The organism is Saccharopolyspora hattusasensis, from assembly GCF_050972075.1.
In the GTDB taxonomy this organism is placed as follows: Bacteria; Actinomycetota; Actinomycetes; order Mycobacteriales; family Pseudonocardiaceae; genus Saccharopolyspora; species Saccharopolyspora hattusasensis.
Window position 1 is genome coordinate 3,337,000 of the sequence record NZ_JBPCDC010000001.1, and the last position, 112,195, is coordinate 3,449,194.

The window sequence follows — 112,195 nt, forward strand, 5'->3', positions numbered from 1 at the left end:
TCCCCATCGAGCTCGGGCTCCCGCAGGGCGACGTCGTCACACTGTGGGCACCGCGTTGGCGCGAGGACGGCGAGGAATGGGAGGCATTCCTCGGACACGAGGACGACCTCTACGCGTTCCCCGATGCCGCGCGCCTGGCGGCGTTCGTGCGTACCGCCGAGGAGCACGACCTCGACGACCACCCGGCCTGGCACGTGGTGCCTGCCCTGTCCGCGGTCGAACTGAGCCCGGACGAGGACCACCAATACGACCTGGTCGGCGTGCCCGAGCTGGTCGCCGAGCCGATGGACACCTGGACCATCAGCGAGCTGGCCGACATCGTTGAGATCGCCCGCTCGCTGGCCGACGTCTGCGAGCTGGACGCGGTGCACGACGTGCTCGACGCGGCCGACGGTTTCGCCATGCTCGACCAGGGCACCTTCGCGTTCTCCGGCAAGGACGGGCAGCGTCGCTGGACCGACCTGTGCCAGGTCGTCGTCGAGCGCTGGGACGAGCTGCTGGATGCCATCGACGCCGTAGTCACCACTCCGGACGTGCCGGCCGACGCGGTCGCCACGGCGGAAACCGAGCTCGCGGAGGCGTTGGAGGCCGACGCCGAGGAAGAGGCCGGCGCCGCCGAAGCGCCCGAGGTCGACGACATCGAAGAGGTCGAGGTCGGCTTCTGGGGCGAGGTCGGCATCGACCCGATCCGGATCATCACTGGCACCGGCGAGCACTACTCGCTGCGCTGCTACCTCGACGACGACCCGATCTTCCTCGGCACGGGCGGCAAGATCGACGTGTTTCCCTCGCCACGCGCGCTGGCCCGGTTCCTGGCCGACGACGCCGCCGTCGAGGACACCGACCTGGCCCGGGTCGCGACCTGGTCGCAGGTCCAGGAGCGGGCCACCGCGGGCGAGCTGCAGATCGACGTCGACCCCGAGAACACCTACGTGCTGACCGGTCTGGACGCCGACCTCGGCGCCGGACCGTCGGAAGTGGACCCGACCCAGCTGGACCTTGCCGAGGAACTACTGATGGACGCGGCGACGTGGGCTGGCGACGACAGCATCGAGCAGGCGTTGCAGCCTTCGGAGCGGCTCGGCTGGCTGGTCTCCTTCGTGCTGCGTCCGAGCCCGAACCGGCTGCCGCCGAGCGCCCCGTTCGACGCCGAGGTCGCGACGTGGCGCAAGCTGGTGGAGGCCTTGGAAGAGCGGTTCCGCACGCACTGAGCCGCACCGGATTCATTGTGCTGGGCGGCGATTTCGCGCGAAATCGCCGCCCGCTCCCGGTCCGGCGGGTCTCAAACCGCCTCGGCGAGCAGTACTCCCGGTGCCGCTAGTCGGCGGCGGGTGGGTTCGCCCGCGCACACCTGGGAATAGGACTCCCGCAAGCCTTTCCGCGCTCGGTAGGCGAGCGCGGCGGCGCTGTTGCGGCTGATGCCGAGCTTTCTGCTGGCGTCCGCCGTCGTCAGGCGCGCGGCCCTCCATGCGCCACAGGACGCGCCGCCAGCGGTGCGGCAGCCGGGCGAATCGCCGCCGCGCTCGCGCGGATCGTGAATCGCATTCAGACTTGGCAGTATCCACGGCCTCCGCTGCACGCGATCCACGGCCTCCGCCGCGTGCGCACCCGGCTCGGCGGCGGTCGCACGTCATTCCAGCAACGCTGCGTAGCCCGGCTTGATCAGATCATCGATGATCTCCAGCCGCTCATCGAAGCCGATGAACGCCGACTTCATCGCGTTCACCGCGAACCACTGCATGTCCGCCCACCCGTAGCCGAACGCCTCGTGCAGGGCGGCGAACTCGCTGGACATCGAGCAGTGGCTCATCAGCCGGTTGTCCGTGTTCACCGTGACCCGGAAGCGCAGCTTCGCCAGCAGACCGATCGGATGCTCGGCGATCGACTTGGTGGCCCCGGTCTGCAGGTTCGACGACGGGCACATCTCCAGCGGGATCCGCCGGTCCCGGATGTAGGACGCCAGCCGACCAAGGTGCACCGAGCCGTCCTCGTCGACCTTGATGTCGTCGACGATGCGCACGCCGTGCCCGAGGCGCTCCGCGCCGCAGTGCTGGATCGCCTCCCAGATCGACGGCAGACCGAACGCCTCACCAGCGTGAATGGTGAAATGCGCGTTCTGCTGTCGGAGATATTCGAAGGCGTCCAGGTTCCGGGTGGGCGGAAATCCCGCTTCCGGACCCGCGATGTCGAAGCCGACCACCTCGGAGTCGCGATACCGGACCGCGAGGTTCGCGATTTCCGCCGACCGCGCATTCTGCCGCATCGCGCACAACAAGGTACCGATTCGGATACGTTTTCCCGCGGCGGCGGCGCGGCGTTCGCCATCCCGGAATCCGCCCTGAACCGCCTCCACGATCCGGTCGAGCGTCAGTCCCTGTTCCTGGAACAGTTCCGGGGCGTAGCGGATCTCCGCGTACACCACCCCGTCCGCGGCCAGATCCTCGACGCACTCGGCGGCGACCCGGGCCAGCGCCTCCTCCGTCTGCATCACGGCGACGGTGTGCGAGAAAGTCTCCAGATAGCGTTCCAGCGACCCCGAATCAGCCGCCGCGGCGAACCATCTTCCCAACTCATCGGCGTCCTCGTGGGGCAGGCCGGAGTATCCCGCCGCCCGCGCGAGATCGATGACGGTCCGCGGCCGCAGGCCGCCGTCGAGGTGGTCGTGCAGCAGCACCTTCGGCACCAGCCGGATCGTGTCCAGGTTCACCGGAGTCGACATGCAGCCACGTTACAGCGCGCCGACTAAGAGCTCACGAAAAGCTACCAACCGGCAGCCGGGAGTAACCCCGGATACGTCCGGCTTTCCGGCCACGTTCAACCGGACGGCCGTCCCTAAAAACTCACCCAGATGGACGCAATCAAGACTCTTACATCATTCAGCGGCACCTCCATTGGACTTTTTGGCCTAATAAAACGAGACCGATCGGAGCCAAGAACGTCTTGATGATCACGCTATGTATCGGGGGGTGCCTGGGAACGCGGGAACCGACTAGCTAGGCTCCTGGAGTCCTCACCCCCCTCGACGAAGGACGCCCCTAGCCGTGACCGAGAACATGTCGTTCGACCGCATGCGCAACATGCTCACGCGTGCGGCTGAGATCCGCGAGAGCGAGCAGCAGCAGATTTTCGACGCCCTGGACGAAATCCACGCCCGGCTGTCGCCGCTGGAGTCCCTGGGCTCCGTGCGGAAACGCCTGTCCGAGCTGCCCGACCGCACCGAGGTCAGCGTGCTCGCCGAACGACTCGACGAGGCACTGGCCAAGCTGGAAGGGCACGACGGCGCGCTCGTCGACCTGAAGAGCGCCGTCGACGGCTTGGTGGACAAGCTCGCCAAGCCGTTCGCGCAGCTGGACGGGCGACTGGACGGCGTGGCGGGCCGGATGGACGGCGTCTCCGGCCGCATGGACGGCCTGGAGGACAAGCTCGGCCACATCCACAAGCGCCTCGACGAGCTCGGCCTGCACCTCGACAAGCAGGACGGCCGGCTGGAGGCACTGCCGTCGGCGGTGCACGGCCCGGTGCGCGAGCGCATCGACTCGCTGGAGACCAGCCTGCGCGGCCGCTTCGCCGAGATCGACGAAGGCGTGCACGAGCACCTCGACGGCACCCGCGAGGCGCTGCAGCGCGCGGTCACCGACTCCACCGCCAACGCCCAGAACACGCTCGCCGAAGCGGTCTCCGGCACCCGCGATCAGCTGGACGCCAAGCTCGACCAGCTCGCCGCGCGTCCTGCCGTGGACCCGACCGACCGGCTGGACAAGCTGGCCGAGCGTCTGGAGCAGCTCACCAACCGGCTGGACCAGGTCTCCGGTCACCTCACCCAGGTCGAGGACAACGTCAACACCCGGATCGACAACGTCGAACAGGGCTTCACCAGCCGCCTGGACAACGTCGAAGAGGGCGTCAAGAACGGCCTCGGCGAGCTCGGCGGCACGCTGTCGAAGAACCTGTCGCAGCTGTCCGGCACGCTGTCCTCGCGTCCCGACGGCGACGCGCTGGGCGCCCTGGTCCGCGAGGCCAACGAGGAGAGCGAGCGGCGGCACGCCGGTCAGCTCGACGAGGCGATGGCGACGTTCGCGGAGCTGATCCTCGGCGGCAGCGCGCCGTCCGCCCCGCCGCCGCCCACCACCCTGCCCCGGCAGCAGCGCCGAGGCCGGTCCAAGAGCGCGAAGCGCGACACCGACAAGGCCCTCACCGCAGACGGCGAAGACGACTTCACCGCCGAAAGCGCCTGAGAAGCCCGCGCGACCGGGCCGCCCGATCAGGGTGGCTCGGTCGATACGTGGCCCGCAGCCACCCGATCCAGGATCAGCGGCGTCGACACCTCGTCGGCGCCGCTGATCTCGTATGCGCCCACCAACGCATTCTGGGACCGGGCAATGGTTTCCGGCCGGTCGGTGTGCAGTTCCAGGAGCGGCTGGCCCGCCGTCACGCGCTCACCCGGCTTCGCCAGGCACAGCACGCCTGCGGCGTGCTGGACGTCGTCCTCCTTGCGGGCCCGCCCCGCCCCGAGGCGCCAGGCCGCAACCCCGACCGCGTACGCGTCGAGCTTCGCCAGCGTCCCGGTCTCGGGCGCGGTCACGACTTCGACATGCTCGGCGCGCGGCAACGCTGCCTCGGGGTCGCCGTCCTGGGCCTTGATCATCCGGCACCACGAGTCGTACGCCCGGCCGTCGGCCAACGCCTCGGCCGGGTCCACATCGGACAAGCCCGCGTGGTCGAGCATTTCGCGGGCCAGGTCCAGCGTCAGCTCCACCACGTCCGGCGGCCCGCCGCCGCGCAACACCTCCACGGCCTCGGCCACTTCCAGCGCATTGCCGACCGCGCGGCCCAGCGGAACCGACATGTCGGTGATCAGCGCGCTCGTGCGCAGACCGTTGGCGGTACCGATGTCCACCAGCGCGGCGGCCAGCTCCCGCGCCTGGTCCAGGTCCTTCATGAACGCGCCCGAACCGCACTTGACGTCCAGCACCAGCGACTGCACGCCCTCGGCGATCTTCTTGCTCATGATCGAGCTGGCGATCAGCGGAACCGATTCGACCGTGCCCGTCACATCGCGCAGCGCGTAGAGCTTGCGGTCGGCCGGGGCCAGCCCCTCCGTCGCCGCGCACACCACCGCGCCCACCTCGTCGAGCCGGGCCCGGATCTCGTCGGCCGACAACCGGGCCCGCCAACCCGGTATCGACTCCAGCTTGTCCAGAGTGCCGCCGGTATGGCCGAGCCCGCGCCCGGAAAGCTGCGGCACCGCCGCGCCGCAGGCGGCGACCAGCGGAGTCAGCGGCAGCGTGATCTTGTCGCCGACACCGCCGGTGGAGTGCTTGTCCACAGTGGGCCTTCGAACCCCGTCCAGCACCAAGGTCTCGCCGGAGGCGACCATCGCCGCCGTCCAGCGAGCCGTCTCCGCCGGGGTCATGCCGCGCAGCAGCACCGCCATCGCCAACGCCGCCATCTGCTCGTCGGCGACCTCGCCCCGGGTGTACGCGTCGATCACCCAGTCGATCTGCTCGTCGCTGAGCCGCTGCCCGTCGCGCTTCGCGCGGATCACGTCAATCGCGGAATGCACCTTCGCCACCTCCACAGCCCGTAGGAATCCTCCGCCTATATAGAGAAACGAACCCCATCAACAGATACACCCCAAACGGGTGATCTTCACGAAAATTGGTGCGCACGACCAAGATTTCGCAACTTACCCGTACGCGATGTGGATTTCGACGTCCAGTCGGAGCACATTCCCGCCGCCCAGAGCGGGGCCTCGCGACTGCGGTCCGGTCCAGCAAGGAAGATCGGAGGGCTGCCGTGAGCTCCTGGACGCCCGTCTCTACCAGATCGACTTGGCGATCGATTGCTAACTGCCTCCGGACATGCGTAAGGTCAGGGTCCCGGTCTGCCCCGGGAAGCACCTGACCTTGCGACTCGCCCGACACCCACGATGCCGAGCTCTCATGGACATCATACACGGCTTGACCAACGGCCGCCTAAAGCTCGAAGGCGTCGGGGAGGACTTCCCGCATCGGGAGGATTCCGCTGGGGGTGTCGACCAGGCAGTCCGGGCCGCCCAGTTCGAAGAGGAGTTGGCGGCAGCGGCCGCACGGCATCAGCAGGTCACCCGTTCCGCTTCGGCAGGCCACCGCCACGAACCGGCCTCCGCCGGTCAGACGCAGTTGGCCCGCCATGGTGCACTCCGCGCACAACGTGAGGCCGAAGGAGCCGTTCTCCACGTTGCAGCCGGTCACCACTCGACCGTCGTCGCACAGCGCCGCCGCTCCGACCTGCAACTTCGAATACGGGCAGTACGCCAGCGCCGCGGCTTCCACCGCCGCGGCGCGCAGCGCCTCCCAGTCCACAGTGGACGACATCTAGTCCTCGCCTCTGCGGTACTGCAGACCGTTCGCCTCTGGTGGTCTTAGTCGTTGCGATGCCGCCGCGAGCACCACCAGCGTCACCAGGTGCGGGGTGTAGGCGGTGAGTTCCTCGGGCAGCGAGTCGGTGTACCAGTACACCGCGTACATCACCGCGGCTGCGACCAGCGCGAGGCCGGCTGCGAACCAGCTGCGCCGCCACACCTGCATGGCCGTGACCACCACCAGCAGCAGCGTCGCACCGTAGAACAGCGCGTGCACGCTGGTCTCGCCGCTGCGCAGCTGCAGGCCGTCGGAGTAGCCGAACAGCGCCGCGCCGCCGAGCAGCCCGCCCGGCCGCCAGTTGCCGAAGATCATCGCCGCCAGGCCGATAAAGCCCCGGTTGTTGGTCTGGCCCTCGAGGTAGCCCGCCTGACCCGGGTTGAGGATCAGCGCCGCGCCGCCAAGCCCTGCCAGCGCACCGGAGATGATCACCGCGATGTACTTGTAGCGGTAGACGTTCACACCCAGCGACTCCGCCGCGACCGGGTTCTCGCCGCAGGACCGCAGCCGCAGCCCGAACGGCGAGCGCCACAGCACCAGATAGCTCACCGGAACCAGCAGGTAGGCCAGCATGGTCAGCGGCGAGACTCCGGAGACCAGGCCGCCGAGGATGCCCGCCGCGTCGGAGACGCCGACCCGCTGCAGGTCCTCCAGCTCCTGCAGCCAGCCGGCCACCGGCTGCATCGAGTAGGTGTCGAACTTCGGCACCGGCGGCGACTCCCGTGGGTTCCGCGAGATCGGCTCGAACAGCAGCGTCGACAGGTACTTCGCGGTGCCCGCGCCGAGCAGGTTGATCGCCACACCGGACACGATGTGGTTCACCCCGAAGGTCACCGTCGCCACCGCGTGCACCAGACCGCCGAGGGCGCCGAACACCGCCGCGGCGACGAGCCCGGCCAGCGGCCCCCACTGGTAGCCGGCCCAGGCACCGCCCCAGGTGCCCAGGATCATCATGCCTTCCAGGCCGATGTTGATGACCCCGGAGCGCTCCGCCCACAACCCGCCTAGGGCGGCCAGCAGGATCGGGATGCCCAGCCGCACCGCCGCCTGCACGGTGCCGGACGAGGTCAGCTGGGGTACGCCGGTCTGGTACGAGGTGATCGACACCGCCAGGAAACCGACCGCCACCCACAGCAGGACGCGGGCCCAGCCGGGCATCCGGCGGCCGAGGCCGGTTTTCCGGTCCTCCGGTGCCGATTTGGTCACGACCGCGGTCATGCCCGCTCACCTCCGGTTCCGGCGGCGGCCGGGGTGGCCACGGTGCCCAGCGCGCGCCCGACCCGCCGCCGCTCGGCGGCGAGTTCGCGGCGGCGCACCAACTCGTACGCGACGACGACCGACAGCACGATCGCGCCCTGCAGGATCGTTACGATCTCCTTGGGCACGCCGATGTTGTCCAGCGTCAGCGAACTCTTGTCCAGGAAGGACCACAGCAGCGCGCCGAAGGCGACGCCGATCGGGTGGTTGCGGCCCAGCAGGGCGATGGCCAGCCCCGCGAAGCCGTAGCCGGCCGGAAAGTTGATCATGAAGGTGTGGTCCCGGCCGAGGATCTCCGGCAGCCCGGCCAGGCCGGCGATGGCACCGGAGAGCAGCATCGCGGACATGATCATGCGCTTGGAGTTCACCCCGCCGGCCACGGCTGCCGTCGGCGACAGGCCAGAGGCGCGCAGTTCGAAGCCGTAGCGGGTGCGGTCCATGAGCACCGCGTACCCGATGCCGACCAGCACCGCCAGCAGCACCAGCCCGAACACCGTGCCCGAGCCACCCAGCGGAATCCCGGGCACCAGGCCGCTGCCTGGGATGATCTCCGTGCCCTGGGTGTTACCGCGCATCTCGCCGAACGTCCGCACCAGGAAGGCGATTACGCCGATGGACAGGGTGTTGAGCATGATCGTGGAGATCACCTCGGACACCCCGCGGTAGACCTTGAGCACCGCCGCGATCCCGCACCACAGCGCGCCGGTGACCGCGCCAACCACCACGACCAGCGCGGCGTGCAGCCCGAACGGCAGGCTCACCGCGCCGCCGACGATCGCCGCGACGCAGGCGGCCAGCCGGCACTGGCCCTCGATGCCGATGTTCAGCAGGTTCATCTGGAATCCGATCGCGGCCGCGATCGCCACCAGGTAGTACGCCCCCGCCGTGTTGACGATGTCCACGGCGGTCGTGCCGCGGCCGACCTGCGCGATCATCTCCGCCAGCGTCGACAGCGGGTCCGCGCCGGAGACCAGCAGCACCACGCTGCACAGCACCGCCGAGAAGACGATCGCCAGCGCTGGCGGCAGCAGCCGCGCCCGCCAGGTGTTCATGCCGCCTCCCCTGCACCGGTCATCGCCGCGCCGAGTTCCTCCGGGGTCACCGAGCGCGGGTCGGCCGTCGCGACCAACTGCCCCCGGAACATCACCCGGATGGTGTCGGAAAGGCCGATCAGCTCGTCGAGGTCGGCCGAGATCAGCAGGACCGCGAGGCCCGCCGACCGGGCGGCGCGCAGATGGCCCCAGATGCCCGCCTGCGCACCGACGTCCACGCCACGTGTCGGGTGCGCGGCGATGAGCAGTGCCGGGTCGCCGGAGAGCTCCCGGCCGACCACGAGCTTCTGCTGGTTGCCGCCGGACAGCGCGGCCGCGTCCACGTCGATGCCGGGGGTGCGGACGTCGAACTCCTCGATGATCCGCTGGGTGTCGGCCTTCGCGCCCGTCCGGTCCAGCCAGATCCCGTGGGCCGTCGGCCGGCGCGTCTGGTGGCCGAGGATCCTGTTGATCCACAACGATTCGTCCAGTAGCAGGCCCTGCCGGTGCCGGTCCTCCGGCACGTAGCCGATGCCCGCTTCGCGGCGCGCCAGCGTCGACAGCCCGGTCAGGTCGCGGTCGCCGAGCGAGAGCCGGCCGGTGGTGACCGGCCGCATGCCCATGATCGCCTCGACGAGCTCGGTCTGGCCGTTGCCCTCGACACCGGCGATGCCAACGACCTCACCGGCCCGCACCGTCAGGTCGATGCCGGCGAGCAGCGTCCGGTCCTGTTCCGATGCGGACAGGCCGGTGACGACGAGCACGTCGCGATCGAGCACCGTTGACTCGCCGTGCTCGGGCACCGGCAGTTCGCTGCCCACCATCATCTCGGCGAGCCGGCGGCTGGTGATCTCCGCGGCCGGGACGGTGCCGACCGTGGTGCCGCGCCGCAGGACCGTGATGGTGTCGGCGATGGCCCGCACCTCGTCGAGCTTGTGCGAGATGAACAGGAACGTGAAGCCCTGTTCACGCATGGTGCGCAGGGTGGCGAACAGCTCGTCCACCTCCTGCGGGACCAGCACCGCGGTCGGCTCGTCGAGGATGATGATGCGTGCACCCCGGTACAGCACTTTGAGGATCTCCACCCGCTGCCGGTCGGCCACGCCCAGCCGCTCGACCAGCACGTCCGGGCGCATTTCGAACCCTGCCTGCTCAGCGAGCCCGAGCACCCGCCGGCGGGCCTTCGCGCCGATGCCGTGCTCGTCTTCGGCGCCGAGGACGATGTTCTCGAGCACGGTGAAGTTGTCGGCGAGCATGAAGTGCTGGTGCACCATGCCGATACCGGCGCGAATCGCCTCGGCCGGCGTGCGGAAGCGGACTTCCTCGCCGCGCACGCGGATCGTGCCGGAGTCCGGGGCCTGCATCCCGTAGAGGATCTTCATCAGGGTGGACTTGCCGGCCCCGTTCTCGCCGCACAACGCGTGCACCTCGGCGGTTCGCACCGAGAGATTCACGTCGGAGTTGGCGACCACGCCGGGGAAGGTCTTGGTGATGCCGGTCAGCTCGACGGCCAGGGACCCGGTTTCGCCGGGTCGGCCGCCGGAATCCGGCTCAGTCGAGGTGTTCATGGGGCTCCGTGGGACGTCGGCACGGGCAGCGAACCAGCTGGACGCTCAACAATGGACGGTTTCGGCACAACCGTGACGATCTTGGCGCGAACCCGCCACTCGGTCGAGTTGAGCGGGAGGGGCACCGCCAGCCGATCGGCTCGGCCGGAGATGCCCCTCACCTGACGGGTCACGGCTTGCCGGAAACCTTGATCTCGCCGCGTGCGATGGCCGCCTTGTAGGCGTCCACCGCGGGCATCAGGTCGGTGACCTTGCCGCCGGACGTGGCGTAGCCCACGCCGTCGATGGACAGGTCGAACTTCTTCGGCATCGAACCCAGGTCGTTGCGCGCGATCGTCGCGATGTAGTCGTACACCGCGAGGTCCACCCGCTTGAGCATGGAGCTGATGATCACGTCCTTGTACTCCGCGACCGTCGGCTGGTTGTACTGGTCGGAGTCGACCCCGATCGCCAGCGCGTTCGCGGACTTCACCGACGAGAAGACGCCCTTACCGGAGGCGCCCGCCGCGTGGTAGAGCACGTCGGCGCCCGCCTCCAGCTGGCCGGTCGCGACCTCGGAACCCTTGTTGGGGTCCTGGAAGCCGCTGAAGTCACCGGCCGGCGTCAGGTACTTGCGCTCGATCTTGATGTCGGGCGCGGCCGCCTTGGCACCCGCCACGTACCCGGCCTCGAACTTCTGGATCAGCGGGGTGTTGACCCCGCCGACGAAGCCGATGTGGCAGTTCTTCGACCTGTGCGCCGCGATCACGCCGACCAGGAACGAGCCCTGCTCCTCGGCGAACACCAGCGACGTTACGTTCGGGATCCCCTGCACGTCCTCATCGATGATCGCGAACTTGGTGCCCGGGAATTCCGGGGCGACGAGCTTGAGCGCGTCCGCGTAGGCGTAGCCGATCGCGATCACCGGGTTGTAGCCCTCGCGCGCCAGCTGCCGCAGCCGGGTCTGCTTGGCGTCCTCCGGCTCACCGGCCCCGGCGTCGAGCTCCTTGACGTCGGTGAAGCCCATCTGCGACTTCGCCCGGTCCAGCCCGGCGACCGAGGCGTCGTTGAACGAGGCATCGCCGCGCCCACCGATGTCGAAGGCGAGCCCCACCCGCATCGCGGGCGCCTGCGGCGCGGGCTGCTGCTCGGCGGCCGAAGTGGTCGGTGCGGCCCCGGCTGGAGGCGCGCTCAGCCGGCACCCCTGGCCCTGGGCATTGTTATTTCCCCCATCCCCGCTGTCCTTCGCACATCCCGCCAGCGCCAACGCACCGGTGAGCAGCACTGCGACCACTGCCGCGCCGTTGCGGCGCGGTCCTCCGGCACCCGAGCGCCTTCCCCGTATCGGCGTTCGCCGCATGCCGTTCCCCTTTCCTGTTGGTCCCGCCGCGGCCCATTCGCCTGCGGTTCCGGCTTGCCGGAAGCCCGCGGCCCGGACGAACTCCACACGAAGGTGTTGCCTCCTGGTGAATTGTTCTTCCAGGGCGCGGCGCACGCCATTCGGTGACGTGGCTCTCGAAATTAAGTCTTGACGCTGCTGCTTGAGCATTGCTCGCGTGTCACGAAATGATTTCTACATCGATCAACCGGGGCGGGACTCTTGTCTGGTCGATCACAGAGAGCGCAGGCGAGTAGGCCCGGGCGTTTAGTCGGGTCTAGCATCCCTTGCGTCAAGGCCCCAGTTCGTGGCCGGTGACGGGCGTGCACCCAATACCAATTGGGACCAACTGCAACTCGGGGCCGGTCGCCCCTTGTTCCCGAACGGGGCCGTCAGTCCACCAGCGAGGTTGGAGGCCTTCCACCATGGCCAGCACCACCGCCTCCGCGGCAGAGGCACCGCAGCGCGCCACCGCACCGCGCGCCAAGGGGAGCCTCTACCGCGGCGATCTGGGCATGTGGTCGTGGGTCGCCCACCGAATCACGGGCGTACTCACCTTCTTCTTCTTGTTCGTACACGTCCTGGACACCGCCCTGGTCCGGGTTTCGCCGAACGCCTACGACACGGTCATCGAAACCTACAAGCACCCGGTGATGATCCTGTTCGAGCTGGGGCTGCTGGCGGCTGTGCTGTTCCACGCCTTCAACGGCATCCGGGTCATGCTGGTCGACTTCTGGGCCAAGGGCACGAAGTACCAGAAGCCGATGCTGTGGACGGTCGTGGTGCTCTGGCTGGTGTTGATCATCCCGGCCGCGATCAGCCTGATCGGCCGCGCAGTCACGGAAGTTTTCGGGGGTTGAGCAAATGACCGTCACCGACGCACCGCTTTCCGTGGAGAAACCGCGCACCTCGTCGCGCCCCGCCGCGCGCCGCAACAACTTCGAGCTCTACAGCTGGTTGTTCATGCGGCTGTCCGGTGTGGTGCTGCTGTTCCTGGTGCTCGGGCATCTGCTGATCATGCTGTTCCTGGACGGCGGCGTCCACAAGATCAACTTCGCGTTCGTCGCGGGCCGCTGGGCCTCTCCGTTCTGGCAGTTCTGGGACCTCACCATGCTGTGGCTGGCGGGTCTGCATGGCGGTAACGGACTCCGCACCGTCATCAACGACTACTCCCGAAAAGACGGCACACGCTTCTGGCTGAAGATGCTGCTGTACGTCTCGGTCTTGCTGACCGTGGGTCTGGGCACCTTCGTGATCTTCACCTTCGACCCGAACATCGGCTAGCTCCGCAGACGACCACAGCGTGGCGAGATCGACGCCCCACCCGCGGGTCCCGCCACAGCCCGAGGAGGCGACCATGCAATTCCACAAGTACGACGTGGTCATCGTCGGCGCCGGCGGCGCCGGGATGCGCGCCGCGATCGAATCCGGGCAGCGCGCCCGCACTGCCGTGCTGACCAAGCTCTACCCCACCCGTTCGCACACCGGCGCCGCCCAGGGCGGCATGTGCGCGGCGTTGGCCAACGTCGAAGAGGACAACTGGGAGTGGCACACCTTCGACACCATCAAGGGCGGTGACTACCTGGTCGACCAGGACGCCGCCGAGATCATGGCGAAGGAAGCCATCGACGCGGTCCTGGACCTGGAGAAGATGGGGCTGCCGTTCAACCGGACCCCGGAAGGCAAGATCGACCAGCGCCGGTTCGGCGGCCACACCCGCGACCACGGCAAGGCCCCGGTCCGCCGCGCCTGCTACGCCGCGGACCGCACCGGCCACATGATCCTGCAGACGCTCTACCAGAACTGCGTCAAGCACGGCGTGGAGTTCTACAACGAGTTCTACGTCCTGGACATCATGCTCAGCGACGGCCCGGACGGCGAGCAGGTTTGCTCCGGTGCGATCGCCTACGAGCTTGCCACCGGCGAGATCCACGTCTTCCAGGCCAAGTCGGTCATCTTCGCCACCGGCGGCTTCGGCAAGGTCTTCAAGACCACCTCGAACGCACACACCCTCACCGGTGATGGCATGGGCATCATCTACCGCAAGGGCCTGCCGCTGGAGGACATGGAGTTCTACCAGTTCCACCCGACCGGCCTGGCCGGCCTGGGCATCCTGATCACCGAGGGCGTCCGCGGCGAGGGCGGCATCCTGCGCAACGCCGACGGCGAGCGGTTCATGGAGCGCTACGCCCCGACGATCAAGGACCTGGCCCCGCGCGACATCGTCGCCCGGTCGATGGCCCTGGAGGTGCTGGAAGGCCGCGGCGCGGGTCCGAACAAGGACTACGTGCTGCTGGACGTGACGCACCTCGGCGAGGACCTGCTAGAAGCGAAGCTCCCGGACATCATGGAGTTCTCCCGCACCTACCTGGGCGTGGAACCCACCAAGGAGCCGGTGCCGGTCTACCCGACCGCGCACTACGCGATGGGCGGCATCCCGACCAACATCGTCGGCGAGGTGCTGCGGGACAACGACAACACCATCCCCGGCCTGTACGCGGCCGGCGAGTGCGCCTGCGTCTCGGTGCACGGCTCGAACCGGCTGGGCACCAACTCGCTGCTGGACATCAACGTGTTCGGCCGCCGGTCGGGTATCGCCGCCGCCGAGTACGCGCTCAACCACGACCACGTGGAACTGCCGGAGGAGCCGACCAAGCTCGTGCAGGGCATGGTCGACCACCTGCGCACCGCGCACGGCGGCGAACGGGTCGCCACGATCCGCACCGAGCTGCAGCAGACCATGGACGCCAACGCCTCGGTGTACCGCACCGAGGAGACCCTCAAGACGGCGCTGTCGGACGTGCAGGCGCTCAAGGAGCGCTACGGCCGGATCTCCGTGCACGACAAGGGCAAGCGGTACAACTCCGACCTGCTGGAGGCCATCGAGCTGGGCTTCCTGCTCGACCTGGCCGAGGCGCTGGTCAACGCCGCGCTGGCCCGCAAGGAGTCTCGCGGCGGCCACGCCCGCGAGGACTACACCGCCCGGGACGACGTCAACTTCATGCGGCACAGCATGCAGTACAAGGTGTTGCCCGACCAGGAGGACCCGAACGCGCCGCTCGGGTTGACCGGTTTCCAGGCCGACATCCGCCTGGACTACAAGCCCGTCGTCGTCACCCGGTACCAGCCGATGGAGCGTAAGTACTGATGACCGCCGCTACCACGAACAACGACACGACCGATCTTCCGGGTGACGCCCCGCCGATCCCGGACGGCGCCACGATGGTCACCGTCAAGATCCTGCGGTACAACCCGGAGGTCGACGAGGACCTGCACTGGGAGTCCTACCGGGTCCCGGCGCTGCCGTCGGACCGCGTGCTGAACCTGCTGCACTACATCAAGTGGTACGTCGACGGCACGCTGACCTTCCGCCGGTCCTGCGCGCACGGCGTGTGCGGCTCCGACGCGATGCGCATCAACGGGGTCAACCGGCTGGCCTGCAAGGTGCTGATGAAGGACCTGCTGGCCAAGGGCGGCGAGACCACGCTGACCATCGAGCCGATCAAGGGCCTGCCGGTCGAGAAGGACCTGCTGGTCGACATGGAGCCGTTCTTCGAGGCCTACCGGTCGGTCAAGCCGTACCTGATGACCACCGGCAACGAGCCGACCAGGGAGCGCATTCAGTCGGTCGCCGAGCGGGCCCGGTTCGACGACACCACCAAGTGCATCCTGTGCGCGGCGTGCACCACGTCGTGCCCGGTGTACTGGTCGGACGGCAACTACTTCGGCCCGGCGGCGATCGTCAACGCGCACCGGTTCATCTTCGACAGCCGTGACGAGGGCGCCGAGGAGCGGCTCGACATCCTCAACGACGTCGACGGCGTGTGGCGGTGCCGCACGACCTTCAACTGCACGGATGCCTGCCCGCGAGGCATCCAGGTCACGAAGGCGATCCAAGAGGTCAAGCGAGCCCTGATGTTCCGCCGCCGCTGACCCGGTGAACACCGACGGCGCCCGCCTCCCCGGAGGTGGGCGCCGTTTGCCTTTGCCGTCCTGACAATGTGGATGCGCACGGTTACATCGAGTCAGTACGCTCTCGATCATGGCCGAGCCTGCATCGAGCACCAACTACACAGCGGCTGCGCAGCGGCACTACCGGGACGCGCAACTACTGCGGGAAGAGCAGCGCCTGCCCAATGCCGACCACTTAGCGGGCGTCGCTACCGAATGCGGAGGCGCTCTATGACGACGAAAAGTCCCCGACGGACATGGATGCGTTCAACTTCAGCCTGGAGGACGAAGACGCGCCACACGCGCCGCTGCCTATCCTTTTCCACGGCGGCTTGGTCGGACTGAATCACGTGGCTACGCCCGACTGGTACTCGTCTCACTTCGTCCGCAAGGCTTACGATCAATTCCTGACCGCTGCGGCCGAGCTAATCATCGAGGAGAACACGTGACGTCGCTGAATCCGCAGACGTACCGGGCTCTGCTCCAGGCAGCGTTGCGCACGCCGCCGACACGATCAAGCCGGATCCGCATTCGCTGTTCACTCCGCGCGGCCACCGATTGGCCTTGGACCCCGACGTGACGGTCGTCAAAGGCGGTCGCGGCGTCGGAAAGACGGTCTGGTTCCAGGCACTCCAGAACCCGGCTCTGCGCGCTGTCGCTGCCGATGAATATCAGCTTCCGATACTCACCAGGATCGAGGCACACACCGGGTTCGGTTCCGAGCGCAAGGCCAGCTACCCGAGCCCGCGGACTCTTGAGGACCTCCTGCGAACCTATTCCGCCCAGGACATCTGGTACACGGTAGTGCTCGCAGCGCTTGAGGTTCCTGAACTACAAACCGGGGAATGGTCCAACCGAATCGATTGGGTGCTGGCCAATCCAGAGGCTGCCGACAACGCGCTCATCAATGCCGACCGGGAAGCCGAAGCGAACGGCACCAGCTGTCGGAGCTCATCGCCGAGCTGATCGAACTGGGCGTGATGACGAACCGAAAGAACGGCAAGCTCGACCTTCCCGACATCTATCGGGTCGCGTTCGGTCTGGGTCGCAAGGGCGGTGTGCCGCGGATGCGGTCGTCTTGAACCTGCTCGCTAGCTTGCCGGCGGTCAGCGGCGGGCGGCCCGGTAGGCCCGCCAGCCGAGGACCCCGATGATCGTGCCCAAGACCAGGGAGACCACCGCGATCACCAGGTGGACGATCAGGTAGGACGTCGGCGAACCGCCCGCCCAGGAGCGGTCGCTGTTCCAGATGTTGCGCACGAAGTTCGGCCACAGCAGGTACGACCAGACGCCGAAGGCCAGCAGGAACAACGCAACGCGGCGGGAAATTGTCACGGCCCCCAGTATCCGCTGTAACCTGCTTCACCCACCTGTCCGGGGGCGGTCTGCGTCTCGGTGCTCACGGCGATTGGCTAGCCTGCTGCGTGTGCCTCTGAGTGCCCGCGGTCAGCTCCGCACGAAATCCGCGCTAAGCGCGGCCATTTGCACTCTCGCCGCTTCGCTAGTGCTGGCAGCCGGCGGCACGGCCGCGGCCCAACCGCCGGCAGCGTGCCCTAACGCCGTTCCGCCGCCTCCGGTGGACACCTCCGAGGTGCCCGCGCCGGGCTCGCCGGTCCCCGAGCCGGTGCCGGTCCCGGAGACGCCGGTCGGCGGGGACCGGATGGCGGAGTGCGGCGTGATCCTCGCGCCGGGCCTGCCGGAGCCGCCCCCCGAGGTCAGCGCCGAGAGCTGGGTGCTGGCAGACCTGGACAGCGGGGCCGTGCTGGCGGCGAAGGACCCGCACGCCAGGCACCGCCCGGCATCGACGATCAAGGTCCTCACCGCGCTAACCGCGATCCGCGAGCTGCGGATGGACGACACGATCATCGTCACCCAGGAGGACGCTAACCAGGAGGGCAGCCGGGTCGGGCTCAGCCCCGGCGTCACCTACACCGTGCAGCAGGTGCTGTACGGATTGATCATGCGGTCCGGCAACGACGCCGCGCACGCGCTCGCCATGAAGATGGGTGGGTTCGACGCCACGCTCGACAAGGTCAACGCGCTGGCCCGCGAGCTCGGCGCGCTGGACACCCGGGTCGCGACGCCGTCCGGGCTGGACGGTCCGGGCATGAGCACCTCGGCCTACGACCTGGCGGCCATCTTCCGGGCGGCGATGCACGAGCCGGCGTTCGCCTCGATCGCCGGCGTCCACAACACGCTGCTGCCGGGCAAGCCGGGCGGCCCGCCGCTGGAGGTCTGGTCCGACAACCAGGTACTGCTCAACTACCCCGGCGCCATCGGCGGCAAGACCGGGTTCACCGACGATGCGCGGCACACGTTCATCGGTGCCGCCGAGCGCGACGGACGCCGGCTGGTGGCGGTGCTGATGCGCGGCGAGAACCAACCGATCCGGCAGTCCCAGCAGACCATGCGCCTGCTGGACTACGGGTTCGGGCTCGACGCCAGCGCCCCGGTCGGCGAGCTGGTGACCAGGTCACCCCGCCCGTCACCGGTGGAGAATGCGGCGGGGGATTCGCCGGAGACCGGCCAGGCGCAGAGCTCGTCGATGTTCGGCACGGTCGGCTGGCCGTTGACGCTGATCGCGATCGCCGCCGTCGCGGTTGCGGGTGTCCTGGCGCTCCGACATCGCCGCGCGCGTCTGGCCGCCGCCGCGCGCCGCAGGCAGAACGGCGACCACCCCTAACAGAACCCGCTACCGGCGCGCCGCTGGCCGTGATCCAATTAGTTAACGGTCCGTGGTCGTTGCGATCCCGAGGCCGTCAAGGCGGATTCGAAGGAGGCGTGATCGCCGCCGTGATCGAGTCCGCCCAGGAATAGATCCGTGAGTGGTTTTGGGCGCCATGGCAACCAAAACCACTCACGGGCACTGGCTCGCAGCTCCCCCGACCGGATCCGGCCGACCCGGAAGGTGCGGGCCTCACCTAGTGTCCAGGCCATCGATCCGGCTGAGAAGGAGTGCTGCAATGGCGACGATCGTGCTGGTCCCCGGCTTCTGGCTCGGTGCATGGGCGTGGGAGGACGTGACGCTGGACCTGCGGGCGGCGGGCCACGACGTCCACCCGGTGACGATGCCCGGCCTCGCCGACCGGGCCGCCGAAGCCTCGCCGGAGGTCGGCGTCGAGACGCACGTAGCGGACCTGGTCCGGTTCATCGAGCAGAACGACCTCCGGGACGTCGTGCTGGTCGGGCACAGCGGCGCGAACGTGCCCGTCACCGGCGCCGCCGACCGCATCCCGGACCGGATCGCGCGCATCGTCTACGTCGACGCCGGGCCGATGCCGGGCGGCGTGTCCGTGCTGGACTTCAACCCGCCGGAGGTCCAGGAGGAGTGGCGCAAGAAGGTCGAGGCCCAAGGCGACGGCTGGCGCCTCCCGCTCCCCGAGTTCGGCCCGGAAGATCTCGCCGGGCTGTCCGACGAAATGCTGGCCCGCATGCGCGCCATGAGCACGCCGCAGCCGTTCGCCACCGCGACGCAGTCCCTGCAGCGGCCGGAGGGCATCCCGGGTACGCCGATCTCGGTGATCGCGTCAACCTCCACCCCGGAGCAGGTCCAGGCCCTCATCGACAGCGGCATCCCGCTCTTCGCGCCGATGGCCGGGGCTGAGGTGCACCACCTGCCGACCGGCCACTGGCCGATGTTCTCCCGCCCGGCCGACCTCGCGGCAATGCTCTCCCGCATCGCCGGATGACCATCCGCAATTTCAACACGCCGGAGGTTGTGGATAACTTCCGCAATTTCAATGGAAATCGGAGGTCCGATTTCCATTGAAATTGCGGCGGAACGCAGGGGTCAGCGCTTGCGGCGCAAGGCCCAGCCCGCGATGGCGCCGAGTCCCACCAGGCCCACCAGACGCGCCGTGGCCCGCACGCCCACCCGGTCCCGCACCTGGACCACCGGCCGGATGATCGCCGGGCCCGGCGGCCGTGGAGGCGCGACTTCCAGGTTCTCCCGGGCCGATGCAGTCCAAGCCGTGACGAACAGGATGAACCGCGAGGTCAGGTTGGCGAACACCAGCAGACCGAGGATCGGGCCGAACGCCACGCCCGCCGGCGAGCTGGTCACGCTGTTCAGATAGACCACCCCGACCTGCTTGAGGACCTCGAACCCGATCGCGGCGAACAGCGCGCCCCACACCGCGCTGTGCAACGTGACCGGCTTGCGCGGCAGCCGCGCCAGCACCCACAGGAACACCAGCCAGCTCGCCAAGAGCGACAGCAGTATCGACAGCACCCGTAGCACGAACGCCGCGGCCGGATTGTCCTCGATCCCGAGCAGCTCGAACAGCCACCGCCCGACCCCGCCGCCGAGCGCGCTGATGCCCAGCGAGACGGCCACCGCCGCGCCGAGCCCGATCAGCGACCCCAGGTCGGCGGCCATCCGCCGGACCATCGACTGCTTCGCCGGCTCCTGCGTCCACTGCGCGGTCAGCGCCTCCCGCAGGTTCGTCATCCAACCGAGCCCCGAGTACAGCGCGGCGAGCAGGCCGATCAAACCGACCGTCCCGGCCTGGCTGATCGCCTGCTGGACGACGCGGTTGAGCATGTCGCTCATCGCCGGGCTGGGCACTGCGGAGGCGATCGACGTCTGCAGCCGCCCCAGCAGGTCCGGGTTCCCGCTCAGCACGAAACCGGCCACGGCGAAGGCGATCATCAGCAGCGGCACCAGCGCGAGCACGCTGAAGTAGGTGATCGCGGCGGCGTAGTAGTCGCCGTACTGGCCCTGGTAGCGCTCGAAGGCCCGGATGAGCCGGTCCAACCACGCGTGGCGGCGGCGCAGCAGCGCCAATCGGCCCGGCTTCGTGTCCTGCTCCTGACCGGCCACGGTGCACCTCCCGCCGCAACGGCTTCCCCCGAACGGTGGCAGGCTACCCGCAGTTGATCAGTTCAGCCCATCGGCGGAAGAAATCCCATCCGGTCGAAGACGGTCCGCAAGGTTTCCGCCGAGACCGCCCGCGCCCGCTCCGCGCCCCGGTGCAGGACCTTGTCCAGTTCGGCCGGGTCGTCGAGGTAGCTGCGGACCTTCTCCTGGAACGGCGTGACGAACTCGACCACGACCTCGCCGAGCTCCTTCTTCAGGTCGCCGTAGCCCTTGCCCTCGTAGGCGGCCTCCAGGTCGGCGATGCTGCGGCCGGTCAGCGCCGAGTAGATCACCAGCAGGTTGCTGATGCCCGGCTTGTTCTCTACGTCGTAGCGGATCTCCCGCTCCAGGTCGGTGACCGCGGAGCGAATCTTCTTGGCCGAGCGCTTCGGCGCCTCCAGCAGCTCGACGACCCCGGCGGGCACCGACTTGCTCATCTTCGAAGTCGGGTCCTGCAGGTCGTAGATCTTGGCGGTTTCCTTGGGGATGTGCGCCGCGGGCACCGTGAAGGTATGGCCGTAGCGGGAGTTGAACCGCTGCGCCAGGTTGCGGGTGAGCTCCAGGTGCTGGCGCTGGTCCTCGCCGACGGGGACCGCGTCGGCCTGGTAGAGCAGGATGTCCGCGGCCTGCAGCACCGGGTAGGTGAACAGCCCGACGCTGACGTGGTCGGCTTCCTGGCGGGCGGACTTGTCCTTGAACTGGGTCATCCGACCGGCCTCGCCGAACCCGGTCAGGCATTCCAGGACCCAGCTGAGCTGGGCGTGTTCCGGGACGTGGCTCTGCACGAACAGCGTCGAGCGGTCGGGGTCGATGCCGATCGCGAGCAGTTGGGCGGCGGAGAGCCGGGTACGCTGGCGCAGCAGTTCCGGGTCCTGCGCGACGGTGATGGCGTGCAGGTCGACGACGCAGTAGAAGGCGTCGTGGTCGTCTTGCATGGTGACCCATTCCCGCAGGGCGCCCAGGTAGTTGCCGAGGTGGAACGAGTCGGCGGTGGGCTGGATGCCGGACAGCACGCGCGGCCGCGCCGCGGGCTGGTCGCTGGTCTGGGGTGCGGGGCTGTCGCTGCTCACGTGGTGATTCTCGCAAGTCCCGCCGGAGCTGTGGGATCGACCTCTCCGGTTATACCTGGGTCAGGTCTTGCGCTGGTTCTCTGGCTGGATCTTCTTCTTCCGGAACATGCCCGCGACCATGCCGACCACTCCGAGGGCGACCGCGGTGAGTCCGACCGGAGCGCTCAGCGATTCCAGGGGGTTGGCCGCGAGGACGGGAGAGCCGGCGGCAGCGGCGCCGCCGGCGGTCGCCAGGAGCACTGCGGCGAGCGCGGCGCCAAGCACGGACGCCCGCGTGACCACGCGGGATATTCGGCTACCCACGGGCGTGCCTCCCTACGAAAGTTGACCCGTTCAGGTCACCTAATCGTCCGAGTTCGGTGGCGGAACGTACCGACCACCGGTTACCGGCGTGGTCGCTTTGCGTAAACCGGCCACGACGCAATGATCATATTTTCCAATCCTGAACGACTTTCGCCGGGCCTCCAGACCAATAAACGAGCAGGCCAGCAGCCAGAATCGCCCGAATACCGATCCCAACCGCGGCCAATTCAGTGATCCACATCACATCAAATCGGGTTAGGCTGGGCTGATCCCCAGCTGCACCCGGCCAATTCGCTCGTAAGTGGTACTGCGCTGCCGGGCGGAACGACCCGCCCGAGCGGCCAGCTCGTGCAGCTCCTCGACGGTCCGCTCCGAGCCGTGCTCGGAGCCGGCCATCCGGCTGATGGTCTCCTCCATCAACGTCCCGCCGACGTCGTTGGCGCCGCCGCCCAGCACCTCCGAGGTGCCCTCGTCGCCGAGCTTCACCCACGAGCACTGGACGTTGTCGATCCGGCCGTGCAACAAGATGCGCGCCATCGCGTGCACCGCGCGGTTGTCCCGGCGGGTCGGGCCCGGGCGCGCGAGCCCGGCGAGGTAGATCGGCGCGTTGCGGTGCACGAACGGCAGCGGGACGAACTCGGTGAACCCGGCGCTGCCGTGCTCAGCCGCGGCGTCCTGCACACCGGCCAGGGTGCGGAAGTGGCCGAGCCAGTGCTCCGGGGTGTCGACGTGGCCGTACATCATGGTCGACGAGGACGGGATGCCGAGCCGGTGCGCGGTGCTGACGACCTCGATCCACTCGGCGGCGGGGAGCTTGCCCTTGGTCAGCACCCAGCGCACCTCGTCGTCGAGGATCTCCGCCGCGGTGCCGGGAATACTGCCCAGGCCGGCCCCCTTAAGCTCAGCCAGCCAGTCGGCGATGCTCGCCCCGGCCTTGGCCGCGGCGCTGACGATCTCCATCGGGCTGAACGCGTGGACGTGCATCTCGGGCACCCGCTGCTTGATCGCGCGCACGAGCTCGGCGTAGCCGGACACCGGCAGCCGCGGGTCGATGCCGCCCTGCATGCAGATCTCGGTGGCCCCGGCACGCCACGCCTCGTCGGCGCGATCGGCGACCTCCTCCGGCGAGAGCCGGTAGGCGTCGGCGTCGCGCTCCCGCTGCGCGAAGGCGCAGAAGCGGCACCCCACGTAGCAGATGTTGGAGAAGTTGATGTTGCGGTTGACCACGTAGGTGATGTCGTCACCCACCACGTCCCGGCGCAGGCCGTCGGCGATCCCGGCGAGCGCGTCCATCGCGGCTCCATCGCAGGTCATCAAGGCCATGGCGGCGGCGGTGCGGCTCTCGTCGAGCAGCGCGGCCGGGTCGGTCTCGGCCAGCCGCAGCCCGTCCCGCGCATCGGCGTCGAGCCGCTCCGGGGCCGCGTCGGCGGGCAGCTGGCGACGCAGCTCGTCCCAGTCGCCGTAGACCGTGTCGAAGTCGCCGCGGCGATCCCCCGTGCGGCCCGTCGTGTCGATGCTGCGGTGCAGGTCGGTGCGGCCGATGGACTCGAACCCGCCGTCCGGCTCCTGCCATTCGCGCCCGACCGGTGCGGCGTCGGCGTCGGCGAAACCGTCCGAACCGGACAGTGCCGCGACGTGGCCGGTCACCCGCAGGTCCAGCCACTGGGTGCTGTCCCCGGCCAGCCCGGCGCGCACGTAGCGCGGGTAGGCGGTCAGGCGTTCCCGCAGCTCGAAGCCGCCTTCGCGGGTCTTCGCGGCGAGCTCGTCGATGTGCGGCCACGGCCGTTCTGGGTTGACGTGGTCCGGGGTCACTGGGGAAACCCCGCCCCAGTCGTCGATCCCGGCGCGCAGCATCAGCAGCTGCTCGTCGCCGATGAGGTTCGGCGGCGCCTGCACGCTCACCCCGGAGGGCATCAGCAGCCGCGCGACCGCGATCGTGGCGGCCAGGTCGTGCAGGTCGGCGTCGGGCATGCCGCGCATCGCGGTGTCTGGTTTCGCACGGAAGTTCTGCACGATGATTTCCTGGATGTGCCCGTACTGGCGGGCGGCGCTGCGCAGCGCGAGCAGCGACTCGGCGCGCTCGGCGCGGGTTTCGCCGATTCCGATGAGGATTCCGCTGGTGAACGGCACCGCGACACGTCCGGCGTCGGCCAGCACTCGAAGCCGGACGGCGGGTTCCTTGTCCGGGCTGCCGAAGTGCGGCCCGCCCTTCTCCCGCCAAAGCCGCTCGGCGGTGGTCTCCAGCATCATGCCCATGCTCGCCGCGACCGGCTTGAGCCTGGTCAGCTCCGACCAGCTGAGCACGCCGGGGTTCAGGTGCGGCAGCAGGCCGGTTTCCTCCAGCACCGCGATGGCGCAGGACCGCACGTAGTCCACTGTGGAGGAATAGCCGCGCGCCTCCAGCCACTCCCGGGCGGCGGGCCAGCGCTCTTCGGGCCGGTCTCCGAGGGTGAACAAAGCTTCCTTGCAGCCCGCCGCCGCACCCTGCCGGGCGATCTCCAGTACCTCGTCGCGTTCCAGGTAGGCGGATTTCACCCGGTGCGGCACGGTGGCGAAAGTGCAGTAGTGACAGCGATCCCGGCACAGCCGGGTCAACGGGATGAACACGTTCCGGCTGTAGGTGACCACACCTTCGTGGCCCTCGGCGACCAGGTGCGCGTCCCGCGCGCGACCGGCCGCGGCCAGCAGTTTTTCCAGGTCTTCGCCGCGGGCGTGCAGCAGGACCGCGGCTTCGGCGGCATTCAGCGAAACACCATCGGTGGCGCGGCGGAGCGCGCGGCGCATCGCCGATTCGCTCGGGGTGGGCTCCGGCGGGGAAACTTTCAGATCTGCAACCGACACCTGCCGACTCTAAGTCGCCGAGCGCCTGCCGCCCAACCGCCGCAGAGACGTGCCGGACGCCTCACTATCGGCTATTGAATTACTCCGTTCTGTCCTACCCACGATCACCGAAGCAGGCGCAAGATCCGACGAAAACCACTGGGTGAATCGCACTATGTCTCCATAGGAGGGACACGTGTCACGCTCTAGAAGGAATGGTCGAGTCGCGCGTATGGCCGGCTCGGCACTCGCGTTGGCGCTGTTGGTACCCGCAGGCATCGTCAGCGCGGCCGATCCAGCGCCCGCGGCCGCCGCCGCACCGGTGCACTTCGTCGTGCTCGGCCCGACCGGCGACGGCCTGCAGCAGACAGCGGAATCGGTGCGCGCGGTCGGCGGAACCGTCGTGCAGAGCTGGCCGCAGATCGGCGTGATCGTCGCGACCTCGACGGATCCCGGATTCGCCGCCGCGGTGCGCACCCAGCCCGCCGTCGAGCAGGCCGGTGCCAGCCGCAACCTCGCCGAGCAGCTCCCGCCCGCGCAGTCGCTGCGGCTGGAGGCGCTGGAGGGCAAGGCCGGTCCTGCCGCGTTCTCGGCCAACGCGAACGCGGAGCCGCTGGAGCCCGAGCAGTGGGACATGCGGCAGATCAAGGCCGACCAGGCGAGCGCGATCTCCCAGGGCAGCAAGGACATCACGGTCGGCGTGCTGGACTACGGCATCGACCCGACGCACCCGGACCTGAAGCCGAACCTGGACGTCTCCAAGTCGGTGAGCTGCGTGAACGAGGGTGTGCCGGACACCCGGCAGGAGGCCTGGCAGCCGCAGGACCCGACGCAGAACCACGGCACCCACACCGCGGGCACCATCGCCGCCGCGCGCAACGGCGTCGGCATCTCCGGTATCGCGCCGAACGTCACGCTGGCCTCGGTGCGGGTCATCGACGACGGCGGCTTCATCTACCCCGAGTACGCGGTCTGCGGATTCATCTGGGCGGCCGAGCACGGCTTCGACGTCACCAACAACTCCTACTTCGTCGACCCCTGGTACCTGTGGTGCGACAGCGACCCGGACCAGCGGGCCGGTGCCGAGGCGGTGCGCCGCGCGGCCGCGTACGCGCAGGGCAAGGACGTCGTGAACGTGGTGTCGGCGGGCAACAGCAACTGGGACCTGTCCAAGCCGATCCGCGACACCGACAGCCCGAACAACGGCGGACCGACGCAGGACCGCAAGACCGGGCACGAGTGCCACGTCCTGCCAGGCGAGCTGCCGGGTATGGTCGCGGTGTCCGCAGTGGGCTCGGACGCCGTGAAATCTTACTACTCCAACTACGGCCTGGGTTCGATCACGGTGACCGCGCCCGGTGGTGACAAGAACCAGATCCCGCAGACGCCGTCGCAGAACGGTCGGGTGCTGTCCACGGTGCCCGGCGGCGGCTGGGGCTGGATGCAGGGCACCTCGATGGCCGGGCCGCACGCCGCGGGCGTGGTCGCGCTGCTGCGCAGCACGCACCAGGACTGGAACGCCCAGCAGGTGGTCGGCGCGCTGACCAACCAGGCTGACGCCCTGGCATGCCCGACGAGCTACGACCCGGACGGCGACGGCAAGCCGGACGCGGTCTGCTCCGGCGGCAAGAGCGGCCCCGGCTTCTACGGCGCGGGCCTCATCGACGCCCTCGACGCCGTCCAGAAGTGACCTCTCCCACTAACGGGTGATAACCGAAGGGCACCTTCGGCCGGCTTTACCGGCTTTGCCGGTCGAAGGTGCCCTTCATACCGTCCAATTCGCACGATCTGGGGTTGCTTGGGCGAGTTGACGGCAGGACGCTGACGATCCGGAGGGTTGTCGGGTGGGAGTGAGGCGCTGTCGTGGCTGATTCGGAGACCTTCGTGATCGTCGGTGCCGGCATGGCCGGCGCCAAGGGTGCGCAGGCGCTGCGCGATCTGGGGTTCGACGGGCGCATCGCACTGCTCGGGGACGAACGGCACCGCCCGTACGAGCGCCCGCCGCTGTCCAAGGCGTACCTGATGGGCAACGCCGACTTCGCCAGCGCTTACGTGCACGACGAATCCTGGTACGCCGACAACCGGGTGGACCTGCAGCTCGGGGTGTCGGTGCGGCGGATCGACCGGGCGCTGCGCCAGGTCGAGCTCTCCGACAACAGCCGGATCGACTTCGACAAGCTGCTGATCGCGACCGGTGCGCATCCCCGTTCGCTGCCGGTGCCCGGGATCGACGCCGACGGCGTCCTGTACCTTCGCCGGGTCGAGGATTCCGACCTGATCAAGCAGACCCTGAACGACATCGAACGGCTCGTGGTGGTCGGCGCGGGCTGGATCGGGCTCGAAGTCACCGCCGCCGCGCGCGAAGCCGGCGTGGCCGTGACCGTCGTCGAGACGACCGAGCTGCCGCTGCTGCGGGTGCTCGGTCCCGAAGTGGCCGAGGTCTTCGCGGCACTGCACCGGGACCACGGCGTGGACTTCCGCTTCGGCGCCGCCGTGAGCGAAATCCTGGTCGACAGCGGCCGGGCGGTCGGGGTGCGGCTGAAGGACGGCGCCGAGGTTCCGGCCCAGGCGGTGCTGGTCGCGGTCGGCGTGGAGCCGGACGTCGCGCTGGCCAGGGACGCCGGGCTGCGGGTGGAGAACGGCATCCTCGTCGACGCCTCGCTGCGCACCGGAGACCCGAACATCGTCGCGGCCGGCGACGTGACCAACGCGTTCAACCCGTTGCTGGGCAAGCAGATCCGGGTGGAGCACTGGGCGAACGCGCTCAACCAGCCGGCCACCGCGGCGGCGTCGATGCTGGGGCGCGACGGAAAGTACTCGGAGCTGCCTTACTTCTTCACCGACCAGTACGACCTGGGTATGGAGTACCTCGGCTACGTCGACCCGGACGGATACGACCAGGTGGTGTTCCGCGGGGATGTCGAAGCCCGCGAGTTCATCGCCTTCTGGCTAGCCGAAGGCCGAGTCCTGGCGGGCATGAACGTGAACATCTGGGACGTGCAGGACCAGATCAAAACCCTGATCACCTCGGCCACGACGGTCGACACGAACCTCCTGGCGGACCCGGAAACCCCACTGAACGAACTGATCGCCCGCTGACGGTCGAGCGCCGGACCGGCGTCAGAGCTCGACTGCCCACCGGTGCTCGCTGGTCGGTTCGTCCAACCACACCTCGTGGGTACCGTCCACCGTGATCGTGAGCCCGTACCGGTCAGGCGACGGGAGACCCGATTCGAGCCACCGGGCGTACGCGGCGTCGGCCTCGTCCCAAAGCCTGCGCGGACCGAGCTGGTAGACCTTGAAATCGGCCCCGCGTGCCATGACCACGCGCGCCCACGACGCGGAACGGACGTCGTGCAGCTCGATGTGCCGGTGATCGGCGTCGATGTCCTCGACGGTGAGGTAACAGCTCGGGACGCGAAGCCCGATGGTGAACGCTGCGTGCGAGAACTCCGTCATCTCGAAGAGTTCCCGTGCGCTTCGGAGGGTTGTCCCCTTTTCGGCGCCGGATATCTCGGCGTCGGACGGGCCGAGGAATTCGCGGCGCTGGTCGCGAACCCGCATGAACCGAAGGTTCTTGCCGCATCTCCCCCACGCCGAACCGTCCCCCGGCACGGTGAGCCGGAGAAGAGTGCCGTTGCAGTAGTCGGTGCCCCACGGCGTCACGATCACGCCGCCGGGAACTGCCTGCTCGATCCAAGCCCGGGGGACTCGGCGCACGGAAGCGGTGGCGATCAGCCGGTCGTACGGCGCGCGATCCGGGTAGCCTTTGGTCCCGTCCGCGGTCACCACCACGACCGCGCACCCCGCGCCGATCAGCGCTCGGACCGCCTGCTCGGCGAGCTCGAGATCCACCTCGAGCGAGGTCACCTGGCCGTCGTCGCCCACGCGCTCGCGGAGGTTCGCCGCGTTCCAGCCGGTTCCCGTGCCGATCTCCAGCACCCGATGGCCGTCCTCCACCTGGAGGGCGTCGAGCATGTCGGCCACGAGCGACGGCTTGCTGCACGAGCTGCTCGGCTGAAACCCGACGGCTCCGGGCCGGGTCTTGCCGTCGTCGACCTGCGTGATGATCGGCTCGTCGGCCTCGACCAGTTCTCGCCACCGCGCCCCGTCGGTCTTCCTGGACACCGAGACGAACCCGCCCGTGACGGGGTCATCGACCCACACCTCGGGCGGGATGAACCGATCGCGCGGTACACCGAGCCGTTCACGCCAGGCGGTCACTTCTTCGTGTCGCCTTACTCGTCGTCGCCTTCGTGCTTGTTGCCGTCGTCCTTATTGCCCCAGTTCTCCCACTTCTCCGGTTGGGCTTCGCCCTGGCCGTCGCGGTCCACGTCCCGCTTGCCCATTCCGACCTCCCAATCGATCAGGCCCTCGTCGCAGCGCGGGCCAATTCACCGAACGTTGCGGCGCCGTCAATGAGAGCACGTCGGTGGGGCGGATTTTCCTGAAAATGCAACAGGATCACTCTTTCGAGGCACATTTTGGCAGCAACGCTAGGCAAAACGGCTCACCGGAATAGCACAACCGCCTGAACCCCAAGACCGTCAGGATACCAGGGAGCGGCTGACGAAGGTGGCGATCAGGTCATCCACGTTGAACGGCTCCAGGACTTCGGGCACCGTCAGATGTTCCACGATCAGGCCCGTCATCGCGTAGTAGAGCAGCACCGTCGTCATGTCGTCGCCGGGGATACCCGATTCTCGGCGACCCTCGATGTTCGCGTTCAGGTTGGCTCGCAGGGTTTCCGTCAACGCCGCTTGGAGCTCGGGACGCCGGGTCGCTTCAAGGCGCAGTTCCAGCAGCGCGAGCCAGCCGGTGCGGTCGTCCGAGATGTGGTGGAACAGCGCGCGCATCAGCTCGGTCAGCAGTTCCACCGACGGCGCCTGCTCGACCGAACCGTGCTGCGCCGGGTCGATTGCCAGTCGTTGGTGGATGTGCGCGCCGACCTGGTTGAGCAGGTCATCGCGGCTGGCGAAGTAGTTCGACGCCGTGCCCTTCGGCACCCCGGCTTCCGCGTCGACGGCGCGGAAGGTCAGGCCGCGCGCGCCGTCGCGCGCCAGCACCTCGATGGCCGCGTCAACCAGGGCCGTTCGCCTTGCGGGGTTCTGCACCATCGCTCCTCCAAAGACCCACTTGCAACCACTCCACACATAGTACTACATTTGAAGCACGACACACGAAGTGGTTCTTGTTGGAGGCATCCATGCGAAAGCTCACCTACCTGGTCGCATCGACCATCGACGGCTTCATCACCGGCCCGGCCAACGACAACCCGGACTTCTTCCTGCACGAAGGCGACCACGGCACCTTCATCCGCAAGGAGTACCCGGAAATCATGCCGACGCACATCCGCCCGCTGATCGACCTCACCGACGCGCCGAACAAGCACTTCGACACGGTCCTGCAAGGACGCGGCAGCTGGGAAATCGGTGTGCGGGACGGGATAACGAACGCCTATCGGCACCTGCGCAGCATCGTGTTCTCCCGCAGCATCACCGAAAGCCCGGACCCCACGGTGGAATTCGTCGCCACCGACCCGGTCGAATGGGTCCGGGAGCTGAAACGGGAAGAAGGCATGGGAATCTGGCTCTGCGGCGGCGGAAAGCTCGCGGCGGCGCTGCGACCGGAGATCGACGAAATGATCATCAAGCTGCACCCGGTGGTCGCCGGCGCCGGAATCCCGCTCTTCGGCGGCGATTTCGCCCCCGAGCAGTACGACCTCGCCGACACCCACGTCTTCAACAGCGGCGTGACGCACCTGACGTACACCAAGCCCTGACCCGCCGCGGCGGGTCAGGGCAGGTGCTGGAGGAGGTCCACGAGGCGGTCGGGGGCGCGAAGCGGCGGGTAGTGGTCCGCGTCGGGTATGACCTCGCGGCGGGCACCGGGGATTTCCGCGACGAGCCGTTCGGCGATCGCGCAGATCTCCGGATGGTCCCAGCGATAGCCGCTCACCGAACTTCCGATCAACGCGCTGCAGGGCCCCGAGGCGGACGGGCTCGAACAACCAGGAGGAAGCTGCCGAATCTGTCATTCCGCACGTAGAAGCGCGGATGGGACGGATCCCCACCGATATCCTCGTGAGTGGCCATACCGGTTCTTACCGGAAAACTCGCTCACGACCCCACGATGCAGACCCCGCTGACCGAGCAGATCACGTCCGATCAGGGCTGGTACGGCGCGTACGCGGACAAGACCGCGTTGAAGCGCTGGGCGAACGCCGACGAGATCGCCAGCGCTGTGGTGTACCTCGCCTAGGAGGCCGTCTCGTACGTGCCGGGCAGCCTCCAGCTGGTGGAGGACGGCTGGTCCACTGGTCACAGCTACCGTCCTCGGTCGCGGGGTGTTCAAGCGTGACGTATTGGCGTCGGTTGCGGGACTGGACTTAGTGGTCGAGTTCGTAAGTCCTTCGGGGGTTGATCATGCTGCCAGTGCGGTGGAGGATTCTGTCTGATGATCGGCGGTGTGCCGATCGAGTCTGGCCAGCAGATCGTCCAGGTCGGAGGTGGTGAACTTCCACTGGAACGGCTGTGCTGTGGCGTTGTAGCGGTTTTCGAAGGCTCGAAGCCGATCCCGGATCTCGTCGAGGTCGGTGAAGTCGTTGGGTGAGACGACCTTGCGCTGGACGATCGAGAAGAAGATCTCGATCTGGTTCGTCCACGAGGCGTGCACGGGGGTGTGGACCATGACGGCGTTCGGAAAAGCCTTGGTCAGGCGGTCGATGGCCTTCTGCCCTCGGTGAGAGGAGCCGTTGTCGACGATCCAGAAGACACGCTTGGCACTGGCGTACGGCTCTTGGCTCATGACCTGGGCGACCAGGTTCATGAAGGGCACGATGCCGGTGGTGGGTTCGGTACGGCCGAACACCTTGGCCTGGTGGACGTCGTAGGCGGCCAGGTAGGCCAGGGCGCCACCGCGGTCGTATTCATGGTTGACGCGCATCGCCCTGGCCTGGCCGGGGGCCAGGGTGGGGTGGCAGCGGCAGCGGGCCTGGATGGAGGTCTTCTCGTCCGCTGAGATCACGTACTCGTCCTCGCCCAGCGGGACCTCGCCCCAGGTGCGGGCGTACAGGTCCATGATGCGGCCGGCCTTGGCGCGGAAGTCCGGGTCACGGATGAAGATCCACGACCGGTACTGCCAGGGCTTGAGCGCGTCGTCGGCCAGCCAGCGACGCACGGTGGAGACGGAAACCGATCCGGCGATGGCCCGGGCGACTACCTCGCGGGCCAGTTCCGGACATGACCAGCGCGATAACGGCGTGCCGGTTTCGGCGGGCAGTTGGCAGGCCAGGGCTTTGGTCTCGGCGACTTGCAACGCGGTAAACGACGGCGGGCGGCCGGTGCGTTTGCGGTCGGACAGCCCAGGCAAGCCGTGTTCGGCGAACCGGCTCCGCCAGGTCCGGACCGTGTCGAGATGCAGCCCCGTCTCGCGGGCAATGCGCGCATTGCAGCGTCCGCGCGCCGCATGCCGGATGATCTGCGCGCGCAGCCGCAGCCGGTACTCGGTCTTGTGGCCCTGGGCCATCTTCTTCAGCCGCTTGCCCTCGGCGGCGGTCAGGCTTATCGGACGGGCCAGGGCAACGGGCATCAGATGGGGGCCAATCGAGAAGAAGTGGATCATGACAGCCCGTATCCTGCCGTGTCCCGGCCCTGCTGCCCATCGGGCAGGATGGCTGTCATGCCCACACCCCCGGAGTCCACCAGGCTCTCGCTCGAACAGCGTCTTGGCGAGCACGCCCGCACTGCCTGGCCGCAGATCAGGCGGCTGCACGTCCGCCACCGCGGAGCCTTCGCCTACGTGGAAGCGGAGCTGGCAGACGGCGAACAGGTCAAGCTGATGCGTCTGCGCTACGGCGGAACCGCCAGCAGGTGGGGCTTCGCCCTCTACTACGCCAGCAGCGACCGCTACGAGGACTCCCTCCTGCCCACCGGCGGCATCACCGGCACCCCCGAAAACGCCCTCGACTGCGCCTGCCAGCTCCACCTCTCCGCACCCGACATCTGACCGGCCGACACACACAACACCGGACCTGAAGTCAACCCCCGAAGGAATTCTGAAACGGACCACTTAGGCCGGGGTTCTCCCGCTTGTGCACAAGTCGCTGCTTGACCACTCGCGCGCTCGACGAGCTCGAAACTGACCACAGCAGTGGTCGATGGTTCCGGGTTCGATTTTGTGTCGGCGCCCAGGTAATTCAGTACTGCCTGGGCGCCGCGAGCGGGATCCTCGCGGAGAGCCCTACACCTTTCCGTGTCCGGTGCCGTCGAACTGGTACCCGTCATCGGGAACGAGACGGGTCAGAAGTCAAAGACCGCCGTCACCGGCGCGTGGTCCGACCAGCGCTGGTCATAGCTCTCAGCCTTCTCCACGTATGCATCCGTGCAGCGACTTGCCAGGCCGAGCGAACTGACGAGGTAGTCGATACGCCATCCGGAGTCGTTGTCGAAGGCCTTCCCCCGGTAGGACCACCAGGAATACGGGCCAGGGCCTTCCGGGTGGAGGCGGCGGACCACGTCCGCGTAACCGCTCTCGAAGACCTCCGTCAGCCAGGCCCGCTCCTCCGGGAGGAAGCCCGCTTCCTTCTGGTTGGACTTCCAGTTCTTCAGGTCGATCTGCTGGTGAGCGATGTTCCAGTCGCCGCACACCAGCACCTCGCGGCCTTCCGCCGCGGCGCGTTCCTGCAGGTCACCCAGGTACGCACGGAACTCCTTCATGAAGCGTTCCTTCTCGTCCTGGCGCGGGGTGCCGACGTCGCCGCTGGGCAGGTAGAGGCTGGCCACCACGACGCCCGGCAGGTCGATCTCCGCGTACCGGCCGCTCTCGTCGAACTCCGCCGAGCCGAAGCCGATGCGCACCGCCGCCGGCTCCGCGCGGCTGTAGATCGCCACCCCGGCGCGGCCCTTCGCCGAGCTCGGGGCCAGCACGGTGTGCCAACCGGCGGGTTCCCGGACCTCGGATGTGAGCTGGTCGGCCTCCGCACGGGTCTCCTGCATGCAGATCACGTCGGCTCGCGTGGCGGCGAGCCACTCCACAAAGCCCTTCTTGGCGGCGGCGCGCAGGCCGTTGACGTTCACGGTCGACACCGTAAGAGAACCACACATATCGCGATCCTAAGAGGCGGGCGCCCTGACGAGAGACCAGCCTCCGAAGCGGGCGGATCAAGTAGCGCAAGGCTACTGGATACCTACCGAAGCCAGCCCCAGGGGGACTGTACCCAAAAGCGTCCAAGCTATGTCCACATCGGACATCGACTATTGACACCTAAGTGCCAATAGACCACTTGACCTGCAAGGACAAGGCTATCCATCACTATTCAATAGATTCACGAATGGCGAGTCGAAAGGCTTTGAGTCGGTCAATTGGCAAATATACTGGTCACAGCCTCGCCCACGTAGAGACATAAACGCGAAGGAGCGCCCTTCATCAAGGCGACGTGAGGCGCCGTTTCACGACACTTGACTTCGGACGCAATTCGGTTCGCGTCAACTCTGTTCGGCGGGGGTGACCATTGGCCGCCTCCCCGATCACCGACTCGGACCGGGCTCGCGTGCGCGAGCTGCATGAGCAGGGCAAGACCCGCAACGACATCGCAAAAACCTGGGTCGCTCGCCCTCGACCGTGAGCCGCATCGCGCGCGGGCTCGGTCTGACCTTCGACCGCTCCAAGACCGCCGCCGCGTCCGCCGCCAAGGCCGCCGACAACCGGGCCCGCCGCGTCGCGCTGGAATCCCGCGCCCTGTCCCGCGTCGAAGCTATCTACGACCGGCTCGAAGACGGCCGCTACCGGTTCACCGCAACCACGGTGAACGGCATCGAGACCAGCACCCTCGACCACGTGCCCGCGCAGGACGAGCGGCCCCGTCCGGCGCTGCTGCGGCGCACATCGCCACCGCGGCGAAGCTGGCCGAGACCAACGCATCCGGGCAGGCCGAGGCCGCCCGTTCGATGCTCAGCAACCTCGCCGAAGCCCTCGGCGTTGCTAACCCTGCTCGATGACGTCTTCCGAAACATGCCGCCTCCTTTCAGCACGAATGTCACCAGCTCGGCCCCTTGCGGGAGGGCTCACGAGGGGGCTCACGGATCGCAAGGGGGCTCGCGGCAGCCAGGGCAGTAGGTCGGGGGTGTCGCAGCGATGACGGACTTGCCGCTGTCCGAACGTCAGATCGAGTCGCTGCGGGAATCCTCGGCGCGCGTGAACATCTGGTCGGGTGCGATCCGGTCCGGCAAGACCATCGCGAGCCTGCTCCGCTGGCTGGTATACGTCTCGCACGCACCACGTGGTGGACAGCTGGTCGTCGTCGGCCGCACGCGGGATTCCGCCGCACGCAACGTGTTCGCGCCGCTGCAAGACCCGTCGCTGTTCGGGCCGCTGGCCGACCAGGTGCACTACACCAGCGGGGCGCCGACGGCGTCGATCCTCGGCCGGACGGTCTACGTGCTCGGCGCGTCCGACGCGAAGGCCAGTACGTCGCCATCTGCATGCTCGTCACCGGCTGGACCACCCCACCCCGCCTGTCGAGCACGCCCACCGGAACCGGCGCGCAGCTACTCATCGGCGAACAGCCCTACTCGGTCTACCAAGGCGGACAGACCTTCCCGCCGCCCACCTCGCTGAACATGACCGAATCCAAGTGGACCCGCAGCAACCAGCTGTTCTGGTTCGCCCTCGCCTAGCCCTGACTTTTCATGGCGGTCGGTGAGCGGGTGAGGGGGTTGGGTTTTGCTGTGGTGGGGCTGGTTTTCGCGGCCTGGGCGTGATGGTTGCCCGGCTGTCGGGCCGGGTGGCCGGGGGTTCCACGGGCCCCGGGGTCTTTCTTGGGTCGTAGGGGCGGGTTGGCGCTGGTTAGGGTGCTTGTGGCAGGGCGGTGATGCGCTGCCAGGCGCTCTCGATCTGGGTGGCCCAGGGCCAGGTGCGGGGAATTTTGAGTCGTCGTCGGCGGCCGCCGCGGACGAGGCGGGCCGCGGTGTGCAGGATGCGGTAGCGCAACGTTTTCGGCTCGGCTTTGGCCAAAGCGCCGTCGAGGGCGAGGAGTTTGAGCCAGGAGAGCAGGATGGCGGCGGTCATGGAGGTGGTCAGCCAGGCGGTGTTGATCGCGAAGTCGCGGGAGGGGAATCGGCCCAGGCCGGTGTCCTTGCCGGTGCGGATGCAGTCCTCCACCCGGGCGTGCACCCGGTGCGCGGCGTCGATGTACTGCGACTGCCCCAGCCACCCCTTCGTGGTCTCGGGACGGTTGGTGACCCACAGCGTGTAGCGCCACCCGTCTTGGGTTTCGAACAGGGTCAGCTGCGCCCCAGGATGGGGACGTTCGCGACGCGCGAACACCCGCATCTTCTCCGGCCAGGCGGAGAGTTGGTCGCCGCCTGGTCCCTGCCGCAGCAGCCCGGTCAGCTCGGCCACGTGGGCCTGCTCGACCCAGCAGCGGGCGTGTGTGCACCGGGGGTTGTCGCAGGCGTCCTCGGCGCGTCGCTCACGCAGCTGCCCGCGCGGCCCGATCGCCTGCACCCACGCCCGCTCGGGCACCAGCCGGATCGCGGTCTTCTCCCGCTCGGTCAGCGCCCACCCCACCGAGTAGATGAGCTGGTATCCGCGCCGGGACGCGAGCTTGTCCAGATGTGCGATGAGCTCGTGACTGGCGCCGGCACCGTCCACAGTGACCATCAACCGCCTCCGAAACTGTTGTGGCAGCGCGGCAATCGCACTATCGGTGATGGCGATGTGGTCCTCGGCTGTGTTGCTGCCGGCCGAACCGCGGCGCAGCATCCACGCCAGCGGTTCACCCCCGGTGTTGTCGCAGTAGGCCTGCAGCGGGTGATGGCCGAACCCCTTGAAGTTCGCCTCCGCCCACTCCTTGTCCGAATGCGCGTCAGTGACCGTCGCGTCGATGCGGACGCAGGTCACCCCCTCCAGGGTCTTGTCTGCGATGCGCACCCCGGGAAGCGTGCCGTGGCGTGTCACGATCTGGTCCCACGCATACCGGCGGGCAGTGTTCACTGCGGCGGTGATCTTCTTCGCCGTGTGGGTTCCGCCGTCGGCGATCTCTTCCAACGTCCGCCACGCGGTGGGCACCGACGCCACCGGCCCGAACAGCTCCCGCTGGTCACCCATCACCCGGAAATCGCTGATCGCCCGCGCCCCGTCGGCGATCGCGCACGCCACATCCGCTACCACCCGGCCCCGGTTATGCACCAGCAACCGGGTGCCGGCCAGCGCCTTCGACAAGCCTGCGGTCAAACCCGTCTTATCGGTCAACCCGCGCAGCAGCGCAAGCCCGGCGTGCGACACGATCCCCTCACCATCAGCGGTGACTTCCAAACCCCGCGACCACCCAGTAGCCTGCACCTCGAAAGTGCTCCTCACCTTGGTTGCGATACGGACGTCAGACACCCGTATCCTCCCAGGTCAGGAGCACTTTCTGTGTTCAGGCACGCCGCAACACAACCGACCCACATGAAAAGTCAGGGCTAGCCACCGTCGGACGGCGGAACAACAAGATGCCGGATGCCCTCGGGATCCACCGGCGCTGCACACAGCGGTATGACCATCGTGGACCCGCCCTCCATCCTCGTGGGCAGCACGGTAGACGGGCACCGCACGGCGGAGAGTTGCGCGATCGGCTCGTCGAGCTTGACGACAGTCGACCGCTCAGTCGGGCCTGTCCCCTCCGTCGCCAGCGACACACCGATGAGCAGTGCTCCGGCCGCCACGGTCCCGCCCGTCACCACCGCGACCGCCTTCCCGAGCTTCAACCCTCGCTCCTTTTCCGCATGATCCACCTGCACCATCGCCACACCGCCCTGTCCCGTCACACCCTCAGGTACGCCCATGCCCGAAACCTCCGCCGACGTCGCGCTCAGCTACGTCCAACGCGAACTGGCCGGCATCCGCACCGAACTGTCCGACCTGGCCGCCGAGATGCGCGCCCACGTGGCCGCCCACGGCCCCCGAGTCGCCGTCGCCGAGCACCGCCTCGACCAGATCGAAGGGGACATCACCGAGATGCAGACCGCCCGCAACAGCGAACGCTCGCAGCGCTGGGCGCTGTGGATTGCCGTCTTGGCCGCGCTACTCGGCTGGGTGCCCACCCTCATCCAGAACAGCGGGAGCTGACATGACCTGGCGCGTAGCCCGCTCACTGGAAACGCTGCGGCAGCAGTTCAACACCGCATTTCCCCAACGCAGCAAGGAATCCGACGGCGGTATCGGCGACACTAACCACCAAAACCGCACCAGCGATCACAATCCCTGGGTCGGCCCGGCCGCCGACGGCCTGATGCTGGTAACCGCCCGCGACTTCACCCACGACCCGGACGTCGGCATGGACATCGACCGGCTCACCGACGAACTCGCCGCGAGCCGAGACAACCGGATCAAGTAACTGATTGCCAACGGGTGGATCCTCGACACCCGCCCGCAGTTCAACCCGTAAACGTGGACCCCTACAGCGGAAGCAACCCGCACACCAAGCACTTTCACATCAGCGTGCACGCCAACGTCACGCTCGCCGACGACCCCCGCCCCTGGAATCTGCCCAGCTTCGACAGCAAACCCGCACAGGAAGGACCGGATTTGACCCCAGAACAGGACCACATGCTGCGCGACATCCTCCAGCAGCTCACCGGCAGCCGGAACCCCGGCCAGTTCCCCGGCTGGCCGAGCAAGGTCGACCCCGGAGTCTCCCTGACCCCGGTCGACACCATCCGCTACATCGACAAGCACCTCATCGAGATCCGCGACCAGCTGCCCGCGATGATCTCCGACGCCGTCCACCAGGCGCTCACCAACGGTGTCGTGCGCGTCGACGTCAACGTCAACGACCAGACACCGGAGTCCGCCCGTGCCTGACCAGCTCCGCGCCTGGCTGCGCACCACCGTCCCCGCCGCCTGGTCCACGTTCGTGGTCTGCCTGGCCACGCGCGGAGCCCCGGCCTGGCTCGTTGACGCGCTCGGCGACGCCGGACCAACCCTCGTCGTGCCGTTCGTGCTCGGCGCGGTCTACGCCCTGCTGCGCTGGGCCGAACCGCGGCTACCCGCACCGATCGCGCGGGTCCTGCTCGGTTCAGCTCGACACCCCACCGGACTCGGCGGACGAACCCGACGTCGGGCGGCACCGCACCGCCTGACACACCGAACCCCTGCATCCCTTTGGTCCACCGGAAGGGGTGCGGGGGCCTTTTCTGTTCTCTATGCGGTCGACGACGTGAAGAGATCCGGTTCGGGCTGTGGCGGGTCTGGACCTTCGGTGATCTTCAGCCCAGAGACAGCCCCGTTGATCTTTAAAGGGTTGTTATCACGGGTATACAGGGCTGCGCAGCCCCAAGACAACGCTGTAGCCAGGACGGTAGCGTCGGGTCCTTTGATCTTGTGCTCGCTGGTCAATTTCGCCGCTTGACGCGCGAGTCGTTCCGTAAGGTCTGCGATCCAGTAGCCACTGTCCAGTACCCAGCGTTGAACAAGTTCCACGCGCTCGCGTCGGGCTTCAAGGCCGCCATGATCACCGTTGAAAACCCCAGTCCCCGGAACCTCTGCGAGCACGATCGCTGGCAGCACCACTCGGTGGCGGGCGCCGTCTTGTTCCAGCACCCATCGGGCATTTCGTTGCCGATGTTCATCTTCACCGGTAAGAAAATCAACGATGATGCAGGTGTCGACGACCACGCGTGGCAACTCGCTAGTCACGTTGACGCCTCACCCACTCCACCGGGTCCAGCCCGCCTGTCCAACCAGGCCCAAGGATGCCCGCGACATCGTCAAGCGTGACGGCGACACGTGATTCCTCGAAGACTTCGATGCCTGCAATGCTGATCGACCGGACTCGGTCTTCAACATCTCGTCTCACCTCGCCCCACACCTCAACCTCATGGTCGAGGGCTGAACGAACCTCAGCTGTCAGGTGAGCGGGAAAGTGAACATCCACCACATGGCCCGTTCGGTAGTCACGCAACCCAGCCGAACGCTTGGCATCGTTGTTATAGCGATACAACTTGCCGCGGACCGAACCGAGCGAAGGCGGAGGCGGTGCGATGCTCTGTCGCGCATGCTCGGCCAACACTCCGTCAATCGCCGTGATCGCTTCGTTGATGCGCAGGCCAACACCTTCGACGCCGCGCCGCAGTCTCACGTGCTCCAGTTCGACAAGGCCGGTGACGCTCTCGATGCCCCAACCAGCAGGAATCGTGGCAGAAGCAGATAGCGTCGTTAACCCCTCATTCACCGTGGCTACGCGATAATGGTCGCCGCGAACGCTGATGTGGGCGCTGCCCACGGACAGACCGGACACGCTGAAGCTTGCTGGGCTGTCACTGGCGATGCCTCGGAGGATCTTGTCCACAGCCATGATCGCTTCCGCGACCGCGCGAGGATCGATCGCCTCGTGCGCGCCGTGAAGGTTGATCTGGATTTCGTCCTGGCGCATGTCGTCGACCCTCCTCCCGAGGTCAAAATTATGCCTTCTCGCGGCTTGCTGGTCAGCCTTTACGAGACGATCGTCGCTTCGAGCCGAAGGGGTTCACTCCCCTGGACTAAGTCAAGGCGCCCCCCGCATCCTTCCGGTTCGCCGGTCGGGTGCGGGGCGCGTTTGCCGTTCCGAGCACTTCACCTGATCGGACTGACCGGCTGCATGCATTCGGGGCACGCAGCACTCATACTAGAACCTGAGTTCGACAGCGTCCGCCCGGAGCCGTCCTGGAAGCGCGGCGACGATCGTCGCTTCAGGAAGCCGCGACCGGGGTGGACCTTGCCCGCGTGTTCCCTCGCCCAGCGGGGATCCGCCCCTTTCTAGAAGGCTGGGACGTTGAGGCCGTCGTCCCCGCCGAGCAGACTGCTTGGTTGCGCACGACGACCGGCGGGTGGATCGCCGAACGAGTCGGGTTCGTACGACTCGTGGTCGTACTCTTGCTGCGCGGGCTCGGGGGCCTTCTTGAGACCGATTTCCCGGTATTCGCGCTCGCCTTGCTGGGCCAGCTTCCGGCGATCCTCGTCGCTGAGCGACTTGATCTTCTGCATGCCCTTCTGCACGCCGGCCGCAAGGAACTTCCCGAAGGCCGGATCTCGCAGAGCCTCCCGAGGGTTGGACGCGCCGCTGAGCACCTTGCCCGCGAGTGCACGGATGTGCGGGTCGGGCGAACGTTCCTGAATGATGCGGAACCGGTCTTGCAGGTGGCGGGCGGCGTTCTCGTCACCCCTGGCGAAGCCGAGCAGTGGGCTTGGATCCGTCATGGTCCCACGTTCTTGTTGTCATAGGCGGCTCCGGGCAACGGCACTTCGGTCATGCCGCGGAGAGAGGACAGCTGTCCTCCGACGGTGCCGGAGAACCCGTACACGGCGGCGATCATCTTGCCGTGCAGGTCGACGACCTTCAACCACGTGCTGTCCGCCTTGAAGGCCAGGTATCCCGCGATGGCGCCACCCACGACCAAGCCGACGCCGGTCTCCGACAGCAGCGCGGTCGCGGCGAGGTCCAGGGCGATTCCGATGAGGATGTCGGCGAGCATTTCGAGGGTTGACACGATGGCTTTGCACGTCGCCCAGACGCCATAGGCGGTGTTGTGGTACTGCGTTGCGACGGATGCGATGGCCTCAGCGTGCTTGCTAAGCGCCTTCGACAGCTGCGCGAAGTAGCCCTGTGCTGCATCGGCGGCCTCGCCGGCCCAGCCCCCGGAACATCTCGGCCGTTGCGTCGTCGATGTTCTTCGCGAGGGCGTGCTCGAACTCGACCAGGTTGTTGAATGCTGCTTCGGCTTTGGCCATGCCGTTCCAGTCACCCGCGAACCACTTCGCGGCCTCTTCGGCTGGATTGAAGCCGAAAATCTCGTTGATGACGATCAACAGCCAGTGCGACGGTGACGCGTAGTCCGGGATGCTCATGATTTCGTCGGCAAGTTTGGGGATCGGCTCCTTCGGCTCCGGATTGGAAAGCATCGCCGCCGCGAAGACGGGCTCGACTGACACAAGTTCCCCCTAGCTTGTCTACTGTGGATACTTCTGGTCAAGTTGTTCGGCTTGTTCCTCGTCCATTCGCTGATACACGTCTGCGGACGCCTGCAACTCCCTGCCAGCCCCGGACAACAGCCCGGTGAGATGCGAAAACGATGCTCCAATGGCCTCCGTAACTTCGCGATGCCGGTCCGCGACATTGGCGAAGATCACGCCCGCCTGCGAATCAAGATTGACGCTCACCCGCGCATAGTCCACAGCTACGAAAGCGGACTCGGAGTCTCCGGTCATCACCGCAGCACAGTCGCGTAACAGCGGATATTCTACGTGGAATCCCATTTCCCCTCACTCCACGATGGATGTCAACAAGAACCCGGCGAAAGCCAACGCGACCGCCCCAAGTTCCAGCACGAGCACGGAACGAACCTTCGTTGCCCGGCCGCCGCAGTAATGCGCCACGATCCCCGCGACACCCAACACGGCACCAAACACCGGGAACGGCGAGAACCTGCCGACCAGTACAAGCACGGCATTCAACGTCGCCATTCCGGGAAGCACGTACAGCCCCCAGTGAGCACGCCGCCAGTCCGCCCGCCGATCGATCACACGCTTTCGCGCTGCAGAGTCCGGGTCGGGCGTGGTTCCAGTCGGCATGAGTCCTTCCCTGCTTTCAGAGCAGCACGAGACAGGCCCGTCCCCAGGAACCGAGACGGGCCCGCTCATGCGCTTCTACGCTCTCAAGCACCGAGGGTGCACTCCGTATGACAGCCCTTACTTGGGAAGCCGCGGCTCGATCTGGCGGGCGATCTTCTCGGCCTCGCCGCACTTGTCGGAGACCGAATCGGGCTTTGCCTCGGTGACGTCGACGAGCACGACACCGCCGCCCGCGTCGAGGACGATCGAGCAACCGGCGTCGACCGCACCCCCGCCGCCTTCAACGGCGCGGGCAGCGTTGCGACCGTTGATGCTGAATTTCTCGTACTTGTCCCAGTGACCGTCGGACTCGTACTTGCTGACGGTCTCTTCCTCGTTCTTGTAAAGGGTGAGCAGGATTTTCTCGCCCGTGTAGCTGCAGCCCGGTTCAAAGCTCAGCTGCTCTGCCTTCTCGCCCGGGCCCTCAACACCAGCGACGCTCAGATCTTCCTGCGTGAAGAACGCGCAGGTGTCGAAGTTCTTCAACCCCGACCCTGCCGAACTCGATGTCGGGGTCTGCTCCGTGGTGGTCTTACCGTTGCCGCCAGCGGTACCACCAGAGCACCCGGCGAGGCCGATCAACACCAAACCGGCGGTCGCGGAGATCAGGGTCCGAGAAAGTGCGGTCACTGGATACCTCGCTGAAAATCCTGGGCGATCTGGTCGTCGGTCGCACGATAGTCCCTTGCAGCAGCGCGGAAGGCGTCCGCCTGTTCCTGCAAGACCTTCTGCATCTCCTTGATCAACGGCAGGGCCCCGGCTGTTTCGTGTTCAGCCTTGTCAGCGAACCGTTGCGCCAGTTGCTGACCATCGGGGTATTACCCAAGCCCGTCACGCGGCCAAGCTGCCTGGCATCCCGCATGAGCACAGCTAATTAGTTCCTGGACCTCTTCTTCAGCGCGCTTGGCGGCCTTCTCCGCAACCTCTGGGTCCAAGGAAAGCTTGCCAGCACTGACCTGCTGGTTGATCCATTGCGTCTTGCCACGGACGGCCTGCAGACCTTCCAGCGCCGCCTCGAAACCGCCCTGAGTCACAGCTACCTCTCCCCCTGGCTTGTCGATCAACCAGGGGGATGCTAACGCGTGTCGGCACCCCCCGTGGGGCTGCCATCGGATGACCGGCCTGGTGGGCCCAAACTCGAACAACGCCATCCCCCAGGTCCACGTGGCTCGAGATTCGTAGGTTCGGGTCATGCCTGGTCAACCGCGCCTTGTGAGCAGCTCGGAGCTAGCGCGTGAACTTGGCGTCACTCGCCAAACCGTTGCGCGCTGGGTTCGGCGCGGCGTGATTCCCGCAACCGTCACAGCAGGTGGTCAGGCACGGTTCGACGTGGAACAGGCGAAAAGAGAGCTGCGCGAGCACACGCGGCGCGACGGCGCCAACGACTAAGCGCACGTACACCTCACCAGCTGTCGGTTCGCCCGCTGCACAGCACAGCGCCCGCCCGGTACACGACCGGGCGGGCGCTGACGCACGCCTCTCTGGGATCTGCTCAGGCCGCGTTTTGCTGACTCAGTGTTTCGCAGAGGCAGTTGTGTATTTTGAACACGTTCACGGTCGACACGGTCAGCACGCCAGCGAGGGTAACCACCGGTACCGACGATCAACTCGCCGGTCACCCCGCCCCGCCGGAAGGCGTTCAGCGGCTCGCCGGGCCCGCCCGCCCACCACGTCGCCACCCGCACCAGGCCCGGCTCGAGCACGTCGAGCCCGCCGAAACGTCGGCAACCCACCGCACGCCCATCTCCGGTTTGTGTCATGCCACTCCCCAACCCCATTGCCTCCCCGGCGCTGACCAGCTTTAGGTGATCAAGCATCGAGAGCGTTGCAGGTGGGCAGATACCGCCAATCCGGGTAAGGCACTCGACCTGCGGCTGGATTCCACTACTATCCCTCCGCGTAACGTTCAACCGCTGGATCGCGACAGTGGATCGTAGAGCCCATTCCACAGGAGGTTTCGCGTGGCCCCGGACAGTGCCACGGGAAGCGGCCCCACCGCCCGCCGTCTCGTGCTGGGCAGCCAGCTGCGCCGACTGCGCGAGGCGAGCGGCATCTCCCGGGAGGACGCCGGATACGCCATCCGCGGCTCCGGATCGAAGATCAGCCGCCTCGAACTGGGCCGAGTCGGTTTCAAGGAGCGCGACGTCGCCGACCTCCTCAACCTCTACGGGGTGACCGACGAGTCGGAGCATGAGTCCTTTCTGGACCTGGTGCGCCGTTCGAACGAACCGGGCTGGTGGCACCGCTTCAACGACCTGATGCCGTCGTGGTTCCAGGACTACGTCGGCCTGGAGGAATCGGCCTCCCGCATCCAGACCTACGAGATCCAGTTCGTGCCTGGTCTGCTGCAGACCGAGAAGTACGCCCGCGCGGTCGCCATCCAGGGCCGCCCCGAGTTCCCGGCGGACGAGCTCGACCGGCGCGTCCGGCTGCGCATGCAGCGCCAGAAGCTGTTCATGCAGCCGAAGGCGCCGCGGTTGTGGGCGGTGATCGACGAGTCGGTGCTGCACCGGCCGATCGGCAGCCGGGAAGTGCTGCGCGAGCAGATCCAGTTCCTGCTCGATGCGACGGCGATGTCCGCGGTGACTCTGCAGATCCTGCCGTTCGAGCTCGGCCGGTCCGGCGCGGAGGGCGCGTTCACGATCCTGCGCTTCGCCGAGCCGGAGCTGCCGGACATCGTCTACCTGGAACACCTCTGCGGCGCGCTGTACCTGGACAAGCCGGACGAGGTCGAGGTGTATAGCAAGGTCAGCCACCGGCTCGCGGTCGACGCGCAGACCCCGGAGGAGACCCGCAAGACGTTGCTGCAGGTCCTGAAGCGCAGCTGACGTCCAGCCGCCACCGCCGGATATCCCCCGGCGGTGGCGTTTTGTGCCCGAATATCGGCTCAGGATATCCGTGCACTAACGAGTCACCGTCAAGGCTACGAAACTAACCCAAAAGAGTGATCAAGGTCTCATTGAGATGCACGTGCATTCAACCGTGCATCTGCACCTGCTAATTTGGTGCACCATCATCTGCACGTGCAGATGATCGTGCAGCGTTAGTCGGGGAAGGGTGGGGTTCGGATGACGAACATCCAGAACGGTATGCCCGCGCAGCAGCTTCCCAACGCGGTGTGGCGAAAGAGCCGCCACAGCGGAGCGGTGGGCAACTGCGTCGAATTGGCACCGTTGGTCGACGGCGGGATCGCCGTCAGAAACTCGCGTTACCCCGAGGGTCCAGCACTGGTCTACAGCCGGGATGAGATCGCCGCATTCCTGCACGGTGCCAAGGACGGCGAGTTCGACGACTTGATCGTCTGACCAGCCGCGCCGACACTCCGCGCGGAGCCACGGTTGAAGCCCTTGACGACGAAACTCGGTGGCGCCATGAACGAGATTACCAACGGCCTGCAAGCCCTGGTAGCCCACGACTTCCAGTTCGCGCACCCTCGCGACACCAACGGCGACCTGGTCGCCGTGGTGGGAATCCGCGTCCATCACGGGGTTTTCGACATCCTGCAGCTCTTCGGCGAGCACGACGCCGACGCGGCGCGGATCCCCGGTGACGAGCCCGACGTGCTCTTCCCGAGCAAGGTCCTGTGGCGCACCACCGGCCCGGCGCGCGAGGTGATCGCCGAACTGCTCGCGCTGTCCGAGCCGACCCCGGAGCTCGGCGGCCAGCCCAAGGGCTGCTGGCTGCCGACCAACGCGGGCCGCTCAGCCTGGCTGGCCGCCTCCGCCTGAGCCACCGCGGTGGACCGCCCAGGTCCCGCCGCTCCAGACCTCGCCCCGACCCCGGCGTTGGGGTCCTCTGTGGACCATGCCCCGGAGCCGGGTCCCCGAACCGATCGAGTTCCCGCGTGACGGCGCCCCGGCGCGGGAGGTCGCTGCTGCCCGTCTGCCGGAGCCCGTCGAGCACCTGCCGGATCTGGGGAAGCAGATACCTGCCCCTGCCGGAGCATCTTGACCATCCGCAACGTCGCGGACGTCGATCGGGCTGAATATCCGGTACTTGGTGCCCGGCTCGCGCACGGGCGCCAGCAGACCAGCGGATTCCCACACCCGAAGGCGGCCGGTCTGCTGAGGTACCTGCAGCACTTGCTGGTCCTGGACCACGACCTCACCGACCTCCCGGACCGGATGCGAACCCAAGCCCACCGGGGCCTATCGGCAACCCACTCCGAGCCCGCAAGGTCCGCGACCTGCGCCGCCGATGAGTCCACGCAGGACTCGGCGCCGACCCGTGCAGGCGTCGGCGCCGAGCGCAGGTCAGGGGAGTCTGTACATGGGGTTGGGCAGCTTCACGCCGCGTTCGGCGTGGCCGCCGGCCAGGTCGGACTCCTGGTCGCCGACGCTGAGGATGATCTGGTAGCCCTGCCGCTCGATTTCGGCGCGGGTACCGCTCTTGTACGGCACCACCGACGGCCGGTGGTCGTCCGTCGGCCGCAGGTACAGGGCGTCGGGCTCGGGGTAGCCCTCCTCCTCGAGGTCCAGCAGGCTGGCCTCGCGCATCTGCGGGCTCTCCCTCCGGCCGGTGACGAAGAAGATCGCGACGCCGTGGGAGTCCGCGAATCGCGCCAGGTCTCTCGTCGCGGCGATCCCGACGGGCCCGCGCGCGAGCACGTACTCGTCGGACGACTCCCTGTCGAAACCGAAGTTGATGTCCTTCGCGTACCCGTAGGTGGACACGCTGGTGTCGTCGATGTCCAGCACGATCGCCGGTTTCGACACGCCTTGCTCCAGGCGCTTGGCCAGGTAGTCCTGGCCGCGCCGGTCGGCCTGGGCGATGTCGGCGTCCCACCGCCCCGAATCGTGGTAGTCCACGATGGACTCCTTGAGCTCCGTCAGGTTCGGGGGTTCGCCGGCCTTCGCGACTTCGGCGCCCTGGGCAGCGGCGCAGCCGGTGGCGAGCACTCCGAGCAGAGCGAAGGACGAGGCAATCCTGGGGAGTGCGGAGGACTTTCGATCGGACACGATGAGGAATCTCCTAGCGGCGGGGACTAATCCGGCAGCCCGGATCCGCTCAGCACGCGGTCGAGCACGGAATAGGACGCTTGCGCACCGGAGTGTTGCACGCTGCAAGCTCCCACGCGGGTCGCCCGACGCACGGCAGGGGGAAGCAGACCGCCCTGGCTGAGGCGGCAAGCCACGGTTGCGGCGAAAGCATCACCCGCTCCGGTGGAGTCGACCGCATCGACCGTGTTCGCTCCGTTCTCCGAAACGGATCAACGCGGTGCCGGTATCCGCTTCGACGTCGCGATGGGTTTGCGTGGTGTCGACGCCGTCGGCGCGCAGGGCTGCCAGCAGCGTCTCGCCGTGCGCGTCCGCACCGACCCACCAGCGCCGTCCGGGCGCCGAGCCGTGCGGCGGCGACCGCCTGGTTGGCGCCCTTGCCTTCCGCGCTGATGGTCAACGCGGCGGCCTGCACCGTTTCGCCCGTCAGCGTGAGGCGGAACACGCGTGCGGTCAGATCGATGTTCAGCGAGCGTTCCGTCGGTCGCCGAGCACCCGATCGCGCTGCTGCGGCGGCTGACCTTCCGGGTCACGGTCAACACCGACAACCGGCTGATGAGCCAGACCTCGATGACCAGCGAGTTCACGGAGCTCGTCGAGCACTTCCACTACGCGCTCGACGACCTGCAGTGGTTCACGGTGAACGCGATGAAGTCGGCCTTCATCCCGTTCGACCAGCGCCTCGCGCTGATCAACGAGGTGATCAAGCCCGCTACGCGGCCCTGCGCTCGGAGTCGCTGCCCGGTCCCGCCAACCACCAAGCCACCAAGCCACCAAGCCACCAAGCCACCAAGCCACCAAGAAAATCAAAACAAACCAGGGATTGACTTAGGAAACTCACGGGCGCTAAGCTCGCCGACCGCTCACCCGGGACAGCACGGTTCGCCGGGACGCCGAGTCACAAGATCGAGAAGACACGAGCGACCCATGGTCCTACGGTGACCGACATCGAACAAGCGTCCCACTGTTGAGCAGGGGTTCCTCATGAGCCGTGTCCGAGTTCTCGTCGGCACCCGCAAGGGCGCGTTCCTCCTCACCGCGGACGGCGCCCGCGAGCGGTGGGACATCAGTGGCCCGCTCTTCGGCGGCTGGCAGCTGTACCACCTCAAGGCCTCGCCAGCCGACCCCGACCGGTTGTACGCAGCGCCGTCGCTTGGCTGGTTCGGCCAGTTGATCCAGCGCTCCGACGACGGCGGCCAGACCTGGGAACCGGTCGGCAACCAGTTCTCCTACGACGGCACCCCCGGCAAGCACCAGTGGTACGACGGCACGCCGCACCCCTGGGAGTTCGAGCGGGTCTGGCACCTCGAGCCGTCGCCGACCGACCCGGACACCGTGTATGCCGGGGTCGAGGACGCCGCGCTGTTCCGCACCACCGACGGCGGCCAGACCTGGCAGGAACTGCGCGCGCTGCGCGAACACCACTCCGCCTCCGGCTGGCAGCCGGGCGCCGGCGGGATGTGCCTGCACACGATCATCCACGCGCCGGACAACCCGAACCGGCTCTTCACCGCCATCTCGGCGGCGGGCGCCTTCCGGACCGACGACGGCGGCAAGAGCTGGCAACCGATCAACCACGGCCTGCACTCGGAGGGCATTCCCGACCCGGACGCGGACGTCGGCCACTGCGTGCACCGCATCGCGCTGCACCGCGAACGCCCGAACGTGCTGTTCATGCAGAAGCACTGGGACGTGATGCGCAGCGACGACGCCGGCGATTCCTGGTACGAGATCAGCGGCGACCTGCCGACCGACTTCGGCTTCCCGATCGACGTGCACGCCCACGAACCGGACACGGTGTACGTCGTGCCGATCAAGAGCGACGAGCAGCACTACCCGCCGGAGGGCAGGCTGCGCGTCTACCGCAGCCGGACCGGCGGCGGCGAGTGGGAGCCGCTGACCAAGGGCCTGCCGCAGAAACACTGCTACGTCAACGTGCTGCGGGACGCGATGGCGGTGGACTCGCTGGACGAGTGCGGAATCTACTTTGGCACCACCGGCGGCCAGGTGTACGTGTCGCCCGACGCCGGGGACAGCTGGCGGCCGATCGTCCGGGACCTGCCGGCGGTGCTGTCCGTCGAGGTGCAGACGCTGCCATGATCAGGGTCGCGCTCCCCGCCCACCTGCGGACGCTCGCCAAGATCGCGGACCGCGAGATCGAGCTGGACCTCGACGGCCGGCCCACGCAGCGCGCGGTGCTCGACGCGCTCGAAGCCCGCTATCCGATGCTGCGCGGCACCATCCGCGACCAGGAAACCCAGCTGCGCCGGGCGTTCATCCGCTTCTTCGCCTGCGAGCGGGACCTCTCCCACGAGTCGCCGGACGCCCCGCTTCCGGAAGAGGTCGCGGCGGGCGAGGAGCCGTACCTGATCGTCGGTGCTATGGCGGGCGGCTGACCGAGCCCCGCCCTCGCGAACCGAACTGGTTGTCCCATCCTTCGACTGATGGATGCGACGAGCTGTCCAAACTGGACGAAATTGTGCTGCTCGGCGCGCCCGTTCAACTAATGGGTGGTAGAGCGGGCGCTCCGGCGTGTTGGCGTGTCAATTCTCGGCCCCGGTGGAAGGTTTGCCGCGTCAATCGCGTGGCCGGTCCGGGATCCCGGGATTCCGAGCCCGTCTGACGCCACCGGAAATCAACCAAATCGGAGTCTGACATGCGCAGTTCAGCACGTGCCCTGCTCGCCGGAGTCGCCGCCGTGGGCCTGCTCGCGATGGGTGCGTCCCCGGCCCTCGCCGCGAAGGGCAAGGCCAAGGAGTCGGACGACGACTCCGTCGTCACGGCCGCAGCCCAGGGCGGCGACGGCGGGAACGGCGGCAACGGCGGGTTCGGCCTGAACATCTGCCCGGCGATCAGCGTCCTCGCGAAGGCCGAGGCCAACTGCACCGCGGGCAAGGGCGGCAACGCCAACGGCGGCGACGCGGAAGCCTACGCGGAAGACGACAGCCGGGACACCGAGTCCGACTAGGACTGACGCCGACCTCGCGGGTCCGGTTCAGCCCGGGCGCTCCCGCCCGAACGGGAGCGGCCGGGCGGTGATCCACCCAGGGCCCACCCGATACGAGGTCTTCGCCCGGCCAGGAACGCCGACCGGTGGACGATCTGGCCGGCGTGTCCGGAGCGACGACGCGAAAAGGAAACCGATGATCATTTCTGTTCGCATCCTCAGCACCGCCGCCGCACTCGGCATCGGCGTGCTGGCGACGAGCATGCTGCCCCAGGCGGTCGCGGACGAAAGCACCAAGGAGAAGCCTGGTAGCGCGGGCGAAGCCGGCCAGGGTTTCAGCATCTGCCGACCGATCTCCCTCACCGGCGGTCAGATCACCGCCCAATGCTCGGTCGCGCCGAACGGCGGGAGCACCGACGGGCACTCGACCGCGGTGGCCGAGGAGAACAGCGACGACGACGACTGAAAGTCGCCCGCTGAGCAAAAGATGAATGTGCCGGCCTCCGCAAGGAGACCGGCACATTCTCACGTGCACCGAAGAAATCCGTCAATCCCGATCGTCCACTGTGGCCGAGGCTAGTTCGCCAGGCGGCGCCAGTCGCCCGATGCGGGTGCTTTCGCCACTTCAGCCGGGGGCACCGGAATGGCAGCGTTACGCTCGAAAAGCGGGCAGGCCGTGGGATTTCTCGGACGCGGCCTACCCGCTACCAACTCGAAACTCGGACGCGGCGCGACGGCCTCCCGGCAGGAAGACCGACGCGGAACCCGCGGCTCCCTTCGCCAGGAAGCTCCAAAATCACTCGTCGTCGCTGGAGTACTTCCGGTCCTTGCTGTCGTCTTCCGCATAGGCTTCCGCGTCGCCACCGTTGGCGCTGCCGCCGTTGCCGGCACCGCAGTTCGCCTTCGCCGGCGCCAACAATGCGATCGACGGGCACATGTTGATCCCGAAGCCGCCGTTGCCGCCGTTGCCGCCCTTACCACCTTCGGCCGCAGCCGTGACGGTGGAGTCGTCGTCCGACGTCTTTTCCTTGCCCTTGGCGGCCAGCGCCGGAGACGCTCCCATCGCGAGCAATCCGACCGCGGCGGCCCCGGCGAACAGAACACGAACAGACTTGCGCACTGCAGACTCCAATCTGGATGGATACCACTTGGTTGGACAGCCCCGCCGCTGAAACCCGAGGGAAGTTCGGCGGGAGCCGAGATCAACGCGTGGATCCTTTCACCGAAGTCCGCAAAACACCCCCAGCGACATGCAGATCACACCCCCAGTCACCCAGAGGTGCGATCAACTTCGTTGTGCCCGCAAAGAAAGAGCGTGCCGACCGGCGCACAGAACGGTCGACACGCTCTCAACTCGACGCTCCGGGCTGCCGGTGCCCGGTTCGGCGTCAGTCCTCGTCGTACGAGGTGGCTTCGGCGTCGCCGCCGGTGCCGGTGCCGCCGGTGCCGTTGCCGCCGGTGCCGTTGCCGCCGGTGCCGTTGCCGCCGGTGCCGTTGCCGCCGGTGCCGTTGCCGCCGGTGCCGGCCGAGCAGGAGCCCTTGCCCTCGCCCAGGATACCGACACCGATGCCACAGAGGACGTTCACGCCGATGCCACCGTTGCCGTTGCCGCCGTTGGCCTCGGAGGAGGTCACCGAGTGGTCGTCCTTCTCGTGGCCCTTGCCCTTCTCACCAGCGAAGGCAGGCGATCCCCTCGCCAGCATCGCGGCCGCAGCGGCGGTAACACCGAGAAGACGAATCGAAGTACGCATTCCTTAACTCCCATCCATGTTGGACACGACCAGGTCGGCTTGAGTTCCCCGAAATTCCGGGGATTGGGGGGTGCACCGACCGGCAAGAGAAACGTTGCCATTGATATGGGGGGGGTCCGGCATGTCGGGCCACACCAAAGAGAATCGCTCGCCACCCTTGCGGATGCACGACTACGCAGCGTCGTTCGGCTGACCGATCTCAACCAGCACAACTCAACTGATCAGATGAAGCAATTGCGACTTGCCACAGAAAGGATCAAGACGTAGAATCCACCGATCCAGATCACTAAATGATCAACAACGAGGAAGCCTAAAGGCATTGCGCTATAAGGACTTGCGCAACACGATCGGCGTCGCCAACTTGAGACACTTCGCCCGTTTGGATCAAGAAAGGGAAGCTCGCGCGCACATCGCGCGAACCACCCCTAGCGTTTGTTGCTGATCCCGATCCGGACTTCGTTTCAGGAGGCAAGCCATGGAAATTCGCAGTAAGACGGCGGTCGTGCTGGCCACGCTCGGGACGCTGACCGCCGGCGCCTCGGTGGCAGCCGCGACCGCATGGGCCGGACCACCGCTGCACGTGGAGGTGGGCGAAGCCCGGTGCCTGCGCACTGCAGACCTGCCCATCGTTGGGAAATTTCGGAAAGATACTGTGGGACAGGATAATCTCACCACCGTGCGGCTGACGTTCCGGAGCGCCACCAATGACCGCCAGGCGGTTTCGTACTCCGTGGCAGTGGACGGAAACGTGCGGGCCAGCGGGTCAGTCAGCGGCGGCGGCGTATCCATCAACAGCGTCACCGTCGCCAACAACGGAAGCTCCCGGCTCATCGTGACGACGGGTCCCACGGTCGTCATCGACCGGACCATCACTGGACACTGCTAGGACAGGTGCCGGAATTATTTCGGGGAGCGGGAACAGTCCCGCTCCCCGACTTTTTTGCCATGCTCATCGGCAGTACTCATCCGCAGTGCTGCGACCACCCGATCCAGGAAATGGACCAGTGGCTTCACCGGGGAGCCGGTGAAGCCACTGCGAGAGTGCAGCGCAGGCGGACCGGAGGGCCAGAGTCGCACCCTCCAACATGCGATCCCGCCTTGGTTCCGCCGCGTGGCGTGCGCTTCTGGACCACGGGCGGCGACTTTTACGCTGCACTCCTTGCCTTTCGGCAATCCATGGGGTGTGGCGAAGACATCAGGAGCGTGTTCCGGCAAATGTTCTGGCCGGGCCGGCGCTCGGCGGTTCGTGCGCTCAGAAGGCGAACACGGAACCGGTCGCGGCCTTCAGCTCGCAGGGATTGGCCAGCAGTACCTGGTAGCCGACCGGTTGGCCGCGCCAGGTCCCCTCCGCGGATGCGGTGGTCTGCCGGCTTTCCTTGGTGCAGTTCTTCGGCTGCCCCGGGTCCAACCGCTCGAACTTCCCTTCAACCCGGTGCAATTCGTCGCACGCGACGGACGCGCGCGGGTGGTCCCCGCTCGCCGGGTCGCAGTTCAGCGTGACAGTCCGGGACTTCTGGGACTCCGTCACCGTCAGCTTGAGCGTGCTCTGGTCCGCGTCATCGCCGGACGCGGCCGCGGCAACCCCTGGAACCAGCACCACCGCAGCGAAGACAATGCCGGCGACACCGCGGCCGAGCAACCGAGATTCGGTCATTTCGTGCATCCTCCGTCCTGGCCGGAATGGAAACCCCCGTCTTCCTTACCGCACCCGGAACGACCTCTCCGCGCGAGCCGAAAACGATCACCGATCGGATTCCCTCTAAGCGTTGATCATCACCGCCAGCCACCAATGAGCCCCGAATTCGCTCCCGGAAGATCTACGGCGACCGCGGGCGACGATCCGACTCGGCGACGGCGCCGGGCCGCCCGACGACACCGGGTAGCTCCCATTAGCTCGTCAGCGTTCCGAACCGGGGGATAAATGACGAAATTTCACGTAGATTTGCCCATTAATCGAGTTCCGGCTCCTCGTGCCGACGTCGATCATCCGCAAATCGAATGCAGCGCACGGGCGACGAACGGAACGTAGTCACGATCCGACACAAACGGGCTGCGATCGCCGATCGCGTGATCGTTTCCGGCGCCGCCGCACGACGAACTACTGCACAACGCAGCGTGTTGCCCCGGACGAAGATCCTCATCCGGTGCGCCGCACCGTGCATATTCCAGTGGAGATCATCAGATGAGGTGAGCGACCGAAATCTGGGGTTGCGAGAAGATCAGGCAGCGCTATGTTTTAGAAGACCCCGCTGCGGCAGGGTTTCAAAACCCGATGGGAATCCACTGCCATTCGACCCGACAAAGGCGGCCGGCGATTCCTGCGGCGTCATTCGACAAATCAGTACGAAGGGGAATATTCGTTATGCGTTCTGCCAAGCGCGTCATCGCTGCTACCGCCCTGGGCCTTCCCATCCTGCTCGGCGCCCCGGGAATGGCTCTCGCCGACGGCGGCCACCACCACAAGGGATGGCCGACCATCTCCGACAACCAGCTCCAGAACCAGGACCAGGACGCCAACACCGAGCAGGCCAACCTCAACAAGCCGACGCAGTACACGTTCAACGTCGGTAGCGGCGAGGCGAACTCGGTGAGCTGGAGCAACCAGGCCAACGACGCCGACACCGACCAGACCGAGGCGGCCTGGCAGGCGGACGAGGACTGACGGCAGGGACCCCCTCGCTGCCGCGGTTCGACCGCACCATGAAAGGGCTTGGCCCGGCGATTCTCTCGCCGGGCCAAGCCGTTTTCATGCTCCTTGATCTCCGCCACGACTGATCGGGCGGCTGTGCCGACCCTAGTCGTCGACGTCCATCTCGCCCTCGGTCTGCTCGGTGTCGTTGACGTTGTTCTGCTGGGTAAAGGTCATCGCCGCCTGCTCGCCCTTGCTGTTGTGGCTGATCTGCGTGATGGGCGAGACGTTGATGTTGTTCTGTACCGTGTGGTTCTGCGCGCTCTGCTCCTGGGTCTCCTTCACGATCCAGGAAGCCTTCACCGGGTGCCCGTTGCCCTGAGCGGCCAGAGCCGTACCCGACACCCCGAGCAGCAGCGGCACCCCCACAGCGACGGCAGCGAGCACGCGCTTTGCAGTACGCATCAACCGATTCCCTTCGTAGACCGACTATTTCCGCACTGTTCCTGATCCCCGCAGCGATCCTGAAATGCACATCGCCTTCGGGTTTCGCGGAATCCAAACCCCGAAAAAGGGGCAACAGAAATCTACCGGTGCAACGACATTCGGTGGCAAGCAAAACTCCGGTGATCACACCATGTAGTGATCACCGTTGGGCGACACCGCTTTCGCCGATTCGAGCATGAAGAAGCCCGCTGGGCCGACGACTGCTCGTCGGACCAGCGGGCCGCTGCACTTCTCCGGCCCCAGCGGGGCCACCGTGATCAGATCAGATGCCGAACCGGAAGACGTGCCCGGACTTGGCGGTGCTGGACCCGTTCAGGTCCCAGCGCGGCTCGAGCTTCAGCCAGCTCCCCGCGGGGGACTTCGGCTGTTCCACGGACACCGCCAGGTCCGGCGTCGCCCGCGGGCTGATGACGTAACCGGCCGCGCGCTCCTCCACGATCCAGCGCTGGCTCGGGCTTCCGGGCAGGCACGGCACGGCGAGGACCTCCGGCCCCCACTGCAGGTTGGCCTGCGCGCACCGGTTCGTCTGCTGGTTCCGGATGGTCACGCTGCCGTCGTACTGGTTCGACACGACCCACTTGTCAGCGTCGCCGAACACCCCGAACTGGGCGGCCTTGATCACCGGGTCGCCGCCGAAGTCGGCCCACCGGGAACCGTCGACCGCGCTGGTGATCTCCGTGCTGAATCCGATGGGGGAAGGAGCCGACGCAGCCTGGGCACCGGCCGGCACGAGGGAAACCGCTGCCAAGGCACCGAGGGCACCCAGCATCCAGCGAGCACGCTTCATTACTACCCCTCCACACAGAATGTTTTTCGGGAATGGCGATCGGTTTTCCGACCATCCGATAAGGATCTCTACCAGCAGCGGAGCGAAAGTTCGCACCGGGTCACTACAACGAGTGGTCGATCAGCGACTTCGGTAACGACGCCTAGATCAAAGCGGATAACAGTCCTCAATGGACCTTTTTTGACAACGCCCAAATGCTGAGAAAGATGACTCTCATTTCAGGTTAGAGAAGTCGGGGTGCGCATCGCCTCGTCCACGACCGGCAGGAGTCGCCGCACGACGGGAGTCCCCAGTAGACATCCGTCAGAAGGGTGATTCGCGTTGCGGTCGAGCCGAACCCGAAAGGTCATCAGGAACACCGGATGTCCGGAAGCCTCGGCCCAGCGGGTCGAAGTAGCACACCACGGCCTGCGAGCCGCCGTGGTCACGCCACAGCGGGCTGGAAACAGTGCGTGTTCGCGCGAAGGAAGTCATCGACGTGATCACCCCGCGACCGGTGGACGTCGTAGAGGTAGAACTCCAGCCAATTGCTGCCGCCGCCGGACCAACTTCACGTTCCGCGAGCCTGACATCCACAATGGACACGTGTGCCCCGCCCGGAGCGCCGAAAGCCCCCACCGACGTGCGTCGACAGGGGCTCCGAACTGCGAGAGCTGGTGCGCGATACTGGGATTGAACCAGTGACCCCTACCGTGTCAAGGTAGTGCTCTCCCGCTGAGCTAATCGCGCCGGGCGGCCCGGCCGCTTGCAGGCACCAGTTTAGCGGAGCCCCCAGCGCGGGCGTGCACCACCCCGCCCTCACACCTGGCGCTCGAAGGTGACCAGCAGACCCTCGACGCCACCCGGGCCCAGCCGACCCTTGACGTCCGTACCAGTGATCGCCTTCAGCTGCCAACCGTCGGCGGCGTGGTCGTTGAGGACCCGCTCCAGCTTGTCGCCGGACATCTTGCCGCCGAGCCACTTCTCCCGGAGCTCCACGACCTTGTACTGGTACGGCTTCGGCTCTCCCCGTCAGCGCGAACACGTGTCATGGGGTGAACGATGCGCGGCCGCCGCGGGTTCCGTCAGGGGCCGCAGGTGCTGTCCGGCGCTGGGGCCAAGAACTCGGTGGCGGCCCAGCGCGCGTCGCCGAGATCGCGGAAGCCGCCGACCACGTTCGGCGTCGCGGCCACCTCCGCGCCCTGGCGCAGCTCGCCCACCCGGGCGTTCGCAGAGCTGGGACCGGAGCGGACGTTGAGCACGTCGGCGGTGACCCGGAAGGTGCACGGCTCGGGTCCGCCGAATCCGCTGCCGGCCTGTCCAGTACCGATCAGGTAGCTCACCCCGAGGACACCGGCGCCGATGAGCAGCAACGAGCGGGGCAGCAGGAACATGGCATACCTCCCTGGTCGACCACGGTCGTCCAAGGCACAGCGTCCGACGCCGGAAGCGGCGACGGAACCCGGAGCACCCGTCGGCACGCCCGGTTCAACGCCTCGGGTGTCGCCCGCCCGGCGTTCGAGCGCGCGCTGTAGCCCACGCGCGCTGTAGCCCAGTTGAATCGCTCGCATGGCCGCGTTCTGGACCTTGCCCTTGGCCTGCATCTGCCCGATCGCCAGCACGACCCTGGTTGATCTGCTCCGCCGAGCCACCCATCCCGGCCACGGCGTCGCCCTACCCGCCAAGGCGACTGCGTACGGACCAAACCCGCCGAATCCAGGCCGTACGTCCCGTATTGCAGTTAAGCCACTGATTCGCAGCGGCCGGCTGCTCAGCCATCTTCCGGGCATTCAGGAGGGCGATTGCCTCGGCCAAGGCTATCGCTGCTTGATGGGATCTAGGGCGTCAATCCATGTCGGTGATCGCCAGAAGCCACAGCAGGCGGAAGCCGGAGTCGTACATGATCCACGTGCTGTTGAAAACACCAGGAAACCATTCACACCAGGCGTCCGAGGTTTGATAGGCACAAATGCCAGGGCGGTAGCGACCGCCAGTGAGAGCCTTGTACGCGGACATCGCCGTGTCCATAGCCGCAGCCCCACGTGCCTCTCGGCCCGCCCCTTTGACGTCATCGGGAAATACGTCGAATCCGCCTGAATCCAAGCAGGTTGCCCAATCGCCCGCGACCCGGTAAGGCCAGACAACACTCCACCCGCGAAGGCGGCGCCCAAAGTCCCTGTATTTAATCGGGCTGGCAATCCGGAAGTGCGGCAACGAATCGCGCACGGATTCATGGGCGAGCACGGACTCGATCACACCTGGACTATTCAAAGCATTGCGACTGGCAAACGAATCGAACACTGGGTGTTCCGCAATGTGAAATCCTGCCAGCTCGGCTCCGCCTTTACGTCGTTCGGTTCGGAGCCACTCGACCATCCTGCTCACCGAACCGTCATCTGGTGTGACATGCGGACGGACTACGAGCTCATTCGTCAGGCTTTCTACCTCGGCCTCAGATGGCTGCGCGGCGCGGATGTTGTATTCCACCATCTTCCAAGTGTGGCACACCGAGCGGTCGCCGGGTGTGCCATGCGAATGCCGTTTATAAGGTGCCCATCAATTAGCCGCTCCCGGATCGTTGGATCTTTCGGGAGAATCTCTGCAGAATCAATGTAGTTTCGGGGAGCAGCTCCCGCGTTGCCAGCTAGAGCAGCAGACAGCCCTCCTGCGACAGTCACGACAGCCAAACCTCGACGCAGCCTGACCGGCATCATCGCCTCAGCCTCCAGCATGAATTTGCGGTTCCGGCGGAGTTTTCCATCGGACATTAGGGATCGTCGTGCCCACACTGAGGCTGGTATACCCGGCGATTCACTCAGAAACCGTGAGGAGTTCTGCTGAGATAACTTCAAGAGCAGAGTCCTTGTGGCAACCGAACTACCGGGCGATCAAGCGTGACCGGCCGTTGGTCCGCCGGTCGAGGACGACGTTGCGGACGTAAGCGAAGCGGTGCCGCGCCCGGTCTGGGTCGTCCATGATCCGCACGCACTCGTCGTGCTCGCTGCGGGCGCGAAGCTGGCAGGGTCGTCCCCGGCCGTGGTCGCGGCGACCATGATGCGATGAACGCCAGCAGCTCGGATTTGCCGTTCTTGCGCGCCAGCTCGATCCAGCCGATCTGGTATCGGCGGACGTAGGACTCCCACTCGGGGTCCCAGGTGACTTCGCCGAACAGCGGCTCGATGATTGTGGTGGCCGGTTCGTCATGTGCCTGTGCAATGCGGGGAAAACCTTGCGTCGCAGCGGTTTCCGCACCACAGGGGCCAGCGGCAGAAAAGATGTCACAAGTGGGGTATTGCGGAAGGCAACGAGTTCTGCATCTTCGCCCCCTGACGCCCGGAAAACCGAAACGCCGCCCCCGCGAGGGGGACGGCGTTCTCACCAGGTGCCGAAGATCAGCGGTCGGCCATCTTCTTCTGGAGGTTCTCGTCCAGCGTCGCGAGGAACTCCTCGGTGGTCTGGAACGCCTGGTCGCCGCCGACGAGCAGCGCTAGGTCCTTGGTCATCTTGCCGCTCTCGACAGTCTCGATGACGACCTTCTCCAGGGTGTCGGCGAAGCCGACGACCTCCGGGGTCGAGTCCAGCTTGCCGCGGTGCTGCAGGCCCCGGGTCCAGGCGAAGATCGAAGCGATCGGGTTCGTCGAGGTCGGCTTGCCCTGCTGGTGCTGGCGGTAGTGGCGGGTCACCGTGCCGTGCGCGGCCTCGGCCTCTACCTTGCCGTCGGCGGTCATCAGGACCGAGGTCATCAGGCCCAGCGAGCCGAAGCCCTGCGCCACGGTGTCGGACTGCACGTCACCGTCGTAGTTCTTGCAGGCCCAGACGTAGCCGCCCTCCCACTTCAGGGCGCTGGCGACCATGTCGTCGATCAGCCGGTGCTCGTAGGTGATGCCCTTGGCGTCGAACTCGGCCTTGTACTCGTTGTCGAAGATCTCCTGGAACACGTCCTTGAACATGCCGTCGTAGGCCTTGAGGATCGTGTTCTTGGTCGACATGTAGACCGGGTAGCCGCGATCGAGCCCGTAGCGGAGGGACGCGCGCGCGAACTCCTCGATGGACTTGCGGTAGTTGTACATCGCCATCGCGACGCCGCCGTCCGCACCGAACTTGGCGACCTCGAACTCGATCGGCTCGCCACCGTCCTCCGGGGTGAAGGTGACGGTGACGGTGCCCGGGCCGGGGACCTTGAAGTCGGTGGCCTTGTACTGGTCGCCGTGCGCGTGACGGCCGATGACGATCGGCTTCGTCCAGGTTGGCACGTAGCGCGGGATGTTGGAGATCACGATCGGCTCGCGGAAGATGACGCCGCCGAGGATGTTGCGGATCGTCCCGTTCGGGCTCCGCCACATCTTCTTCAGGCCGAATTCCTCCACGCGGGCTTCGTCGGGGGTGATGGTGGCGCACTTCACGCCGACGCCGTGCTTGGCGATGGCGTTGGCCGCATCGACCGTGACCTGGTCGTCGGTGGCGTCCCGGTGCTCGATGCCGAGGTCGTAGTAGTCGAGGTTGATGTCCAGGTACGGGTGGATCAGCTTGTCCTTGATGAAGGCCCAGATGATCCGGGTCATCTCATCGCCGTCGAGCTCGGCTACGGTGCCCTGAACCTTGATCTTGCTCATGTGGCGGGGTGCTCCTCTCGCGAGAATGCAAGCGGTACAAGCGTACTGCTATCGGCCTCGATTGTGCCCTGTCCCCGTCGCCCACCACCACCCGCGCGGACGCGCGATGCGCCACTGTTCGTGATGCGTGCCCTGTGTCGTGATCTTCTTCTAGGCTCGACACTCGATCGAACGATCTCTGGTTGGCTGATATTGGAGGGGCCCGTGTCGACTGGACCGACGCACGCGATGAGCGGTGTCGCGGCTTGGGCGGCAGTGACCGCCCTGGCCGACACGCACACGCTTGGACAGTTATCACCGAAGACCTGGGTGGTCGGCGCGACGCTTTCCGCCGGGGCCGCGCTGCTGCCCGACATCGACCACCCCAAGTCGACGGTGGCCAGCACCTTCGGCGCCGTCTCCCGCGGCGCGTCGGCCGGGATCAGCGGCTTCAGCGGCTTCATCTACCGCCTCACCCGCACCAAGCACGACAGCGACCGGGAAGGCACCCACCGCGGCTTCACCCACACCATCGTCTTCGCGGTGCTCGCCGGGCTGATCACCACGGCGATCGCGCAGACCAGCGAGGGCGCCGCGCTCGGCGTGCTGATGTTCTTCTTCGCCGGGCTTGCGGTCCGCGGGCTGCTGCACACCTGGTCCTCCGGCAAGGACGCGCTACTGATCACCGTGGCCTCGGTGCTGCTCACCATCGCCTGCTGGGCCTGGGCCGACGACCAGCCCACCAACGCCGCGGCCTTCGGGGTGGCGGTGATGATCGGCTGCATCGCGCATTTCATCGGCGACGCGATCACCGAGCAGGGTTGCCCGATGCTCTGGCCGGTGCCGCTGAGCGGCATGACCTGGTACCCGGTCGCCCCGCCGAAGGCGCTGCGGATGAGGACCGGCGGCAAGGTGGAGATGATGCTGGTCGGCCCGGGCCTGACGATCGCCGCCGTGGTTTTCAGCGCGGTCGCCCTCTACCGCGTCGGCGCGGCTCCGTGGCTCGCCCAGCTCGACCTGCCGCCCGAGGTCATGGCCTGGATTGCCCCGTCCTGACCCGGCGCGAGCATCACTGAGGGAGCGAACCGACAGTCCGCGCCATCAGGGATCCTGTTGCGTTTCGGCGAAACCGTGAACCGAAGTCCCAAATCAGGCTTGATCGCCGCCGTTCCTCCGCCAGTGGCCGCCTCAGCCGTCATCGATCGATCACGGTACGTGATGGGCGTAATTTTGCGACCGGCTCCAGGTGGCGCGAACAGGCCGTTCGCTTCGAATCGCAACGTCGGGCACCGCAGGATACGACATTTCGCCCATCGCTCGTTCCGGGGCCGATAGGGTACAAGAGCGGCAATCACACCGGCGCCGCCCGAAGCCCCGGAGGGAACATGCGAGCTCGAAAGCGGTTCGTGGTGGCAGCGCTGTCGTTGCCGCTGTTGATCGGCCTCGCCGCGTGCGGCGAGGTCCAGGAAGCCCGGCAGAACCTGCAGAATGCCGACGAGCAGCTCCGGCAGGCGCAGGACAACCTGGACGCGGCGTCGGCCTGCCTGCGGGCGATCAACGTCGCGAGCTTCATGCCCAACTTCGCCGACCCAAAGCAGGCGCAGGCCGACGCGCAAGCGAAGGCCGAGGAACTGCGCCAGCTGGTCGAGCAGACGGCCGACCAGACGCTGCGGCAGAACCTGATCGAAGTCCAGCGGTCCGTGCAGCAGGTCGCATCCGGCGAGATCACGCTGGAGTCGAGCGCGGAGTGGACCAGCACCCAGCTCGAGAAGTACCGGCAGGTGACCACCACCTGCTCGCAGATCGGCAACTGACGAAACGGCCCATCACCTCCGCGGCTCACCCGATGCGCGGTGTGGCCTCGGTCACCTAGTCTGGGACCGCGGAGGTGATAGGTGATGAAAGCAGCCGTAGGCGACCAACTGCACGTGCACAGCAGGCACATCGACGAGGCCGACAAGCTCGCCGAGATCCTGGAAGTCCTCGGCGAGGACGGCGCCCCGCCGTACAAGGTGCGGTTCAGGGACGGCCACGAAGGCCTGGTGTACCCGGGCGGCGATTGCTCGATCGAGACGCCCCGTCCCCGCGAGGGCGACTGACCCCGCAAATCGCGGCAAGCGGACTGCGCAGGCGGCGGGCACGACCGCTACTCGACGTCAGGCGAGCGGTGCACGCACACTCGCGCCGCCACAGGTCCACGATGCCCGCCTACGGGCACCCGACGTCCCGGCGGAAATCGTGCGCGTCCGCGGCGAGCGCGTCGGCTGGGCTGTAGAGGCTGTTGGAATGTGCTGGTTGAAGCGAACGGACCCTTCGCGCCGCCTACCGAGGCGAGCAGGCCGTTCGCTTCACACCACTTGGCGGGGCGGCACCACATCCCCTCCCGCCAGGGCAGCCACCAGAAGCTCCAGCAAACGAGTTCGGGAACGGACTCTACTGCCAGGGCTGGGCGAGGATCGACTCCACCTCCGCCCGGAACAACGGCTCCGGATCGACGCCCATGGCGACGAACTGCCCCTCCACTTCCAGGCTGACCAGGCCGTGCATGCGCGACCACGCATGCAGTCCGCGTTGCAGCACAGCCGGCGGTGCGGCCGGCCCGCCGCGCAGCTCGCGCCAGGCCGTCAGCTGCCGGTCCAGGATCGTGCGCTCCCCGGGTAGGCCGTCGGGGGCGAGTTCGGCGAACACGTCGAGGAGCGGCCGGAACGCCCGGTCGGCGAGGTCGATGGTCAGTTCCGGGGCCCGGAAGCCCGGCACGGGCGTGCCGAACAGCAACAGGTACCGGTGCGGCTGCTCCAGGGCCCACGACCGGAACCGCGCGGCGAGCTCGCGGAACCTCGTCGCGGGTGCCTTCCGCCGGTTCGCCTGCACCACGTCGTCCATCGCGTCGCCGAGGTCCCGGTAGGCGTCCACGATCAGATCCGTCAGCAGCGCGTCCCGGTTCTCGAAGTACCGGTAGAGCGCGGGGCCGGTGATGCCCATCCGCTTCGCGATCGCGTTCACCGAGACCCCCTCCGGCCCCGATTCGGCGAGCTGCTCCAGCGCGACCCGCTTGGCCTCGCCGCGGGTCTGCTCCCGGAACCGCTCGCGCGGGCTGCGCGGCGCTGCTTCCATGCCCTGCCTCCTCCGCTTGACAGCCCAACCGTAACAGGCTCATAGTTACGTTACAGCTTCTAACGAACAGAATTAGCTCTAACGGGAGGCGTCCATGACCATCCCCACCAGCGGCACCGAGATCGTGCTGACCGGCCTCGGCGGGACCGAAGTCGTCACCACGCGCCGCAGCGCGCCGCCCGCGCCCGGGCCGCACGGCGTGCTGGTCCGCGTCGAGGCCGCCGGGGTGGCCTTCGCCGAGGTCCAGATGCTGCGCGGGCGCTACCCGGCACAGCCGAAGTTCCCGTTCGTGCCCGGCTACGACCTGGTCGGCGAGGTCGTCGCGGTCGGTTCGGCGGTGACCTCTTGGCGTCCGGGCCAGCGGGTCGCGGCGATGCCGCGCACCGGCGCGTGGGCCGAATACGTCGAAGTGCGCGACAGCGAACTGGTTTCCGTGCCCGACGACATCGACGCCGCGACGGCGGTCTCGGTGGTGCTCAACGGCGTCACGGCCTGGCAGCTGCTGCACCGCGCGGCGAAAGTCCGACGTGGACAGACGGTGCTCGTGCACGGCGTCGGCGGCGGGGTCGGCATCCTGCTGGCCCAGCTCGGCGTCGCCGCCGGGGTCCGCGTGATCGGAACGGCCTCCGCTCGTCGGCACGAAGCGCTGCGGGGCATCGGGGTGGAGCTGATCGACCACCGCACCGAGGACGTCGGGAGCCGCGTCGTGGAGCTCGCGCCCGGCGGCGTGGACGCCATCTTCGACCCGCTCGGTCCGGCGAGCCTGGATCGGTCGTGGCGACTCCTCACGCCCGGCGGCTCCCTGCACGCCTACGGCAGTTCGGCGACGCTGCACGACGACGGACCGTGGTGGCTGCCCTACCTCGGCCTGGGGCGGCGGCTCGCCGGCTGGGAGCTGGCGCGGCTGTTCGGGCGCACGGGCGGCCGCCGGATGCGCATGTACTACGTCAAGCCGAACGCCCAGTTCCGAACGGATCTCGCGGAGCTGCTCCGAATGGTCGCCTGTGGACAGTTGCGGCCCCTGGTCGCCCGCCGGCTGCCACTGGAATCCGCGGCGCGCGCCCTGGACCTGCACATGGCGGGCACCGAGACCGGGCGAATCGTGCTCGTCCCCGGCCTTTCGCCGGATCGCGCCTAGGCCTCGCGCGCGCACCGCCGCGGAAACAGGTCCAGGCCTGCCTCTAAGGTGGTCCGCGACGAGGGGCGTTTGGCTAGGAGGCGGTGAAGTGTTGCGAGACGACCGGCAAGCGGGGGCTCCTGCCGACCTGTCCGCTGTTTTCGGCACCCGTGCAGCGGTTTCCGTCCCGCTACCGCCAGGTGAGGTGCTGACCGAGCAGACCGCTCTCAGCGACAACCCCACCCCGCTGTGCTGGATCAGCGACGCCGCCCCGGTGCCGCAGTTGATCGCCGCCCTCCGAGCCGAGCACAGCCTCACCGGCCTGTTGCCGCTGCTGCTGTGCGACAGCGACGAGGTCTACGGGGAGCGGTGCACCGTCGGTGTCGTGCCGCCGGAACCGCTCGAGCACATCGATCGCTGGCGGGTCGTCGACGTGATGGTCCGGATCTGGGACGGCCTGGTGCAGGCCGACGACGACCTGGGGCCTGCGTACGACCTGGAAGTGCTGGCCCCGTTCGGTTACGCCTGCCCGGGACCGGCGCGGGGCGGGAACCTGCTGGCGGACCCGGATGTCCTGGCCAACCAGCAGTTGCCGCGCTTCATCGACGCCTACACCCGGCTCGCGCTGGTCCCGGTTCAGCGCGGCGCGGACGTGCTGACGGCGCTGGGCTGGTCGGGCGCGGCGAACCACGTGTCGCGGACGGCGGGGCTTTCGGCGATGGCCCGCAGCTGGGAGGAGCGCTTCGGGGCGCGCTTGTTGCGCCTAGGCCCGGACCGGCTCGACCTGAGCGTGGCGGCGCCTCCGCAGGACCCGGACCACGCCGCAGCGGTCGCCGCGGAGCACTGGACCTTCTGCCCGGACCGGATCATCCAGGAGACGGGCACCATCGGGGCCTACGCCCAGGAGATCCGCGGCCGCCGCACCTGGTCCTTCTGGTGGGAGTAGCCCGGGCTGACGTGACGAAGCTGAAGCGGTCGCCAGCTCCGTGACCGCGCCGAGAATACCCGTGAGTGTTTTTGGGTGCTATGGCACCCACAAACGCTCACGGGTGTTCTCCGTGCAGCGCACGGCGCTCAGCCCAGCAGCCCGCCCTTGATGGTCATCGCCACAGCGATGATCACCAGCCCGAACCCGCTGTAGAGCAGGACGTCCACAGCTCTGCTGCGGATCGCCAACAACCCGGCCCGCTCCTGCGGGACCATGCCGCGCATCGCCGCCGCGACCAGCAGCGCAACACCGAGCAGCACCGAACCCCGCCGCCAATGCCCGAGGGCGATCAGCAGGAGCCCGATCAGCACGCCCAGCAGCACCAGGCCGAACGGCACGTGCACCGAAAGGCGCGACCCGTCGCCGAACCGTTCGCTCACGCCGTTCCTCCCGTGGTGGTGGACTCTCTAACCAGGGGCACCCCCGGCACGGATCAGCCGGCGTTGCGCTCCGCCGCCTCGACGACGTTGGTCAGCAGCATCGCGCGGGTCATCGGCCCGACCCCGCCGGGGTTGGGCGACACGAACCCGGCGACCTGCACGACGTCCGGGTGCACGTCCCCGGCCAGCCCGGCGTCGGTGCGGCTCACACCGACGTCGAGCACCGCCGCGCCCGGCTTGACCATGTCCGCCGTGATCAGGTGCGGCTTGCCTGCCGCCGCGATGACGATGTCCGCGCGGCGCACCTCCTCGGCGAGATCCCTGGTCCCGGTGTGGCAAAGCGTGACCGTGGCGTTCTCGCTGCGCCGCGTGAGCAGCAGGCCGATCGGGCGGCCGACGGTGATGCCGCGGCCGACGACCGCGACCTGCGCGCCGTTCAGTGGCACGCCATAGCGGCGCAGCAGCTCGATGATGCCGCGCGGGGTGCACGGCAGCGGTGCCTCCTCGCCGAGCACCAGGCGCCCCAGGCTGATCGGGTGCAGTCCGTCCGCGTCCTTCTCCGGCGCGATGCGCTCAAGCAGCGGCCCGGCGTCGAGGTGCTTGGGCAGCGGCAGCTGCACGATGTAGCCGGTACAGGCCGGGTCGGCGTTGAGCTCGTCCAGCACCGCCTCGACGTCGGCCTGACTGACGTCGGCGGGCAGGTCCTTGCGGATCGACTTGATGCCGACCTTGGCGCAGTCGTTGTGCTTGGCACGTACGTAAGACTGCGAGCCGGGGTCATCCCCGACCAGCACTGTGGCCAGCCCTGGTGCGTGCCCCTGCTCGACGAGTCGGGCGACCCGGGGCCGCAGCTCGTCGAAAATCGCGTCCTTGGTGGCCTTGCCGTCCAGAATCGTCGCGCTCACGGCTGTTCATCGTGGCAGACGGCGCGCGGACCGTCCCGCCCGGTCCGGCATTGCAGCCACACCGACGGCGTCCACGGCCTGCTTCATCCGGCCGTTGACCGCCGCCTGCAAGCAGAGCCCGATCCCGGCCAGCGCGGGCAGCAGCACCAGCCAGCTCGCCTGACCGCTTCCCCACTGCGTGGACACCGCGATCACCACCGCCACCACGGCCAGCCCGGCCCCGAACAGCCGCGCCGGGGTCACGTGCTGGGGCCCGGCCGGACCCAATCCGAGCCGGTCCACCACAAGCCCGCTGCTGACCTGCCCGGCCACCACCGCGACGGTGAACATCGCGACGCCGAGCGCCGTCGCCGCCATTCCCTGCGTGAACACCAGATATCCGCCGCACACGCCCCCGAGGCACTGCCATGGCCGCAGATCATCCGGTTTGCGCAGCTCGGCGCGGAGGTTCCGCCAGCCGCGCCGCGCCTGCGGGATCACGAAGGTCGCCGCCACGAGCACGACGAAACCGCACAGGAACGAGATCAGCCCGGCGGCGATCCCGTCGTCCATCCGCGCTCCGAGCGTGCCGTTGATCCGCGCCTGGATGGCGAGCAGCACCCCCACCCCGGCCGCGCCGAACATGCCGAGCACGCGTTCCCGGGTCTTCGGCCGGTCATGCGTTCGCCGCACGGAAGTAGCAGTCACGTAACCGAAGTCTGCTCCGTCTCCGGCAGCGCACGCGATGCCCGAACGCTGTGATGTACGACAAACCCGAAGCCCAGCAACGCCAATCCGGCCGCCGCCGCGGCAGCCGCCGCCGGGCCGGAGACGTCGAGCATCCAACCCGCCAGCGGGGCGGCCAGCGCGCCGCCCAGCGTCGTCGCGCTGGCCATCCAGCCGAACGCCTCGCTGCGCCGCTCGACCGGCGTCAGGTCCGCCAGCCGCCCGTTGCAAGCGGCCAGTGTCGGCGCGATCGCGGTGCCCCCGACCAGTAAGATCGCGCCGACCAACCACGGCGAACCCGGATCGGCGATCGGCGGCAAAGCGGGCACCAGGGCGGCGAGCCCGAGCGCGGCGAGCAGGACGCGCAGCCAAAGCCGCGGGCGCGCCGCGAAACCGCCCGACACCAGGCCACCGGCCAGCGAACCGACCGCCCACACCATGGCCAGCAGCCCCGCAAGCTCCGGGGCGCCCCGCTCTCGGGCCCAGCCGACGAGCATCAGGTCCACCGCAATCAACCCGCCGACCAGCAGCGCGAAGAACAGCAGCAACGACGTGAAACCCGGCACCCGGAACAACGACCCGGTCTTGCCGGCACCGCTCGCGCCGTCCCCCGGCGCCTCGCGCATCCCCGCGCGCAACAGCGAAGCAGCGAATATCGCCGCACCGAGAGCCGCCCAGGCCGCGCAGGACAACATCGCCGCGACCGGACCCCAAGCGGCCACCACGAACGACGCCAGCATCGGCGCAATCACGAACAGCAGCTCCTGCAGCGTCGCCTCCACCGCGAAGGCCGCCTCCCGCGCCGGACCGTCGGTCAGCCGCGGCCAGATCGCCCGACCGACTTGCGTGATCGGCGGGTGCGACAGCCCCGCGAGCAGCGCCACCGGCAGCATCAGCCACCACTGCGCCGGATCCACCCAGCGCGACACCACGACCATCGCCGCCATCCCGAGCCCGGAACCCAGCCCGGTCACCACTAGGAGGCGCGGCGCCGAACTGCGATCGGCCGCCCGGCCACGCAGCGGTCCGGCGATGGCCTGACCTGCCGTGATCGTCGCCCCGATGACGCCGCCGATGGCGTACGACCCGGTCCAGTCGACGACCAGGAAGACCAGCACCATCGCCAGGGCAGGCATGTGCAGGCGCCCGAGCAGGCTGAACGCCATCAGGCTCGACGCATGCGGAACCGCCGCCAGAAGTCGATAAGGACGCAGCACACGACTCACTCTGGCGTCTGGCACGCCCGTACCGCTACCGAATTTCGTCGACCATCCGCCTCGGCCGGACCGCCGCTGGTCCGATCCACCTGGTGGTGTGATGTTCATCCGGCCGCCCAGCAGGCAGGCTCTCGTGACGAGATCACCGCGCGATGTGATGAGGATCTTGGAGGTGCGCACGTGTCCTGGACCAACGGCGCTGAACTCGCCCACAACTCACATCCCCGGGTCCGCGTCGAGTAGCGTCTTGGCCGGGGTGGAGTCGGGTTGCTTCGTCGAGAGGGGGAGGATGTCGCCCATGTCGCGTCCGACAGCGATCAGTCCGGAAGAGCAGGAGCAGATCGCCCGCAGCATCGGGGTTCTGCTGTTACAGGGCGCTCCCGAGGACTGGCAGGAGATCACGGTGGAGTACCGCGCCACCGGTGAGTACCACGACCTGCTGGGTGAGGTGGCCGTGCAAGACGGCAGTTCCCGCCCCTGGGAGCCGCCGATCGAACTGCAGGAGATCTTCGAGCGCCTGCGCGAAGGCATGTACCGTCCCGACGTGGGCACCTGGCTCAGCGCGCTCTACGTCGTCGAACGTCCATCGAGCTACCGGATCGACATCAACTTCGATTCCGAGCCCCTCTGGCAGCGCCCGCTGCCGAGCGCCGCGTACGTAGACGAACTGCGCCGCTACCCGCGCGCCGAGGAGAACGTCCCGGACTGGATGCGGGAGCGCTTCGACGGCACCCCTGCCCAGGCCTCCGAAGCACCGACTGCCGAGCAGTCGACCGTGGAGCCGCCGGTCGCTGAGGCACCGGTGGTCGAATCCGCTGCCCCCGGACCCGCTGCCCCCGGACCCGCTGCCCCCAAACCCGCTGCCCCCGGACCCGCTGCCCCCGGACCCGTGGACGCCGGACCCGCTGTCGCCCAGGCGCCGATCCAAGAGCCGAGGATCGCCGAACCGGCCGACGGGTTCCAGGTGGCCAACGTCTTCGACGACTACGACGAGCAAGGCCGCCCGGTGGTCGCCGACCGCCAGCCGGTCCCGGCCGAGAAAGTCGCGGCGCTGCGCCAGTACCTGGAGAACGCCCCGGTCGTGCTCGCCTCCCGCGAGGACGAAGAGGACCAGCTCGACCCGGAGCGCGCCGCCTCGGTGCCGGGCACCTGGCACACCGACGGCGCCTGGCTGTGGCCGGGCGCCATCGCGTACTACCTGACGCAGTACGGGGTGCCGCCGGAAGCCGAACTCTTCGAGCACATCCGCAGCCGCGGCTTCCAGCTCGTCGAGGTCGACGACGTCACCCGCGACGCAGCGGTCAGCGAGCTCCTTGACCAGCCCGTCGACGAACTCGACAACGGGCTCGACAACGAATTCGACAACGGGCTCGACGACGGGCTCGACGACGAGCCGGAGACCTCGTCTGCCAGGCCGGAGCCCATTCCGGAGCCGGACTTCGACGACGAGCCCGAGCGCGCCGAGCCGACCGGCGGATCCCGGCACGTGCTCGACGAGGCCGAAGCGCCCGACACGCAGGAAGTGCTGGCCAAGCTGCACGACCGGCTCACCGACCACCGGGTGGACGGTGCCGGCTACCGCATCGGCAGCCACAGCCCGGACGCCCGCTGCCTGATCGAGGACGGCGCGGACTGGGTCGTCACCGCCGGTTCCGACGGCGGCGAAGAAGTCCGGTTCGCCCGCGTCGACCACGCCGCCGCGTACCTGCTGGGCAGCCTCCTGATGGACCGGCCCGCCAGCGCTGCGGCGCCGGGCCCCGCCCCGGTGGCCGACCTCCCGCAGCGCTCGGCGCCAGTAGTCCCCGACCTCCCGCAGCGCTCCGCGCCCGACGTTCCCGACCTGCCGCAGCGCTCCGCGCCCGAGGCTTTCGACCTCCCGCAGCGCTCCGCGCCCGACGTTCCCGACCTGCCGCAGCGCTCCCCGGCAGAGGCTTTCGACCTGCCGCAGCGCTCCGCGCCCGACGTTCCCGACCTGCCGCAGCGCTCCCCGGCAGAACCGGCCGATCTGCCGCAGCGTTCGGCGCCGGAACCGGAACTCGGCGGGGCGAACCCGCTGTTCACCGCGAACCAGGAGCCGGCGGGTGCGCCGCCGGAACCATCGAGCCAGGAACCCGCGGCCCAGGCCGGGGACTACACGCCCCGGTTCCAGTCCGCACCGAGGCTGGACCGCCCCGCACAGCCCCCGGCTGGTCCGACGGCACCGCCGTCGCCGCCGGTCGGGCAGCCCGCGCAGCCGCCCGTCGGCGGACCGGGCGCGCCGCCGCCCCTGCCGAAGCGCCAGCCGCGTCGGGAAAGCGGCGCTCCGGTGCCGCCAGGTTCTGCTCAGGGCCCGGTCGGCGGCGCGGAGCGGCGCCCAGGCCCGGGTGGGCCCGGCATGGCCGGCCCGCACCGGCAGGGACCGCCGCCAGGGCTGTCGCGTCCGCCGCAGGGCGGCCAGCCAGGTCAACCGCAGCCAGGTCAACCGCAGCCAGGTCAACCGCAGGCTGGGCAGCCGCAGGGCGGGCAGGCCCAGGGCGGGCAGCAGATCCAGCCGCTCAGCGGTGAGCCGCCGCTGACGCTGTACCGGGACCGGCGGATCGTGATGTTGCAGCCGGGCACCGAACTGGACCGGTTCGGCGAGCCGAACGGCAACGTCACCTACACGATCCGCACGCCGTACACGCACCGTTCGCTGCCGCCGCAGTGGTCGAACCGCTCGTACTTCGCGTACCGGGTGCAGCGGCCGCTCCAGGCGATGCGAGGCACCGCGGTGCCGTGGTTCGAACAACCCGGTGGCGGCACGGCGTTCGTGCTCCCCGCAACGATCAGCGAACTCCTCGCGGACGGCACCCTGGCCGAAATGCCGGCCAACGACCGCCCACCCATGGAGTAACCCGATCCCGTTCATCAGCGGTCGAAGCGGCCCGACCCAGCTGCGGCGAGGAACCCCTGCGGCTGGGTCGGGCTGAACACCAAGACACCCTGCTCCGGAGCCTTCGAATCCCGCACGGCACCAACCCCCGGCACGTTCACCGCCGACTCCACGCAAGTGCCTTGCTCTGTGCTGTACGTGCTCTTTCGCCATAAGGCACTGGAAAGATCCGTCACATCGCGCTCTTCCCTCAGGCATGTTCACAGGGACGAAGCCAGGTTATCCATGAAATGCGCGGTTTCCCGCAGCGCTAGCGCGACGTCGGTCATCCGCTCGAAGAGCCGGATGTAGTACTTGATGTCAGTGGGACGCTCCATCCAGACCGCGCTGCGCTGGTTCTCCAGGTAGACGGCATGCATGTCGTCGAATCACTCGGCGAACCGCAGCAGGTGAACGGACTCTGCATGCCGCGGTACGCGCCCGCGTCGAACGGAACGACCTGAATCGTGATGCTGGGTCGCTCCGCGAGCTCCACGAGGTGGCGGATCTGGTCGCGCATGGCATCGGTGCCGCCGACCTTTCGGCGCAGCGCCGCTTCGTCGAGCACCACGCGGAGTTTGGTCGGGCTGTCTTCCCGATTGACCCGGTCCTGACGTGCGCGGCGGAACTCGACTTGCTGCTTGACGCTATCCGTCGCCTTCGGACCCAGTTCCAAGAAGGCGGCTGCGTACTCCGGGGTTTGCAGCAGGCCGTCGATGAAGTTCTGCGAGTACCGCCAGACCTCCTCGCTCGACGACCTCCCCTACCAAGTCGGCGGATTGCGGGGAAGGGTTAGTCGACTCGGAGGCCGTGGGCGGCGGCGAAGGCGAGGGCCGTCATCGTGTCGATGCGGGCTCCCCTGAGGTTCGCCTGCACGAAAGCATCGGCGTCGATCCGGGATTCCCTCAGGTCCGCCTCTTCCAGGCGGGCACCGAGCAGGCGGGCACCCGTGAAGTCCGCTTCGCGCAGGTCGCAGCGGCGGAGGTCGCATTCGGTGAGATTGGCTTCGCGGAAGCGGATTCCGCGCAGGTCCAGGCCGCGCAGATCCGCCTTGCCCATGCCCACCAGCGTCAGGTCCGTCTCGCGCAGCGTCCACGCGCGCAGGCGGCAGTCCACGAAGCTCGCCCCCAGCAGGCTGCATCCATCCAAAGTGGACTTACCGAATACCGTGCGTTCGAACTTGCAGGACCGGAAGGCCGTGGCGACGTGCTTCGAACCGTTGAGATCGGTGCCGGTGAACACGCAATCGGTGAACACGCAATTGCGGGTGCTCAGCCCGGACAGGTCGGCATCGGTGAAGTCGCAGCGCTCGAACGTTCGCCCCTCCCACTGCTCGTCCGTCAGCACCGCGTCCTGGAAGTCCTCGCCGACCGCGCTCGTCATGCCCCTAGGGTGGCACGCGGCACCGACGTCCCCGGAGGCACCGTCTCCTGGGGTCACGAGACGGTCCAGCCGGTGGCGGGCGGCCCACCGCTCGGCCGCCGCCATCGGGACGTCGGTCGCGGGAGCCTTGATCTGCCCGTAGTCCGACAGGTACGGCGCGCTCACCGCCAGCCGCTGCTTGAACGCCCCCCACGCTCGACGAGCAGGTTCGTCGGCTCACAGGTAATCCGTAAACAACAACGCGTAGCGGGCGTTGGGGCCAGAGCCCTCCCGGAGGTGGACGTTGCAGGGACGTGCGCCGATCGGTGGCGCGAAGACGAGCTTGCGGCAGCGGATCCCACCCGAGACCTCGACGTGGTTCCACGGTCCGGGTCGACACCGGAAGCCGATCGCGGCGAACAGCGCAGCATCCCGGGTCTCGTCGATGGAACGCGCCCGGACCTGCGCGTCGATGCAGTCCTTGGCCGGCAGGCCCGGCACCGAGGTCGAACCTGCGTGGTCGATGGCGACCGGCAGGTCGCCCAGCGGCCCGAGCAGCTGCTCGGACGGCCGCTCGAACTCCCCAGGCCACTCCAGCCGGTAGTCCACCACTGCAACGGGACGGACTTCATCAGGAAACGGCACGTCGCGGCACGTCACCCCAGCACCCAGCCACTGCTAACAGCCGCCGATTCGAGTAATAGGCGCCGATTCGAGCCCGGCATTCCGCCCGGTGATAAGTATTAATAGCGTCCGACGAGGAGCTGGCCAGGGGCCGCCGCAACGCCGAGGTTCGTGGTGTCGCCGAGCGGGTGCGGTTCGTCCAAAGCGATGCCCCAGGCTGGGCCGGAACCGCGGACATCGCCATCTCGGTCGGCAGCAGCCATGCGTGGGGCGGTACCCAGCAGGCGTACGATGCGATCTGGCCCCGGCCGCGAGGCGGTGGACGGTTACTCTTCGGCGAGGCCTTCCGGGACGAGACGCCGATGCGGAGCGACCTCGGCGTAGACCTGTCGCTCGCCGATCTGGTCGAGTTCACCGAGAAATACGGATTCCGCATGCTGCGGCTCGCGACTGCCAGCACCGACGAGTGGGACAGCTTCGAATCCCGCTGGTGCGGCGCCCTGGAGAAGTGGCTGTTGGACTACCCCGACGCAGCCGCGCGACGGAGTCCGCGCCCTCGCCGACGAGGCACCGCGCCACGTGGCTGCGCGGATACTGCGGTGCCCTCGGCTTCGCCTACCTCGTGCTGACCCCGGACTCGTGAACGATCACGGCACGACGACCACCGGGCGGACCGCCTCCACCACCAGGGTCGCCGGCACGGTGCCAAGCAGGCCACCGCGGCGGCGGGACCTGCCGACCACGATCAGATCCGCCCGGTACTGCTCCGCGACCTGCTCCAGGCCGACCGCCGGGTCGCCGCGATGGTGCACGAAGTCCCAGTCGATGTCCACCCACTTCAGGTGCGACACGACCTCCTTCTTCAGCTCCTCGACCAGGCTCTCGGCTGCCTCGCTGGCCACCGCGACGCCCATCGGCGACCAGTAGGCCACGCCGCCCACCGCCTCGACGTAGACCAGCACCAGGCGGGCGCGCTCCCGCCTGGCAAGGCCGGCCGCCCACGCCGCGGCGTGGAAGCTCGCCGGGGAGCCGTCCATGCCCACGACGATGCCGCCCAGTCCGTCCTTGCCGATCTCGAAATCACGCTTGGTTTTGTCGCCTTCGGCCACGCGGAGATGGTAGTGGGCGCGCGCCAAGCGGTTGGACGCATGCGACACACTCGAAACGCGAACGGCGCACAAACCCCCTCCGACCTCGAACGTCGCGCATTGGACGCGGTGGACGCGAACGGATTCTGAACGACCTGTGAGAACTCGTCGCGATCCCCAGCGTCGGCGGCACCAGCGGCGAGCATGACGCCCAGCAGTGTGCGCCGACAAGCTCGGCGCGCTGGGGCACCGGGTGGACCACTGGCGCATCGACGGCCGGGCGTGCCGAGCAGCCCGACTGCCCAGGGCAGGAAGCCGACCGCGACGTCGCCTACGGCTGCGTCGGCGTGCACGGCGACGGCTCGGAGCCCGCGTTCGTGTTCTGCGGGCACACCGACGTCGTTCCGGCCGACGACCTCGACCGGCGGCCGAACCGCGACCCGTACGCGTTGCGGGTCGAGAACGGCATCGCCGCTGGTCAAGGCACCTGCAAGGCCAAACGCACGTGGAGACCGTGTCAGACCAGCGTTCGTGCTGGCAGTGGTCGAGGAAGCGTGAAGGCCACCATTCTTCCTGATGGTCAACGCAGGTGGCGCAAGTCATCTGCTCACGGAACGTTTTGACACGTTTCATGAGCGGTGGACAGGGATTTCGAATGGCCCGGGCACGCGTGCCGGCACGCACGTCGTGCCCGGGCTCTGGCGTTTCCGTTGCCTCCGGTCAGGTTTCGGAACCACACTCTGGGAGGGAGAAGTGTTCTTCCGCTGCCGGTCGGGCATGGTCGACGCCGGGTTCGGTGGCCGCAGTGGCCGGCGAGATGCGAGGCTCGCTGTGGCTAGTGGAAGTCGCGCGAGGTCGAGGGGATGCGCACTTCCAGTTTCTGCAGCCGGTCAGCTCTCAGATTGATCACTCCTTCCTCTCGTTCGACGATTCCGCGCACCAGCAACGCCGCGCTGGTGCGCCCGACCTTTCGGTAGCGCGCCCACAAACCCTGCGAGCACATGACGTTGACCATTCCGGTCTCGTCCTCCAGGTTCAGGAACGTGATGCCGCCCGCCGTGGCCGGCCGCTGCCGGTGGGTCACCGCACCGCCCACCAGCACCCGGGTTCCGTGCTCCACTTCGGACAGTTGCGACGCCGAGAGCGCCCCCAGCTCGTCCAACCTGGAGCGGACGAACTGCAAGGGGAAGCTGTCCGGCGACACCCCGGTGGCCCACACATCCGCGGCAGCCATCTCCACGCCGTCCATCCCCGGCAACGCAGGGGCGGCGGCCGACGCGGTGGTGCCCGGCAACCGATCCGGCCGGTCGCCGGCAGCGGCGGCGGCGTTCCACAGCGCCTCCCGCCGGGACAGGCCGAAGCAGTCGAATGCGCCGGCGGTCGCCAACGCCTCCATCTGCGCGGCAGTCAGATGCGTTCGGCGCGCCACATCGGCCATGTCGCTGTACGGGCCGTTCTCCGCACGTTCGGTGACCAACTGCTCGGCGGCGCCTTCCCCGAGCTTGCGCACGGAAGCCAGCCCCAGGCGCACCGCCCGCTCGCCTTCGCTGGCCTCGTCCGGCTCCAGGTCTGCCTGGGCCCGACTCGCGTTGACGTCCGGTCCGCGCACCCGCACCCCGTGCCGGCGGGCGTCCGCGACCAACGACTGCGGCGAGTAGAAACCCATCGGCTGGGCTTTGAGCAGCGCCGCGCAGAACACCGCCGGGTAGTAGTGCTTGAACCACGCGCTGGCGAAGACCAGCAGCGCGAAGCTCAGGGCATGGCTCTCCGGGAAGCCGTAGTTCGCGAAGGCCAGCATCCGCTGGTAGATCCGCTCCGCCAGCTCCCCCGAAATGCCCTTGGCCGCCATCCCCTCGAACAGCCGCCCCCGGAGTCGCTCCATCCGCTCCGCGGAACGCTTGGCCCCCATCGCCCGCCGCAGCTGGTCTGCCTCGGCTGGGGAGAAGCCCGCGACGTCGACCGCGAGCTGCATCAGCTGTTCCTGGAACAGCGGAACGCCAAGGGTCTTCTGCAGCGCACCGGCCATCGACGGGTGCTCGAAATCCCACTCCTCCAGCCCGTTGCGGCGCCGGATGTACGGGTGCACCGAACCGCCCTGGATCGGGCCCGGCCGGATCAGCGCCACCTCCACCACGAGGTCGTAGAACTCCCGCGGCTTCAACCTCGGCAGCGTGGCCAGCTGCGCGCGGCTCTCCACCTGGAACACCCCGACCGCGTCGGCCCGCCGCAACATCTCGTACACCGCGTCGTCGTTCAGGTCCAACTCGCCGAGGTCGACCTCGATCCCGTGGTGTTCGAGGGCCATGTCGATCGCGTAGTGCAGCGCCGAGAGCATGCCGAGGCCCAGCAGGTCGAACTTGACCAGGCCGACTTCCGCGCAGTCGTCCTTGTCCCACTGCAGGACCGTGCGGCCGGGCATCCTCGCCCACTCCACCGGGCAGACCTCGCTGACCGGCTGGTGGCAGATCACCATCCCGCCGGAGTGGATGCCCAGGTGTCGGGGGAAGCCCATCAGCTCGCCAGCCAGCCCGCGCACCGGATCGGGGATCTCGGAGTCCTCGGGCAGCGGCCCCCAGTGTTCGATCTCCTTGCTCCAGGCGTCCTGCTGACCGGGCGAATAGCCGAGGGCCCGCGCGACGTCCCGCACCGCGGACCGCGGCCGGTAGCTGATCACGTTCGCGACCTGCGCGGCGTGCATCCGGCCGTGCTTGCGGTAGACGTACTGGATCACCTCCTCGCGGCGGTCCGACTCGATGTCCAGGTCGATGTCGGGCGGCCCGTCCCGCTCCGGGGTCAGGAACCGCTCGAAGAGCAGTCGGTAGCGGACCGGGTCGGCGTTGGTGATCCGCAGCGCGAAGCACACCGCCGAATTCGCCGCCGAACCCCGCCCCTGGCACAGGATCCGCTGGTTCCGGCAGAACTCCACGATGTCGGACACCACTAGGAAGTAGCCGGGGAACTCCAGCTGCTCGATCATCGCCAGCTCGTGCTCGATCTGCCGGTAGGCCGCAGGGTTGTCCTGCGGCAGGCCGTACCGGTCGAGCGCGCCCTGGTAGGTGAGTTCGCGCAGCCAGCTCGCCTCGGTGCGGCCCGTCGGCACGTCGAACGGGGGCAGCTTCGGGGCGACCAGCTTCAGGTCGAAGGCGAACTCCCGGCCGAGTTCGGCGGCCCGCTGCACGGCCCCCGGGTAGCGGGCGAACATCCCGGCCAGCTCCGCGCCGGAACGCAGGTAGTTGCCCGCCCAGGCGGGCAGCCAGCCGTCCATGTCGTCCAGGCTGCGGCGGGCCCGGATCGCCGCCACCGCGGAGGCCAGCCGAGCGCGTTCCGGCCGGGCGAGGTGCGCACCGGTGGTGGCCACTGTGGACACCCCCGCGCGGTCGGCGAGCTCGACCAGGGCGTCGTTGCGCTCCGAATCGGCGGGCAGCCCGTGGTCGGTCAGCTCCACCGTGACGTGGTCCCGGCCGAACAGCTCGATCAGCCGCTCCAACTCCGCGGTGGCCGCCGCCGGACCGCTTTCGACGAGCGCCGCCGGGACGGCGCCCTTTCGGCATCCGGTGAGCACCTGCCAGTGCCCCGCTGCCGCCTCCGCGAGCCGCTCCAGCTCGTACACCGGACGTCCCTTCACCTCGCCTGCCAACTGGGCTTCGCTGATCGCCCGGCACAGGCTCGCGTAACCGGCCGGATCGTGAGCCAGCACCAGCAGATGCCGGCCTTCCGGATCCGCGACCCCGTTCTGCGGCGCCGGAAGGCCTAGGCTCAGCTCCGCGCCGAACACGGTGCGCACCCCGTGCTCTGCCGCGGACCCGGCGAAGCGGACCACCCCGTACAGCCCGTCGTGGTCGGTCAGCGCGATCGCCTCCAGCCCGAGCCGCGCCGCCTCCGCCGCCAGTTCCTCGGGGTGGCTCGCGCCGTCGAGGAAGCTGAAGTTGGAGTGCGCGTGCAGCTCCGCATAGGGCACCACTGGTGCGGCGTCCACGCGCTGCGGAATCCACGCTGGACCTTCGTTCTCGCCGCCGGACCGCCTCTCGTCGCGCAGGCGGCGCCCGGCGGGTAAAGGCGGTCGCCCGGAGAGCGCCTTCTCCAGGTCAGACCACGTCTGGGGCGGGTTGAACCAACTCATGAAGCCAGTGAACTCCTGTTCGAATCATCGACGCTACCAAATAAGCCGTACTCCACTCGAACGAGTGTTCGCCACTATCGATAGGCGCCCTGCACCCACCACCGGCCCCCTTCGTGCACCAGCAGCAGCGCCACCTCGCCCGCCGCATCGTCGGCACCGGCGGCCGCAGCCGGGTCCGCCTCCGGCTCGAGCACGACCTGAACCCGCACCGACGACCGCGGCGGCACCTGCACCGCCGGCGTCGTCTGGCCCGCTCCGTCCGCCAGCAGCTCCGCCCACCAGCGCTCCGCCACCGGCCACGGCCCGGCCCAGTTGGACACCGCTCGCGACCGCCCGCCCGACACCCCCACGCGACACGGCGCGGCGGTGAGCCGATGCCGGTCGGTGACGCCTACCGGGTAACCGTCGCCGTCGAAAACCTCCGCAGGCCAAGGCGAATCCGGCACCACAGATGGCGACGGCGACGGAATGCGCCCCGGCCATGGCCGGGCGGCAGGCAGCGCGGGGCGGCGTTCATCGCCCCACGGCACGAACCGAACCTGGTCGCGCAGGTCCCGGCCGCCGCCGAGCACCCCGGTCAGGACCGCCTCCGGCCCCAGCATGCCCTGCACCCGCGCGAGCGCACGCCCGGCGCGGGCGTCCGCTTCCCCGGTCGCGGCGTTGAGCAGGTCGAGCTGCAGCCCACCTGCCCCGACGACCTCCTCCGGCCGCAGGCTCAGCACGCTCACCCCGGCCGTCGGACGCTGCCGACCACTGCGGCCGTTCAACCAGCCGTCGAGTTGCCAGCGCACCCGGTCCGCGGTGGCCGCCGGCATCAACGGCTCCGCGCACCGCCACACCCGGTGCAGTTCCTCGCCGTGCTCGGTGCGGGCCGAAATCCCCAGCCTGGTGCAGGCCAGCCCGAGTTCGCCCAGCCTGGCGTGCAGCTGGTCCGCCAGGATCTTCGCCGCGAACGCGGCCTGGTCCACCCGGTCCAGCGGCGGATCGAGTTCCTCTTCCACCACCAGGTCCGACGGCGGGCGGCGCCGCTCGACCGGCCGCTCTTCCCCGCCCCCGGCCGCGCGGTGCACCAGCAGCGCGGCCCGCCCGAACCGGGTGGACACGTCCGACGAGGACAGTGCCGCGAACTCGCCCAACGTGCGAATCCCCAACCGCCGCAACAGATCCACCAGTTCCGACTGATCGGCGGCGCGCTGTCCGTTGAGCTGATCGGTCAGCTGGTCGATCTCCTCGATCGGCAGCGGGGCGAGGAATTCCCGGCTGCGCCCGGGCGCCACGTGCTCGCTGCGCCGAGCCGCCAGGACGGCCGCGAACAGCCCGTCTGCGACGCCGATCCGGCACTCGACACCGACCTGCGCGTCCAACTGGTCCACCACTCGCTCGGCGACGGCCCCCTCGGATCCGAAGTAGCGGGCAGGCCCCCGCGCCGGGACCGCCACCAGTCCCGGGCGCACGACCTCCACGCCCGGCATCAGCTCTTCGACCGCCGCCAAGACCGGCTCGAACAACCGCACATCCCGGGCCGGGTCGTGTTCGCACACCACCAGTTCCGGACACCGGCCCTGCGCCTCGCGGCGGCGCATCCCGCGACGCACCCCGCTGCCGCGAGCCGTTTCCGAGCAGGCCACCACCCGATTTGCCGCGAACACCGCAGCAGGCACCAGCGGTCCGAGCCCGGCGGCGCGAGCGGCGGCGACCACCGGCCAGTCCGGACACCAGATGACGAGGCGACGAGGCGGCATCATCATCACCCGGCCACCGGCCTCAGCTGCGGCCGGACGATCTCGCCCGGCTCGTCCGCGGGCACCCCGATCGTCCCGTCCCGCGCCGGGAGCAGCAGTCGACACGAACGCGGCCGGGACGCCGCACCGCGCCCGCCCGCGCGCACCGTGACGGCACGTTCCCGCAGGTAGCCATGGCCCTGCCCAAGTCCTTGCCAACTGGCATCGGTGCACCGCAGCTGCACCTCGGCCCCGGACCACGGACCGAACGGCAGCAGCACCGAACCTCGATTGCGCGCCCGCGCCGACAACCGGCGGGCATCCGGATCGGCCACCTGCCTGGTGCCGCCCACCGCCACCAGGTCGACCCCGTCGAGCAGCGCGGCGATCACACCCACCGGATCGCTGCCCGGCCGCGGCACCACCGCGAGCCTGGCGAGCTCCACCCCGGCTTCGGCCGCCGCGACAAGACTTATGCCGGACAACCCCACCACCGCTGCCCACGACCCGTTCGCCGTCGCCTCCGACAGCAGCGCGAACAGCAGTGAAACCGATCCGTGCACCGCCACCGTGCTGCCACGGCGCAAACCTGGCCATGGCAGCACGGCGGCGAGCTCCGTCCGCGTGGGCAGCACCCGGCCCGCTCCCGGGACACCACCCGCCTCGACGGCCGGCACACCCACGGACACCCCGTCAGCCGTGGACGCGCCCAGCGTCGTCAAGGACGCCATCGCGGACATCGCTGCCTCCCCACATGTGACCGTATGGGTGCCCGACCCCGGCGCGGGCACCCATCAGCCGCTGTGGGGAAGACAGCGGTGGAGTCTGCGCTGCGCCTGCACCTGGAACACAGCGCCGACTCCATCGGAGTAGCCGACCCCGACACCGGCCACTTCCGTTATATCGAACCTCAGTTCGAACAAGGTCAAGTAAACCCTGCGCAGCGGCCCGCGTCAAGACCTATCGCCAGATTGAGTGAACGTCTGTTCGAGAAATGTTTACGCCAAACTTTTGGCTACACTCGATTTATGACGACGATCCCATTAGGAGAAGCTCGCGACCGGCTGTCAGAGGTGGTCGCGCAGGTCGAGAGCACCCATGATCGAGTTGAAATCACCCGGCATGGTCGACCCGCCGCGGTCCTCATCTCCCCCGACGACCTGTCGTCCCTAGAAGAGACCCTGGACCTACTGACCACTCCCGGCGAGGCGGAGGCCATTCGGGAGGGCGTGGCAGACGCGGCAGCGGAGCGCTTCGTTGACACCGAAGAAATCAAGAGTCGCTACCTGCAGTGACCTACACGATCAAGATCACCGCACGTGCAGGGCGCGACCTCGCATGCCTCCCGGAGAAGGTCGCATCGGCTTGCGCCGAGTTCATCTTCGGGCCGCTGGCCGAGAACCCGCACCGGCTCGGCAAACCACTGTTCGGAGAGTTCAAGGGCCTGCACTCGGCTCGACGGAGCGCGTACCGCGTGGTGTACGCGATTCAAGACGACACCGTGGTGGTCGAAGTCGTCCGGATCGCCCATCGAGCCGACGTCTACCGATAGGAAGCAAATGTCGGGAACGCGCACAGCCAGCCCTGCAGAGCAGGCAGCCGCCCTGGCCGCCTACGCACGATTGCAGCGGAACGCTGCTTGAGTGGGCCGCATACCTCGACGAGCTTCGACTGACCGAGAAGTCCTGCCGCGACGGACTCGAGAACGCGTTCGCCGAGTACCCCGAGCACCAAAAAGTGGGGCGCCGGACCAGCAGTAACGGCCCGGCGCCCCACTCGCGATGATCAGTGCGCGAAGTGGCGCGTACCCGTGAAGTAGAGGGGCACTCCGGCCGCCTCCGCCGCCGCGATGGTTTCGTCGTCGCGGACCGAGCCGCCGGGCTGCACGATCGCGCGAACCCCGGCGTCCAGGAGCACCTGCGGGCCATCCGCGAACGGGAAGAACGCGTCGGACGCGGCCACCGAGCCCTTCGCCCGATCACCCGCCCGCGACACCGCGAGGCGCGCCGAGTCGACCCGGTTCACCTGGCCCATGCCCACGCCGACGGTCGCCCCGTCGTTGGCCAGCAGGATCGCGTTGGACTTCACCGCGCGGCAGGCGCGCCAGGCGAACTTCAGGTCCGCCAGAGTGGCCTCGTCCACCGGCGAGCCGGTCGCCAGCGTCCAGTTCGCCGGGTCGTCGCCCTCGGCGTCGATGGCGTCGGAGCCCTGCACCAGCATGCCGCCGGAGATCGCCCGCATCTCGATCCGGCCGCTCTTGGGCGGCTGCGCGGTCAGGATCCGGATGTTCTTCTTCTTGCTCAGCACGTCCACCGCGCCGTCGGCGTAGCCCGGCGCCACGATCACCTCGGTGAAGATCTCGGCGACCTGCTGGGCCATCTCCAGCGACACCTCGCGGTTCGTCGCGATCACGCCGCCGTACGCGCTCACCGAGTCGCACTCGTGCGCCTTGCGGTGCGCTGCGGCGATGTCGTCGGCCACCGCGATCCCGCACGGGTTGGCGTGCTTGATGATCGCCGCGCACGGCTCGCTGTGGTCGTGCGCAGCGCGCCACGCGGCGTCGGCGTCGACGTAGTTGTTGTACGACATCTCCTTGCCGTGCAGCTGCGCCGCGGCCGCCAGCCCGGTCGCTTCACCGCCGGAGACGTACAGCGCGGCGGGCTGGTGCGGGTTCTCGCCGTAGCGCAGCGCGGAGCGGCGCTCCCAGGTCTCCCCGATCCAGCCGGGAAACACCGAGTCGTCCCCGGTCGGCACCTTGCTCATCCAGGACGCGACCGCGACGTCGTAGGACGCGGTGTGCCGGAACGCGGCCGCGGCCAGCTCGACCCGGTCGGCCAGCGTGAAGCCGCCCTCGCGGACCTGCTCCAGCACCCACTCGTAGCGGCTCGGGTCGACCACGACGGCGACGTTCGCGTGGTTCTTGGCCGAGGCTCGGACCATCGCCGGCCCGCCGATGTCGATCTGCTCGATCACCTCATCCGGCGCGGCGCCCGAGGCCACCGTCTGCACGAACGGGTACAGGTTCACGATCAGCAGATCGAACGGCGCGATGTTCAGGTCGCGCAGCTGGTCGGCGTGCTCCGGGCGGCGCAGGTCGGCGAGCAGCCCGGCGTGCACCCGCGGGTGCAGCGTCTTGACCCGGCCGTCGAGCGCCTCCGGGAACCCGGTGAGCTCCTCGACCGGGGTGACCGGCACGCCCGCAGCTGCGATCGTGCGGGCCGTGCCGCCGGTGGACACGATCTCCACGCCTGCGGCGTGCAGCCCGGTGGCCAGCTCCAGCAGGCCAGACTTGTCCGACACGCCGATCAGCGCGCGGCGAACGGCTCGCCGCTCCTGCGAGTTCGCGGTCACGGGATACTCACCTTCCGTCCCTGCACGGTCCAACCGTGCAACGCCAGCTCTTCAAGGGTGTCGACCAGCAGCCGCCGTTCGACGGCCTTGATCCGCTCGTGGAGGCTCGCCTCGTCGTCGTCGGGCCGCACCTCGACCGCTTCCTGCGCCAGGATCGGCCCGGTGTCCACACCGGCGTCCACCACGAACAACGTGCAGCCGGTGACCCGAACCCCATACTCCAGCGCATCCCGCACCCCGTGCATTCCGGGGAACGACGGCAGCAGCGCCGGGTGGCTGTTGAGATACCGGCCGGCGAAGCGGGCCAGGAAGTCGTCGCCGACGAGCTTCATGAACCCGGCGGAGACCACCAGGTCCGGCTCGTGCTCGGCGCAGGCCTCGGTCAGCGCCCGGTCCCAGTCCGCACGACTGGCGTGGTCCTTGACCCGGTGCACGAAGGTCGGCACCCCGGCGCGCTTGGCGCGGGCCAGCCCCTCGATGCCGTCGCGATCGGCGCCCACCGCGACCACCTGCACCGGGAAGTCGGGTGAGCTCGTCGCATCGAGCAGGGCCTGCAGCAGGGTGCCGGAGCCGGACACCAGTACGACGACCCGCGCTGGGCCAGCGGTGGCGAACCGGGTGTGTTGCGAGTGCGCGGCGGCGCTCGGCTGGTCGGGCGTACTCGGGTTCAGCGTTCGCTCCTGACATGCCTCGGCACGATCTCTCGCAGCAGCGTAAGCGCCGATTGCGGTGCCGACGCCACCAGGGCCCTGGCGAGTGGCGCAGCCCTCACCTCCGGTCTTCCCCGGAGAGGTCGCCGTCGAACTCGGTGGGGTCGATCTCGCTGACCTTGCGCACGGGCGGCTCCGCATCCGCGGCCGTGCGGGCTTGCGGAATCGCCGGTTCCGAGTCGTCCGGTTCGTCCTCCACGGATGCGGCGTCGGGCGTCGGGTCGGCGTGATCGCCGTCGGCATCGGCGGTGCTGTCCGCATCGGTGTCCGCGGCGTCATCGGCGGTGTCGGCTGCATCTGCGTTCGCCTCTTCGGGCGCCTCGCCATCGGCCTCCGGACCAGCGGTTTCCTCGGTGGCGAGCTCGTAGATGTCCGGCCCGGCAAGCCAGGTGACGGCGGCGCCCGGAATCGCGACCCAGCACAGTGTCGCCGCGGCCAGTGCGACGGGCCGCAGCGTCACCTGCCCGAACGGACCATTGCCCAGATCGCCTCCCGCGACGTGCGCGAGCAGCAACGTCCCGAGCGCCGCGACCACGGCCGCCACACCGACCGCGAGCAGCCTGCGCGCCAGGCTGCCGGGCACCCGGCGGCAGGCGGCTCCGACGAGGAGCCCGACGACGAGCGGCAGCGCCAGCACGATCGCCCACCAGGCCGCCGAATCGTGCGTCGGCAGGACTGCGAGCAGTGGCAAGTCCGGCACCGGGCCGGGCACGACGTGCAGCGGCTGGACATCGAGCCGACCGATCGACAGGCCCGTCCCGGCGGCGAAGGACCAGCCCGCCAGCACCGCGTTCGGGAGGTACAGGATCGACGCCAGCGTGGTGCCGACCGCGTCACCTGCGGTGTTCCCGAGGCTGGTCATCGCGGCGACCATCGCCGAGCCCGACAGGCAGATCCCGGCCAGCAGCACCACGCCACCGGCCCCGACGAGCGCGGCCAGCGCCAGCAGGCCGAGGCGCATGCCCGACCAGACCTCGGCTTCGACCCGCTCCCAGACCAGGTAGATCAGCCCGCACCGGTTCGCCACGCCGGCCGCCGAGGCGATCGTCGCGGTCAGCCCGCAGCTCACGAATGCATCCACTGGGATCGCGTGCACTGGCCCGCCCAGCACCACTGCGATGCCGGCACCTACGAAGGCGTGCACCAGACCCATCGCCGTGATCAACGGCCACGCCTGGTCCGGGCGTCGCAGGCGGGAGCGCCGCGCGACCCAGGCCGATGCGATGGCGATCAGCAGCATCACCAGCGCGGTCGGCAGCAACGGCAGGACGCTCAGCGGAGCGTCCGTGATCTTCAGCGCCGTCTGGTGCAGCGCGAGCCACCCCGGCAGGGCTCCCACAAGCACCACGACCGGGTTGAACTGCGCGCCGTCGGCGGTCGCCATCACCAGCGCGATCAGCCCCGCGGCGATCAGGTAGCCGGCGAGCAGGACCACGACGACGGCCACCGCGAGCAACCACCAGCGCATCCCGGGCCGGCGTTCGCGGGGGCCGTCGGCGATGGCGTGGGGAATCGAGTCGAGCACGGACACACGGCTGAATGTCGCACTGACATTCCGCCGAACGGGTCACAACACGCCGCAACCTCCGCCCATCGAGCGACACGCTTGGTCCACATTGGACATCGGTACCGAGTCGTCTCGTACCGAACGGGACCGACGCTTGGGGGCATGCCGGGCGGATCACGTCCTAGTCGGTCCTAAAATAGTCGGTCCTAGTCGTCCGACCTCCTTCGAACGGATCCCGCAACCGAACGGATCCCGCAACGAGGCCGCTTAGCTCGATCGCGAACCGCGAGCCGGCAAAGAACGAGCGCGGGCGGCAGCGCCGCCCGCGCTCGTCCAAGCCGAAGCGATCAGAAGCTGGGTGGGTTGGCGCCCGGGTGCGGCATCTGCTGGGTGCCCTGCGGACCCGCGCCCTGGCTGGATTGGCCCGATTGGCCCGATTGGCTCGGCTGACCGGACGGGCTCGACGGGCCGGGCTGGCCGGACGGGCTCGGCTGACCGGACTGGCTCGACGGTCCTGGCTGACCAGGCTGGCTCGGCTGACCGGACGGGCTCGACGGCGGCGCGGACTGGCTCGACGAGCCCGGCTGCCCCGGCTGGTTCGGGGGCTGGAAACCACCGGAGGCAGGCTCCCAACCACCGGGCTGCTGTGGCTGGGAACCGGACGCCGGGCTCCAACCGCCGCCCGGCTGACCGAACTGACCGGGCTGTCCGGGCTGGTTCCAAGTAGGCGCACCGGGTCCGCCCGGACCACTGGGTCCTCCCGGGCCGCTCGGTCCACCGGGTCCACTGGGACTACCGGGACCACCTGGACCGGACGGGCCACCGCGCTTGCCCGGCTGGAACGGGCCGGACTGCCCGAAGCGCGGCTTCGGCTGCGCGGGCTTCGACGGCGCGTCGACGATGCCAGCCTCGATAAGCAGGATGCCGACCACAGCACCCAACTGCGCGATCGACAGCAGCAGTAGCACCACGACGATCCCGCCCGAGGCACCACCGACGAGGTCCTGCAGCAGCGCGAGCGTCGCGTAGGCGGACAGCGGCGCGGCCGCGAACAGCGCGTCCGGCGTCTTCGGCAGGAACCGCAGGCCCGCCAGCGACGCGGAGACGATCATGGAAAAACCGACGAGGCTGCCGATCGCCACCCCGGCGACCCCGTCGAAGAAGCCGATCAGGTATCCGATCAGACCGGCGCCTGCCGCCACCAGGACCAGGATCTCGTTGAGACCGAGCGAAACGCCGGAGCTTCCCTGGGCTGCCGGCGGCGACTGTCGGGGGAAGGGCGCGGACATGGCTGGACGGACTCCTCGCTTGAACACTCGGGGCGGAGCTTGCTGACGGTATCCAATCAACCGGGCTCGGTGTGCCGGAAGACCGCAAAGCCGGGACTTGCCAGCGGTATCGGCCGGGCATGCGTTCCGGCACCGCCGCAAGATCTCGGACGTCGGGGCGGCACTCGAAGTTCCGCCGGCCGCCCAAAAGCTTTCAGAAAGCCATCGGGGCCGGACTCCCGAAGGCGTCCGGCCCCGAAAACGATGTGCCGAGATCGGGCGCTCAGCCCTTGACGATCTCGCGCATCAGCTTGGCGGTCTCGCTCGGCGTCTTGCCGACCTTGACCCCGGCGGCCTCCAGGGCCTCCTTCTTCGCCGCGGCGGTGCCGGACGAACCGGAGACGATGGCGCCCGCGTGGCCCATGGTCTTGCCCTCCGGCGCGGTGAAACCGGCCACGTAGCCCACCACCGGCTTGGTGATGTTGGCCCTGATGTAGTCGGCCGCCCGCTCCTCGGCGTCCCCACCGATCTCGCCGATCATGACGATGGCCTCGGTCTCCGGGTCGTCCTCGAAGGCCTGCAGCGCGTCGATGTGGGTGGTGCCGATGATCGGGTCGCCACCGATGCCGACGGCGCTGGAGAAACCGATGTCCCGCAGCTCGTACATCATCTGGTAGGTCAGCGTGCCCGACTTGGACACCAGGCCGATCTTGCCCGGGCCGGTGATGTTGGCCGGGATGATGCCGGCGTTGGACTTGCCGGGCGAGATGATGCCCGGGCAGTTCGGCCCGATGATCCGGGTCTTGTTGCCGGTGGCGTTGGCGTGCGCCCAGAAGTAAGCGGAGTCGTGCACCGGGATGCCCTCGGTGATGACCACGGCCAGGCCGATCTCGGCGTCGATGGCCTCGATCACGGCGTCCTTGGCGAACTTCGGCGGCACGAAGACGACCGACACGTCGGCGCCGGTCTCCTTCAGGGCCTCCTTGACAGTGCCGAAGACCGTGAGCTGCTTGTCCTCGATCTCGACGGTCTGCCCGGCCTTGCGGGCGTTCACGCCGCCGACGATGTTGGTGCCGGAGCGCAGCATCCGAGCGGTGTGCTTGGTGCCTTCAGAGCCGGTGATGCCCTGAACGATGACCTTGCTGTTCTCGTTGAGGAAGATAGCCATGGCCTCATGCCCCCGCAGCCAGCTCGGCGGCCTTGTCGGCCGCACCGTCCATGGTGTCCACCATCGTCACGACCGGGTGGTTGGCCTCGGCCAGGATGCGGCGACCCTCTTCGACGTTGTTGCCGTCGAGGCGGACGACCAGCGGCTTGGTGGCCTCGTCGCCCAGGATCTTCAGCGCCTGCACGATGCCGTTGGCAACCGCGTCGCAGGCGGTGATGCCGCCGAAGACGTTTACGAACACCGACTTCACGGCCGGGTCGCCGAGGATGACGTCCAGACCCGCAGCCATCACCTCGGCAGAGGCGCCACCGCCGATGTCCAGGAAGTTCGCCGGCTTCACACCGTTGTGCTTCTCGCCGGCGTAGGCGACCACGTCGAGGGTGGACATGACCAGCCCGGCACCGTTGCCGATGATGCCGACCTCGCCGTCCAGCTTGACGTAGTTGAGGCCCTTCTCCTTGGCCTTGGCCTCGAGCGGGTTCTCCGCTTCCTTGTCCACCAACTCGGCCTGCTTGGCCTGGCGGAACGCGGCGTTCTCGTCGAGGGTGACCTTGCCGTCCAGCGCGATGATCTTGCCCTGCGGGTCCTTGACCAGCGGGTTGACCTCGACCAGCGTGGCGTCCTCGGCGACGAACGTCTCCCACAGCTGGACGATCACGTCGGCGACCTGGTCGGCGACGTCGGCCGGGAACTTCGCAGCGGTGACGATCTCCCGCGCCTTGTCCTGGTCGACGCCCTCGATCGGGTCGATCGCGATCTTGGCCAGCGCCTCGGGCTTGGTAACCGCGACCTCTTCAATCTCCATGCCGCCCTCGACGGAGGCCATCGCGAGGAAGTTGCGGTTGGCGCGGTCGAGGAGGAACGAGAAGTAGTACTCGTCGGCGATGTCGGAGGCGGTGGTGACCAGCACCTTGCGGGTGATGTGGCCCTTGATGTCCAGACCGAGGATCGCCTCGGCCTTGGTCTGGGCCTCATCCGGGTTTTCGGCCAGCTTCACACCGCCGGCCTTACCGCGGCCCCCGGTCTTCACCTGGGCCTTGATCACGACGGGCCCGCCCAGTTCTGCGGCGGCTGCCTTGGCCCCTTGCGGCTCGGTTACCACGGCGCCGGGCAGCGTCGGCACGCCGTGGGAGGCGAAGAGCTCCTTCGCCTGGTACTCGTACAGGTCCACTCGACTCTCCTGCGACGTCGGTGTCGGACTCGGTGACGATATCGACCTGCGACGACGCATGGGGCGGCGCACCTGGTGAACTGCCTCACCTGAGGTTGGGCATTAGCCCTGGTCGAACCGTCGAGCACGGGGATTCGCCTGCTCCGCAGGCTCGAAATCGACGTCCGTGGTGACGAAGGGAACAGCGCATCGCGACGGTGTGCCACGCATTCTCGACCGCTCTTCCGGCGTCGGCAAGACGGCAGCTCGGGGAATTCGGCGCAGGCTCAAGCTCGCGGACCGGACGGACGTTTCCGCTGGTCGGGGCACGTGAGCACTTTGGGGTGCGACCGCACCGAAAAGCACTCACGGGCCCTGAGCAGTCGAGACCCTCGTCAGTTCCGGTCCCGCGGCACGCGGGCCGCGGCGAGGGCGGTGACGAGCAACACGACCGCGCAGGCCGCGCCGAACCACAGCCCCAGGCCCGGCGCCGCGCCGGGGAACCGCTCGGCGGTCAGCGGAAACTCCAGCACCCGGACCGCTACGACGAGCACAGCTCCGATGATCAGCGCCGCAGCCCGGGCGGGCCGGCACATCGGCGCCAACACCGCAGCACCGACCACCGCGGCCAGCGCGACCACCAGGCCCCAGGACGTCGTCCCGAAGTCGGTGAACACCCCCGGCGCCGTGTAGTCCGGGGCTGTGACCACCGGGAAGCTGAACGCACCGGCCGCGAGCAGCAGCGCGACGAGCGACGGGAACAGCACCAACCGGTGCATCGCGATCTCTGTGAGATCCACCTCGTCGCGCTCCACCGCACCGGCGATACCGGCGACGACCCCCGCGAGCGCGGCGAACAGCACCGCGATCCCGGCCGCCCAGGCACCGAATCCGGCCTGCGCGTCCGCGGCCTGCAACGCGGTGAACACCGCGTCGAGCACCCCGGCCGCCGCGAACGGAATCACCACCCATACCACCGGCAGCACCGGGCGAAGCCACCGGGAGGCGCGCGGCAGCAGCAGCCCGCCCCCCAGCACCACCAGCAGGAACCCGGCCGGCCACAACATCCGCGCCGGGTACGGCGACGGGTCGCGCAGACCGTAGGGCATCTCCACCTGCGGTACCGCCGCCGCCAGCAGCGCCAACGCGCCGGCCGCCAGCGCGAGCAGGGCCGAGACGGTGATCAACCGGGTCAGCGCGGGCAGGCGCAGGTCGTCGGCCGGCTCGTCGGAGTCGGCTCGTCCCGCTGGCACTGCCAGGACCACCAACGCAATCGCCGCGACCAGGCCGAACACGGGCCCCCAGGCGAACTGGATGTCGTCGAGCATCGCCGCCGCGACCAGTGGCGGCACGACCACGCACGCCACCGCGGCGGCCACGCCGAGCAGCCCGCCGCGAGCGAACTCCGGGTCGGTGGAGCTCGCCACGAATCCGGCGGCGCTCGGTACCGCGACGGCGAGCAGGAAGCTGCCGATCAGCACCGCCAGAGGCCCGTCGAGGGCCGGGTTCGGCAGTAGATATGGATCGTCGGAGACGAACGGTGCCATCAGGACGCCGACGGCAGCGATCACGCCGGCGCACAGTACGAGCGTGAGCAGGCCCTGCCGGCGCGAGCCGGTGCCCTCATCGCCGTGCTCGACACCCCAGACCGCTAGAAAACCGGCAACGATCGCCGCGACGTGCCCGGCGATCAGCAGCCAGACCCCGGTCGACGGGGCGAAGGAGTCGAGGCTTTCCACCCGGAGCAGCTCGGGGCGGGTGGCCAGCCCCGCATCGACGACGAACTGCAGGTCCAGCACCAATCGGCCGGGAGCGAGCGCCGCTGGGCCGACGAGCATGGCGGCCGCCGCCCCGAGCCGCCCGCGCCGGGCGAAGACGAACGCCGTCGCGGGGGCGAGCAGTGCGAGCACCAGCAGGAGCGGCCATGCCAGGAATGCGGCGGGAGCGCTGGGAACGACGAGTCGATCGCCGCTCTCAGCCGCATCGGGGGATCGGGGTCGGGCTGCGGATTCGTGGCGGGAGCCGAGGAACCGCCGGATGGGAGGTCGGGCCGCGCAGTCACCGCGCAGACGCTAGCAACCCCGGACGCGAACGCCACCCGCCGGTCGCCGCCTCCGGGACATCCCCTAGGGCCCACCGAACAGAGTACTTGCGGTTGCCCATCAAGCGGCTCTTCGAGTGTGACTCATATCACGCCTCGCTACCGCGAGCCGCCTGGATCGAGGCATCCCGGAGCCCGCCATGGTCCGATCGAACAGCCCCGTATCGATCACGAAGCCGCAGGCAGCTTCGCTACGCGACGACCACACCCAGTATCCGCGCACGCCTGACAATGAGGCCCGCGGAACGCCTTTCGAACACGCTCCGTGTCCAAGGCACCACGGACGGGGATTTGCCCCTAGGGGATCAGCTTGGTTACTGTCCCCCGGTCCGTTGTCACGGTCTGATCACGAAGGACAACCTTCGGCCGGTTCCCCGACCGGCCCCCGGGATCCCCGCCCGGGAACGTGATCCGGCTCCCCGAGACGGAAGGGCAACCATTGGCTCGACACCGCTCCCCCGGCGGCGAAGAACACTCCCCGGGCTACGCGGAGGCGTCCCCCGACGACCCCTCCAGTAGCCCAGCGAAGACCCGGGACTCCTCACCCGTATCGGTGTGGCGCGGCCGCGTGGTCGTCGCCGCCGTCGCCGCTGGCGCCTTCGCAGCCGCCGGGCAATCGATGGCCGCAGGTGAAGGGCACGCCGCCCCGGACCACGACGACTTCAACCCCTCTGACGCTTCGGCCTCGTTCAACACCGCGATGGCCGAGCAGACCTACAGCGGAGTCGGCGGCAGCGCCCCGGCCCCGGCGATGCTCCCGGTGGCGAAGACCACGGACGTCAGCTCCGAGATGGAGAAGCTCGCGAAGAGCGAGCGGATCACCCAGGAGCGCGACGCGGCCCGGATCGCCGCCGAGGAAGCGGCACGTGCACCCAGGTACGTCATCCCCGCCGCCGGCACATTCACCTCAGGTTTCGGTGGCCGCTGGGGCACCACGCACTACGGCATCGACATCGCCAACGCCAAGGGAACCCCGATCTATTCCGTCGCCGACGGCGTCGTGATCGAGGCGGGCCCGGCCAGCGGTTTCGGCCTATGGGTGCGGGTTCAGCACGAGGACGGCACGATCACCGTCTACGGCCACGTCAACACCATCACGACCAAGCAGGGCACCAAGGTCAAGGCTGGCGACCAGATCGCCACCATGGGCAACCGCGGCTTCTCCACTGGCCCGCACCTGCACTTCGAGGTGTGGAACACCAGCGGCAAGAAGATCAACCCGCTGCCCTGGATGCAGGCCCGAGGTATCTCGCCCGCGTAAACCTTGCATCCGCGGCTCGGTTTGCGCAGCGGTGCCGGTAGCGGCCCCCTGCGGGAGTTACTGTCGCCTTCTGGACTCCGGGATCCCCGACTCAGGAATGCCAATTCACCTGCCGGGGACTGGCCTCGCCAAGAACCCCGACGCGGTGGGCACAGTCTGAGAACCCGCGGCGGTGCTCGTCGCGGGGGCGCTCGTCGCGGGGGTGGACTAAGCGGCTGGCGCGGAGCTTGAAAGACCAAACCTGAGTTCCCGGAACTTGCAGAATGGCGCCGGTGGCGCGGCTAGGGCCGTCGCTGCCGGTGCCATTTCTGCATGAGCTCCGGGATCTCGGCGCGGAGGAACTCGAAGAATTGCCGCGTCTCGTCGAGGCGCAACCCCGCACGCGTGCTCGCGCCCACTGCGGCCACGCCTTCGGCGAGGGTGCGTTCCCAGCCGATCAGTTCCGCATCGCGCTGCATGATGCTGGCGTACCAGACGTCGTCCAACACCCGGTAGTGGTCGCGCCGCTCGCCGGGGTCGCGCTCCCGCACAACCAGCTTGACCTGCACCAGGTAGCGGACCGCTCCGGACACCGCGGCTGGGCTCACGTCCAGGACCTCGGCCAGCTCGCTCGCCGTCCGCCGCCCTTCGTCGGCGACCAGCAGACTCGCGAGCACGCGCGCCGCCATGCGCGGGAAGCCGGCGCCGGTCAGGTCCAGGGCGAACCGTTCGACGAACCGCGGCACCTCGTCGCCGGAACCTTCCGTCATGTTCCGATCCTCACCAGACGCATCGATACCTGAAAGATTTTAACATTTCTATATTTCATGAATTTGTGAAATCACTGTAGCTTGAGAAGGTGACCGAACGAACCGAACAGATCCGGTTGACCGGCGCGCAGCAGACGCTCCTCGGCCCTCTCCACGCCCGGGCCCTGGACAACCGCAGGCCCGACCCGGTGCTCGGCGACGAGACCGCGGATCGACTGCTCGACCGCATCGACTTCGACTTCCGCAGCCTGCACCTCGGCTCCGGGGACCGGATGACGGTGGTCCTGCGGGCCAAGCAGCTCGACGACTGGGCGGCGCACTACCTCGCGCAACACCCCGACGCGGTGGTGCTGCACCTGGCGTGCGGCCTGGACAGCCGCGCGTTCCGGATCGCCATCCCCGCTGACGCGCACTGGTACGACATCGACCTGCCCGACGTGATCGAACTGCGGAACCGGCTCTACCCGCAGACCCAGGCGAACTACCGCACGATCGCGGCGTCGGTGACCGATCGGGACTGGCTCGACGAGATCCCGACGGGGCGGCCCACGCTGGTCATCGCCGAGGGACTGACGATGTACCTGACCGAAGCGGACGGCATCGACCTGCTGCGGCGATTGGTCGAGCGTTTCGAGGTCGGCGAGACGATGTTCGACGCGGTGCTGCCGTGGACCGTCCGGGCCGCCCGCTACTCCCGGTTCCTCCAACGGGCCGGTGCCGAGTTCCACTGGGGGATCGGCGATCCGCACGCCCTCGAACTGCGCGTACCCGGTCTCCGGCTGCGGCAGGAACTGCCGATGATGGATCTGCCGGGTCTGGCGAAGATGGACGCGACCGACCGGGCGATCGCGAAGTTCATGAACGCCTTTCCGCCGCTGCGCAAGGCCATGCGGCTGCTGCGCTACAGCTTCGAGTAGAAGCAGCAGGAGAAGGTCGAGCTGACCGGGGCGCAGGCGACCATGCTCGCGACGCTCTACCTGCGCGCGCTGGACAACCGATCGGCCGAGCCTATGCTCGGCGACCGGTACGCCGACGAGGCCGTGCAACGCATCGACTTCGACTTCGGCAAGTCCAAGATGGGTGCGCGCAACGCGGTTCCGGTGGCGATGCGCGCCAATGCGCTGGACCGCTGGGTCGAGGAGGCGCTGCGTGGCGGGAACAGTGCGAGCCGCGACTCCAGCCCCGGCATGACCGTCCTGCACCTGGGTTGCGGGCTGGACAGCCGGTTCGAGCGGACAGACCCGCCGGAGGGGGTCGAGTGGTACGACATCGACCAGCCCGACGTCATCGAGCTGCGCCGGCGCCTCTTCCCGGAACGCCCGCACCACCACACCATCGGTTCGTCGGTGACCGCGCCCGACCTGCTCGACGACATCCCCGGCGACCGGCCGGTGCTGGCGGTCGCCGAAGGACTCACGATGTATCTGTCCGAAGTGGACGGTATCGCGTTGCTGCGCCGCATCACCGAGCACTTCCCCGGTGGGGAGCTGCTCTTCAAGGCCTTCAGCAGCCTGGGGGGCCGGGTGTCCAACCGGCTCAACCCGGCGGTGGTGCACGCCGGGGCGCACCTGCGCTGGGGCATCGACGACCCGCAGTCGCTGGAATCCAGCGTGCCCGGGCTGCGGCTGGTCACGGAGTGGTCGTTCACCGATGCGCCCGAGCTGGAGCGCTACCCGCAGCCCGTTCGGGCCGCCATCTGCGCGTCCGGACGCATCACCGCCATCCGCCGCATGGGCCGGATACTCCGCTACCGCTTCTGACTCAGCGGCACGTCGCCAAGTCCAAGAGCCGGTGCACGCCGGGCGACTCGATCGGGAGGTGCCCGGCGCCCGGCAGCATGGCCAGTTTCTTCGCCCCCGCAAGCCGGTCGAAGAACGGCCGGCTCAACTCCACCGGTGTCCAGGCGTCCTCGGCGGGGTGCGCCAAGCGCGCCATCCCGCACTCGCTCAGCGAGCAGCACCTCCAGCAGCCCGAAGGCGATCTGGCCGGGTCTGTTGCGCGCGTTCGACTGGCTGACACCGGAGAGAGCGAACCAACTCCGCCGGTGCTCCGTCGGCGGGCCGGACCACGAGTTGACCGCTGCGCTGCTCGTGCCAGGAATCGATGCGCAGATCCACCGCGTGGTCCTGGCCTGCGACGATGACCTGGCGCGGTCCGAGCGCACCGAGGCGCTGATCGCGCTGTGGAGCGCGCTGCCCGCACGCCTCTGAAGATGCCCCTCGACGCGCTCGCAGCTCGTGAAGCGGCGGCCTGCCCTCCGGCGTGGCACGGTTTCGTCAGGAGGTGGTGGCGATGATCAACGGGGCGCACTTGTTGTTGTTCAGCCGGGACGCCGAGCGGGATCGGGCGTTCCTCCGCGACGTGCTCGGTTTCGAGTCCGTCGACGTCGGGGGCGGGTGGCTGATCTTCGGGCTGCCGCCCGCCGAACTCGCCACCCACCCCACCCACGGGGAGCCCACCTGCCAGCTCTACCTGATGTGCGACGACATCGCGGTCACCATCGGTGAACTGCAGGAGAGCGGCGTCGAGATCACCCGCCCGGTCAGCAACGAGGGCTGGGGACTGCTCACCGCCCTCCGCCTGCCCAGCGGCGCCGAGATCGGGCTCTACGAGCCCAAGCACCCCCGGCCTGCCGGGATGTAAGCGAGACCGTGCGCGCCGGGCTCGCCGCGCCGATCGATCGGCAACGTGGCCACCGTGCGATGGGTTTCGAGGTCTATGGGTTTCGAGGTCTATGGGGTTTCGAGGTCGATGACGGAGACCGTTGAGGACGTGACGGCGGAAACCTAGGCGCGCGTGCCGTCGGTCGAGGACGCGATGGTGAGCGGGAAGCTGCCTACCTCGACGCTGCCGAGCGGTTCATAGGTGCCAGGTGCGTCGCTCAGCAGCCGACCGGGCGCCTGTCCGCCGAAGGGCGAGTCGCCGCCGGCGGAATCGCCGATGAGCAGCACCCCGGTACCAGACGAACGGCTTGCCGGTGGCTCGCACGATCTGCCGGATGCGGCTGAGTCCGTCCCGTCGACGAGGATCCGATCGACAGCGAACTCCTCGGGCTGGAGATGATGCGTAGGAAGCGATGCGGAGAACGCGGCTGCTTCCGCCCGTGGTTCGGCGCCCCGTCCACGGCACTCCCTCCACACCGTGGACGTTCCACTTGATGCGGTCCGCGAAGAGATCGGTCAACGCACCGATCGCACGTTGCCCAGTCTGGGTTGGAACTCGTCAACGACTGCCCGGGTTTCGCTCACGATGTTTCTCGCGAGGTCGTTCTGCTGCTACCGCAGGGCCGAACCTCGGTCGGGCGCCGGTTGTTCCACGCGAACTCGAACATCGTCTACTTGGGACGATGAACTTCCCGCCGTCGGGTCATAGCTTGCTGATCGGCACGCTGCCGATCAGCATCAAGCGGACCGTGCCGGAGCTACCGAAGTCGATCGTCGCGGTGGCCCGCGGTCCCTCACCCTCGGTGGACAGCACCGTGCCCAGCCCGTACTTGTCGTGGGTGACCCGGTCACCGGCGGCCAGCTTGATGGCGACGGTGTCCTTCCAGCCCTTCATGCCGGTGCTGCGCATGCCGCGCGCCGCCAGCCCGGCCTGAGCCGAATCCGAGCCGGTGCGGTCGAAACCGCCACGGCTGCCCCAGGTGCTGCGCACCTGCGGGGCGGCGCGCTCCGGTTCGATCCGGCGCCAGTGCATCAGCTCGTCCGGGATCTCGGTGAGGAACCGGGAAGCCGGGTTGGTCATCGGCTGGCCCCACGCGGAACGCATGAGCGCCCGCGACAGGTACAGCCGCTGCCGGGCGCGGGTGATGCCCACGTACGCCAACCGCCGCTCCTCGGCCAGTTCGGCCGGGTCGCCGAGCGCCCGCGAGTGCGGGAACACCCCGTCCTCCCAGCCGGTGCAGAACACCACCGGGAACTCCAGGCCCTTCGCGGTGTGCAGGGTCATCAGGGTGACGACCCCGTCGCCGGATTCGGGCAGCGAGTCCGCGTCCGCCACCAGCGAGACGCGCTCCAGGAACGCCGACAGCGAGTCGTCGGCGGGCAGCCCCAGCGCCGCCTCCTCCGCGTCCTCCGCGGCCGGCACCGCGGCCGCGACCACGGCCTCGGCCGACGGGTCGACCTCGGCCGAGGGCTCGCCGACCGGAGCTCCCGCTTGGATCTCGGTGAACTCCCGCGCGACCGTCACGAGCTCGGTCAGGTTCTCCACCCGCGTGGCGTCCTGCGGGTCGTCGCTGGCCTCCAGCTCGGCGCGGTAGCCGGTGCGCTCCAGTACCTGCTCCAGGATCTCGGCTACATCGGACTCCGCCGCGACCGCCTGGAGCTCGTCCAGCAGCGCCACGAAACCCGCGATGGCGTTGCGCGCCCGGGTGTTGAGCAGCGGGACCTGCCCGGCCGCCGCCTTCCGCAGCGCAGCGGCGAACGAGATCCGCTCCTGCTCGGCGTGCACTGCGACCACGGCCTCCGCCCGGTCCCCGATGCTGCGCTTCGGCACGTTGAGGATGCGGCGCAGGCTCACCGTGTCGTCCGGGTTGTCCAGCACTCGCAGGTAGGCCAGCGCGTCTCGCACCTCGCGACGCTCGTAGAAGCGCACCCCGCCGACGACCCGGTACGGCAGGCCCAGCCGGATGAACACCTCCTCGAACACCCGGGACTGGTTGTTCGTCCGGTAGAACACCGCGATGTCGTTGAACGTCGCGTCGCCGTCGTCCACCAGCCGGTCGATCTCGCCGGCCACGAACGCCGCCTCGTCGTGCTCGTTGTCCGAGACGTAGCCGACGATCTGCTCGCCGTCCCCGGCGTCGCTCCACAACCGCTTGTCGCGCCGGTTCGGGTTGCGCCGGATCACCGCGTTCGCCGCGGACAGGATCGTCTGCGTGGAACGGTAGTTCTGCTCCAGCAGGATCGTCCGGGCCTGCGGGTAGTCGCGCTCGAACTCCTCGATGTTGCGGATCGTCGCGCCCCGGAAGGCATAGATCGACTGGTCCGCGTCACCGACCACGCACAGTTCGGCGGGCTCGATGCCGCTGTCGGCCGCCTCGGTGCCGACCAGCTCACGCACCAGCACGTACTGCGCGTGGTTGGTGTCCTGGTACTCGTCGACGAGCACGTGCCGGAAGCGCCGCCGGTAGTACTCCGCGACCGCGGGGTGCTCCTGCAGCAGTTCGACCGTGCGCATGATCAGGTCGTCGAAGTCCATCGCGTTGGAGTCGACGAGCCGGCGCTGGTAAGCGGCGTAGACCTGGGCGACCTTGCGCTCCATGTCGTTTCCCGCCTGCTCGGCGGCGGCCTCCGGGGACAGCAGTTCGTTCTTCAAGTTCGAGATGTGCACCGCGAGCGTGCGCGCCGGGTAGCGCTTGGAATCCAGGTCCTGCTCTCGCGCGATCATGGTGATCAGCCGCCGGGAGTCGTCCGCGTCGTAGATCGAGAAGTTGGACGACATTCCCAGCGTCTTGGCCTCGCGGCGCAACACCCGGACGCACATCGAGTGGAACGTCGACACCCACATCACGTTGGCCCGCCGACCCACCAACTCGACGACGCGTCCCTTCATCTCGGCCGCGGCCTTGTTGGTGAAGGTGATCGCCATGATCTGGCCCGGATGCGCGCCCCCCGCCAGCAGGTACGCGATCCGGTTGGTCAGCACCCGCGTCTTGCCCGACCCGGCACCCGCCACCACCAGCAGCGGCGAGCCGGTGTGCACCACGGCGTCGCGCTGCTGCGGGTTCAGACCAGCAAGCAGGGCGTCCGGATCCGGACCGGACCGCGAGGCGGGCCCGGATTCGTCCGATTGCAGCGATCCGTGCTGCGGTAGATCGCTCTGCCACTGGAGGTCGAGTGGGGTGCTCATCGTTGCTCCACGTTACCGGCGAGCCCGGACAAAACCCGAATCCCGGTGCCCGGGGCTCCAGATCGCACCGCAGATCGCACCGCCGCACGAGCCGATCCGCGCGGACTCCAAGCCGCCGCACCGGCTGCGGCTGCCTGGGCGGATGATGCGTCGAGCACGACAGCGGCGACTGTTGCCCTTGAAGCGAAAGAGAAAGCAGCTCCGCCGTGTCCAACGCAGTTTCCGCAGGCACCGCAGGCACCGCAGGCACCGCAGGCCCCGCAGGCACCGCAGGCACCGCAGGCCCCGCATCGGCCCACCGGTGGGCCCTGCCGACCTGCCCGGACCTCCCACTTGGCCCCCGAATTGTCAGGGGGCAGCCAGGGGATGCCCGGATCCGCCGCGCGCAACAGGCCTGGAAGGTGAATTCCGACCGCCGTATCCGCCACGAAACGGAATGAGCCGCCCATGGAGTGGGTCAACCAGATCGATGCCGCGATCCGGGACTTCATCGCGTGGGCCGCGACGCTGAACCCGTGGCTGTGCGTGCTGCTGGCCCTGGTCCTGCTGTCATTGGAAACCTCCATCTTCATCGGCTTGTTGGTCCCGGGCGAAGCGACGCTGCTGCTCACCATCGCCGTCCTCGGCGGCAGGTGGGCACCGGCGCTGTTCGCCGCGGCGGTGGTGGGCAACGTCATCGGGCAGAGCGGGGGCTACTGGCTGGGCCGCCTGATCGGCCCCGGGCTCCGCAACACGTGGGCCGGGCGCAAGATCGGCGCACACCGCTGGCAGGCCGCCGAGGCGATCGTGCAGGACACCGGCGGGCGCGCGCTGATCACGACGCGCTTCGTCGCCGTGGTGCACGCCGTGGTCCCGGCCGTGGTGGGCACCTTGCGGTTGCCGTTCGGCCGCTTCCTGGGGCTCTCCGCAATCGGCGCCGTGCTGTGGGCAGGGGTGCAGACCGCCGTCGCGGTGGCGCTCGGCGAGGCCGCCCGGGCGGTCGGCTACGGCTGGACGGTGCTGGCGTTGACATGTGCGGGCGGCGTGGCGCCGGGCGTCGTCGTGATCCGCGGCCCGCGTCGGCAGTCCGCTCGACGAGCCGCCGAGCGAGTCGACGTCGAGCCCGGTCGGGGCGCCGTCCGGTGTGCCGGTGGGCAGGAGGTTCGGTAGTCATGGCTCCAAGATCCACGCCGGACCCGGCGCAATCCAGGGGAATAACTCGAACTGGTGATCGAATGATTCGAAGTCCACTCGTTGGGATGAGTGATCCACGTCACAACAAATGCGATGCAGGCTGTGGCAGACTGACCGCGTGCGAACGCAGACCTACGAGTTTTTCTACGGGCCCGGGACTCCGGCGCCCGTAGCTGTGTGAGCTCAAAAACCACTACGACGCCCCGGGGTTTTCGGACTCGGGGCGTTCGCGCGTTCCGGGGCCGGGGGCAGGGGCCGAAGCCGGAGGACAACGCCCGATGAAAGCCACTGTGGACGGTGACCAGCCACAGTCCGAGCTCGCCTCGGCCAAGCAGGCCGCCGCGGAGGCCATCAGCAACTTCCGCGAGGAAATCGACTACCTGGACACCGAGATCCTACGCCTGGTCAAGCGCCGCGCCGAGGTCTCCCGACAGGTCGGCCAGGCCCGGATGGCGGCCGGCGGACCCCGCATCGTCTACAACCGCGAGATGGACGTGCTCGCGCGCTACCGGGAGCTCGGGCCGGAAGGCCGCGAACTCGCGATGATCCTGCTGCGCCTGGGCCGCGGCCGTCTCGGCCACTGACGAACCCGCGACGCAGGAGCAGGCGTCGGTCGTGCGCACCCCCAACGCGCCCACGACCGGACAAGACCCACCTGCCCGCTGCGGCACCGGCGGATCCCACCGGTGCCGCAGCGGGGAGCTCAGTGCGCGGTCCAGCCGCCGTCGATCGGGAACGAGGCGCCGGTGATCGACGTCGTGCCGGGTCCGCACAACCACACCGCGAGCTCGGCGACCTCGACCGGTTCCACCAGGCGCTTGATCGGCGTGCGGGCCAGCAGCACGTCCTCGACGACCTGGTCCTCCGGCACCCGGAGCAGCTCCGCCTGCTCGGCGACTTGGCGCTCCACCAACGGGGTCCGCGCGAAACCCGGGCAGACGCAGTTCGACGTCACCCCGTGGGGCGCGCCCTCCAACGCGGTCGTCTTGGACAGCCCTTCGATCGCGTGCTTCGCGGTCACGTAGGCGCTCTTGAACGGCGAGGCGCGCTGACCGTGCACGGATGAGATGTTGACGATCCGCCCCCAGCCCCGGTCGTACATGCCCGGCAGCGCGGCACGCACGATCCGGAACGGCGCCTCCACCATCACCCGCAGCATCGCGCTGAAGGTGTCCTCCGGGAACCGGTGGATCGGCGCGACGTGCTGGAATCCCGCGTTGTTGACCACGATGTCCGCCCGGGCGCCCAGCTCCGCGGCGGCGTCGAGGTCGGCGAGGTCGACGACCCTGGCCTCGGCGCCGATCTCGGCCGCGACCGCCTCGACCCCCTTAGTCCGGTCCACCGCGATCACTTCGGCCCCGGCCTCCGCCAATCGGCGGGCGACCGCCGCGCCGATCCCGCTCGCCGCACCCGTGACCACTGCTCGTTTGTCCCCCAGGTCCAGGCCGCTGGATCGCGCAGAGCTCGCACCAACCGACCCGGCCAACCGATCGCTCATAGCCTGAGAACCTAAGGCGTGAGTCCGGTCTCAATCCAGGGCCAAACCACAACCTTCTCCGCCTGCCACCGCGGCGACGCTGCTGACCGGGCGTTTTCCGCGGTAGTGCGTTCGGCGGAACTTCCGACGCCACCCCGGAACCCCCCGGCATTCGGCTACCTGCAGCAGCCCGCGAGGCATATCCGGGATATCACCCATACCGGGCGCGGGGAAAACGAGGCAGACTGTGGTCATGGTTCTCGGTCTAGTGGCCTTTCTCGTGACGCTGGCCGGCGTGCTCGTCGCCGCCGGACACGCTGGCTACCTCGCGATGCTGACTTCGGCCGCGAAGAAGCGCGCAGGCGGCCAGCCGGCCGTCGACTTCGCCCGGAAGCGATTCCCGATCGCCGGAGTCGGCCTGGGCGTGACCCTGCTGGCCATGCTGATCAGCACGGGCGGCACCGGCGCGGAGATCTTCGCGATACTGCTCGGCGGAGGCGGCGGCGTCGCCTCGCTCAAGGCGCTGCAGTCCACGCAGAGCAAGTTCCGCAAGGGGCAGTTCTGATCGACGCGTCACGCGGCGACGGCTGACGCCGGGAGCGATCAAGTCCGCTGCGCGCCTATCCGCGCGATCAATATTGGGCCTTTCGATGCAGCACAACGCACCGAAAGGCCTTTTTGCTCACAATGAGTAGTCGTTTGACCCCGCACCGGAGTCGTCACGTCTGCCCCTTTAAGCTGTGACCATGACCACTTCGCCGGAAGCGTCCACAGCAGCCCGGCGTGCTTTGGTGGTCACCGCGCACCCCGACGACGTCGACTTCGGGTCCGCGGGCACCATCGCCTCCTGGGTCGCCGACGGTATGCAGGTCACCTACTGCGTGTGCACCGCGGGCGATGCCGGGGGCTTCGACCACACACCGCGGGAGGACATGCCGCGCATCCGGCAGGACGAGCAGCGGGCCGCCGCAGCCGCCGTCGGCGTCACCGACGTGCAGTTCCTCGGCTACCAGGACGGGCAGGTCACCGCGAACCTGCAGCTGCGGCGGGACATCACCAGGGTGATCCGCCAGGTCCGCCCGCACCGGGTCATCAGCCACTCCCCGGAGATCAACTGGGCCCACCTCCCGACCTCGCACCCGGACCACCGCGCCGTCGGCGAGGCCACCCTCGCCGCGATCTACCCGGACGCGCGCAACGGCTTCGCCCACCCCGCGTTGCTGCAGGAAGGGCTGCAGCCGTGGACAGTGAGCGAGCTGTGGATGTCGGAATCACCCGAAGAGCGGGTCAACCGGGCGGTCGACATCACCGATTTCTTCGACGCGAAACTCGCGGCGCTGTCCGCACACCGGTCGCAAACCGCCCATCTCGACGACCTCCAGGGCATGATCCGGCGGCACCTGGCACGGACGGCCGAGCGGCACGGCATGGCCGGTCGACTCGCCGAGGCATTCCACGTAGTCGACACGTCGTGAACTCCCCGCGAGTCGCAGAAAGTCGAGACTTCCGATGCACAGCGGCAGAACCCCCGGCTGGAGCGGCCAGCTCGACGAGCCGCCGACGCCGGAACCGCCCGCGCACGGCCGGCACCGGACCGGAGCAGCGGTCTCGTGGACACCGGTGCCCCGCAAGTGCCAGGCGTCGCACGCGCTCGCCGCGGGGCTGGTGACCGACCCGCTGGTCGACACCGTGCCGGTGGGCGGGTTGCACAAGTTCGACCTGGGCATGGTCCCGGCCTCGGTCACCCCGCCGCGGACCTGGCGGCAGGCGGCCTGGTTCGCGATCGCTTCGTCGGCCGCCGCGCTGGGCGGGCTGATGTTCGTCACGACCTTGCTGGCCGACAGCACGACGACGATCGAGGGTCTGGAGCTGCCGAGCATGCCGCGCGGCCGCGACTACCCGCCGCTGCCGCCTTCGGACCCGTACTACCTGACCGGCAATCCGACCCGGCCGGAGGCGGTGCGGACGACCGGCTCGGTGCAGGCGCTGCCGCCGATGGCCGTGCCCGAAGGCGTCCCGAGCCCGTCGAGCTCCGCCAGCGGCACGGTTCCGGCTCCAGGCATACTCGGCTGGTCGACCTCCAGCGCCGCGCCGGCCTCGACCAGCGGGACGCGGGTGCCCGCGGTCCCGCAGCTGCTGTTCGGCGACACCGAGGCGATCAAGCAGCGCAGCCGGGCGTACCACGCCGCGATCAGCCGCGGCGACCTGCGGGACGCCTACTCGATGACCACCGGATCGTTGCGGGCCGAGGGCTACGAGGCGTTCGCCGCCCGGTACTCGGGTACCGAGTCGGTCGAGATCGTCGACGGCTACGCGACACCGAACAGCACGGTGCACACCCTCCGGTTGACCATGGCGGACGGCACCGTGCAGACCCAGCGCCGGGAGCTGCGGTACACACTGGAGGACGAACCGCTGATCACCTCCGACAAGCGAATCTTCTGATCACGAATCCTGATCCACTGCTCCGTTCGAGCCTCCGCAACGTTCCCTTCCGGTGAACTCGACTGCAAGGCTTCTCGATCAGGGCATCGTCGCGGTACGAGTCCGGCGGAGCCAACTCACGAGGACGGGCCAGCGAGTGCAGCATCACCCTTCGACCGGCAGCCGCCACGACCACGCCGACTCGGGTACGGGCGCGATCACCGTGGCCGAGTTGATGAAGCGGATCCCGCTGTCCCCGGAGCACGAGCGCCTCGCCGACCAACTGCTCAAGACGCCTGATCCGGCGGATGATGCGCTGTCGCTGCGCTGCCGGATCGTCCTCGGCTCGCTGGGTGCTCTGCTGATCCTCGGGGCCGCTTCGGTAGGCGCGACGATCATCGCGGAACCTGCCGCCGCGCCGCACCCCGCTTCCTCCGCCGCCCCGATCGACGGCGTGTCGGCGCTTCGACCAGACCTGGTGCGCAACGCCGGCTGGCCGTTCGCCGACAACGGCGGCTTCGCCGCAGTGGCCGGTTCGGGCGGCACCAGCGACGCGCCGGAACCTGCGGAGCAGAGCACCGCCAACCCCACGGCGGGCAGCCAAGGATCGGCGCTCAGCCTGGTCAACGAGTTCTACCGCCGCTTGCAGCACGACCCGAGCTCGGCCGTTGCGCTGGTGGACCCGAGACTGCTCGCCGGGCAGCGGGCGGCGCTGGTCCGGGGGTGGGAAGCCGTCGAATCGCTGCAGCTGCGGGCGCATACGAGGTCGGTCGGCGTGGTGCTGACCGAGGTCGAGGCCCGCTATCCGGACGGGCACCGGGTGGTGCTCCGCCAGCTGCTCACAGTCGAATCGGATGCCCATCCGAAGATCGTCGAGGCCGAACTGCTCGGCGCCCGGCACGTCTCTCCCCGGTAGCGGCGCGGGAACGGCTTCTCACAACAATGCGACAACGACCGGGCCCGCGGAAACGCCCGCCCCGGTACCGAGATGAACCGGACAGCGGCGATATCGCTTCTCCGCGCCACCGGCTCACGTCCCCGCGCGGACGCCTCGGAGGACCCGATACGCCCAACATCACCAGCGGAAACGGCTGTGAGGCGGATCCGGTTCGGCCGACCGCGCTAGGTCGGCAGCGTAACGTCGAATTGGGTTGCACCGATCTTTTCGACTTCGGGCCTACGCCAACACGGCGTGGGCTAGGCTCCCTTATCGCGGTTCGGATCGAGCCATCCGGCCAAACCGGACCGCGTCGAGAACGTGTACATATCGGGGGGCCGGAGCCGGTCCGCCTAATCCGCCGATGTTCGGTGGGGCCGTGCCCGGGACGATCCTCCCGGGTTCATGCGGTGCCCGTTGAGCATCGATAGCAGTACGGGGAGACGTCGGTGAGCGACGAAGGTCGCCTGGTCGCCGGACGCTACCGAGTGCAGCGACGCATCGGCAGTGGCGCGATGGGCGTGGTGTGGGAGTGTGTCGACGAACGCCTGCACCGCACGGTCGCGGTCAAGCAGTTGTTGCTGCAGCCCGGATTGGATCCGGGTGAGGCCGAGGAAGCGCGGCAGCGGGCAATGCGGGAAGGCCGCATCGCGGCCCGCCTACAGCACCCGAACGCGATCTCGGTGTACGACGTGGCCGAGGACGAGGGTCAGCCGGTCCTGGTCATGGAGTACCTGCCGTCCACCAGCCTCGCCGGGATGATGTCCGATCACGGGCCGCTCCCGCCGCGCGAGGTGGCGCGGATCGGTACGCAGGTCGCCTCGGCACTGGGTGCGGCGCACGCCGCCGGTGTCGTACACCGCGACATCAAGCCCGGCAACATCCTGCTCGGCGACAACGGCCAGGTGAAGATCACCGACTTCGGGATCTCGCGGGCGCAGGGCGACGTCCAGGTCACCAAGACCGGGATGCTCGCGGGCACGCCCGCCTACCTGTCCCCCGACGTGGCGATGGGCCAGGAGCCGACACCCGCCTCCGACGTGTTCTCGCTCGGCGCGACGCTGTACGCGGCGATCGAGGGCCACCCGCCGTTCGGGCTGAACGAGAACACCCTCGCGCTGCTGCACGCGGTGGCCGCCGGGAAGATCGAGCCGCCGCAGCAGGCGGGCCCGATGGTGCCGCCGCTGATGGCGATGATGGCCGCCCGCGTCGAGGACCGGCCGGACATGGCACAGGTCCGGGACATGCTGCAGGCGGTGGCCGACGGCGGTTCGGTGACCTCGGTCCCGGCCATGGTGGCGCCGATCCCGCCCGCGCTGACCCCGGAGCCCAGTCGGCCCGATCTGGCCCCGACCAGCGTCGCCGGCTCGAACGGCACCACCGTCGCGTCCTACTACGAGGACGAGCCGTACTCCGAGCAGGCCTACGCGGACGCCACCTCGTACATGGGTTCCGACACCCGTGGCGACGCGGCGATCTATGAGAAGCCACGCAGGAGCAAGCGGCCCGTGGTGATCTCGGGCATCGCGCTGGTGGCCGTCGCGGTGATCGCGGTGCTGGTGACATCTGCGCTGATGAACAGCCAGAAGCCGCCGGAGAACACCGGGAACACGACGACCTCGCAGGTAAACCCGGTGCCTCCGCCACCGCCGGAGACCACCAGCGAGAAAGAGCCGACCGCCACGAAGACCAACGTCCCGAGCACGACGCCGCCGACGACACCGAGCACGACGCCGCCGACGACACCGAAGACAACGCCGCCGTCGACTTCGCAGACGCCGCCGTCCACGTCGAAGACGACGACGCCCACCACGGAACCCGACGACACGCCTACGAGCGAGCCGAACAGCAGCGGGTCCGGGGAATAGGATCCGCTCGCGAACACGGGCTGGCCGGGGCGTTCACCACGCGGTGAGCTCCCCGGCCACGAGTGTGTTCGGGCACGGGTGGCCCCGGTGTGCGATCGGGTGCGAGACGCCCAGTAACGTTGCGCACCGTCGGGTGAAAGCTGGCCACGGGGGTCCGGTCAGTACTGTCCAAGTAGGCACAGCCAGTACCAGGAGACACCGGTGAGCGCCGAAGGTCGTTTGATCGCGGGCCGGTACCGCTTGCAGCAGCAGATCGGCAGCGGCGCCATGGGCGTGGTGTGGCAGGCCGTTGACGAGCGCCTGCACCGCACGGTCGCAGTCAAGCAGCTGCTGCTGCAGCCCGGTTACACCCCCGAAGAAACCGAAGAAGCCCGTCAGCGGGCGATGCGCGAAGGCCGCATCGCCGCCCGATTGCAGCACCAGAACGCGATCGTCGTGTTCGACGTCGCGGAGGACGAGGGCCAGCCGGTCCTGGTCATGGAATACCTGCCGTCGCAAAGCCTCTCGTCGGTCATCGACGAGCAGGGCGTGCTGCCGCCGCTGCAGGTGGCGCGGATCGGCGTGCAGGTGGCCGGGGCGCTGGCCGCGGCGCACATGGCCGGCATCGTGCACCGCGACCTCAAGCCCGGCAATATCCTGCTGGGCGACAACGACATCGCCAAGATCACCGACTTCGGCATCTCCCGGGCCATCGGCGATGTCGCGGTCACCAAGAGCGGCATCCTCGCCGGCACCCCGGCGTACCTGGCGCCGGAGGTGGCGCTGGGACGGGATCCGGCGCCTGCCTCCGACGTTTTCTCGCTGGGCTCGACGCTGTACGCGGCGATCGAGGGCGGGCCGCCGTTCGGGGTGGACGAAAACGCGATCAGCCTGCTGCACCGGGTGGCGCGCGGGCAGATCGAGCCGCCGCAGCAGGCCGGGCCGATGACCCCGGCGCTGATACAGCTGCTGCGCCCGGACCCGGTCGACCGGCCGACCATGGCACAGGCCCGCGAGCTGCTGCAGGCTGTGCTCGACGGGCGGCCGATCCCGAACGCTTCGCCCAGCGGCGGCTGGCAGCGGCCGCAGGCCGCATCGCCGCGTACGCCGCCCGCGGGCAACCGGATGGGTCCGCCCCCGGCGGCCAATCCGCCCACCATGGTCGGTGGCGCGGTGCCCGCGCAGCAGGAGGCACCGCGGCGCAACTACCGCCAGATCGCCTTGTGGGTGGTGGCGATCGTGGTCGCGGTGCTGGTCGGGGTGCTCGCCGCGAACGCCTTCGGAGACGGGACACCGCAGGGGCAGTTCGCTCCGTCCGCCCCGCCGCAGACGCCCCCGGAGTCCAGCGCCTCGTCGGCCACGGCAACCACGACCACGGCGACGGCGACTTCCGCGCCCGCGACCACCAGCAGCTCCCCGCCGTCGACCAGCGCGATGCAGCAGCCGTCTCAGGACGAGATCGTGGACGTGGTGCGCAGGTACTACTCGCTGGTGCCGGGCAAGCTGGACCAGGCCTGGAATCTGCTGGGGCCGAACCTGCAGTCACAGGGCAAGGACCGCTACGAGGGGTTCTGGAAGACGATCGAGGACGTGAAGATCATCGGCGAGCCGGTGCAGTCCGGGGCCAACGTGATCGTGACACTGCAGTTCACCAAGGGCCACAGCAAGGTCACCGAGTCGCACGTGCTCGGCATGGTCGCCACGCCCGACGGGAAGCCGTTGATCAACACCGACCGCCGCAACTGACCGCCCCGCCAGAGACTGTTTCCAAACTCGTTCTGCGCGGCAGTGCGAGCCCGGAACATCAGACACCGTCTGGTCTCCGGGATCCGGGGCTGACTGGTGAGAACGGAAACTGGCACTAAGCACGCGAGATCCTGACCTGTTTGTTGACGGCCTTGATCGTTTGTCTGAAGCTTCGCTGCGGTCCCGCCGCGGTGGGCGGATGCAGATCTGAAAGGCCAGAGAGTTGCCAGTTGAGTTCGACCAACCACCTGCGCGGTAGCACCTGGAACCCCTTGACATCGTCGCAGCGTTTGACGATTTCCAGTACCAGTCCGAGTTTGTCCTTCGCCCAGGCCAGGCCGTTGACGACGAGTTCGTGGTCGACGTGACGCTCGGGTACCGCAGGCGGTAGAACTTACTGCATGAAGGCCGGTGAGCTTCCCACAGAAGAGATGACGCGTGATCCCATGGCTTTTACCGATCGGGTCACCGCTAGCTCGACCAAGTGGCCGATTGAGGCAAAGCGGTACCGGTTGGTGATCAGCCGGGCATGCCCGTGGGCCAACCGAACTGCGATCGTGCGGCGGTTGATGGGTCTAGACGATGCGATCTCGCAGGCAGTCGCCAGTCCGATCCTGGAGACCATCGCCGGCGACGCGCACTGGGTGTTCTCCGACGACGTAGGTGGTGTTGATCCAGTGCTAGGCGTGCACGCATTGCGCGACTCGTACCTGGCTCGTCGCCCAGGCTACGACGGTGGCGTTAGTGTGCCCGTGCTGGTGGACATACCCTCCGGGCATCTGGTGTCAAACGACTTCGAGTCGCTGACCATCGACATGGGCAAGGAATGGGTTGCGCTGCAACGCGACGGTGCCCCGGACCTGTACCCCGACGCGCTGCGCGACGAGATCAATGCGGTGAACGAGTCGGTTTACGCCAACCTCAACAACGGCGTCTACATGGCTGGTTTCGCCCCGAACCAACAGGCGTACGAAGGCGCGGTGCGCCGAGTGTTCGCCGAGTTGGATCAACTGGAGGCGCGGCTCACCACCCGCCGGTACCTGGTGGGCGACAGCATCACCGAAGCCGACATCCGGCTGTGGCCGACGCTGGTGCGCTTCGATGCGGTGTACCACGGGCACTTCAAGTGCAACCTGCGCAAGCTGATCGAGTACCCCGCCCTGTGGAGCTACGCGCGGGACCTGTTCCAGACGCCTGGCTTCGGGGACACCATCGACTTCGACCACATCCGCAAGCATTACTACTACGTCCACTCGGGAATCAATCCGACGCGGATCGTCGCAGTCGGACCTAAGCCAGTGGCGTGGCTGACCGCGCACGGCCGAGAACAACTCGGCGGCAGGCCGTTCGGCGACGGCAGGCCGCCCGGTCCGCCACTGGAGAAGGACAGGGTCCCCCAGATCGGTTGAGAGGAAAGGAATCAAGCCATTTCCACGAGTGCGCCGTCGATGGGCGCCATGAAGAAGCCCTGCAACTGCGCCTTGGGGACGCCGACGCCGACGGCCCGTAGCTCGTGGTCGGTCAGCAGCTTGGTGACCACCAGCTTCATCTCGTTCATCGAGAAGCCCCTGCCGAGGCACGTCCGGCTGCCGCCGCCGAACGCGCCCCAGCGGTACCGATCCACCGAGCAGGTGAGGAACCGCTCCGGCTGGAACTCGGTCGCCGCATCGAAAACCTCCGACGAACGCTGGAGCAGGTAGGCGCAGTGCACCAGGATCGACCCGGCCGGAACCTGGTAACCGTCCAACTCGATGTCCTGCTTGAGCAGCCGCACGCCGTTGAGCGCGGTCACCGGATGCAAGCGCAGGACCTCCTTGAGCACCGCATCCAGGTACGGCAGCGTGTTGACGCTGTCGCGGGTAATGGTGCCGTCACCGATGTTGTCCGCGATCTCCTTTCGCACCGAGCCGAGCACGCGCTCGTCACGTAGCAGGCGGACGAACGTCCACGCCAGGGTGTTGGCGGTGGTGGAAAAGCCGGTGTACAGGAGACTGAACACCTCGTCGCGGATAACCTCGTCGGTCAGCTCCACATCCCCCTCTTCTGCCAGTCTCAGCAGAAGCGACAGAGTGTCCGGAGACTCCGGCGCTGACCAGACGCGGTAGTCCGGGATGCGACGTGCCACCAGGGAGCGGATGCCGGCATCGGCGGCCAGTACCTCCTCACCAGTGTTTTTGGCGTTCTCGGTGTGCAGCAGCGTTGTGCGGATGAATTCGCGGTCTTCTTCCGCCATGTTGCCGCACACCACCTCAGTGATGATGGCGGACGTCATGATCTGAAGTTTTTCGAACAGCCGGAACGGCGTGCCCTTGGGCCAGGTCTCGACCTGGCGAGCGAGTTCGGCCAGCACCAGCTCGGCGTAGTCGCGGCTGCCACCGAAAGGATGGAGTTGCTGGCGACGTTTGCGATGGGCTTTGCCCTCGATGTAGGCGACCGAGGCCTCATCCGTGCCGAAGAAGATCTTGTTGGCCTCCGCACCGGAGATGACATCGTCCGGCGACTCGTACATGACCTTGATCTGGTGTGGACGGGTGAGGAACACCCAATTGCCGTTGTCGTTGATATGCGGCAGGAACAGCCCACCGACATTGCCCAGCGGGAGGCTGAAGAGGGTGCCGTACACGGCGAACAGTTCGTCCAGGTAGCCGTAGGTGTCTTCGTTGAAACGGGCGAGCACGTCCCACGGCTCACCATTCGGGCCGGGAATCGAGGACTTGGCGATATCGAGCACGGTCAGTTCTCCTTGTCGCGCAGGACGCGCACCGACCACTCGACGTCGTCGACCATCCGGTCGACGACGGTACGGTCGGTCT

118 protein-coding genes, 1 tRNA gene and 4 pseudogenes (2 of these 123 running past the window's edge) are annotated in these 112,195 nt (G+C 68.4%); 54 read left to right on the plus strand and 69 right to left on the minus strand.

Annotated elements, in window-relative coordinates:
* Positions 1–1,211 carry the 3' portion of a SatS C-terminal domain-containing protein gene (locus ACRXBZ_RS15205; RefSeq protein ID WP_433879679.1) on the plus strand. The gene continues 16 nt to the left of window position 1, outside the view, so 1,211 of the gene's 1,227 nt are visible here — the last part of the coding sequence; the start codon falls outside the window, past its left edge; the stop codon is at positions 1,209–1,211.
* A 419-nt stretch (positions 1,212–1,630) separates the two neighbouring features.
* Here ACRXBZ_RS15205 and ACRXBZ_RS15210 read toward each other — a convergent pair whose 3' ends face one another.
* Positions 1,631–2,719: an adenosine deaminase gene (locus ACRXBZ_RS15210; RefSeq protein WP_433879680.1), complete on the minus strand. Its 1,089-nt coding sequence runs from the start codon at positions 2,717–2,719 to the stop codon at positions 1,631–1,633.
* Between the two features lie 322 nt (positions 2,720–3,041).
* On the opposite strand from ACRXBZ_RS15210, the gene ACRXBZ_RS15215 reads away from it, so the two are divergent.
* Positions 3,042–4,235: a hypothetical protein gene (locus tag ACRXBZ_RS15215; protein ID WP_433879681.1), complete on the plus strand. Its 1,194-nt coding sequence runs from the start codon at positions 3,042–3,044 to the stop codon at positions 4,233–4,235.
* 26 nt (positions 4,236–4,261) lie between these two features.
* On the opposite strand, the gene ACRXBZ_RS15220 is transcribed toward ACRXBZ_RS15215, so the two are convergent.
* The 6 genes from ACRXBZ_RS15220 to ACRXBZ_RS15245 all read right to left on the minus strand — a co-directional run bounded on the left by ACRXBZ_RS15220 (position 4,262) and on the right by ACRXBZ_RS15245 (position 11,596).
* Complete coding sequence (locus ACRXBZ_RS15220; protein ID WP_433879682.1) at positions 4,262–5,563, minus strand: thymidine phosphorylase; 1,302 nt, start codon at positions 5,561–5,563, stop codon at positions 4,262–4,264.
* A gap of 412 nt (positions 5,564–5,975) precedes the next feature.
* A complete protein-coding gene (locus tag ACRXBZ_RS15225) occupies positions 5,976–6,356 on the minus strand; it encodes a cytidine deaminase (RefSeq protein ID WP_433879683.1) in 381 nt (126 codons plus the stop codon).
* Complete coding sequence (locus ACRXBZ_RS15230) at positions 6,357–7,619, minus strand: ABC transporter permease (RefSeq protein WP_433879684.1); 1,263 nt, start codon at positions 7,617–7,619, stop codon at positions 6,357–6,359.
* Positions 7,616–8,710 carry an ABC transporter permease gene (locus ACRXBZ_RS15235; RefSeq protein WP_433879685.1) on the minus strand — a complete coding sequence of 365 codons (1,095 nt, stop codon included), beginning with the start codon at positions 8,708–8,710 and terminating at the stop codon, positions 7,616–7,618. Before ACRXBZ_RS15235 ends, ACRXBZ_RS15230 begins: the two co-directional genes overlap by 4 nt.
* Positions 8,707–10,257 carry an ABC transporter ATP-binding protein gene (locus ACRXBZ_RS15240; RefSeq protein ID WP_433879686.1) on the minus strand — a complete coding sequence of 517 codons (1,551 nt, stop codon included), beginning with the start codon at positions 10,255–10,257 and terminating at the stop codon, positions 8,707–8,709. The genes ACRXBZ_RS15235 and ACRXBZ_RS15240 overlap by 4 nt, the downstream gene beginning before the upstream one ends.
* Before the next feature lie 169 nt (positions 10,258–10,426).
* Positions 10,427–11,596: a BMP family lipoprotein gene (locus ACRXBZ_RS15245; protein WP_433879687.1), complete on the minus strand. Its 1,170-nt coding sequence runs from the start codon at positions 11,594–11,596 to the stop codon at positions 10,427–10,429.
* Positions 11,597–12,039: 443 nt separating this feature from the next.
* Here ACRXBZ_RS15245 and sdhC point away from each other — a divergent pair, with 443 nt between their 5' ends.
* From sdhC to ACRXBZ_RS15275, 6 genes are all read left to right on the plus strand, one after another.
* Positions 12,040–12,474, plus strand: coding sequence for a succinate dehydrogenase, cytochrome b556 subunit (sdhC, locus tag ACRXBZ_RS15250; protein WP_168585357.1), 435 nt, complete (start codon positions 12,040–12,042; stop codon positions 12,472–12,474).
* 4 nt (positions 12,475–12,478) lie between these two features.
* A complete protein-coding gene (locus ACRXBZ_RS15255) occupies positions 12,479–12,898 on the plus strand; it encodes a succinate dehydrogenase hydrophobic membrane anchor subunit (protein ID WP_168585358.1) in 420 nt (139 codons plus the stop codon).
* A 73-nt stretch (positions 12,899–12,971) separates the two neighbouring features.
* Complete coding sequence (sdhA, locus tag ACRXBZ_RS15260) at positions 12,972–14,762, plus strand: succinate dehydrogenase flavoprotein subunit (RefSeq protein WP_433879688.1); 1,791 nt, start codon at positions 12,972–12,974, stop codon at positions 14,760–14,762.
* Complete coding sequence (locus ACRXBZ_RS15265; RefSeq protein WP_168585360.1) at positions 14,762–15,547, plus strand: succinate dehydrogenase iron-sulfur subunit; 786 nt, start codon at positions 14,762–14,764, stop codon at positions 15,545–15,547. The genes sdhA and ACRXBZ_RS15265 overlap by 1 nt, the downstream gene beginning before the upstream one ends.
* A gap of 275 nt (positions 15,548–15,822) precedes the next feature.
* Positions 15,823–16,014 (plus strand): hypothetical protein, encoded by a 192-nt coding sequence (locus tag ACRXBZ_RS15270; protein ID WP_433879689.1) that lies wholly within the window; start codon positions 15,823–15,825, stop codon positions 16,012–16,014.
* Positions 16,015–16,141: 127 nt separating this feature from the next.
* Positions 16,142–16,531 (plus strand): hypothetical protein, encoded by a 390-nt coding sequence (locus ACRXBZ_RS15275; protein WP_433879690.1) that lies wholly within the window; start codon positions 16,142–16,144, stop codon positions 16,529–16,531.
* Positions 16,532–16,671: 140 nt separating this feature from the next.
* On the opposite strand, the gene ACRXBZ_RS15280 is transcribed toward ACRXBZ_RS15275, so the two are convergent.
* Positions 16,672–16,899 carry an SCO4848 family membrane protein gene (locus ACRXBZ_RS15280; RefSeq protein WP_029536182.1) on the minus strand — a complete coding sequence of 76 codons (228 nt, stop codon included), beginning with the start codon at positions 16,897–16,899 and terminating at the stop codon, positions 16,672–16,674.
* Positions 16,900–17,140: 241 nt separating this feature from the next.
* Between ACRXBZ_RS15280 and ACRXBZ_RS15285 the strand changes: the two genes are divergently transcribed.
* The gene (locus tag ACRXBZ_RS15285) at positions 17,141–18,247 is read left to right on the plus strand and encodes a D-alanyl-D-alanine carboxypeptidase family protein (RefSeq protein WP_433879691.1); all 1,107 of its coding nucleotides are present in this window, start codon (positions 17,141–17,143) and stop codon (positions 18,245–18,247) included.
* A 280-nt stretch (positions 18,248–18,527) separates the two neighbouring features.
* A complete protein-coding gene (locus tag ACRXBZ_RS15290) occupies positions 18,528–19,253 on the plus strand; it encodes an alpha/beta fold hydrolase (protein ID WP_168585362.1) in 726 nt (241 codons plus the stop codon).
* Between the two features lie 101 nt (positions 19,254–19,354).
* Here the strand turns inward: ACRXBZ_RS15290 and yhjD are convergent, their stop codons facing one another.
* The 4 genes from yhjD to ACRXBZ_RS15310 form a co-directional block, all read right to left on the minus strand.
* Complete coding sequence (gene yhjD / locus ACRXBZ_RS15295; RefSeq protein WP_433879692.1) at positions 19,355–20,386, minus strand: inner membrane protein YhjD; 1,032 nt, start codon at positions 20,384–20,386, stop codon at positions 19,355–19,357.
* A 62-nt stretch (positions 20,387–20,448) separates the two neighbouring features.
* Positions 20,449–21,492, minus strand: a complete 1,044-nt coding sequence (trpS, locus tag ACRXBZ_RS15300) for a tryptophan--tRNA ligase (RefSeq protein ID WP_433879693.1) — start codon at positions 21,490–21,492, stop codon at positions 20,449–20,451.
* A gap of 60 nt (positions 21,493–21,552) precedes the next feature.
* Complete coding sequence (locus ACRXBZ_RS15305) at positions 21,553–21,795, minus strand: hypothetical protein (protein ID WP_433879694.1); 243 nt, start codon at positions 21,793–21,795, stop codon at positions 21,553–21,555.
* A 255-nt stretch (positions 21,796–22,050) separates the two neighbouring features.
* Entirely contained in the window at positions 22,051–24,579 is a 2,529-nt protein-coding gene (locus ACRXBZ_RS15310; RefSeq protein WP_433879695.1) for a bifunctional FO biosynthesis protein CofGH, read from the minus strand.
* Between the two features lie 232 nt (positions 24,580–24,811).
* Between ACRXBZ_RS15310 and ACRXBZ_RS15315 the strand changes: the two genes are divergently transcribed.
* Both ACRXBZ_RS15315 and ACRXBZ_RS15320 read left to right on the plus strand, forming a co-directional pair.
* Entirely contained in the window at positions 24,812–26,305 is a 1,494-nt protein-coding gene (locus ACRXBZ_RS15315; RefSeq protein WP_433879696.1) for a S8 family peptidase, read from the plus strand.
* A 173-nt stretch (positions 26,306–26,478) separates the two neighbouring features.
* Positions 26,479–27,714, plus strand: coding sequence for an NAD(P)/FAD-dependent oxidoreductase (locus ACRXBZ_RS15320; RefSeq protein ID WP_433879697.1), 1,236 nt, complete (start codon positions 26,479–26,481; stop codon positions 27,712–27,714).
* A gap of 21 nt (positions 27,715–27,735) precedes the next feature.
* Here the strand turns inward: ACRXBZ_RS15320 and ACRXBZ_RS15325 are convergent, their stop codons facing one another.
* Together ACRXBZ_RS15325 and ACRXBZ_RS15330 are read right to left on the minus strand one after the other, a co-directional pair.
* Entirely contained in the window at positions 27,736–28,839 is a 1,104-nt protein-coding gene (locus tag ACRXBZ_RS15325; protein WP_433879698.1) for a methyltransferase domain-containing protein, read from the minus strand.
* Between the two features lie 323 nt (positions 28,840–29,162).
* A complete protein-coding gene (locus ACRXBZ_RS15330) occupies positions 29,163–29,732 on the minus strand; it encodes a TetR/AcrR family transcriptional regulator (protein ID WP_433879699.1) in 570 nt (189 codons plus the stop codon).
* 89 nt (positions 29,733–29,821) lie between these two features.
* Here ACRXBZ_RS15330 and ACRXBZ_RS15335 point away from each other — a divergent pair, with 89 nt between their 5' ends.
* Positions 29,822–30,397: a dihydrofolate reductase family protein gene (locus ACRXBZ_RS15335; protein WP_433879700.1), complete on the plus strand. Its 576-nt coding sequence runs from the start codon at positions 29,822–29,824 to the stop codon at positions 30,395–30,397.
* A 14-nt stretch (positions 30,398–30,411) separates the two neighbouring features.
* Here ACRXBZ_RS15335 and ACRXBZ_RS15340 read toward each other — a convergent pair whose 3' ends face one another.
* On the minus strand, positions 30,412–30,573 hold the full coding sequence (locus ACRXBZ_RS15340; protein ID WP_433879701.1) for an alpha/beta fold hydrolase: 162 nt from the start codon (positions 30,571–30,573) through the stop codon (positions 30,412–30,414).
* Between the two features lie 174 nt (positions 30,574–30,747).
* Between ACRXBZ_RS15340 and ACRXBZ_RS15345 the strand changes: the two genes are divergently transcribed.
* Positions 30,748–30,876, plus strand: a complete 129-nt coding sequence (locus ACRXBZ_RS15345) for a hypothetical protein (protein ID WP_433879702.1) — start codon at positions 30,748–30,750, stop codon at positions 30,874–30,876.
* A gap of 162 nt (positions 30,877–31,038) precedes the next feature.
* Here ACRXBZ_RS15345 and ACRXBZ_RS15350 read toward each other — a convergent pair whose 3' ends face one another.
* Positions 31,039–32,238, minus strand: a complete 1,200-nt coding sequence (locus ACRXBZ_RS15350) for an IS630 family transposase (RefSeq protein WP_433879703.1) — start codon at positions 32,236–32,238, stop codon at positions 31,039–31,041.
* Positions 32,239–32,295: 57 nt separating this feature from the next.
* Between ACRXBZ_RS15350 and ACRXBZ_RS15355 the strand changes: the two genes are divergently transcribed.
* The gene (locus ACRXBZ_RS15355) at positions 32,296–32,622 is read left to right on the plus strand and encodes a hypothetical protein (RefSeq protein WP_433879704.1); all 327 of its coding nucleotides are present in this window, start codon (positions 32,296–32,298) and stop codon (positions 32,620–32,622) included.
* Positions 32,623–32,915: 293 nt separating this feature from the next.
* Here ACRXBZ_RS15355 and ACRXBZ_RS15360 read toward each other — a convergent pair whose 3' ends face one another.
* Positions 32,916–33,719, minus strand: a complete 804-nt coding sequence (locus tag ACRXBZ_RS15360) for an exodeoxyribonuclease III (protein WP_433879705.1) — start codon at positions 33,717–33,719, stop codon at positions 32,916–32,918.
* A 517-nt stretch (positions 33,720–34,236) separates the two neighbouring features.
* Here ACRXBZ_RS15360 and ACRXBZ_RS15365 point away from each other — a divergent pair.
* Positions 34,237–34,731, plus strand: coding sequence for a hypothetical protein (locus ACRXBZ_RS15365; RefSeq protein ID WP_433879706.1), 495 nt, complete (start codon positions 34,237–34,239; stop codon positions 34,729–34,731).
* Positions 34,732–34,749: 18 nt separating this feature from the next.
* Positions 34,750–35,232: a hypothetical protein gene (locus ACRXBZ_RS15370; protein WP_433879707.1), complete on the plus strand. Its 483-nt coding sequence runs from the start codon at positions 34,750–34,752 to the stop codon at positions 35,230–35,232.
* Between the two features lie 228 nt (positions 35,233–35,460).
* Here the strand turns inward: ACRXBZ_RS15370 and ACRXBZ_RS15375 are convergent, their stop codons facing one another.
* Positions 35,461–37,002, minus strand: coding sequence for an IS1380 family transposase (locus tag ACRXBZ_RS15375; protein ID WP_433879708.1), 1,542 nt, complete (start codon positions 37,000–37,002; stop codon positions 35,461–35,463).
* Between the two features lie 77 nt (positions 37,003–37,079).
* Positions 37,080–37,442, minus strand: coding sequence for a hypothetical protein (locus tag ACRXBZ_RS15380; RefSeq protein WP_433879709.1), 363 nt, complete (start codon positions 37,440–37,442; stop codon positions 37,080–37,082).
* On the opposite strand from ACRXBZ_RS15380, the gene ACRXBZ_RS15385 reads away from it, so the two are divergent.
* The 3 genes from ACRXBZ_RS15385 to ACRXBZ_RS15395 are packed head-to-tail and all read left to right on the plus strand — an operon-like array spanning position 37,441 to position 38,460.
* Positions 37,441–37,725, plus strand: a complete 285-nt coding sequence (locus ACRXBZ_RS15385; protein ID WP_433879710.1) for a hypothetical protein — start codon at positions 37,441–37,443, stop codon at positions 37,723–37,725. The genes ACRXBZ_RS15380 and ACRXBZ_RS15385 overlap by 2 nt on opposite strands.
* A 1-nt stretch (position 37,726) precedes the next feature.
* The gene (locus ACRXBZ_RS15390; protein ID WP_433879711.1) at positions 37,727–37,993 is read left to right on the plus strand and encodes a hypothetical protein; all 267 of its coding nucleotides are present in this window, start codon (positions 37,727–37,729) and stop codon (positions 37,991–37,993) included.
* 53 nt (positions 37,994–38,046) lie between these two features.
* On the plus strand, positions 38,047–38,460 hold the full coding sequence (locus ACRXBZ_RS15395) for a hypothetical protein (RefSeq protein ID WP_433879712.1): 414 nt from the start codon (positions 38,047–38,049) through the stop codon (positions 38,458–38,460).
* 339 nt (positions 38,461–38,799) lie between these two features.
* Here ACRXBZ_RS15395 and ACRXBZ_RS15400 read toward each other — a convergent pair whose 3' ends face one another.
* The 9 genes from ACRXBZ_RS15400 to ACRXBZ_RS15440 form a co-directional block, all read right to left on the minus strand.
* Positions 38,800–39,294: a type II toxin-antitoxin system VapC family toxin gene (locus tag ACRXBZ_RS15400; RefSeq protein WP_433879713.1), complete on the minus strand. Its 495-nt coding sequence runs from the start codon at positions 39,292–39,294 to the stop codon at positions 38,800–38,802.
* A complete protein-coding gene (locus tag ACRXBZ_RS15405) occupies positions 39,287–40,030 on the minus strand; it encodes a hypothetical protein (RefSeq protein ID WP_433879714.1) in 744 nt (247 codons plus the stop codon). Before ACRXBZ_RS15405 ends, ACRXBZ_RS15400 begins: the two co-directional genes overlap by 8 nt.
* A gap of 362 nt (positions 40,031–40,392) precedes the next feature.
* Complete coding sequence (locus tag ACRXBZ_RS15410; RefSeq protein WP_433879715.1) at positions 40,393–40,833, minus strand: hypothetical protein; 441 nt, start codon at positions 40,831–40,833, stop codon at positions 40,393–40,395.
* On the minus strand, positions 40,830–41,123 hold the full coding sequence (locus ACRXBZ_RS15415) for a hypothetical protein (protein ID WP_433879716.1): 294 nt from the start codon (positions 41,121–41,123) through the stop codon (positions 40,830–40,832). The genes ACRXBZ_RS15410 and ACRXBZ_RS15415 overlap by 4 nt, the downstream gene beginning before the upstream one ends.
* Positions 41,124–41,205: 82 nt before the next feature.
* On the minus strand, positions 41,206–41,565 hold the full coding sequence (locus tag ACRXBZ_RS15420) for a hypothetical protein (RefSeq protein WP_433879717.1): 360 nt from the start codon (positions 41,563–41,565) through the stop codon (positions 41,206–41,208).
* A gap of 18 nt (positions 41,566–41,583) precedes the next feature.
* Positions 41,584–41,889, minus strand: a complete 306-nt coding sequence (locus ACRXBZ_RS15425) for a type VII secretion target (protein ID WP_433879718.1) — start codon at positions 41,887–41,889, stop codon at positions 41,584–41,586.
* Positions 41,890–41,895: 6 nt separating this feature from the next.
* Positions 41,896–42,204 (minus strand): hypothetical protein, encoded by a 309-nt coding sequence (locus ACRXBZ_RS15430; RefSeq protein ID WP_433879719.1) that lies wholly within the window; start codon positions 42,202–42,204, stop codon positions 41,896–41,898.
* A 117-nt stretch (positions 42,205–42,321) separates the two neighbouring features.
* Positions 42,322–42,873, minus strand: coding sequence for a DUF3558 domain-containing protein (locus tag ACRXBZ_RS15435; protein WP_433879720.1), 552 nt, complete (start codon positions 42,871–42,873; stop codon positions 42,322–42,324).
* 188 nt (positions 42,874–43,061) lie between these two features.
* Entirely contained in the window at positions 43,062–43,307 is a 246-nt protein-coding gene (locus ACRXBZ_RS15440) for a hypothetical protein (RefSeq protein WP_433879721.1), read from the minus strand.
* Positions 43,308–43,434: 127 nt separating this feature from the next.
* Between ACRXBZ_RS15440 and ACRXBZ_RS15445 the strand changes: the two genes are divergently transcribed.
* The 4 genes from ACRXBZ_RS15445 (at position 43,435) to ACRXBZ_RS15460 (ending at position 45,971) form a co-directional block, all read left to right on the plus strand.
* Positions 43,435–43,632 (plus strand): MerR family transcriptional regulator, encoded by a 198-nt coding sequence (locus tag ACRXBZ_RS15445; protein WP_433879722.1) that lies wholly within the window; start codon positions 43,435–43,437, stop codon positions 43,630–43,632.
* Between the two features lie 572 nt (positions 43,633–44,204).
* Positions 44,205–45,071: a Sco1979 family transcriptional regulator gene (locus ACRXBZ_RS15450; RefSeq protein ID WP_433879723.1), complete on the plus strand. Its 867-nt coding sequence runs from the start codon at positions 44,205–44,207 to the stop codon at positions 45,069–45,071.
* A 240-nt stretch (positions 45,072–45,311) separates the two neighbouring features.
* Positions 45,312–45,548: a DUF397 domain-containing protein gene (locus ACRXBZ_RS15455; protein WP_190821032.1), complete on the plus strand. Its 237-nt coding sequence runs from the start codon at positions 45,312–45,314 to the stop codon at positions 45,546–45,548.
* Between the two features lie 66 nt (positions 45,549–45,614).
* Positions 45,615–45,971: a hypothetical protein gene (locus ACRXBZ_RS15460; RefSeq protein WP_433879724.1), complete on the plus strand. Its 357-nt coding sequence runs from the start codon at positions 45,615–45,617 to the stop codon at positions 45,969–45,971.
* A 525-nt stretch (positions 45,972–46,496) separates the two neighbouring features.
* Here the strand turns inward: ACRXBZ_RS15460 and ACRXBZ_RS15465 are convergent.
* The 3 genes and pseudogenes from ACRXBZ_RS15465 to ACRXBZ_RS15475 form a co-directional block, all read right to left on the minus strand.
* Positions 46,497–47,201, minus strand: a complete 705-nt coding sequence (locus ACRXBZ_RS15465; protein WP_433879725.1) for an HAD family acid phosphatase — start codon at positions 47,199–47,201, stop codon at positions 46,497–46,499.
* 26 nt (positions 47,202–47,227) lie between these two features.
* Positions 47,228–47,377: a hypothetical protein gene (locus ACRXBZ_RS15470; RefSeq protein ID WP_433879726.1), complete on the minus strand. Its 150-nt coding sequence runs from the start codon at positions 47,375–47,377 to the stop codon at positions 47,228–47,230.
* Between the two features lie 233 nt (positions 47,378–47,610).
* Positions 47,611–47,685, minus strand: a pseudogene (locus tag ACRXBZ_RS15475) (hypothetical protein); the annotation flags it as partial.
* A gap of 29 nt (positions 47,686–47,714) precedes the next feature.
* Here ACRXBZ_RS15475 and ACRXBZ_RS15480 point away from each other — a divergent pair.
* From ACRXBZ_RS15480 to ACRXBZ_RS15500, 5 genes and pseudogenes are all read left to right on the plus strand, one after another.
* Positions 47,715–48,067: pseudogene (locus tag ACRXBZ_RS15480) on the plus strand (hypothetical protein); the annotation flags it as partial.
* Positions 48,068–48,224: 157 nt separating this feature from the next.
* Complete coding sequence (locus tag ACRXBZ_RS15485; RefSeq protein WP_433879727.1) at positions 48,225–49,340, plus strand: WD40/YVTN/BNR-like repeat-containing protein; 1,116 nt, start codon at positions 48,225–48,227, stop codon at positions 49,338–49,340.
* Complete coding sequence (locus tag ACRXBZ_RS15490; RefSeq protein ID WP_433879728.1) at positions 49,337–49,636, plus strand: MoaD/ThiS family protein; 300 nt, start codon at positions 49,337–49,339, stop codon at positions 49,634–49,636. The genes ACRXBZ_RS15485 and ACRXBZ_RS15490 overlap by 4 nt, the downstream gene beginning before the upstream one ends.
* Before the next feature lie 260 nt (positions 49,637–49,896).
* Positions 49,897–50,208, plus strand: a complete 312-nt coding sequence (locus ACRXBZ_RS15495; protein ID WP_433879729.1) for a hypothetical protein — start codon at positions 49,897–49,899, stop codon at positions 50,206–50,208.
* A 175-nt stretch (positions 50,209–50,383) separates the two neighbouring features.
* Complete coding sequence (locus ACRXBZ_RS15500; protein ID WP_168585375.1) at positions 50,384–50,653, plus strand: hypothetical protein; 270 nt, start codon at positions 50,384–50,386, stop codon at positions 50,651–50,653.
* 330 nt (positions 50,654–50,983) lie between these two features.
* On the opposite strand, the gene ACRXBZ_RS15505 is transcribed toward ACRXBZ_RS15500, so the two are convergent.
* Positions 50,984–51,307 carry a hypothetical protein gene (locus ACRXBZ_RS15505; RefSeq protein ID WP_433879730.1) on the minus strand — a complete coding sequence of 108 codons (324 nt, stop codon included), beginning with the start codon at positions 51,305–51,307 and terminating at the stop codon, positions 50,984–50,986.
* A gap of 268 nt (positions 51,308–51,575) precedes the next feature.
* Positions 51,576–51,938, minus strand: coding sequence for a hypothetical protein (locus tag ACRXBZ_RS15510; RefSeq protein WP_433879731.1), 363 nt, complete (start codon positions 51,936–51,938; stop codon positions 51,576–51,578).
* Positions 51,939–52,413: 475 nt separating this feature from the next.
* On the opposite strand from ACRXBZ_RS15510, the gene ACRXBZ_RS15515 reads away from it, so the two are divergent.
* Positions 52,414–52,824: a hypothetical protein gene (locus tag ACRXBZ_RS15515; RefSeq protein ID WP_433879732.1), complete on the plus strand. Its 411-nt coding sequence runs from the start codon at positions 52,414–52,416 to the stop codon at positions 52,822–52,824.
* 366 nt (positions 52,825–53,190) lie between these two features.
* On the opposite strand, the gene ACRXBZ_RS15520 is transcribed toward ACRXBZ_RS15515, so the two are convergent.
* Positions 53,191–53,592 carry an SSI family serine proteinase inhibitor gene (locus ACRXBZ_RS15520; protein WP_168585379.1) on the minus strand — a complete coding sequence of 134 codons (402 nt, stop codon included), beginning with the start codon at positions 53,590–53,592 and terminating at the stop codon, positions 53,191–53,193.
* 708 nt (positions 53,593–54,300) lie between these two features.
* Here ACRXBZ_RS15520 and ACRXBZ_RS15525 point away from each other — a divergent pair.
* A complete protein-coding gene (locus tag ACRXBZ_RS15525) occupies positions 54,301–54,600 on the plus strand; it encodes a hypothetical protein (RefSeq protein WP_168584083.1) in 300 nt (99 codons plus the stop codon).
* A 132-nt stretch (positions 54,601–54,732) separates the two neighbouring features.
* On the opposite strand, the gene ACRXBZ_RS15530 is transcribed toward ACRXBZ_RS15525, so the two are convergent.
* The 7 genes and pseudogenes from ACRXBZ_RS15530 to ACRXBZ_RS15560 all read right to left on the minus strand — a co-directional run bounded on the left by ACRXBZ_RS15530 (position 54,733) and on the right by ACRXBZ_RS15560 (position 60,453).
* Positions 54,733–55,032 carry a hypothetical protein gene (locus ACRXBZ_RS15530; RefSeq protein WP_433879733.1) on the minus strand — a complete coding sequence of 100 codons (300 nt, stop codon included), beginning with the start codon at positions 55,030–55,032 and terminating at the stop codon, positions 54,733–54,735.
* Positions 55,033–55,336: 304 nt separating this feature from the next.
* Positions 55,337–55,861 (minus strand): RICIN domain-containing protein, encoded by a 525-nt coding sequence (locus tag ACRXBZ_RS15535; protein WP_433879734.1) that lies wholly within the window; start codon positions 55,859–55,861, stop codon positions 55,337–55,339.
* Between the two features lie 654 nt (positions 55,862–56,515).
* Positions 56,516–56,590: transfer RNA gene (locus tag ACRXBZ_RS15540), tRNA-Val, on the minus strand.
* 69 nt (positions 56,591–56,659) lie between these two features.
* Positions 56,660–56,842, minus strand: a pseudogene (locus tag ACRXBZ_RS15545) (DUF4177 domain-containing protein); the annotation flags it as partial.
* An 83-nt stretch (positions 56,843–56,925) separates the two neighbouring features.
* Positions 56,926–57,234: an SH3 domain-containing protein gene (locus ACRXBZ_RS15550; RefSeq protein ID WP_433879735.1), complete on the minus strand. Its 309-nt coding sequence runs from the start codon at positions 57,232–57,234 to the stop codon at positions 56,926–56,928.
* Positions 57,235–57,685: 451 nt separating this feature from the next.
* Positions 57,686–58,327 (minus strand): hypothetical protein, encoded by a 642-nt coding sequence (locus tag ACRXBZ_RS15555; RefSeq protein WP_433879736.1) that lies wholly within the window; start codon positions 58,325–58,327, stop codon positions 57,686–57,688.
* Positions 58,328–59,232: 905 nt separating this feature from the next.
* Entirely contained in the window at positions 59,233–60,453 is a 1,221-nt protein-coding gene (locus tag ACRXBZ_RS15560) for an NADP-dependent isocitrate dehydrogenase (RefSeq protein ID WP_433879737.1), read from the minus strand.
* 204 nt (positions 60,454–60,657) lie between these two features.
* On the opposite strand from ACRXBZ_RS15560, the gene ACRXBZ_RS15565 reads away from it, so the two are divergent.
* The 3 genes from ACRXBZ_RS15565 to ACRXBZ_RS15575 all read left to right on the plus strand — a co-directional run bounded on the left by ACRXBZ_RS15565 (position 60,658) and on the right by ACRXBZ_RS15575 (position 62,531).
* On the plus strand, positions 60,658–61,488 hold the full coding sequence (locus ACRXBZ_RS15565) for a metal-dependent hydrolase (RefSeq protein ID WP_433879738.1): 831 nt from the start codon (positions 60,658–60,660) through the stop codon (positions 61,486–61,488).
* Between the two features lie 329 nt (positions 61,489–61,817).
* Positions 61,818–62,246: a DUF8711 family protein gene (locus ACRXBZ_RS15570; protein ID WP_433879739.1), complete on the plus strand. Its 429-nt coding sequence runs from the start codon at positions 61,818–61,820 to the stop codon at positions 62,244–62,246.
* Positions 62,247–62,330: 84 nt separating this feature from the next.
* Positions 62,331–62,531: a DUF1918 domain-containing protein gene (locus tag ACRXBZ_RS15575; protein WP_433879740.1), complete on the plus strand. Its 201-nt coding sequence runs from the start codon at positions 62,331–62,333 to the stop codon at positions 62,529–62,531.
* Positions 62,532–62,865: 334 nt separating this feature from the next.
* On the opposite strand, the gene ACRXBZ_RS15580 is transcribed toward ACRXBZ_RS15575, so the two are convergent.
* Positions 62,866–63,546, minus strand: a complete 681-nt coding sequence (locus ACRXBZ_RS15580; RefSeq protein WP_433879741.1) for a TetR/AcrR family transcriptional regulator — start codon at positions 63,544–63,546, stop codon at positions 62,866–62,868.
* A gap of 94 nt (positions 63,547–63,640) precedes the next feature.
* Here ACRXBZ_RS15580 and ACRXBZ_RS15585 point away from each other — a divergent pair, with 94 nt between their 5' ends.
* Positions 63,641–64,684, plus strand: a complete 1,044-nt coding sequence (locus ACRXBZ_RS15585) for a medium chain dehydrogenase/reductase family protein (protein ID WP_433879742.1) — start codon at positions 63,641–63,643, stop codon at positions 64,682–64,684.
* 88 nt (positions 64,685–64,772) lie between these two features.
* Positions 64,773–65,609: a DUF4253 domain-containing protein gene (locus ACRXBZ_RS15590; protein WP_433879743.1), complete on the plus strand. Its 837-nt coding sequence runs from the start codon at positions 64,773–64,775 to the stop codon at positions 65,607–65,609.
* A 128-nt stretch (positions 65,610–65,737) separates the two neighbouring features.
* Here ACRXBZ_RS15590 and ACRXBZ_RS15595 read toward each other — a convergent pair whose 3' ends face one another.
* The 4 genes from ACRXBZ_RS15595 to ACRXBZ_RS15610 are packed head-to-tail and all read right to left on the minus strand — an operon-like array spanning position 65,738 to position 68,882.
* Entirely contained in the window at positions 65,738–66,031 is a 294-nt protein-coding gene (locus ACRXBZ_RS15595) for a DUF3017 domain-containing protein (RefSeq protein ID WP_010315983.1), read from the minus strand.
* A gap of 53 nt (positions 66,032–66,084) precedes the next feature.
* Positions 66,085–66,936 carry a bifunctional methylenetetrahydrofolate dehydrogenase/methenyltetrahydrofolate cyclohydrolase gene (locus ACRXBZ_RS15600; RefSeq protein WP_433879744.1) on the minus strand — a complete coding sequence of 284 codons (852 nt, stop codon included), beginning with the start codon at positions 66,934–66,936 and terminating at the stop codon, positions 66,085–66,087.
* Positions 66,937–66,942: 6 nt separating this feature from the next.
* On the minus strand, positions 66,943–67,623 hold the full coding sequence (locus ACRXBZ_RS15605) for a DMT family transporter (RefSeq protein ID WP_433879745.1): 681 nt from the start codon (positions 67,621–67,623) through the stop codon (positions 66,943–66,945).
* Positions 67,620–68,882 carry an MFS transporter gene (locus tag ACRXBZ_RS15610; protein WP_433879746.1) on the minus strand — a complete coding sequence of 421 codons (1,263 nt, stop codon included), beginning with the start codon at positions 68,880–68,882 and terminating at the stop codon, positions 67,620–67,622. The genes ACRXBZ_RS15605 and ACRXBZ_RS15610 overlap by 4 nt, the downstream gene beginning before the upstream one ends.
* Positions 68,883–69,156: 274 nt before the next feature.
* On the opposite strand from ACRXBZ_RS15610, the gene ACRXBZ_RS15615 reads away from it, so the two are divergent.
* Entirely contained in the window at positions 69,157–71,730 is a 2,574-nt protein-coding gene (locus ACRXBZ_RS15615; RefSeq protein ID WP_433879747.1) for a glycohydrolase toxin TNT-related protein, read from the plus strand.
* A 14-nt stretch (positions 71,731–71,744) separates the two neighbouring features.
* Here ACRXBZ_RS15615 and ACRXBZ_RS15620 read toward each other — a convergent pair whose 3' ends face one another.
* From ACRXBZ_RS15620 to ACRXBZ_RS15640, 5 genes and pseudogenes are all read right to left on the minus strand, one after another.
* Complete coding sequence (locus ACRXBZ_RS15620; RefSeq protein ID WP_433879748.1) at positions 71,745–71,945, minus strand: DUF397 domain-containing protein; 201 nt, start codon at positions 71,943–71,945, stop codon at positions 71,745–71,747.
* Positions 71,946–71,969: 24 nt separating this feature from the next.
* On the minus strand, positions 71,970–72,128 hold the full coding sequence (locus ACRXBZ_RS15625) for a Scr1 family TA system antitoxin-like transcriptional regulator (RefSeq protein ID WP_433879749.1): 159 nt from the start codon (positions 72,126–72,128) through the stop codon (positions 71,970–71,972).
* Positions 72,129–72,184: 56 nt separating this feature from the next.
* A pseudogene (locus ACRXBZ_RS15630) lies at positions 72,185–72,466 on the minus strand (DUF5753 domain-containing protein); the annotation flags it as partial.
* 74 nt (positions 72,467–72,540) lie between these two features.
* The gene (locus ACRXBZ_RS15635) at positions 72,541–73,131 is read right to left on the minus strand and encodes a pentapeptide repeat-containing protein (RefSeq protein WP_433883888.1); all 591 of its coding nucleotides are present in this window, start codon (positions 73,129–73,131) and stop codon (positions 72,541–72,543) included.
* A 216-nt stretch (positions 73,132–73,347) separates the two neighbouring features.
* Positions 73,348–73,755 (minus strand): GrpB family protein, encoded by a 408-nt coding sequence (locus tag ACRXBZ_RS15640; protein WP_433879750.1) that lies wholly within the window; start codon positions 73,753–73,755, stop codon positions 73,348–73,350.
* Between the two features lie 167 nt (positions 73,756–73,922).
* Here ACRXBZ_RS15640 and ACRXBZ_RS15645 point away from each other — a divergent pair, with 167 nt between their 5' ends.
* Positions 73,923–74,363 carry a hypothetical protein gene (locus ACRXBZ_RS15645; RefSeq protein WP_433879751.1) on the plus strand — a complete coding sequence of 147 codons (441 nt, stop codon included), beginning with the start codon at positions 73,923–73,925 and terminating at the stop codon, positions 74,361–74,363.
* Between the two features lie 18 nt (positions 74,364–74,381).
* On the opposite strand, the gene ACRXBZ_RS15650 is transcribed toward ACRXBZ_RS15645, so the two are convergent.
* The 4 genes from ACRXBZ_RS15650 to imuA' all read right to left on the minus strand — a co-directional run bounded on the left by ACRXBZ_RS15650 (position 74,382) and on the right by imuA' (position 81,403).
* Entirely contained in the window at positions 74,382–74,843 is a 462-nt protein-coding gene (locus ACRXBZ_RS15650; protein WP_246868880.1) for a universal stress protein, read from the minus strand.
* Positions 74,844–75,657: 814 nt separating this feature from the next.
* Positions 75,658–78,942, minus strand: coding sequence for an error-prone DNA polymerase (locus tag ACRXBZ_RS15655; protein ID WP_433879752.1), 3,285 nt, complete (start codon positions 78,940–78,942; stop codon positions 75,658–75,660).
* Positions 78,943–79,016: 74 nt separating this feature from the next.
* A complete protein-coding gene (locus ACRXBZ_RS15660; RefSeq protein ID WP_433883889.1) occupies positions 79,017–80,687 on the minus strand; it encodes a DNA polymerase Y family protein in 1,671 nt (556 codons plus the stop codon).
* A 2-nt stretch (positions 80,688–80,689) separates the two neighbouring features.
* Positions 80,690–81,403: a DnaE2-dependent mutagenesis accessory factor ImuA' gene (gene imuA', locus ACRXBZ_RS15665; RefSeq protein WP_433879753.1), complete on the minus strand. Its 714-nt coding sequence runs from the start codon at positions 81,401–81,403 to the stop codon at positions 80,690–80,692.
* A 78-nt stretch (positions 81,404–81,481) separates the two neighbouring features.
* On the opposite strand from imuA', the gene ACRXBZ_RS15670 reads away from it, so the two are divergent.
* Positions 81,482–81,958 (plus strand): type II toxin-antitoxin system Phd/YefM family antitoxin, encoded by a 477-nt coding sequence (locus tag ACRXBZ_RS15670; RefSeq protein ID WP_433879754.1) that lies wholly within the window; start codon positions 81,482–81,484, stop codon positions 81,956–81,958.
* Positions 81,955–82,215 carry a type II toxin-antitoxin system RelE family toxin gene (locus ACRXBZ_RS15675; protein WP_190820962.1) on the plus strand — a complete coding sequence of 87 codons (261 nt, stop codon included), beginning with the start codon at positions 81,955–81,957 and terminating at the stop codon, positions 82,213–82,215. Before ACRXBZ_RS15670 ends, ACRXBZ_RS15675 begins: the two co-directional genes overlap by 4 nt.
* A 233-nt stretch (positions 82,216–82,448) precedes the next feature.
* Here the strand turns inward: ACRXBZ_RS15675 and purH are convergent, their stop codons facing one another.
* From purH to ACRXBZ_RS15710, 7 genes are all read right to left on the minus strand, one after another.
* Complete coding sequence (purH, locus tag ACRXBZ_RS15680; protein ID WP_168585398.1) at positions 82,449–84,014, minus strand: bifunctional phosphoribosylaminoimidazolecarboxamide formyltransferase/IMP cyclohydrolase; 1,566 nt, start codon at positions 84,012–84,014, stop codon at positions 82,449–82,451.
* Positions 84,011–84,592 (minus strand): phosphoribosylglycinamide formyltransferase, encoded by a 582-nt coding sequence (gene purN / locus ACRXBZ_RS15685; RefSeq protein WP_433879755.1) that lies wholly within the window; start codon positions 84,590–84,592, stop codon positions 84,011–84,013. The genes purH and purN overlap by 4 nt, the downstream gene beginning before the upstream one ends.
* A gap of 190 nt (positions 84,593–84,782) precedes the next feature.
* Entirely contained in the window at positions 84,783–86,249 is a 1,467-nt protein-coding gene (locus tag ACRXBZ_RS15690; RefSeq protein ID WP_433879756.1) for a cell division protein PerM, read from the minus strand.
* Between the two features lie 329 nt (positions 86,250–86,578).
* On the minus strand, positions 86,579–87,520 hold the full coding sequence (locus ACRXBZ_RS15695) for a DUF5336 domain-containing protein (RefSeq protein WP_433879757.1): 942 nt from the start codon (positions 87,518–87,520) through the stop codon (positions 86,579–86,581).
* Between the two features lie 262 nt (positions 87,521–87,782).
* Positions 87,783–88,667 carry a succinate--CoA ligase subunit alpha gene (gene sucD / locus ACRXBZ_RS15700; protein ID WP_433879758.1) on the minus strand — a complete coding sequence of 295 codons (885 nt, stop codon included), beginning with the start codon at positions 88,665–88,667 and terminating at the stop codon, positions 87,783–87,785.
* Positions 88,668–88,671: 4 nt separating this feature from the next.
* On the minus strand, positions 88,672–89,838 hold the full coding sequence (gene sucC, locus ACRXBZ_RS15705; protein WP_168585401.1) for an ADP-forming succinate--CoA ligase subunit beta: 1,167 nt from the start codon (positions 89,836–89,838) through the stop codon (positions 88,672–88,674).
* Positions 89,839–90,212: 374 nt separating this feature from the next.
* A complete protein-coding gene (locus tag ACRXBZ_RS15710) occupies positions 90,213–91,727 on the minus strand; it encodes a hypothetical protein (RefSeq protein WP_433879759.1) in 1,515 nt (504 codons plus the stop codon).
* A gap of 630 nt (positions 91,728–92,357) precedes the next feature.
* On the opposite strand from ACRXBZ_RS15710, the gene ACRXBZ_RS15715 reads away from it, so the two are divergent.
* Entirely contained in the window at positions 92,358–93,179 is an 822-nt protein-coding gene (locus tag ACRXBZ_RS15715; protein WP_433879760.1) for a M23 family metallopeptidase, read from the plus strand.
* 281 nt (positions 93,180–93,460) lie between these two features.
* On the opposite strand, the gene ACRXBZ_RS15720 is transcribed toward ACRXBZ_RS15715, so the two are convergent.
* Complete coding sequence (locus ACRXBZ_RS15720) at positions 93,461–93,928, minus strand: GbsR/MarR family transcriptional regulator (RefSeq protein ID WP_168585404.1); 468 nt, start codon at positions 93,926–93,928, stop codon at positions 93,461–93,463.
* Between the two features lie 89 nt (positions 93,929–94,017).
* Between ACRXBZ_RS15720 and ACRXBZ_RS15725 the strand changes: the two genes are divergently transcribed.
* Both ACRXBZ_RS15725 and ACRXBZ_RS15730 read left to right on the plus strand, forming a co-directional pair.
* Positions 94,018–94,845: a class I SAM-dependent methyltransferase gene (locus ACRXBZ_RS15725; protein ID WP_433879761.1), complete on the plus strand. Its 828-nt coding sequence runs from the start codon at positions 94,018–94,020 to the stop codon at positions 94,843–94,845.
* 42 nt (positions 94,846–94,887) lie between these two features.
* On the plus strand, positions 94,888–95,688 hold the full coding sequence (locus ACRXBZ_RS15730) for a class I SAM-dependent methyltransferase (RefSeq protein WP_433879762.1): 801 nt from the start codon (positions 94,888–94,890) through the stop codon (positions 95,686–95,688).
* Position 95,689: 1 nt separating this feature from the next.
* On the opposite strand, the gene ACRXBZ_RS15735 is transcribed toward ACRXBZ_RS15730, so the two are convergent.
* Positions 95,690–95,863 (minus strand): alpha/beta fold hydrolase, encoded by a 174-nt coding sequence (locus tag ACRXBZ_RS15735; RefSeq protein WP_433879763.1) that lies wholly within the window; start codon positions 95,861–95,863, stop codon positions 95,690–95,692.
* 137 nt (positions 95,864–96,000) lie between these two features.
* On the opposite strand from ACRXBZ_RS15735, the gene ACRXBZ_RS15740 reads away from it, so the two are divergent.
* Together ACRXBZ_RS15740 and ACRXBZ_RS15745 are read left to right on the plus strand one after the other, a co-directional pair.
* Positions 96,001–96,138: a hypothetical protein gene (locus ACRXBZ_RS15740; RefSeq protein ID WP_433879764.1), complete on the plus strand. Its 138-nt coding sequence runs from the start codon at positions 96,001–96,003 to the stop codon at positions 96,136–96,138.
* A gap of 82 nt (positions 96,139–96,220) precedes the next feature.
* Complete coding sequence (locus ACRXBZ_RS15745; protein ID WP_433879765.1) at positions 96,221–96,571, plus strand: VOC family protein; 351 nt, start codon at positions 96,221–96,223, stop codon at positions 96,569–96,571.
* Between the two features lie 143 nt (positions 96,572–96,714).
* Here ACRXBZ_RS15745 and ACRXBZ_RS15750 read toward each other — a convergent pair whose 3' ends face one another.
* Both ACRXBZ_RS15750 and ACRXBZ_RS15755 read right to left on the minus strand, forming a co-directional pair.
* The gene (locus tag ACRXBZ_RS15750; protein ID WP_433879766.1) at positions 96,715–96,879 is read right to left on the minus strand and encodes a hypothetical protein; all 165 of its coding nucleotides are present in this window, start codon (positions 96,877–96,879) and stop codon (positions 96,715–96,717) included.
* Positions 96,880–97,294: 415 nt separating this feature from the next.
* On the minus strand, positions 97,295–99,778 hold the full coding sequence (locus tag ACRXBZ_RS15755; RefSeq protein ID WP_433879767.1) for a UvrD-helicase domain-containing protein: 2,484 nt from the start codon (positions 99,776–99,778) through the stop codon (positions 97,295–97,297).
* A gap of 447 nt (positions 99,779–100,225) precedes the next feature.
* Here ACRXBZ_RS15755 and ACRXBZ_RS15760 point away from each other — a divergent pair, with 447 nt between their 5' ends.
* On the plus strand, positions 100,226–100,927 hold the full coding sequence (locus tag ACRXBZ_RS15760) for a DedA family protein (RefSeq protein ID WP_433879768.1): 702 nt from the start codon (positions 100,226–100,228) through the stop codon (positions 100,925–100,927).
* Positions 100,928–101,229: 302 nt separating this feature from the next.
* Positions 101,230–101,535 (plus strand): chorismate mutase, encoded by a 306-nt coding sequence (locus ACRXBZ_RS15765; protein WP_433879769.1) that lies wholly within the window; start codon positions 101,230–101,232, stop codon positions 101,533–101,535.
* Between the two features lie 119 nt (positions 101,536–101,654).
* Here the strand turns inward: ACRXBZ_RS15765 and ACRXBZ_RS15770 are convergent, their stop codons facing one another.
* Positions 101,655–102,449 carry a 3-hydroxybutyrate dehydrogenase gene (locus ACRXBZ_RS15770; protein WP_210435478.1) on the minus strand — a complete coding sequence of 265 codons (795 nt, stop codon included), beginning with the start codon at positions 102,447–102,449 and terminating at the stop codon, positions 101,655–101,657.
* A 247-nt stretch (positions 102,450–102,696) separates the two neighbouring features.
* Between ACRXBZ_RS15770 and ACRXBZ_RS15775 the strand changes: the two genes are divergently transcribed.
* The 7 genes from ACRXBZ_RS15775 to ACRXBZ_RS15805 all read left to right on the plus strand — a co-directional run bounded on the left by ACRXBZ_RS15775 (position 102,697) and on the right by ACRXBZ_RS15805 (position 110,791).
* Positions 102,697–102,993, plus strand: coding sequence for a hypothetical protein (locus ACRXBZ_RS15775; protein ID WP_397545003.1), 297 nt, complete (start codon positions 102,697–102,699; stop codon positions 102,991–102,993).
* A 181-nt stretch (positions 102,994–103,174) separates the two neighbouring features.
* Positions 103,175–103,903 carry a PIG-L deacetylase family protein gene (locus ACRXBZ_RS15780; protein ID WP_168585410.1) on the plus strand — a complete coding sequence of 243 codons (729 nt, stop codon included), beginning with the start codon at positions 103,175–103,177 and terminating at the stop codon, positions 103,901–103,903.
* A gap of 34 nt (positions 103,904–103,937) precedes the next feature.
* Positions 103,938–104,873 (plus strand): hypothetical protein, encoded by a 936-nt coding sequence (locus ACRXBZ_RS15785; protein WP_433879770.1) that lies wholly within the window; start codon positions 103,938–103,940, stop codon positions 104,871–104,873.
* 136 nt (positions 104,874–105,009) lie between these two features.
* Entirely contained in the window at positions 105,010–105,768 is a 759-nt protein-coding gene (locus ACRXBZ_RS15790) for a hypothetical protein (protein ID WP_433879771.1), read from the plus strand.
* A 470-nt stretch (positions 105,769–106,238) separates the two neighbouring features.
* Entirely contained in the window at positions 106,239–107,657 is a 1,419-nt protein-coding gene (locus ACRXBZ_RS15795; protein ID WP_433879772.1) for a serine/threonine-protein kinase, read from the plus strand.
* A 201-nt stretch (positions 107,658–107,858) separates the two neighbouring features.
* Positions 107,859–109,382: a serine/threonine-protein kinase gene (locus tag ACRXBZ_RS15800; protein ID WP_433879773.1), complete on the plus strand. Its 1,524-nt coding sequence runs from the start codon at positions 107,859–107,861 to the stop codon at positions 109,380–109,382.
* A 431-nt stretch (positions 109,383–109,813) separates the two neighbouring features.
* The gene (locus tag ACRXBZ_RS15805) at positions 109,814–110,791 is read left to right on the plus strand and encodes a glutathione S-transferase family protein (RefSeq protein WP_433879774.1); all 978 of its coding nucleotides are present in this window, start codon (positions 109,814–109,816) and stop codon (positions 110,789–110,791) included.
* A gap of 11 nt (positions 110,792–110,802) precedes the next feature.
* Here ACRXBZ_RS15805 and ACRXBZ_RS15810 read toward each other — a convergent pair whose 3' ends face one another.
* Positions 110,803–112,113, minus strand: coding sequence for a cytochrome P450 (locus tag ACRXBZ_RS15810; RefSeq protein ID WP_433879775.1), 1,311 nt, complete (start codon positions 112,111–112,113; stop codon positions 110,803–110,805).
* A gap of 2 nt (positions 112,114–112,115) precedes the next feature.
* Positions 112,116–112,195: the end of a pyridoxal phosphate-dependent decarboxylase family protein gene (locus ACRXBZ_RS15815; RefSeq protein ID WP_433879776.1), read on the minus strand. 721 nt of this gene lie beyond the right edge of the window; the window shows 80 of its 801 coding nt (coding positions 722–801); its start codon lies beyond the right edge, outside the window; its stop codon occupies positions 112,116–112,118.

Coding starts and splice junctions, on each gene's coding strand:
- ACRXBZ_RS15210 (WP_433879680.1), bottom strand. CDS start 2,719: ATGTCGACTCCGGTGAACCTGGACACGATCCGGCTGGTGCCGAAGGTG.
- ACRXBZ_RS15225 (WP_433879683.1), bottom strand. CDS start 6,356: ATGTCGTCCACTGTGGACTGGGAGGCGCTGCGCGCCGCGGCGGTGGAA.
- ACRXBZ_RS15230 (WP_433879684.1), bottom strand. CDS start 7,619: ATGACCGCGGTCGTGACCAAATCGGCACCGGAGGACCGGAAAACCGGC.
- ACRXBZ_RS15235 (WP_433879685.1), bottom strand. CDS start 8,710: ATGAACACCTGGCGGGCGCGGCTGCTGCCGCCAGCGCTGGCGATCGTC.
- ACRXBZ_RS15240 (WP_433879686.1), bottom strand. CDS start 10,257: ATGAACACCTCGACTGAGCCGGATTCCGGCGGCCGACCCGGCGAAACC.
- ACRXBZ_RS15245 (WP_433879687.1), bottom strand. CDS start 11,596: ATGCGGCGAACGCCGATACGGGGAAGGCGCTCGGGTGCCGGAGGACCG.
- sdhC (WP_168585357.1), top strand. CDS start 12,040: ATGGCCAGCACCACCGCCTCCGCGGCAGAGGCACCGCAGCGCGCCACC.
- ACRXBZ_RS15255 (WP_168585358.1), top strand. CDS start 12,479: ATGACCGTCACCGACGCACCGCTTTCCGTGGAGAAACCGCGCACCTCG.
- sdhA (WP_433879688.1), top strand. CDS start 12,972: ATGCAATTCCACAAGTACGACGTGGTCATCGTCGGCGCCGGCGGCGCC.
- ACRXBZ_RS15265 (WP_168585360.1), top strand. CDS start 14,762: ATGACCGCCGCTACCACGAACAACGACACGACCGATCTTCCGGGTGAC.
- ACRXBZ_RS15270 (WP_433879689.1), top strand. CDS start 15,823: ATGGATGCGTTCAACTTCAGCCTGGAGGACGAAGACGCGCCACACGCG.
- ACRXBZ_RS15290 (WP_168585362.1), top strand. CDS start 18,528: ATGGCGACGATCGTGCTGGTCCCCGGCTTCTGGCTCGGTGCATGGGCG.
- ACRXBZ_RS15310 (WP_433879695.1), bottom strand. CDS start 24,579: ATGCGCCGCGCGCTCCGCCGCGCCACCGATGGTGTTTCGCTGAATGCC.
- ACRXBZ_RS15330 (WP_433879699.1), bottom strand. CDS start 29,732: ATGGTGCAGAACCCCGCAAGGCGAACGGCCCTGGTTGACGCGGCCATC.
- ACRXBZ_RS15335 (WP_433879700.1), top strand. CDS start 29,822: ATGCGAAAGCTCACCTACCTGGTCGCATCGACCATCGACGGCTTCATC.
- ACRXBZ_RS15345 (WP_433879702.1), top strand. CDS start 30,748: ATGCAGACCCCGCTGACCGAGCAGATCACGTCCGATCAGGGCTGGTAC.
- ACRXBZ_RS15350 (WP_433879703.1), bottom strand. CDS start 32,238: ATGATCCACTTCTTCTCGATTGGCCCCCATCTGATGCCCGTTGCCCTG.
- ACRXBZ_RS15355 (WP_433879704.1), top strand. CDS start 32,296: ATGCCCACACCCCCGGAGTCCACCAGGCTCTCGCTCGAACAGCGTCTT.
- ACRXBZ_RS15360 (WP_433879705.1), bottom strand. CDS start 33,719: ATGTGTGGTTCTCTTACGGTGTCGACCGTGAACGTCAACGGCCTGCGC.
- ACRXBZ_RS15370 (WP_433879707.1), top strand. CDS start 34,750: ATGACGGACTTGCCGCTGTCCGAACGTCAGATCGAGTCGCTGCGGGAA.
- ACRXBZ_RS15385 (WP_433879710.1), top strand. CDS start 37,441: ATGCCCGAAACCTCCGCCGACGTCGCGCTCAGCTACGTCCAACGCGAA.
- ACRXBZ_RS15380 (WP_433879709.1), bottom strand. CDS start 37,442: ATGGGCGTACCTGAGGGTGTGACGGGACAGGGCGGTGTGGCGATGGTG.
- ACRXBZ_RS15390 (WP_433879711.1), top strand. CDS start 37,727: ATGACCTGGCGCGTAGCCCGCTCACTGGAAACGCTGCGGCAGCAGTTC.
- ACRXBZ_RS15405 (WP_433879714.1), bottom strand. CDS start 40,030: ATGCGCCAGGACGAAATCCAGATCAACCTTCACGGCGCGCACGAGGCG.
- ACRXBZ_RS15410 (WP_433879715.1), bottom strand. CDS start 40,833: ATGACGGATCCAAGCCCACTGCTCGGCTTCGCCAGGGGTGACGAGAAC.
- ACRXBZ_RS15425 (WP_433879718.1), bottom strand. CDS start 41,889: ATGGGATTCCACGTAGAATATCCGCTGTTACGCGACTGTGCTGCGGTG.
- ACRXBZ_RS15430 (WP_433879719.1), bottom strand. CDS start 42,204: ATGCCGACTGGAACCACGCCCGACCCGGACTCTGCAGCGCGAAAGCGT.
- ACRXBZ_RS15445 (WP_433879722.1), top strand. CDS start 43,435: ATGCCTGGTCAACCGCGCCTTGTGAGCAGCTCGGAGCTAGCGCGTGAA.
- ACRXBZ_RS15455 (WP_190821032.1), top strand. CDS start 45,312: ATGACGAACATCCAGAACGGTATGCCCGCGCAGCAGCTTCCCAACGCG.
- ACRXBZ_RS15460 (WP_433879724.1), top strand. CDS start 45,615: ATGAACGAGATTACCAACGGCCTGCAAGCCCTGGTAGCCCACGACTTC.
- ACRXBZ_RS15485 (WP_433879727.1), top strand. CDS start 48,225: ATGAGCCGTGTCCGAGTTCTCGTCGGCACCCGCAAGGGCGCGTTCCTC.
- ACRXBZ_RS15490 (WP_433879728.1), top strand. CDS start 49,337: ATGATCAGGGTCGCGCTCCCCGCCCACCTGCGGACGCTCGCCAAGATC.
- ACRXBZ_RS15495 (WP_433879729.1), top strand. CDS start 49,897: ATGCGCAGTTCAGCACGTGCCCTGCTCGCCGGAGTCGCCGCCGTGGGC.
- ACRXBZ_RS15500 (WP_168585375.1), top strand. CDS start 50,384: ATGATCATTTCTGTTCGCATCCTCAGCACCGCCGCCGCACTCGGCATC.
- ACRXBZ_RS15510 (WP_433879731.1), bottom strand. CDS start 51,938: ATGCGTACTTCGATTCGTCTTCTCGGTGTTACCGCCGCTGCGGCCGCG.
- ACRXBZ_RS15515 (WP_433879732.1), top strand. CDS start 52,414: ATGGAAATTCGCAGTAAGACGGCGGTCGTGCTGGCCACGCTCGGGACG.
- ACRXBZ_RS15520 (WP_168585379.1), bottom strand. CDS start 53,592: ATGACCGAATCTCGGTTGCTCGGCCGCGGTGTCGCCGGCATTGTCTTC.
- ACRXBZ_RS15525 (WP_168584083.1), top strand. CDS start 54,301: ATGCGTTCTGCCAAGCGCGTCATCGCTGCTACCGCCCTGGGCCTTCCC.
- ACRXBZ_RS15530 (WP_433879733.1), bottom strand. CDS start 55,032: ATGCGTACTGCAAAGCGCGTGCTCGCTGCCGTCGCTGTGGGGGTGCCG.
- ACRXBZ_RS15535 (WP_433879734.1), bottom strand. CDS start 55,861: ATGAAGCGTGCTCGCTGGATGCTGGGTGCCCTCGGTGCCTTGGCAGCG.
- ACRXBZ_RS15550 (WP_433879735.1), bottom strand. CDS start 57,234: ATGTTCCTGCTGCCCCGCTCGTTGCTGCTCATCGGCGCCGGTGTCCTC.
- ACRXBZ_RS15560 (WP_433879737.1), bottom strand. CDS start 60,453: ATGAGCAAGATCAAGGTTCAGGGCACCGTAGCCGAGCTCGACGGCGAT.
- ACRXBZ_RS15570 (WP_433879739.1), top strand. CDS start 61,818: ATGCGAGCTCGAAAGCGGTTCGTGGTGGCAGCGCTGTCGTTGCCGCTG.
- ACRXBZ_RS15575 (WP_433879740.1), top strand. CDS start 62,331: ATGAAAGCAGCCGTAGGCGACCAACTGCACGTGCACAGCAGGCACATC.
- ACRXBZ_RS15580 (WP_433879741.1), bottom strand. CDS start 63,546: ATGGAAGCAGCGCCGCGCAGCCCGCGCGAGCGGTTCCGGGAGCAGACC.
- ACRXBZ_RS15585 (WP_433879742.1), top strand. CDS start 63,641: ATGACCATCCCCACCAGCGGCACCGAGATCGTGCTGACCGGCCTCGGC.
- ACRXBZ_RS15615 (WP_433879747.1), top strand. CDS start 69,157: ATGTCGCGTCCGACAGCGATCAGTCCGGAAGAGCAGGAGCAGATCGCC.
- ACRXBZ_RS15625 (WP_433879749.1), bottom strand. CDS start 72,128: ATGCATGCCGTCTACCTGGAGAACCAGCGCAGCGCGGTCTGGATGGAG.
- ACRXBZ_RS15635 (WP_433883888.1), bottom strand. CDS start 73,131: ATGACGAGCGCGGTCGGCGAGGACTTCCAGGACGCGGTGCTGACGGAC.
- ACRXBZ_RS15655 (WP_433879752.1), bottom strand. CDS start 78,942: ATGAGTTGGTTCAACCCGCCCCAGACGTGGTCTGACCTGGAGAAGGCG.
- ACRXBZ_RS15660 (WP_433883889.1), bottom strand. CDS start 80,687: ATGATGCCGCCTCGTCGCCTCGTCATCTGGTGTCCGGACTGGCCGGTG.
- imuA' (WP_433879753.1), bottom strand. CDS start 81,403: ATGTCCGCGATGGCGTCCTTGACGACGCTGGGCGCGTCCACGGCTGAC.
- ACRXBZ_RS15695 (WP_433879757.1), bottom strand. CDS start 87,520: ATGTCCGCGCCCTTCCCCCGACAGTCGCCGCCGGCAGCCCAGGGAAGC.
- sucD (WP_433879758.1), bottom strand. CDS start 88,667: ATGGCTATCTTCCTCAACGAGAACAGCAAGGTCATCGTTCAGGGCATC.
- ACRXBZ_RS15720 (WP_168585404.1), bottom strand. CDS start 93,928: ATGACGGAAGGTTCCGGCGACGAGGTGCCGCGGTTCGTCGAACGGTTC.
- ACRXBZ_RS15730 (WP_433879762.1), top strand. CDS start 94,888: ATGCTCGCGACGCTCTACCTGCGCGCGCTGGACAACCGATCGGCCGAG.
- ACRXBZ_RS15735 (WP_433879763.1), bottom strand. CDS start 95,863: ATGGCGCGCTTGGCGCACCCCGCCGAGGACGCCTGGACACCGGTGGAG.
- ACRXBZ_RS15745 (WP_433879765.1), top strand. CDS start 96,221: ATGATCAACGGGGCGCACTTGTTGTTGTTCAGCCGGGACGCCGAGCGG.
- ACRXBZ_RS15755 (WP_433879767.1), bottom strand. CDS start 99,778: ATGAGCACCCCACTCGACCTCCAGTGGCAGAGCGATCTACCGCAGCAC.
- ACRXBZ_RS15760 (WP_433879768.1), top strand. CDS start 100,226: ATGGAGTGGGTCAACCAGATCGATGCCGCGATCCGGGACTTCATCGCG.
- ACRXBZ_RS15765 (WP_433879769.1), top strand. CDS start 101,230: ATGAAAGCCACTGTGGACGGTGACCAGCCACAGTCCGAGCTCGCCTCG.
- ACRXBZ_RS15770 (WP_210435478.1), bottom strand. CDS start 102,449: ATGAGCGATCGGTTGGCCGGGTCGGTTGGTGCGAGCTCTGCGCGATCC.
- ACRXBZ_RS15780 (WP_168585410.1), top strand. CDS start 103,175: ATGACCACTTCGCCGGAAGCGTCCACAGCAGCCCGGCGTGCTTTGGTG.
- ACRXBZ_RS15785 (WP_433879770.1), top strand. CDS start 103,938: ATGCACAGCGGCAGAACCCCCGGCTGGAGCGGCCAGCTCGACGAGCCG.
- ACRXBZ_RS15805 (WP_433879774.1), top strand. CDS start 109,814: ATGACGCGTGATCCCATGGCTTTTACCGATCGGGTCACCGCTAGCTCG.